The sequence below is a fragment of the Bradyrhizobium sp. WCU1 genome, from assembly GCF_053474805.1.
The window spans coordinates 1,026,597-1,141,939 of the sequence record NZ_CM130280.1; the positions used below are offsets into that span (position 1 = coordinate 1,026,597).

Here is a 115,343-nt window from a genome sequence, read left to right on the forward strand (position 1 = left end):
GAGCCCTGCGATCGATTGCGCGATCGCCTTCGCCGCATCGGAATCGGGAGCCGCCTCGGGCGCCAGCGGACCGACCAGCGCTTCCATGAAGGCGCCGGTGACGCAGGATGCAGCGACGTTGGCGTCGATCTCGACGAACTCGCCATTGGCGATGCCGCGCCGGACCAGCCTTGCGATCTGGTCGGCGAGTGCGGCGCGGTATTTCAGGCGCGCGGCGTCGATCTCGGGTTCACAGGGTTCGGCGATCAGCGCGTAGGCCAGCCGACGGCCGCGCATCGCACGCACCGCGAAGGTGTAGATCGCATCCACCAGACATTGCGACGCCGATCCCTCGGCCTCGACGATCGCGGCAACCACCGCCACCTCGCGCTCGGACACCAGTCCGAGCACCTGCGCGTACAGGTCCGCCTTAGAGTCGAAGTAGCGATACACGCTGCCCGTGGCCACGCCAGCCCGTGCCGCGATCAGGGCGATCTGGGCATCCTTCCAGCCGCTCAGCGCCACCGTCTCCCTGGCGGCATCCAGGATGCGTGCCTTGGTCTCGACGAGCTGATTGAGGCGAACCGCCGCGATGGCCATCGTGAACCTTAATTCATGAATACAGGATCATAATTCATCCTCCGTTGAATGCCTGGATCTGTCAAGCATCCAGCGGGCCCCTGCGGCCCCAGGACGCGCCTGCCAGCCCCGAAGCCGCGCCGCCCCGCACGAAAGACGGGAGCGCGCAGGCAGCACGCAGCAACGCGCTCGCGCGCCCCTCGGCAAGGACCGAGCTGTCCCCCCGTCCAGCGCAATGCGCCAGCCCGGTGTGGGCATCAAGCCAAACCACCAGGTCCCAAAAGCAAAAGGCCCGGTCGCGATGCGACCAGGCCTTTGTTTTGAACTTGATGCGTCGAGAAACCCGTCCCAGCCCGGGACGGTTGGATCAGGCCGCCTTCGCCGTGACCATGACGCCGTCCACCGGCATCAGCACTTCGTTGCCGAGCAGGAAGCCGCGGCAGCTGCGCAGCGAGCGCAGCGCGCGGTTGAAGTCGATCCCGGTCGACACCAGTGCCCGCAACGTGCGCGGATTGCGCGCGATGCCCCGCAGCACCTTGCGCAGGTCGATGTCGCCATTCGGCTTCACCGCGGATTTCGCAAGCTCCGGCAGCGCCCGGTGCGCGGGATCGCTGATCACGCGCAGCGCGGCGAACGGAATGCGCGCCTTGGCGGCATAGGCTGCCGCAATATGGCTCTCCATGTCGACCGCGGCTGCACCCGTCATCGAGCGCAGAGCGGCCTTGCAGGCCTTCGCCGCGATCACCTCTTCCACGCCGGCAAGCCCGCCGCGAACGATCCTGCGGCGCTTCAGCGCGGCGCTGGCGATCATCTCTTCGTTCAGGGCGGACGCCGCCAGGAAACGCGTGTCGCCGGACATCACCTCGGTCGCGACCACGACGTCGCCGGACTTGAGCGACGGGTCGAGCCCTCCGGCCACGCCGAACGAAATCACGCCACGGAAGGTCGTCGGATCCAGCGTCGCCAGCAATGCACGCAGCTGCTGCGGATCGCTCGAACTGCAAATCACGATCATGCCGGGACCCGCTGCGATACGGGCCTCCTGCACCAATCCAGTCACAATCAATACCGGCCGAGGATCAATTCTACTGTCCACGGTCTCGGCGGCCCCCGCCTCAACAATCACATCCCGACCCCTACCACCCTGCTATTGGTGCTTCTCAGATTCCGATACCGCGCCAGCGCCCAGAGCGGAAAGAACTTCGAGTAGCCATGATATCGCAAGTAAAATACCCGCGGAAACCCCGTAGCTGTGTATCGCTGCTCGTCCCACAGCCCTTTTTCCGTCTGTGTTGCCTTTAGGTACTCCACCCCCCGCACGACGGCCGGGTTTTCGACCTCTCCGGCGGCCATCAATCCAAGCAAAGCCCATGCCGTTTGTGAGGAGGTCGACGGCGCAACTTCATAACCCTTGTAATCCAGCCGGTAGCTGACGGCGTCCTCGCCCCAGCCGCCGTCCTGATTCTGGACGGACGCCAGCCATTCTACCGCCTTTCGGATCATCGGGTCGTTGCGATCGACCCCTGCGACATTTAGCGCACACAGCACCGACCAGGTGCCGTAGATGTAGTTCAGGCCCCAGCGGCCGTACCAGGAGCCCTCGGGCAGCTGGGTACGGCGCAGATAGGCAATGCCGTCGGCCATCGCCTTGCTGCTCTCGGCGGTCTCGCCGAGCTGGCCCAGCATCGAGATGCAGCGCGCGGTGACGTCCTCGGTCGGCGGATCGAGCAGTGCGCCGTGATCCGAGAACGGGATGTTGTTGAGGTAATATTCGAGGTTGTTGGCGTCGAACGCGGCCCAGCCGCCGTCCCGGCTCTGCAGGCCCTCGATCCACTCGCGGCCGCGCGCGATCGCCTCGTCGTATTCGCGGGTCCCGGTATGACGCCGCACGCGATCCATCGCCATGACAACCACGGCGGTGTCGTCGAGGTCGGGATAGTGGTCGTTGTTGTACTGGAACGCCCAGCCGCCGGGACGCACGTCCGGCGCCTTGACCGCCCAATCGCCCTTCAGCTCAAGCACCTGGCGCGGCTTCAGCCAGTCGAGACCCTGCTTGGCCTTGGCGAGGGTGTCGTCGCCGCCGGCTTCCTGCAGCGCATGACAGGTCAGTGCCGTGTCCCACACCGGCGAAACGCAGGGCTGGCAATAGGCCTCGTCGTCGCCGATCACGAGCAGCTTGTCGATGCCGCGTCGGGTGACGGCGCGCGGCGGAAAACTCTCGTCCTTGCCGAGCGCCTCATACATCATGACGATGTTGGCCATCGGCGGATAGATCGCGCCCATGCCGTCTTCGCCGTTCAGCCGCTCTTCGGTGAAGGCGAGCGCTGCATCGATCGCGCGCTGGCGCAGGCTGTTCGGAAACATCGGCTCGATCACGCGCAGCACGGCGTCGAGCGAGCGGAACAGGTAGAACCAGCTCGCGCTCTGGTGCGGCGCCTTCGGCGCCATGCGGACCGATTTCGGATCCTCCAGGAACAGCTCGTCGATGCCGACGCCCTTCGGATTCTTCGCGCGCGGCTTCAGCGCGGCGAGCACCATCAGCGGCACCATCGTGGTGCGCGCCCAGTACGAGATCTTGTTGATGTGGAACGGCGACCACATCGGCAGCAGCATGATCTCGATCGGCAGCACCGGCGTTGCGCGCCAGGTCACGACGCCATAGAGCGCGAGCAGGAAGCGCGTGAACACGTTGCTGCCCGAAGCGCCGCCGCGCGAGCGGATCGCCTCGCGCGCCCGCACCATGTGCGGCGCGTCGACGGAATCGCCGATCATCTTCAGCGCGAAGTACGACTTCACGCTGGCGCTCATGTCGAACGGGCCGTCATGCACCAGCGGCCAGCCGCCATGCGCGCCCTGGACGCGGCGCAGATAGTTGCCGATCTTGGCCTCGAGGGCCGCATCGACGGGCTCGGCCAGATAGTGACGCAGCAGGATGTACTCGGCCGGAATGGTGCTGTCGGCCTCGAGCTCGAACACCCAATGTCCGTCGGACTGGCGATAGCCAAGCAGTGCTTCGGTTGCCTTGGAGATGCTCTTCTCCAGCGCGACCGGATCGACTGCAACGCCGTGATCTCTCGAAAGCATCTCGCTCGATATCCTCTTCATCGCGGGCCGGCTGTTCGAAAGCCGCGGCCGCTTCCGAACATGATCCGATCAAATCGGATCATGTTCTCATTCATTTGCCGGTCGCACTTTCTTGACGCGAACCGGTGACCACTTCGCTCGAAAATGCTCCAGCAGGTCGAATCTAGCGCGTGGCCAGAACCAGATCGGCGGCGCGATCACCCGACCGCACCGATCCCTCGATGGTTGCCGGCAATCCGGTAGCAGTCCAGTCGCCGGCAAGGAACAGGTTTTTTTGCGCCGTCGTGGCCCCCGGACGGAGGGCGTTCTGCTCCGGCGTCGCCTCAAATGTGGCACGGCGCTCGCGCACGATCTGCCAGGGCGGCAGGTCGCCCGACACGCCCGATGCCTTGCAGATGTCCCGCCAGATCGCCTGCGCGAGTTCCTCGCGCGGCATGTCGACCAGGCGGTCGCCGTTGGAGATCGTCACCGACAGCCGCTGCGGGAACGCGAACAGCCATTCCACGAGGCTGCCGACCACGCCGAGAATGGGCGCGGCGTCACGCGGCGGATCGACGCGGAAATGCGCGTTGACGATGGCGCGGAATTTGGTCGGGGTTTTCAGGCCCGGCAGCAAGGTCGCCGCAGCACGCGGCGGCACCGCGAGCACGACGGCATCGTCGGCCGCCAGCTCGATCTTGTCGCCGCCGCCGAAGTCCAGCTCGCTGACGCGATCGCCGGACATGCCAAGCGTACGCAATTCGTGACTGAACTGGACGCTGTGGCCCCTCTCCTGCAACAGCTTCACGGCCGGCTCGATCAGCACGGAGCTGAGGCCGTCGCGCGCGATCAGCGGGCGGCAGGCCTGCCCGCCGGCGAGCAGCGTCTCGCGCACGATGGCGCCGGCAAGCCCGGCCGAGCCCTCCGGTGGATCGACGTTCAGCGCGGCGAGCAGCAGCGGCTGCACCAGGCGGTCATACAGCGTGCCCTTGCAGGGGATGGTGTTGCCAACCAGCGCCGCGGTGCCGGCCCAGGCCAGCGGCGCCAATGCGAGATAGTCGCGCAGGGTCGTGTCCGGGACGCGGCGCGCCTCGTCGAACACCCATAGCGGCAGGCGGGAATCGCCGAGGTCGAGCTGCCAGCGCCGGCCAGAGGCCAGATCGACGAACGGAAACTGCGCGCGCGCGGGCCCGACGAGACCGGCCTCGGTGCCGATCGAACGCGCGTAGCTCAGCGCGTGACGGTTGCCCGACAGCAGCAGGTGATTGCCATTGTCGATGGTGAGATTGGTGGCGGCGTCGAAATAGGACCGGCAGCGGCCGCCAGCCTGCTGCGTCGCCTCGTGAACGGCGACCTTGTAGCCGGCATTGGCGAGCCGCACGGCGGCGGAGAGGCCGGAAATGCCGGCGCCGATGATATGAACGGTCTTTTGCATCAGATGATCGCGTAACGAAGAAGAATGCCGATCTTGGCGGCCTTGGACACACGCACCGGCGCACGCGGCGCGGCGAAGCCGCGCGCGATCAACAGATCGAGGATCGCGCGGTAGTATTTCGACATGATCCGGGGCGCGCGCACGGCGCGGCGCGAATTGCGCTTCATGATCTCGTCGGACTTCTGGAAATGCATCTTGGCGCGCTCGGCCAGCGGCGCGCACACTTTCGGCAGCGCGCGATCGGCGGTGACGCGCGCCGGGTCGTTGTTGGTGATGCCGGCGTGCCAGAGCCATTCGCGCGGCAGATAGAGCCGGCCGAGACCGGCATCCTCGTCGATGTCGCGCAGGATGTTGGTGAGCTGCAGCGCACGGCCGAGGTGATGCGCGAGCTGGATGCCGTCGTCCTCGGGCAGGCCGAACACACGCACCGACAGCCGGCCGACCGCGCTCGCGACGCGATCGCAATAGAGATCGAGCGTCGCAAGATCCGGCGCGCGGATGTCCTGCGGCACGTCCATCTCCATGCCGTCGACGATCGCGAGGAAATCTTCGCGCTTCAGGCCGAACGTCTTGACCGAGGCGACATAGTCCTTCAGCCGCTCCGGCGGGTGCCCGGCATAGAGCGCGTCGATATCGTCGCGCCATTGTTGCAGCGCCGCCAGCCGCTCCGGCCGCGGGCCGTCGGAATCCGCGATGTCGTCGACCTGCCGACAGAAGCTGTAGATCTGGAACATCGCCTCGCGCTGGGCGTGCGGCAGGATGCGCATCGCGGCATAGAACGAGCTGCCCGACGCAGTGCTTCCGTAATTTGCGTTGGCCGCCGCCTCGACGCTCATGCGCCGGCCGCCGTCCTGGAGACCACACGCCGTCCGGTCGCGCGCTGCGCGGTCTCGACTGCGACGCCGCCGAGGCTCTGCAGCAGTAGCTCAACCTTGCTCAAATGCACCCGCTCGCTGAGCGGATCGCGCACCTTCAGCATGTTGACGATCTTGTCGGCGAACGCCTGGATCACGGAGATCTCGAGCCCGAGCCTGAAGTCCTTCACCTCGGCGGCAAGTGATTTGCTTTGCACAAGCAGCGTCTCGGTGCGCACCGCGAGCGCCTGCAGACAGTTGAGCAGGGCCGGCTGTGACTTCGCCTCGCCGAGCATCTCCACCGTCGCGCCTGCGGCGGCGAGCGCATCGCGCGGCAGGTAGACGCGGTTCAGGTTGCGGTAGTCCTTGCCGCAATCCTGCAGATGATTGTTGATCTGCAAGGCGGCGCAGAGCGCATCCGATGCGGCCCAAGTCGAGGTATCCTCGCCATGGACGTCGAGCATGAAGCGCCCGACCGGCATCGCCGAATAACGGCAATAGTCGATCACATCGTCCCAGTTTTCATAACGCTGCTTGGTGACGTCGAGGCGGAACGCCACCAGCACGTCAAGCGCATGCCGCGGCGGCATGCCGCGCTCGGCGAAGGCCCGGCGCAGATTGACCGCCTCGTTCTGGGTCTCGCCATTGCCGAGCAGCTCGGCCTCCATGAGGTCGAGATAGCGCAGCTTTTCCGCAGGCTGCAGCGTGGCGTGATCGGCGATATCGTCGGCGGTGCGGACGAAATTATAGAAGGCCAGGATCAGGGCACGGTGCCGCGGATGAATGATCCACGACGCGACCGGAAAATTCTCGTCGCGGTGGGTCTTTCCGGATCGCAGGTCGCTCGCGGTGGTCATGGGAAATTTGGGCTACACTGGTCATGGCACGACGCAGGCGCGAACCGTCAGCGCATGCGGGGGATTTGCGAGCCCCATATAGGGGAATACGCCACCAAAACCAATGCTATCTGTGACCGCCAGCATATGTGACCGCGGCCGGCATGGCTGCCAGCCTCGGTATTGATGGCGGTCCCTTGAGACCTGAATTCGGTCTTATTGGCCGTGGCTCTTCAGCACCTGCTCACAGGCGGCGCTGATCTTGCTGCGATTCTGCTGCAGGCAGGCGAGAATGGTGAAATCGCCCTGATCGATGACGGAGCGGCAGTGACGCTGCACGTCACGCGTGCAGGCCTTCTGCTCATCGGGTGTACCGCGTCCCTGCTGCTGCTGGGCGACGGCGCTGGACGCGAGCGGGATCGACAACAGGGCAAGTGCCAAGAGAAATTTACGCATCGTATTCCTTCATTTCCGACAGCAGAAAATCTGTTCCCGAAAGCGTTTCGGCATGGCCGGGACGGATTTTGGGGATTGCAGACGCCACGTAACGCGGCAACGGATTGACGACAAGCACTGCTAAATGCGGCTAAATTTACGGCGCTGTAAACCCCCACTTAAGTTATTGATTCACAAAAGCGATTCGCGCCATCACTTTGTCGCGTTTGGCTATTGCAGATGGCACGCACGCAAAGCTAGATGCCGTCATGAGGCCAATCGTTTCTGATTCTGTTCGAAGACGACAGGCATCGTGCGCGTCGCCTTTGTCGTTTGAACCTAACATTCTTGGGTGACACTAAACCTTCGATGCGGCGAGACGCTTTCTTGCAAGGGAGGCGTTGATTTTGATGGGAAATTCACAATGAAACTGTTTGGTTCCAGCCATTATGCTCAGGCCCTCGGAGCTGTGGGCGTCGGCGCCGCACTGATGCTGTCTGCCTCCGCAGTCCATGCGCAGGCCAGCGGTCCGTTCGCCGGTTTTGCCGGCTCGTGGACCGGAACGGGCACGGTGGCGCTGTCCAACGGCACGACCGAACGCATTCGTTGCAAGGCTGACTACAAGGTCGCGCCGTCGGGCATGAACCTGAAGCAATCGCTGCATTGCGCCAGCGACAGCTACAAGTTCGACCTCTCCAGCGACGTCACCAGCCAGGGCGACCGGATCTCCGGCAACTGGAGCGAGGCAAGCCGCAACATCTTCGGCAATTTGCAGGGCACCGCGGGCGGCGGACGGATCGACGTGTTCGTCGAGGCGTCCGGCTTTGCCGCAAACCTGAACCTGCAGACCAACGGCTCCAAGCAGGTGGTGCAGATCGACTCCAAGGGCGAGATCCGCGGCGTCACGATCACGATGACGAAGACCTGACGCTTCCGATCGATTTCGCCGGCGAACAAAAAAGGCCCGGTTCCGAACACCTCGGAACCGGGCCTTCTAATTGTCGACCGATCAGGCCTTTTCGATCGGCGCCGGCTGCCCGCCCCTGCCGCGGAGCTTTTGCGACAGGTTGATCAGGAACATCGAGGTCGGCCGCAGGATGAAGAGGTCCGCGACCAGGGCCGCGACCATCGAGAATGCGCTGAGCCAGCCGAACAGGCGCAGCGACGGCAGATCGGAGAACACGGTGACGACCAGGCCGCAGGCCAGCACCACCGTCGTCAGGATCAGCGCGGGACCGACCAGAACGGTGGCGCGCTCAACCGCAAGCTCCGGCGTGACACCGGGCTTGGTCTCGAGCCGCAGACGATTGAGGAAGTGGATGGTTGCGCTGAGCCCAAGGCCGAACGACACGGTCAGTGCCACCACGCTTGCGAATTGCAGCCCCTCCCCGAGCAGCCACAACACGGTGCCTGACAGCACCACGGGGAAGATGCCCGGCAGGATGCAGGAGAACATCACCACGACCGAGCGGAACGCCAGTCCGATGAAGATCGCGACCAGCGCGAACTCGACGGTCAGGCCGCGGTTGAGCTTCTCGATCATGTTGGCGCTGTTGCGCGCGGCAATCACCGACAGGCCGGTGACGGCGATCTCGTAGCCGGGGTGCTCGGCGCGCACCTTGTCCAGCGAATGATCGAGCTTGTTCACCACCGGAAGCAATTGGCTCGAGTCGAGATCCGGAACCCGGCCCGACACCACCACCGCATCCTGATCCTTCGAGATGAAGCGGCGCACGAGATGCTCGGGGATCACGCCGACATATTCCTTCAGCGTCGCGACATCGTTGCTGCCGGCCTTTTCGGCGAGCCAGCGCCGCAGGGTTTCCAGCGACCAGACATTGCCGACGCCGGCAGAGTCCTCGACCATCGCGTGGACATCGGCGATCGTCTTCAGCGTCTCCGGCGAATAGAGCGACTGACCCTTGGGGAATTCGATCAGCACATCGACCGGATTGGCGCCGGTCAGCTTGGCGTCGAGCCGGCTCGACGCCTCCACTGCCTGCCGCTTGTCCGGCACCTGGTCGGCGAGCCGGTAGCGCGGCTCGAGGTTGGCATAGATGATGCCGAGGCCGCCGACGACGATCAGCGCGAGCAGGCTGAACAGCCCGGGACGACCGACCATGCGCACGGCAATCCAGTAGCAGAAATTGCGCAGCGCCTGCACGCCGGCGTCCGCGCTCTGGAACTTGACCGCAAAGACCTTCTCGTTGCGCACCAGCAGGATGCCGAACACCGGCACCAGCGAGAGCACCGCGACCAGCGCGATGATGGTCGCCGCAAGCCCGGCCTCGCCGAATTTGCGGATCAGGTCGGAGTCCGAGAACTGCAGCGCGATGAAGGAAATGCCGGCCGTGCCGTGCGTCAGCACGCAGGCCGGGCCGACCACCAGCACCGCGTTCTTGAACGCGGTGAACTTGTCCTGCCCGGCGATCAGCCGGTCGCGCGCGGCGAATGTCAGCTGCATCGAGTCGGAGAAGCTGATCACCATGATGAGCGGCGTCATCACATTGAGGAACATGTTGAGATTGAAATTGGCCCATCCGAGGCCGCCCAACGCGAGCAGGATCGCGATCATCGGCGGGAACGCCGCCGCCACCATGAAGGAGATCTTGCGGAAGAAGATGATGGCGATGACGCAGCCGGCGAGGATGCCGAGAATGTTGTAGGTCAGGCCGTCGCGCTCGACCGCGTTGCGGATCTCGAGCTGCATGACCGGCACGCCGGACAGCTGGGCATTGAGCCCGCTGCCGCCGAGATCGTCGGCCATGATCTTCCTGATGTCGCCGACCACCTTGCCGAGCTTGTTGCTGCCGACCACCTCCGGCTCGAGCGACAGCACGACCAGCGCGAGCGTGCCGTCCTCCGACAATAGCTTGCCGCGGATAATCTCGTTGCTTTTGACGGTCTCGACGAACTTGTCGTAGGCCGCGCCCTCGGGGAGCTCGTTCGGGAACAGCGCCGCCGGCAGCTTGCCGGGCTCCGGCGCCTGGCGCGCGGAGAACAGCGACACCAGGCCGCGCACGCCCTCGACGAGCTGCAGGTCAGTGACCATGTCACGGAGCTTGCCGAGATTGTCGCGCTCGAGCAGCGTCTTGCCTTCGACCACGACGAGGACGTCGAACTCGGTCGCCGGGAAGCGCTTGGTCACGGCCTCATACTGCTTGTAGTCCTTGGATTCGGAGCGGAACAATTGCGACAGCGAATCGTCGATCTTGATCCGATGCACGCCGAATACGGCGCCGACCAGCAACAGAACGAGCACGATGCAAGACAGGATCGGCGCCCGCATCGGGATCAGGCCGAGACGCTCGATCCCGAACGCGATGCTGGGGCCCGACCGCGGCTCTTCGACCTTCTCGACGTGGACCTGACTTTCGGAGTTCTTTTCGAGCATGCCCTGTCCAGTTCTGAAAACGGCTCAATCTGTCTAGCTTGGGTCTAGGGGCGCGAATGAGGCGGGTGAGCGCGGCTTTTCGGCGCTAGTCCTTGAAAACACGTGAATATTGACCGGCGCCGGTTTTACCTGTCTGCCCTCTTGCTCGCAAGCGCGAGGGTCGAGCCAAATCAGCGGGGAACCGCTGATCCCCACCATTAAGTATCTGATTTGCCACACCCTGGGAGCGCATTCTGTGATGATCCACCGCCGCTTTCGTCCTTCAACGCGACCCCTGTGATCTGGCGCGCCAGCCCTTCACGCACAAGCCACGCGATCCTGAGAGCGGCTTCCGCATAGCTCAGGCCAGCACGGTGGATGTTGGAGATGCAGTTGCGATCGGCATCGGTGAGGCCGATCCGCGGTGCAAAGGTGAGATAGGCGCCAAGACTGTCGGGCGCGGAAAGGCCGGGCCGTTCGCCGATCAGCATCACCAGCATGCGCGCGCCGAGGATGGCGCCGATCTCGTCACCGAGCGCAACGCGCGCGCCGGATGCCACGATCACTGCGCCGGCATCGATCTTGTCGGCCGCAAGCCGCGGCAGCAGATGCCGGATCAATTCGACGGCGTGCACATTGACCGCCGTCGGCGACAGACCGTCTCCGATCACGATGGCGCAGGAGCACGCGGTGATGCCGCAGCTTTCCAGCGACCGCCGCGATGCGGAATCCAGCATGCGCCCGCGATCCGGCCGGCGCAGATAGTCGCGCCGCTCGTGCGCCTGGCTCGACACCTCGTGCGGTGTGATGCCGAGGCCGGCAAGACCGGCAGCGATGCCGCTGACCTCGAACGTCGCGTGAACGGCGTCGCGCGCGCGGGCGTGGTCGAGCGTGAAGGAGAGCAGCGCATTGGTCGGCAGGCTGGCCCCGGACCGACCGAGACCGACGCGTGCCGGCGTGAGGTCACGCAAATCGGGTAGCGAAGCGGTCGATGGCGCCGGCGGTGTCGTCATGCTGTCATTCGGCCGGAACTGAAGCCTCGCGCAGCCGGATCGAGTAGTTCGAGGCGTTCTGCCGGCCGCTGGAGGCTGCGCGCGCAAATGTGATCAGGTGGTGCGCAACCAGCGTCGCCGAGATCAACCCCTCGATGTCGCCGCGTTTGAGCCGGCCGAGCGCAAACTTCCAGAACACGCGCCTGTAGTCGCCGAGCACGCCGACCTTCCAGAAGATGTTGCGCAGCATGATCAGGCCGCGCCGGATGTTGGCCCAGCTCTTCATCTCCGGACTGACCGGCACCTTGATGCGGTTGGCATAGGTGTAGTTGCATTGATGCAGATAGCGCTCGAACAGCTTCTTCGGCTCGTAGGCGATTTCCATGCATTTGCGCCAGGAACTGACCACGTCCTCGTAGGGCAGCAGGAACTCGACATTGGAGTCGCGGCCGTCGTCATGGACCAGCCGCCCCGCCTTTTCCAGCCGGTCCCACAACGGCGTCTTCGGCAACGCCTGCAGCAGATTGATCGTGAGCAGCGGAATCCGGGACTCCTCGACGAAGGAGATCAGCGCATCACCGGTCTGGGGCTTGTCGGTATCGAGCCCCATGATGATGCCGGAGACGACCTCCATGCCGAAGGAATTGATGGTTCGTACGCCTTCCAGGATCGGAACCATCATGTTCTGATCCTTGTGCATGGCCTTCAGCGCATCGGGATCCGGCGTCTCGATGCCGACGAAGATCGTCACGAAGAAGGCCTCGCGCATCTTCTCCAGTATCTCGGGCCGCTTGGCGATGTTGAGCGTCGCCTCGCAGGCGAGGCGCGTGACATAGCCGGTCCGCTTCTGCCATTCGATCAGATGCGGCAGCAGCTCGCTCGCGGCCTTGCGGTTGCCGATGAAATTGTCGTCGACGAAATACACGGTGTCGGTCGCACCGCATGCGCGCAGCTTGTCGAGCTCCGCGATGATCTGCTGCGGCGACTTCAGCCGCGGATTGCGGCCATAGAGCCCGGGGATGTCACAGAACTCGCACTGATAGGGGCAGCCCGATGAGAACTGGATGCTGCCGAGAAAGTACTTCTTGGTTTCGGCGAGCTCATAGGCCGGCAGCGGGAAATCCGTCATCGGCAGGCGGTCGATGGTCTTCAGCACCACCTGCTGGTCGGGACGGCTGGTGTCATCCGCCAGGCGCCTGATCAGCTCATTGGTCGCATCGCCGAGTTCGCCGACATGAAGGTAGTCGAATGAGGGATAATAGTCCGGGCACGCGCTGACGGACGGCCCGCCGATCGCGACCACGAGATCATGGTCATGCGCGCGGCGGCAGATGTCGTTCATCTGCTGGCGCTGGATGTGCATACCGCTGACGAACACCGCGTCCGCCCACTCGAAATCCTCCGCCGTGGCCGGGCGCAGGTTCTCGTCGACGAAACGGACCTGCCAGTTCTCTGGGAGGTATGCAGCAATCAGCAGCAGGCCCTGCGGCGGCATGAACGCCTTGACGCCGTCGGTCAGGGGGTAGGCGTGCTCGAAGGTCCCGAACGACGACGTATAGCGCGGAAAGACGCAGAGGATACGCCGTGCTGTCTCTATGCCCTCAGCTCTCATCAATCGACCCCGAAGCGTCCGCAAATCTAACCATGGCGTGGAACGCTGGGCCAGAAATTCTTCAACATTGTGGCACTTACCAACGTCACAACGGCGAGATAGTTGCTCTGCAGAATTTTGCTATCCCGTCAGGTCAGGAGCCTGGCGGCGAGGTCAGGCAGCCGCCCCGCATCGGCAACGAGGCGGAAGTCCTGCCCGGCAAGGCCGGCGCGCGCGAGCCAATCGTCGAATTCGGGCGCCCGCTTCAGGCCGAACAGGTCACGGACATAAAGCGCATCGTGAAACGATGTCGACTGATAGTTCAGCATGACGTCATCCGCGCCCGGCACGCCCATGATGAAGTTCACACCTGCGGCGGCGAGCAGCGTCAGGAGATTGTCCATGTCATCCTGATCGGCCTCGGCATGGTTGGTATAGCAAACGTCGATTCCGAGCGGCAGGCCGAGCAGCTTGCCGCAGAAATGATCCTCGAGGCCGGCGCGGATGATTTCCTTGCCGTCGTAGAGGTATTCGGGGCCGATGAAACCGACCACGCTGTTGACGAGCAGCGGATCGAACGCGCGCGCCACCGCATAGGCCCGCGCCTCGCAGGTCTGCTGATCGACCTGGTGATGGGCGTTGGCCGACAGGGCCGAGCCCTGCCCGGTCTCGAAATACATCACATTGTCGCCGACCGTGCCGCGCCGGAGCGACAGCCCGGCTTCCCGTGCCTCGCGCAGCAGCGAGAGGTCGACGCCGAAGCTGCGATTGGCCGCCTCGGTCCCTGCGATCGACTGGAACACGAGATCGACCGGCAGCCCCTGCCCGATCAGTCCGAGCGTGGTCGTGACATGGGTCAGCACGCATCCCTGCGTCGGAATCCCGAGCCGGGTGATAACGTCGTCCAGCAACCGCAGCAGGGTGCCGATGACATTCGGATCGTCGCTCGCCGGATTGATGCCGATGCAGGCATCGCCGGATCCGAGCAGCAGTCCGTCGAGGATCGAGGCGGTGATGCCCTTGGCATCGTCGAAGGGATGGTTGGGCTGCAGCCGTGTGCTCATTCGCCCGCGCAAGCCGACCGTGTTGCGGAAGCGGGTCGTGACCTCGCATTTCTTGGCGACCAGGATCAGGTCCTGGTTGCGCATCAGCTTCGATACCGCCGCAACCATTTCCGGGGTGACGCCGCGTGAAATCCTGCTGATCGCTTCACCGGTCGCGGCATCCGACAGCAGCCAGTCGCGGAAGCCGCCGACGGTAAGCGACGACACCGGCAAAAAGGCGGCGACGTCGTGGCTGTCGAGGATCAGGCGGGTGACCTCGTCGTCCTCGTAGGGGATGACAGGCTCATCGAGGAATTGCTTGAGCGGGACGTCGGCGAGCGCAAGCCGCGCTGCGATCATCTCCGCGGCACTGTCGGCTGCGATGCCGGCCAGCCGGTCGCCCGAGCGCGGCGGCGAGGCCCTGGCAAGCAGGATGCGCAGATCGTCGAATGCGTAGCTGGTGGCGTCGATGGTGTGACGATAGTGCATGGGAAATTCGCGTAGGGCTGGGGCGGCGTAACCTAGCACCTCTTTGCGAAAGTCGTGCCATCGGCTTCGCCCGATGCACCTTGGATGTTGATGAATGACGATGATGGCGGCGCGTCATTCAACACAACCGCCAGTCGCGGGAACCCGGCAGGTTCAAGAGGCTGCATAAGACATTGGGATCATTTAGGGATTTTAACGACTGCAATCGCGCAAAGCCCGCGCGTTAAGAGATTGTCCATGAAGATTTTGCATAAGCTTTAATCGGCCGAAGGTACGCCCCGGCCCCTGGAGTGCCCTCAGTGCCCGCCCCCATCACATCCTCCATCTCCATGTCCCGGCCTCCAATGGCATCCCGATTCTCGCTTGCTGCCAGGCTGTACTCGACGTTTGCGCTGATTGCGGCGCTGACTGCGGCCATCACTTTCCTGTCCGACTACAACGCGCGGCGCAATGCCGAGTTGACCGCCGCCGTCGACCTCGCGAGCCGTGCCGCGCTCAATGTCGAGCGGGTCAATTCGCTGGTCTATGCCGTGGTGATGGAATCCCGCGGCATCTACATGTCGACCGATCCGGCGGCGGTGAAGAAATACAGCGACGGACTGCTGGCGTTCAACGAACGCATCATCGGCGTGGTCAAGAACTGGGAAACCCTGGTGCAGGCTGACGACGCCACCGAGTTCGCGGTCTTCAAGAAGCGCATCGAGCAGTTCATCGATTTCCGCAAGGAGCTGGTTCGTCGCGGCATCGAGATCGGCGGCGCAGCCGGACGCGAATGGGGCGACAACGACGCCAACCGCGACGTACGCAGCGCGCTGAACAAGGACCTCGAGGCGCTCTCAAAAGTCTATGCCGAGCGCAGCAAGAGGCTGGCACGGCAGACCGACACCAACCGCGAGCTGGCACTGCTGCTGACCGGGCTCGGCGCGGCGGCCATGGTCGTGGTGGTGCTCGGCGTGCTGATCATCGCCCGCTCGGTGGCGCGGCCGCTGTCGCAGATCACAACGACCATCAAGCGCGTCGCCGAGGGCGACGACCATGTCGAGGTGCCCCACGCCGAACGCGGCGACGAGATCGGCGCCCTGGCGCGCGCCATCAAGGTGTTCCAGGAGGCGATGGACCGCAATCGCAGCCTGAACGCGCAAGTCCTGCAGGATTCCGAGGCCCGCGACGCACGCGGCCGGCACATCGAGAGCTTCGTCGACGCATTCCGCGGCACCATCGGTGAGGTGCTGCGCGCGGTGCACGACAACGCCGCGACGATGCGGCAGACCGCGCAGACCATCGCGACCGTCGCGGCGGACGCCAATGGCCGGGCGGTTGCGGCGGCAGGCGCGACCGAACAGGCCTTGAGCAACGTCTCCGCGGTGGCGGGCGCGGCCGAAGAGCTCTCCGCCTCGGTCGCGGAGATCGGTCGCCAGGTCAAGCAGTCGTCCGGCGCGGTCGATCACGCCGGTGCGCGCACCGACCGGTCGATCACCGAGATCGAGAGCCTTGCCGCCACCACCCAGCGCATCGACGGCGTGCTGAGCCTGATCCAGGCGATCGCCGAGCAGACCAATTTGCTCGCGCTCAACGCCACCATCGAAGCCGCCCGCGCCGGCGATGCCGGCCGCGGCTTCGCGGTCGTTGCGCACGAGGTCAAGGCGCTCGCCGGACAGACCGCGAAGGCAACCGCCGAGATCAGCGAGAATGTCGGCCTGATCCAGGCCTCGACCCGCAACTCCGTCGCCGCCGTGCGCGAAATCGGCCAGGCGGTGCGCGAGATCAACAACGTCACCGCCAATATCGCAAGCGCGATCGGCCAACAGGACGCGGCGACGCGCGAAATCTCCGCCAATGCGCAGATGGCCGCCCAGGGCAACGAGACCCTGGTGACGAATGTCGGCTCGCTCCGCGACGACATGGACCAGACCAGCAAGGCGGCAGAATCGGTGCTCGCGGCATCGAACGATTTGACCGCGACCGCCGAGACGCTGTCGCGCGAGGTCGAGCAGTTCTTCCGCAATTTGCGCAGCGACGCCGCAGAGGACCTACGGCGGACCGGAACCTGAACGGAACGCGCGATCTGTCGAGGACCCGCGACGGGTCCCGGTCAAGCCGGATGGTTAAAGCTCCCCCAACGCACGCGCATAAATTGCCTGCGCTTCAGGTCGCCTTTCTCAATTTGATGCCCCTATAGAAAACGTCAAAGCGCGGGGGCGCGGGGGAAGCGGGAAGCGAACAATGAACGGGCCTGTGCCAAAGCCGAAGGCGGTGCCGACCAAACGGCTGCTTGCGCTCGGGATCGGCCTCGTTTTGGGCTTTTCGGCGATCTGCGCATCGATCCTCTGGGAGATGGCGGACAAGGACTATCAGCATGCGAAGGAAGGGGCGACCAACCTCGTCGCCTCCATTGCCAGCGAGATCGACCGCAACATCGAGCTCTATGACCTCTCTCTGCAGGCGGTCGCCGACGGCGTCAAGCTGCCGGAGCTCGGCAAGGTCAGCCCGGAACTCCGCCAGGTCGTGCTGTTCGACCGCGCCGCCACGGCCAAGGATCTCGGCTCGATCCTCGTGCTGAATGTCGCGGGAGACGTCACGCTGGATTCCCGGACATTGAAGCCTCGGACGGCAAATTTCGCCGATCGGGACTTCTTCCAGGTGCATCAGACGCGAGCCGACCGCGGACTGTTCATCAGCGCTCCCTGGGTCACGCCGGACGGCGAATATCTGATCAGCCTGAGCCGCCGTATCAGCACGGAGGATGGATCCTTTGCAGGCGTGGTCGCGGGCAGCATGCGGCTCAGCTATTTCCACAACCTGTTTCGCAAGCTGAACTTCGGCCTCGGCGACAGCATGGCGCTGTTCAACACTGACGGCGTCATGCTGATGCGGACACCGTTCGAGATCGGCAAGATCGGGCAGAGCATCAAGGACTCCCAGGTCTTCAAGCAGTATCCGGCGCGGCAATCCGGCTCCTACATGACGAAATCGCTCGTCGATCATGTCAGGCGGCTCTATGTCTTCCAGGCGGTCGGCAACCATCGCCTGATCATCGCCGAGGGTCTCTCGCTCGACGGCATCTATGCCGATTGGTGGCAGCAGGTCTGGCTGATCGGCAGCGTGGTGGCCGCGCTGTGCAGCTTCTCGATCGTCCTGATGTTCTATCTGCTGGCTGCTCTCAAGCGGCGGGCCGCTGCCGAACGCCGGCTCGCGCATCTTGCGAGCACCGACGCGCTGACCGGCCTCGCCAACCGCCGCCGCCTCGATGACACCCTTGAAGCCGAATGGCGGCGCGGCATGCGCGCGAAGTCGCCGGTTTCGCTTCTGATGATCGATGTCGATCATTTCAAAGCCTTCAACGACACCTACGGGCATCAGGCTGGCGACGCCGTACTCGCCACCGTGGGGCGATGCATCGCAGCCAGCGCCAAGCGCGTCACCGATCTCGGCGCGCGCTACGGCGGCGAGGAGTTTTCGGTGTTGCTGCCCGGCATCGGCAAGGCCGGTGCGTTGGAGGTCGCCGAACAGATTCGCGCGAAGCTCGCGGCCGCACGCGAATCCGAGCAGGAGTTACCGACCGTCAGCATCGGGGTGTCCTGCCTCGTGCCCGACCACGAGCGCACGTCGCGCGAACTGCTCAAGGCAGCGGACCTTGCGCTCTATCAAGCCAAGGCAGAAGGCCGCGACCGCGTGATCGTCAGCCCGATCGGATGGGACAAATCGGGCAAGCGGCATGTCGCCTGATCGGCATTCTCGCCGCGCTCCGCTCACTCCACCGGCAACACGTCGACCGCGACGCTGAGCCTCTGCTTGCGCGCACCGACGATGACGCCGTCAACCGGCGAGACGTCGGCGAAGTCGCGGCCGACAACCGCGTGTGTGCGGATGTCGAGACCCGCCTCAATCTTCTCGATGCATCTTTCGCTTGGCAGTCCTGCAAAAAAGTGCCTTAATAAACTTAGCGTTGGGTGAGTGGTTGAAGCCAGCCGATTACGAATCGGCCATACAGGCAACTGTATCGTGGGTTCGAATCCCACCCGCTCCGCCAAAGGGGTTCGGTTCACGCCGGGCCCTTTTGGGGTTTTAGGGCAGCTTTTTGAGGTGAGCCCGTTTGCTGTATTCATGTAACCTCAGCAGTGTGGACAACGCGGGTGCCGTTACGGGGTGGCCGCGACGAGCGGCTCTCTTCTCGCTATAGTGATTTGGGTCCGCCTTCACACCCATCCTACCGCATAAAGGTATCGAGCATGGCTCGATATACTACATCGAGTATGTCAGACCAGTTCGAGTTTGATTTCAACGCGGCGGTTGGTGTCAACGATAATCCTGCCGTTTGGACTCCCCGCGACATTTGGGTCCGGCTCAATCAGCAGGTCATCGAATTCTTGGGAGAGGATCGCAGATTCGAACGCAAAGGCTGTCGAAAGATTTCGATAGACGATCTCGCCACCTACTACAGCACGTTCTCTAATACGCCTGACGGCGGCCTTCTCGTCTACGGCGTGGAGAACGACGGCACAATCGTCGGATGCAACTCGCTCAGCCAAAAGCAAATCAATGATATCGAGTGCTCTCACTTGACGCGATGCCCGCAGGCAAAACCGGAGTTCAAGAAATTTCCGGTCGTCGTCGATGGGAAGCAGGACTATTGCTACGCAATATTCGTCCCATACCTTGGGAAGCTTGTGGAGACCAACAAGGGAGAGGCGTGGATCAGATACGGCGAGAGCCGTTCCAAGATGAGCGAGCAAGAGAAACACGATTTCCGTGCCACGCGCCAAGAGTTGTCGTTTGAGCTCGAAACGGCTCCATACAACTATCCGAGCGATTTTGATCTCCGCATCATTCAAGACTTTTGTGATAATTATCGACAACGAGAAGGGGTCGAATTCTCCAACGATGAGTTGCTGATTGATCGTCGTTTGCTTCGGCGTGAGGACGGCAAGCTAAAGCCACTAAACGGTCTTGTTTTATTGGCTGCCAAAGATCCGGGACTTTCGATACCGGGCTGTCGCCTCCGTATTCAGCGTTTTGCTAGCGAGACAGAGGGGCAAGGCCAATCCTACACCCCTCAGAGGGACCGCACCGTAGAGGGCAACGTCGTAAAAATGCTCCGCGAGGGCGCTGAGATCATCGCTGGCCTCATTTACGACGTTACTTGGCTGAACGACCAAGGAAAATTTGTCACAACGCCAGAATACCCTACCTATGCCTGGTTCGAAGGCGTTGTGAACGCATTGGTCCATCGCTCGTACAACTTCAGCGGCTCAGAGGTCTTTGTGAAGCTCTTTCCCGATCGAATGGAGATCGAAAGTCCGGGAGGATTTGTTCCGCCCGTCAACGAGAAGACAATCTATGAAGTTCGCGCCGCTCGGAATCATCACTTCATGGATGCTCTACGCTTTCTGGGTTATGTGCGGATGGCTCGCGAGGGTACGCGCCGCATACGCGAAAGCATGAAGGAGTATCATCTACCCGAGCCACAATGGAAACAAGAGGCGGTCCACGGCGTAGTTGTACGTGTAACCCTTAGCAACGACCATGCAACCAGAAAACGAGCAACGAACACCGACGTCGCCAACCATTTCGGCGTCGATGTCTGGAAGCGCCTTCAAGATCACGAAATCAAGATTTTGGCGTACGCGTTCCAGAACTCAACGATCCAAGTCTCAGAAGCTTCTCGGCTTACCGGGCGCACTTGGCAAACGAGCAAGAAGGACCTCGATCGTTTGATGCGTGCGGGGCACCTGATATTCTGGCCCGGTGAGTATGCGCGCGATCCCAAGGCTCACTATACCATCGTCAAGAAATAGCGAATGCGTATAAACGCAATCCTAGTCCTCACTCCACCGGCAACACGTCGACCGCGACGCTGAGCCTCTGCTTGCGCGCACCGACGATGACGCCGTCGACCGGCGAGACGTCGGCGAAGTCGCGGCCGATGGCGAGAATGATGTGATCGTTGGCGATCATGAGATCGTTGGTCGGGTCGAACCCGATCCAGCCGAGCTCGCTGCCGCACCAGACCGACACCCAGGCATGGGTTGCGTCCGCGCCCTGCAGCCGCGGCTGCCCGGGCGGCGGAATAGTGCGCAGATAGCCGCTGACATAGGCCGCGGGCAGGCCGAGACCACGCAGCCCGGCGATCATCACATGGGCAAAGTCCTGACAGACGCCGTGGCGCTTCTCGAACACGTCCCGAAGCGGCGTCGAGATGACGGTCGCCTTGGGATCGTATTTGAAGTCACCGCGGATTCGGCGCATCAGGTCGGCAGCGCCGGCGAGGATGCCGCCACCTGGCGCGAAGCTCGCGGAGGCATAGGCGGTCACCGGCCGCAGCACGGGCACCAGCGCACTGGCGAAGACATAGCCGACCGGCGAGGCTGCATCGAGGCTCAGCGCCTCGAACGCGTGATCGCGCACGCTCTCCCAGGGCGGACTGGCGGCGTCACGCGCTCGCGGCTCTCGAGCCACCGCGACCCGCGAGCGGGAATCGATGCGAAGGCTGCGATGCGCGGTCTCGATCAGGACGCTTTCGGTCAGCGTGCCGAAGAAATCGCGCCGTGCGGTGCGTTCCGCCGGCCTGGGGCGGATCTCGACCGAATGGGAAACCAGCTCCTGCCCGTCGCCGCTGAGCGGCTCCAGCCGCAGCGAGCAGCGCGCGAAGCTGACCTGGGTCTCGTAGCTGTAGGTCGTGACGTGGCGGATGTCGTAGATCACGCCAGCCCCGTGAGCTTCTCCGGCCGGCTGGCATTCGGTCCATGCGGGAAGTAATGCAGCCCGACCGCATCGGCGAGGTTGAGCAGATCCTGCTCCAGCGCGAACAGGGTCTTGACGTCGAGGCTCGAGGCTTCGGCCGTCGTCAGCATCGCCTCGACCGAGACCGCGAGCCGCTGCGGCCGCTCGATCAGGCCATGCTCCTTCAGGCTCGGCAGCGCGGCGATATGCTCGTTCAGCGCCGCGACCTGGAATGCGACCGAGCGCGGATTATAGGGATCGAGCACCGCAAGATCGCGCACCGGCGTCAGCAGCGGCTGCACCAGATAGCGCGAGCGATAGGTGATCTGGCAGTCCACCAGCGTGAGCAGGACGTCGAGGTCCTCGTCACCGGCTTCGTCATAGGCGAACTGACGGGCAAAGCGGATGGTGTTGATGGCGCGCTCGGCACGGCGGCCCATCTCGAGGAAGCGCCAGCCGGCGGCGCGGTTCATGTTCTCCTGCGCGAGGCCGGCGAAGCTTGCCAGCTCCTGCAAGGTCAGTTCGGCGGCGCTGACCACGCCGTCATCGTCATGAACCTCGATCGCCAGGCGGTCGGCCATCTCGGTGATGACCTGCCAGGCGTCCGGCGACAGCCGCTCGCGGAGTGACGTCGCGGTACGCTGCGCCGAGCGCACCAGCGACAGCGCCGAGCCGAACTTGTCCTCGCTCTGCAGCGCCTCGAGCGCGACCTTGGCGGGATTGGCGCGCGCGGTCTGCGAGGCCGCGCCCCAGGTCACCAACAGGCGCTGGATACGCTCGGCCGAATGCATCGCCGGCGCGTTGCCGTTCGAATTACCCCGCGCCGGATCGCGTAGCGGCGTGCACAGCGCCCGGATCAGGCGAATGGTGGCCTCGGCGCGCTCGAGATAGCGGCCGAGCCAGAACAGATTGTCGGCGGCGCGGCTCGGCAACACGCCGGCGATGCGGCGGATGCGAACCGTGTCGACCGCCGGCAGCAAGGTCGAGGTCGCAACCGCCTTGTCGGAGACCACCCAGACGTCGGCGGACACCGCGCCATCGCCCATCGACACCGCGCGCGCATCGGCCCGGTCGGCGATCCGGCAGAAGCCGCCGGGCAGCACGGTCCAGCCGTTCGGCGTCGCCGCCGCAAACACCCGCAGCACGAACGGACGCGGCGCGATGCGGCCGTTCTCCCACACCGGCGTGGTGGAAAGGCGCACCAGCTCCTGTCCGACATAATCGATGCCGCGGTGACTGATCGCATCCTTCAGGCGGTCGCGGTCCGCAGCCGACAATTCGCCCGGCAGCACCGGACCATTGCCCGGGAAATCCGCAACGCCGCGGCCATAGGCGCCTTCGATCGCGAACTCGTCGAGCCGCGACAGCACCTGCTCGCGGGCCGACTTCTGACCGCACCACCAGGTTGCGATGTGCGGCATCATCAGGTCTTCAGAGAGCAGGCGCCGGCACAGATTGGGCAGGAAGCCGAGCAGCGCCCTCGCCTCCATCACGCCCGAGCCCGGCATGTTGGCGACCACGACGCCGCTCTTGCGCAGCACTTCGACGAGGCCGGGCACGCCGAGATAGGAGGACGCATCGAGCTCGAGCGGATCGAGCATGTTGGAATCGACCCGGCGCAGCAGCACGTCGAGCCGCTTCAGCCCAGCGACGGTGCGGATGTGGATGCGGTCGCCGGAGACCGCGAGATCGTCGCCCTCGACCAAGAGGAAGCCGAGATAGCGCGCGAGCGTCGCGTGCTCGAAATAGGTCTCGCTGAATGCGCCGGGCGTCAGCAGGCCGATCCGCGGCTCGTCGCGGTCGGCGCTGGCGCGCAGCGAATCGCGGAACGCTTCGAAGAACGGCGCGACGCGCTCGACATTCATCGACTTGTAGAGGTTGGAAAACGCGCGCGACAGCACCAGGCGATTTTCCAGCGCATAGCCCGCACCCGACGGCGCCTGGGTGCGATCGCCGAGCACCCACCAGCGGCCGTCGGGCCCGCGGCCGATATCGGCGGCATAGAGATGCAGATAGCGGCCGCCCGGCGGCTTGATGCCGCTGATCGCGCGCAGATATTCGCTGCTGCCGGCGATCGCGGCCGCCGGGATCGCGCCCTCGGCGACGAGACGGCCGTCGCCGTAAAGATCGGCCAGCACCATTTCCAGAAGCTGCGCGCGTTGCGCGACGCCGGCGGCGAGCTGACGCCAGTCGGCAGCATCGATGATCAGCGGCAGATGGCTGAGCGGCCAGATCCGGTCGGACGTGTCGCCGGGCGCGCGGTAGGTGACGCCGGCCTCGCGCAGATGGCGGTCGGCGGAAGCGAAGCGGCGCTCGATGTCGGCCGGCGACAGCGCAGCGAAGGCATCGAAGAAACGGGCCCAGACCGGCCGTGGCGCGCCGTTCTCGGCGATGTATTCATCGGGAATGCCGGGAAGCCGGACATAGTCGCGGGTCCATTGCGCCATCCGGCGCTGGCCGGGCCGGGCCCTGCTCTCCTGACTACTCCCGCCTTGGCCACCCGGTCCGGTCATTCCACTTCCCCTGCCCTTAATTACTGCAGGAGCGGCGTCCGCAAGTCGAGGGTCAAGGGAAACTCAATTGTGCGTTCCTCCGGCGGCGTTTCGATCTTGCCGGGGGTGTGGCCGTGCTCCTGGAAGCGCGCCAGCCGCCGCGCCTCGGCCTCATAGGAGTTGACCGGCTTGGTCTCGTAGTTGCGGCCGCCGGGATGGGCGACATGATAGACGCAGCCGCCAAGCGAGCGGCCGTTCCAGGTGTCGATCAAATCAAATGTCAGCGGCGCGTGCACGGGAATGGTCGGATGCAGGCCGGAGGCCGGCTGCCAGGCCTTGAAGCGGACGCCTGCAACCGCTTCGCCCGAGCGGCCGGTCTCGGTCATCGGCATCCGCCTGCCATTGCAGGTGACGACATGGCGGCCCTCCACGAAACCGGTGGCCTTGACCTGCAATCGCTCGACCGACGAATCGACGTAGCGCACGGTGCCGCCCGAGGTGCCCTCCTCGCCCAGCACATGCCAGGGCTCGAGCGCCTGCCGCAGTTCGAGGCCGACGCCACCGTGATGGACCCGGCCGAAGGCGGGGAAGCGGAACTCGAGCTGCGCCTGATACCATTCCGGTTCAACGTCGTAGCCGAACTGCTTGAGCTCGGCGAGCACGCCGAGAAAGTCCTCCCAGAGGAAATGCGGCAACATGAAGCGGTCATGCAGCGCGGTGCCCCAGCGCACGAATTTTCCGTCCTGCGGCTCGCGCCACAGCTTCGCGATCAGCGCACGGATCAGCAGCTGCTGCGCCAGCGACATGCGCGGATCGGGCGGCATTTCGAGCGCGCGGAATTCGACCAGGCCGAGCCGGCCGGTCGGGCTATCGGGCGAATAAAGCTTGTCGATGCAGATCTCGGCGCGATGGGTGTTGCCGGTGATGTCGACCAGGATGTGCCGGAACAGCCGGTCGACCAGCCACAGCGGCGCGTCCATGCCCGGCGGCGGAACGTGCGCCAGCGCGATCTCCAATTCATAGAGCCCGTCATGCCGCGCCTCGTCGATCCGCGGCGCCTGGCTGGTCGGGCCGATGAACATGCCGGAGAACAAATAGGACAGCGACGGATGCCGCTGCCAATACAGCACGAGGCTCTTCAACAAATCCGGCCGGCGGAGGAACGGCGAATCCTCCGGCTTGCTGCCGCCAACCACGATGTGGTTGCCGCCGCCGGTGCCGGTATGCCGGCCGTCGATCAGGAAGCGGTTGGCCCCTAACCGGGTCTTCGCGGAATCCTCGTAGAGGCCGAGGGTGATGTCGACGGCCTCCCGCCAGCTCTGCGCCGGCTGCACGTTGATCTCGATCACGCCCGGGTCCGGCGTCACCTTGATCACTTCGACGCGTGGATCGAATGGCGGCGCGTAGCCCTCGACATGGACTGCGAGCTGCAATTCTTCGGCAGCGGCCTCGATCGCCGCGATCAGCTCGAGATAATCCTCGACCTTCTCGACCGGCGGCATGAAGGCGCACAGCACGCCGTCGCGCAGCTCGATCGACATCGCCGTGCGCACCGGCAACGGCTCCGGAATCTCCTTCAGCGCCCGCGTCAGCTCCGGATCGATCTCCCCCAGTGCATCGCGCGGCGCCATCGGATCCCGCTCGATGACGTAGGGAAAATCCTCGGGCGGAACGTGTTCGAGCGAAGAGATCGGGAGGCGCAAGCCCAGCGGGGAATCGCCCGAAAACAGGAACAGGTGGCTGCGCCGGATCTTCCAGCGCTCGCTGCGCCAGCGCGCCGGCACGCGATCGTCCAGCGGGCTCCAGCGCTGGATCGGCAACACGTAACCCTTCGGCGTGGTGAGGCCCTCGTCGAACACCCGCGCGAGACGCGCGCGCTCTTCCGGATCGGTCAATTTGGAATTCGCAGGGCTGACATTGGCCGGCAGGCCGGCCTCGCGCTCCAGCCAGAACGCTGTGTCCTCAAAGGCCGGCATGACGTAGTCAGCCTTCAGGCCGAGTCGCGCGGCGATGCCGATTGCGATGCGCTCCGCATCGGCGATTTCAGCCTTGCCCGGATTTTCGACTGAGGCGATCAGATCGGCATTCTTCCAGATCGGCTTGCCGTCCTTGCGCCAATAGAGGCCGAACGCCCAGCGCGGCAGGCTCTCGCCGGGATACCATTTGCCCTGGCCGTAATGCAGCAGGCCACCCGGCGCGAACCGCGTGCGCAGCTTGCGGATCAGCTCATCGGCCAGCGCGCGCTTGGTCGGACCGACGGCTGCGACATTCCATTCCGGCGATTCCAGATCGTCGACCGACACGAAGGTCGGCTCGCCGCCCATGGTCAGCCGTACGTCATCCTTCGTCAGATCGGCGTCGATCTGCTCGCCGAGCCGGTCGAGCCGCGCCCAGGATGCATCCGAAAACGGTCGCGTGATCCGCGGTGCCTCGCGGATACGCTTGACGCTCATCTCGAAGCCGAACTCGACATTGGCGAAGCCCGCAGTGCCGGTCACCGGCGCGGCCGAGCGGTAGTGCGGCGTGGCGCAGACCGGGATGTGTCCCTCGCCGGTCAGCATGCCGGAGGTGACGTCGAAACCGATCCAGCCCGCGCCGGGCAGATAGACCTCGGCCCAGGCGTGCAGGTCAGTGAAATCGCTCTCGACCTCGCGCGGCCCCTCGAGCGGATCGATGTCGGGCCGCAGCTGGATGAGATAGCCGGAGACGAAACGCGTCGCGAGCCCGAGATGGCGCAGCGCCTGGATCAGGAGCCACGCCGAATCGCGGCAGGAGCCGGAGCCCGCGGCCAGCGTCTCCTCCGGCGTCTGGATGCCGGCCTCCATGCGGATGACGTAGCTGATCTTCTTTTGCAGCTGCGCGTTCAGCTCGACCAGAAAATTGACGGTCGAGTCCGCCTTGCGCGGAATGTCCTTCAGATACGCCGCGAGCAGCGGCCCGGGCGCCTCGGTCTCGAGATAGGGGGCGAGCTCGGTCTTGAGATCGGGGGGGTATTCGAACGGAAAGCTGTTGGCGTAGGGCTCGACGAAGAAGTCGAACGGATTGACCACCGTCATCTGCGCGGTGAAGTCGACCTCGACCTTGAGCTCGGTCGCCTTGTCCGGAAACACGTAGCGAGCGAGCCAGTTGCCTTGCGGGTCCTGTTGCCAATTCACGAAATGGTTTGATGGTGTGACCTTGAGCGAATAGCTCAGGATCGGCGTGCGGGTATGCGGCGCGGGCCGGAGCCGAATGGTCTGGGGCCCGAGATCGATCGGCCGGTCGTATTTGTAGTGCGTGACGTGATGCAGTGCGACGAAGATCGACACGGACCAGGAACTCCAGCAGCTTTTTTAAGCAGAACACTGGTTCCGGCCGACATCAAGCACTAACAACGGGCAGCAAGTGCCTATCGGGAGAGCGGATTTCGCCGATTGGCGGCCGGGCTGAACCCAAACTTAACCAAGTCCATTCACCATAACGGTACGGACGCATGTTGAGTATGGAGTAGCGCCATGCAGAAATTGACCATCCTGCTAACCACCGCCGCAATGCTGCTGCTCGGGCTGAATCAGGCCGCACGCGCAGACGAGGTCGAGGGAATCTGGCTGACTGCGGCCGGTGACGCCAAGATCCGCATCAGCTCTTGCGGCAAGGCGTTGTGTGGCATCATCGTCTGGCTGAAGGCGCCGATCGATCCCGCGACCGGCAAGCCGCAGATCGACGACAAGAACACCAACAAGGCATTGGCGCAGCGGCCGATCGTCGGCATCAACATCTTCAACGCCATGCGTTCGGTCGCCGACAAGAAATGGTCGGGTACTATCTACAACGCCGACGACGGCAAGACTTATTCCAGCGATCTGCAGCTCGCCGGCACGAAGAAGCTCGAGGTGCGCGGCTGCGTGCTGGCGGTGTTGTGCGGCGGCGAGACCTGGACCAAGGTCGGCGAGATCACGGTGGCGTCGGTCAATCAGTGAACAAGCCGACTTAGCAGTCGTCATTGCGACGAGCGACAGCGACGACGTAATCCATCGCTCCGCAAGCTGGGCTGCGCATCGCTTCGCAATGACAGCGCCAAGGTGGCCGTCCCCGAGCGCTACATCGTCGCGCCCAAGACCCAGGGGGCGAACTCGGCGCCGCCGAAATCAAAGCTCTCGCTCTTGGTCGGCTGGCCCGAGGCGGTCTTGAGGATGAGGTCGAAGATGCGCTGGCCGCATTCCTGCACGCTCTCCTCGCCGTCGAGGATGGTGCCGCAATTGACGTCCATGTCATCCTGCATCCGCTTGTACATCGGCGTGTTGGTGGCGAGCTTGATCGACGGCGCGGGCTTGCAGCCGAACACGCTGCCGCGGCCGGTGGTGAAGCAGACCAGATTGGCGCCGCCCGCGACCTGCCCGGTCGCAGCGACCGGGTCGTAGCCGGGCGTGTCCATGAACACGAAGCCTTTCTTGGTGACGGGCTCGGCATAATGCAGCACGTCGACCAGATTGGTGCTGCCCGCCTTGGCCATCGCACCGAGCGACTTCTCAAGGATCGTCGTGAGACCGCCCGCCTTGTTGCCGGGGCTCGGATTGGCGTTCATCTCGGCACCCTCGCGCTGGGTGTATTCTTCCCACCAGCGCATCAGGCCAACCAGCTTCTCGCCGACCTCGCGGCTGACGGCGCGACGGGTCAGCAGATGCTCGGCGCCATAGGTTTCGGGCGTCTCCGACAGGATCACAGTGCCGCCGTGGCGCACGAGCAGATCGCTCGCGGCGCCGAGCGCCGGATTGGCCGACACGCCGGAGTAACCGTCCGAGCCGCCGCATTGCAGCGCCACGGTGAGTTCGCTCGCCGGCACCGCTTCGCGCTTGACCTTGTTGGCGTCAGTGAGCGCTTCCTTGACGAAGGCAACACCGGCTTCGACGGTCTTGCGGGTGCCGCCGACCTCCTGGATGTCCATCGCGCGCAGCCGGCCGGCAAGCTTCTGCTCGGCCATCAAGCCGCCGATCTGGTTCACCTCGCAGCCGAGGCCGAGCACGATCACGTTGGAGAAATTGACATGGCGCGCATAGCCGCCGAGCGTGCGGCGAAGCAGTGCTAGCGGCTCGTCCTGGGTCATGCCGCAGCCGGTCTTGTGGGTCAGCGCGACGACGCCGTCGACATTCGGGTAGTCGGCGAGCGGATTGTCGCCGGTGAACGGGTTCTTCTTGAACATGTCGGCGACGATGCCGGCAACATGGGCGCTGCAATTCACCGAGGTGAGGATGCCGATATAGTTGCGCGTCGCGACGCGGCCGTCGGCGCGGCGGATGCCCTCGAAGGTCGCCGGCAGATCGAAGTTCGGGACCGGCTTGACGTCGACGCCATAGGCATAGTCCTTGGCGAAGTCGCCCATGCCGCAGTTCTGGGTGTGCACATGCTGGCCCGGTGCGATCGGCTGCGTCGCAAAGCCGATGATCTGGCCATAGCGCCGGATCGGTTCGCCTTGCGCGATCGGCTTGATCGCGACCTTGTGGCCGGCCGGAATGCGATCGACCGTGGTGATGCCCTCGGTCACCTCCAGCCCCGGCGGCAGGCTCGCGCGCGCGATCAAAACGCTGTCGTCGGCGTGCAGGCGGATCACTTGGGCCGAGGCCATGGGAGTTCTCCTTTGGAGCGAATAGCGAATGGAATTGGGAGCAGCGCCATTCGCTACTCCCTGTTCGCCATTCGCGAAGATGACTACGCCTTGCCGCCGGACTTCTCGCGGGTCGCATTGACCTGCATCTTGGCGTAGACCTGCATCAGGCCGACCTCGTTCGACAGCGTCACGAGCTTGAAGCCCATGTTGATCGCGCGCACCGCGCCCTCGGCGCCCGAGCAGTGGATGCCCGGGTTGAGGCCGCGCTTGCCGCATTCCTTGATGATCTTCTCGTAGATCTTGAGGATCTCCGGCTCGTCGCGATCGAGCTTCGGCACCAGACCGTAGGAGAAGCCCAGATCGGACGGACCGATATAGACGCCATCGATGCCTTCGACGTCGAGGATCGCTTCCATGTTCTCGACCGCGGTCTTGGTCTCCATCATCGGCAGCAGCACGATCTCGTCGTTGGCGGTCTGCTGATAGGTGCCGGCCGAGCCGTACATGCCGGCGCGGATCGGACCGTTGGAGCGCACGCCCTTCGGCGGATATTTTGCGTAAGAGACCAGGTTCTTGGCTTCCTGCGGCGTGTTGACCATCGGGCAGATCACGCCATAGGCGCCGCCGTCCAGCACCTTGCCGATGATGCCGGGCTCATTCCAGGGCACGCGGACCATCGGCGTCACCGGATGGGCATGCATCGCCTGGAAGCATTGCACCATCGACTGATAGTCCTGCACGCCATGCTGCATGTCGACGGTGACGCTGTCGAAGCCGCATTGCGCGATCACTTCGGCCGAAAACCCGGAGGGGATCGCGAGCCACGCGTTCACCACCGCCTTGCCCGATGCCCAGACCTGCTTGACCTTGTTTGCCATTGATCGCGTTTCCTTTTGTGTTTTTGGAGGGCGGACCTCAGCTGGTCGCCCGCTGGATCGAGACTTCGCTGACGCCGACTTCGCGCGCGGTATTCACTATCGCCGCCCAGGTGTCGTCAGGCAAGGGGATGCCGTTCTTGGTGCGATCGGCGCGGGTTTTCCGCTCCGGATCGCCCGGAACCAGCACTGAATCCGTACCCGCGATCGGCTTGGTGGCGCGGATGAAATCGGTGTAGCGGGTGATCTCGCCGTCGAAGAAGTTGCTGGTGTCGATCACCTTGGGATCGATGTAGAACGCCATCATGCCGTTGGCGAAGCGACGGTCCGACGATGTCGCGCCGGTACCGGTCAGCGCACCACCAAGCAGCTCACAGATGAAGGCAAGGCCCGAGCCCTTGTGATCGCCGAAGGCACGGATCGCGCCGGTTCCCTTGGTGTGATCGCGCGGCCCATCCGGCGTATACGGACCATACAGCACATGCGGGTCTTCGCTCAGCGTGCCGTCGGCATCGACCAGCGCGCCGATCGGCAGCTTCTTGCCGCCGCGACTCGCTACCAGGCACTTGCCTTCGGCGACGACGGACGTTGCGAAATCGAGCACGATGGGATCCTGGCCCTGGCGCGGAATGCCGACGCAGTATGGCGCGGTGGACAGGCGCTTCTCGACGCCGCCATAAGGCGCGACCAGCAGCGAGCCTGCTGCGGTGACGAAATGAATTGAAACAAGCCCCTCAGCAGCGGCCATCTCGGCCCAGTCGCCGACGCGGCCGAGATGGCCGGAGTTGCGCAGCGCGACGGCAGCAAGCCCCGCTTTCTTGCACTTCTCGATCCCGAGCTTGACCGCGACCGGGGTGACGGTCTGGCCATAGCCGAACTTGCCATCGACCACCGCGAGCGACGGCGTGTCGACCACGACTTCGGGGGTCTGGTTCGGCACGATCGAACCCATCTTCTTCCACCTGACGTAAACAGGCACGCGGATCACGCCGTGGCTGTCGTGGCCGGTGAGGTTGGCCGTCGTCAGGTAGGTCGCGATGCGCTTCGCCTCTTCCGGAGAGGACTCTGAATGCGAAAATACCTCGGACACGAAGTTGATGAGATTATCGACCTTGATGGTGACCATGAAAAATTAGCTCGCTCGATTAGGCGTGGGTTTTGGCGTGTCCGCCGAGATAGGCCGCGGCGATGGCTTCATTGCCCCACAATTCGTCGGGCTTGCCGCCGAGCACGATCCGCCCGGTTTCGAGAACAAAGCCGTGATCGGCGACCGAAAGTCCCATGCGCGCATTTTGCTCGACGAGCAAGACCGTGGTGTCCTTCCTGATCTGCGAAATGATGCGGAACACCGCCTGCACAATCACAGGTGCGAGACCGAGCGACGGCTCATCGAGCAGCAGCAGGCGTGGCTTCGCCATCAGCCCGCGCGCCACCGCGACCATCTGCAACTGGCCGCCGGACAGCGTCCAGCCCAGCGCGTTCGAAAAGGCGCGGATGTCCGGGAACAGGTCGAACATCGCATCGGCCTCGCGCGAGATCTGCGACGCCGAAACCTTCCGGTTCGACGCGCCGAGCATGATGTTCTCTTTCACGGTGAGGCCCGGGAACACGCGGCGGCCTTCCGGCACATGCGAGATGCCGAGCCGGACGATCGCCTCCGGGCCGAGGCCGGCGATCGAGTGACCGTCGAACAGGATGTCGCCGGAGGCGGGCTTGGCGAGGCCGCTTATCGCGCGCAGCGTCGTCGACTTGCCGGCGCCGTTGGCGCCGAGCAGCGTGACCACTTGCCCCTGCTCTACGGCGATGGTGACGCCGCGCAGCGCTTCGATCTCGCCGTAGCGGACCACCAGATTGCGGATTTCGAGCAGCGGCATCATTCGCTCCCGAGATAGGCGGAGACGACGTCAGGATGACGCAGCACGGCCATGGACTCGCCGTCCGCGATGCGGCGTCCGAAGTTCAGCACGGTGATGTGCTGGGCGGCTTCCGAGACCAGCGTCATGTCGTGATCGATAATCAGGATGGTGAGGCCCTGCGCCGCGATGCGCTTGAGCAGCTCATGCAGCTCGAGCTTCTCGGTCGAGTTGAGACCGGCGGCCGGCTCGTCGAGCAGCAGCAAGGTCGGGTTCGAGGCCAGCGCCCGCGCGATCTCGATCAGGCGCTGGTGGCCGTAGGAGAAGCTCGAGATCAGTTCGTTGGCGCGGCTGCCGAGGCCGACGAAGGTCAAAGCCTCCATCGCGCGCTCGGTCAGCGCTTCGTCGCCCTTCCCGATCATGGTGTTGCCGGGACGCTCGGCGCCGATCTCGACATTCTCCAGCGCCGTCATCGAGCGGAACAGGCGGATGTTCTGGAAGGTGCGCCCGAGACCCGCGGCCGTGCGCTGATGCGGCGCCATGCTGGTGATGTCGGTGCCGTCGAGCACGACCTTGCCCGACGTTGCCTTGTAGAGACCGGACAGCACGTTCAGCGTCGTCGTCTTGCCGGAGCCGTTAGGTCCGATCAGCGCATGCACGCTGCCGCGCTTCACCGCGATGTCGACGCCGTCGACCGCCTTGAGGCCGCCGAAATGCTTCGACAGCCCGGAGACTTCGAGCACGATGTCGCCGCCCGTCGTCGCCGGTTTGAGCTGCAGCGCTCCGGCAACAGGCGGCGCCTTGCTGTGCGCGCGCATCCGCGTGAACGCGTCGGACACGAAGCCCCAGATGCCGTCAGGCATGAAGCGGATGATCAGGATCACCGACAGGCCGTAGATCGCGAGGTAGAGGCCGGGCACGCTCTTGAGGAAACGGAGCCATTCCGGGATCAGGATCAGAAGGCCGGTGCCGATCACCGAACCGATCGGCGAGGCCACGCCGCCGAGCAGCGACATGGTCAGGAACTGGATCGATTCCGCGAACGAGAACTGGTCCGGACTGACATAGGCGAAGCCGCCGGCGAACAAGCCGCCCGCCAGCCCGCCAAGCACCGCGCAGACGGCAAAGGCGGAGACCTTGGTACGGAACACATCGATGCCGTTGACGCCGGCCGCAAGTTCATTGTCTCGCACCGCGCGCATGGCGCGGCCAAGCTTGGTGTCGGGCAGATGCCAGACCAGATAGCCGACGATGGCGAGCATCGCGACGCAGAAGGCCAGGTAGCTTTGCGAGGACTGGAACAGCTCGGGCCGGCGGATATTGGCGACGCCGTCAGGCCCGTGGGTCACGCCGATGGCGTTGATCATCACCAGCGTCACGATCTGCTGGAACGAGATCGTCACCATGGCAAGGTAATGGCCACCGAGCCTCAGCGTGGACATGCCGAGGAAAGCGCCGGCGACTAAACTGATCGCGCAGCCGCCAACCAGGCAGAGCCAGAAGTTCAGATGCAGGTCGGCAGTCCCGAGGCCGACGACATAGGCGCCGAAGCCGAAGAACGCGGCCTGCGCCAGATTGATTTGTCCGCACAGGCCGAGCACGACCGACAGTCCGAACACCGCGATCGAGAAGGTCGTGGCCTGGAGCAGGATGTTCAGCACGTAGCCGTCGAACTGCATGCTGGCGGCGAGCGCCACCAGCGCCGCGGCGCCCAGGAAATACGGCAGGTGCCGAATGATCAGCGGTTTCGAGCGCACGGCAGGCGCCGGAATCATGTTGTCGCTGGCGCTCATGCTTTCTCCGCGACGCGTTCGCCGAAGATGCCCTGCGGCCGGAACACCAGGAAGGCGATCAGCACCAGGAAGGCAAAGCCGTCCTTGTACGGCACCGAGATGTAGGCGGCGCCGAAGGTTTCAATGACACCGAGCGCGAGGCCGCCGACGATCGCGCCGGCGACGTCACCGAAGCCGCCGATGATGGTCGCGGCGAATGCCTTCAGCGCGATGGTCGAGCCCATCTGGATCGAGACGAACAGCACCGGCGCCACAAGGATGCCGGCGAGGCCGCCGAGCACCGCCGAATAGATGAAGGTGATCATGATCATGGTGGAGACGGAAATGCCGAGCAGCGAGGCCATTTCCTTGTCCTGCGAGGTCGCCTGCAGCTTCTTGCCGAGCAGCGTCTTCTCGAAGAACCAGAAATTGAACAGCACCAGCAGGATCGTAACGCCGATGATCAGAAGATACTGGCTGTCGAGATAGACCGGGCCGAGCTGGATGCCGGGCGTATCGAACCAGCCTTGCAGCACCTGCGGCTGCGGGCCGTAGATCGCGAGCACCGAGTTCGACAGCAGGATCGAGGCGCCGATGGTGGCGATGATGACAGGCAGATAGGTGCGGTGACGCAGCGGATAGTAGACGCCTAGATTGAAGACGACGCCGAGCAGCGCCATACCGGCAAGCGCGATCACGAAGGACAACCAGTAGGGCAGCCCGAGCTCGACGCAGACCACCATCAGATAGGCGGCGACCATCGAGAATTCGCCTTGCGCGAAGTTCACCACGTTGGTGGCGCGGAAGATCAGCACGAAACCGAGCGCGACCAGCGCGTAGACCGCGCCGATGCCGATGCCGGTGAACAGCAATTGCAGAACTAGATCCATGACAGCGCTCGGTTGAAGCAGAAGCAAATATCCCGGCACCGGCCGGATCGGAGTGTTGTCGTGTTAGCGCTACACGGGAGGTGGCAGGGCTCTCTCCCCCTCGCAACCGGGGTCTATCCCGGTTGCGCATCGTAAATTTGGGCAAGTCGGGCAGGCCCGACTTGCCCCGGGGGAGAGTTGGAGAGAGAGGGGTAAACCACGAATTCCGCCCGTGCGGCTTACCCCTCTCCCTACCCCTCCCCCGCAAGGGGGGAGGGAACCCATCCATTCGTGCCTCCCTGACCGTTTCAGATCAGTCGTTGAAGTCGATGTGCTTGTCGTAGACGATCGTACCCTTCTCGTTCTTCACGACATTGTAGCCGTGCAGGCCGTCGCCGTTCTTGTCGAAATTGTACTCGCCCTCGGCGCCGGCGAATTTCTGCGTCGCCAGGATGGCCTCGCGGATCTTGGTCGGATCGGTCGAGCCGGCCTTGTTGATCGCCGCCGACAGGATGGTGATCGCGTCATAGGGCCAGGCGCTCTGGTTGTCGGGCGCGGTCTTGTAGGCATCGCGATAGGCCTTGCCGAACGCCTTCGCGGTGGCGCTGGAGTCTTCGGCGAAGTCGGCGACACCGTAGGTGCCGAACAGCGCGGGACCGGCGAGCTTGGTCGAGGACACTGCCACCACCGAGGGCGAGCCGACCCAGGGGATGTTGACGCCGAGCTGGCGCAGCTGCCGGGCAAAGATGCCGAGGTCGTTCTCGAAGGTGAAGTAGGTGCCGAGCACATCGGCGCCGGACTGCTTCACGGCGAGCACGACCGGAGTGAAGTCCTGGCTCTGGTTGGCATAGCCCTGGTCGAGCACCGGCGGCGCGCCGAGCTTGGTCAGCGCCTCGGTGAGCGCCTTGCCGCCCGCGGTGCCGAAGGCGTCGGTGGAATGGACGATCGCCCATTTTTTCTTGCCGAGCGTGTTGACGCCGAAATCGGCGATCACGCGGCCGGAATAACTGTCGTTCGGGCGGAAGCGGAACAGCCAGGGATTGCCGGAATGGGTGAGATCAGGATTGGTGCCGCCGATCATCACGGGCTTGCCGACCTTGATGACGTCGGGGGCCATCGCCTGCACCTGGGTCGAGCGGATCGAGCCGAGGAAGGCGACGATGTCGGATTGTGCGGCGAGCTTGGAGAACGCCAGCACGATGCCCGGGTTGGTGGTCTGGTCGTCCTCGATCACGAGCTCGACCTGCTTGCCGAGCACGCCGCCGGCCTTGTTGACTGCGGCCAGCGCCAGCTTGGCACCGTTCTGGGCCCACAGGCCCTGCTCCGCGGCCGGTCCGGTGACCGGCACGCACATGCCGATCTTGATGGTCGCGCCCTGCGCCCAAGCGCTACGCATCAAGGCGGGAGCAGCAAGACCTGCCGCCAAGCCGGCGGAAAATTCACGCCTCGTCAGTTTCATTCAATCCTCCCTTTGGTGCGCCGAACTTGCATGTCGGCTGCGTTGAGACGAGCTGACGCGTCGATCTGTTGCCCTACCCGCGACCGTCGATTGGCGCGCCGAACAAACGTGGAGGCCCGCTGCAGCGCACAAGACGCGCAGCAGCGGCCATCAATCTGGCGTTTGGCGCAGCTAACCACGATTGCACATTGCACGCAATAGTCAAAAGTTCTGGCAACGGTGCGTGAATGCCTGCTACCAGCGAGATGACGCGATCACGTGATAATGTGGCCGACGGGCAGCCATCGATGTCGATTCCTAAAGCGAAATCGCAGACCAGACGGAAACAGCCGGCCTACGCGCTGATCAAGAGCGCATTGGCAAAGCACATTCGGGCCGGTGACGTGCCGCCCGGCACGGTGCTCTCCGAATCGGCGATCGCGACCTTGTTCGGCTCCAGCCGCTCCCCGGTGCGGCAGGCTTTCGAACAACTGGCGGATATCGGCCTGGTGCGCCGATTCGACGGCCGCGGCGTCATCGCCGGCAAGCGCCAGGTCGAACCACGGCGCGTCCCGATCACACCGGAAATGTTCGGGCTGACCGATGGCCCGGTCGAGGCGGTGCGCAGCGACGCCTGGGACACGCTCTATTACAAGCTCGAACGCGAGGTCATCTACCGGTCGCTGTTCGGACGCTTCCGCGTCAGCGAGCTCGCGCTGGCGCGGCACTTCCGGGTCGGGCGCACGGTGGCGCGCAATCTGCTGCTACGCGCGCAGGCGATCGGAATCCTCGAGAAAGGCGCCAAGGCGCATTGGTACGTGGTGCCACTGGATGAGGATCGCCTTCGCGACATCTTCGAGGTGCGCGCAACCCTCGAACCGCTGCTGCTCAAATCCGCGACCGCGAAAATTCCTGCCGCGCTGCTTGACCGGATGGCGGAGCGGCTGCGCGAGGGAATTCAATTCCGCAGTCGCGTCGGTGTCGGCGAGCTCGACGAGATCGAGGGCGACCTGCACATCCGCTGCCTGGGCTATGGTATCAATCGCGAGATGATCGAGGCGCTCAAGCGCACCCACTGCGCGTTCGCGATCGGAAAGCACATTCAAGTCGCGCTGACTGCGCCGCAGATCGATTCCTTCATGGACGAGCATCTGGTGATCATCGAAGCGTTGCGCGCGCGAGACGGCGATGCGGCAGCCGCGATCTTGCGCCGGCATATCGAGTGGTCCCACTCGAAGGTCGCCAGCTGGATCGCCCAATTCCGCGCCATCAACGTGATCTCGCGCGTGCCCTATATGACCTGAGCTCGCATCGCCGCGCGCATGATCGCAGCTACTCGTCGACCTCGACGTCGGCGTCATCGGCCGAGCCCATTCCAGCCAGACTTGCCTCCAGCACACCCAGCATTTCGTGCAACTCGGCAAGCTTGCGCGCGCCATATCGTCGCGTGATCTCGGCGTAGATCGCCTCCGACGTCGGCGCCACCGCCTCGATCAGCTTCAACCCCTTGGCAGAGATCGAGACCACCGCGCGCCGCGCGTCGTTCTCCGCCGCCTTGCGCTCGATCAACGCACGGCCCTCGAGGTCACGCAGGATCCGCGACAGGCTCGGGCCGAGCAGGAACGCCACGCGGGCGAGCTCGGTAACCTCGATCTCGTCGACCGCGGTCAACGCACGCAATATTCGCCATTGCTGTTCGGTCAGCCCGTGATTGCGCAACGAGGGACGAAACTGCCGCATCACCGCCTCGCGCGCACGGAGCAGCGACATCGGCAGCGAACGTGAGAATTCGCGCATCGGGCCACGTCGCGACGATGTGTCGTCACCCTGCTCCTGCCCTGTCTCGTTCGACAATTTCTTGCGCGCCATCACCTAATCCGCCGCCGCAACCTTTTGCACCGCAACATACGCTGATTCAGTTTGCGGGAAATCACTTAACATGTTAATCATTTCCCGGCATCCATTTTTGTGTAGCACGCATGGCACTCTCCAAGGACGATATCCGCGCTGCCGCCGAGCGGCTCGACAACGCGGAAAAGACCCGCAAGCAAATCCGCCAGCTATCGCTGGAATACCCCCGCATCACCCTCGAAGACGCCTACGCGATTCAGAAGGCCTGGGTCGAGATGAAGGTGACGCAGGGGCGCATCGTCAAGGGCCACAAGATCGGCCTGACCTCGAAGGCGATGCAGAGCGCGCTCAATATCGACGAGCCCGATTCCGGCATCCTGCTCGACGACATGTTCTTTGCCGATGGCGGCCTGGTGCCGACCGATCGCTTCATCGCAACCCGCGTCGAGGCCGAGCTTGCCTTCGTGATGAAGCACCGCCTGGCCGGGCCGAACTGCACATTGTTCGACGTGCTCAACGCCACCGACTTCGTGGTGCCGGCGCTGGAGATCCTGGATACGCGGGTCGAGCGCGTCGATCCCGAGACCAAGGCGACGCGCAAGATCTTCGACACCATCGCCGACAACGCCGCCAATGCCGGCATCGTGCTCGGCGGCCGGCCGATCCGCCCGCTGGAGGCCGATCTGCGCTGGATCGGTGCGCTCTGCTTCCGCAACGGCCAGCTCGAGGAAACCGGTCTCGCCGCTGGCGTGTTGAATCATCCGGCGACCGCGGTGGCGTGGCTCGCCAACAAGATCGCGCCGAACGGGCTGGCGCTGGAGGCCGGTCAAATCGTGCTGGCGGGCTCGTTCATCCGCCCGATCGAGACCCGCAAGGGCGACACCATCCAGGCCGATTACGGACCTTATGGTTCCGTGAGCTGCTACTTCGCCTGACGCACTCAGCAGGAGCGCTGCATGCCGCATTTCACAATTGAATACTCCGCCAATCTCGACGGCCTCGTCGACATGGGCGCCACGGTCGAGATGGTCCGCAAGGCCGCGGTCGAGACCGGCATCTTCCCGCTCGGCGGCATCCGTGTTCGCGCCGTCAGGTGCGAGCATTACGCGATCGCCGACGGCCGTAAGACTTACGGCTTCCTCGACATGGTGCTGCGGCTCGGTGAAGGCCGCGACCTCGCCACCCGCAAGCGGGCCGGCGAACACATCTTCAAGGCGCTATCGGCCCATCTCGATCCGGTATTCGCCAACAGCAAGTTCGCTCTGTCGTTCGACATGCAGATCAACGACAAAGAAACCAGCTGGAAACGCAACAACATCCACGACGCACTGAAGGTGGAGACGGTCAATGGATAAAGCGACAGCGAAATCGTCAGCCGACGTGTTCCAGGCCAACCGCGATCGCGCCGGTCCCCTGCTCGCGAAGTTGAAGGCCGATGGCATCGGCAACGTGATCGACGGCAAGGTCGTTCCGGCGGCTTCCGGCCAGACCTTCGAGACCAAATCGCCGGTCGATGGTGCGGTGCTGGCGACGGTCGCACGCGGCAATGCCGAGGATATCGACCGTGCCGCAACCGCGGCAGCCAAAGCTTTCAAGGCCTGGCGCGACATGCCGGCGGCACAGCGCCGCAAGCTTTTGCACCGCGTCGCTGATGCGATCGAGGAGCGCGCCGACGACATCGCCGTGCTCGAATGCATCGATACCGGCCAGGCGCACCGCTTCATGGCCAAGGCCGCGATCCGAGCGGCGGAGAATTTCCGCTTCTTCGCCGACAAATGCGGCGAGGCCCGCGACGGCCTCAACACGCCCTCTGATGAGCACTGGAATATCTCGACCCGGGTGCCGATCGGACCGGTCGGCGTGATCACGCCGTGGAATACGCCGTTCATGCTCTCGACCTGGAAGATTGCGCCCGCGCTGGCCGCCGGCTGCACCGTGGTGCACAAGCCGGCGGAATGGTCGCCGGTGACGGCTGACATGCTGGTCAAGCTCGCCAAGCAGGCCGGCCTCCCCGACGGCGTGCTCAACACCGTGCACGGCTTCGGCGAAGAGGCCGGCAAGGCGCTGACAGAGCACCCCGCCATCAAGGCGATCGGCTTCGTCGGCGAAAGCGCGACGGGCTCGGCGATCATGGCGCAGGGCGCGCCTACCTTGAAGCGGGTGCATTTCGAACTCGGCGGCAAGAACCCGGTGATCGTGTTCGACGACGCCGATCTCGACCGCGCGCTCGATGCCGTCGTGTTCATGATCTACTCGCTCAATGGCGAACGCTGCACCTCGTCGAGCCGGCTGCTGGTTCAGGAGAGCATTGCCGGCAAGTTCGTCGAGAAGCTGACCGCGCGCGTCAAGGCGCTGAAGGTCGGCCATCCCCTCGATCCCGCGACCGAGATCGGGCCGCTGATCCATGAGCGGCACCTCGCCAAGGTGTGCAGCTATTTCGATGTCGCCAAAAAGGATGGCGCCACGATCGCGGTCGGCGGCAAGCCGCATGACGGCCCCGGCGGCGGCCATTATGTGCAGCCGACGCTGGTCACCGGTGCCAACGCGAACATGCGCGTCGCGCAGGAAGAGGTGTTCGGCCCGTTCCTGACCGTGATCCCGTTCAAGGACGAGCGAGAGGCCATCGAGATCGCCAACGGCGTGCAATACGGCCTGACCGGCTATGTCTGGACCGGCGAGATGGGCCGCGCGCTGCGCGTCGCGGATGCGCTGGAAGCCGGCATGATCTGGCTCAACTCGGAAAACGTCCGCCACCTGCCGACCCCGTTCGGCGGCATGAAGTCGTCCGGCATCGGCCGCGACGGCGGCGACTACTCGTTCGACTTCTATATGGAAACCAAGCACGTCTCGCTCGCGCGCGGGACGCACAAGATCCAGAAACTGGGAATTTAACCAGCACTGTCATTGCGGGGCGACGCTTGGCGGCGAGCCCGGAATGACGGACCACAAAATTGAGGAAACACCGATGCCCGCTCCGACCCACGTTTTCGATCCGCCGTTCAACATCATCCGCTGCAGCCACGCGGTGCTCGACGTTACGGATCTCGACAAGAGCGCCGCCTTCTACGAGAAGACCGTCGGCCTCCACATCGAGGACCGCGACGACAAGTCGGTGTATCTGCGCGCCAGCGAGGAGCACCAGCATCACTCGGTGGTGCTGCGCAAGGCGGCGAAGGCCGCCTGCAACCGGCTCGGCTTCAAGGTCGGCAATGACGGCGACCTCGACAAGGCCGCCGCCTTCTGCTCCGAAAACGGCATCAGCTACGCCTTCGTCGAGCAGCCGTTCCAGGGCCGCACGCTGCAGTTCACCGATCCGTTCGGCTTCCAGATCGAGCTCTACGCCACGATGGAGAAGCGTCCGCATCTGTTGCGGCGCTACGATCTCTACAAGGGCTGCCATCCGCAGCGGCTCGACCATTTCAACGTGTTCGCCGCCGAAGTGCAGGACACCGTCGATTTCTACGCCCGGCTCGGCTTCCGCCTCACCGAATATGCCGAGGAGGACGGCGACAACGGCCGCATCGCGGCCGCCTGGATGCACCGCAAGGGCAACGTCCACGACTTCGCCATCACCAACGGCCGTGGTCCCCGCCTGCACCATATCGCCTATTGGGTGCCGACCGCGATGAACATCGTGCATCTCTGCGACGTGATGGCGTCTTCCGGCTTCCTCAAGAACATCGAGCGCGGCCCGGGCCGGCACGGCATCTCCAACGCCTTCTTCCTCTATATCCGCGATCCCGACGGCCATCGCATCGAGCTCTACACCAGCGACTATTTCACCGGCGATCACGACCATGAGCCGCTGCGCTGGTCGCTGCGCGATCCGCGCCGCCAGACGCTGTGGGGCGCGCCGGCGCCGCGCTCCTGGTTCGAGGAAGGTTCGACCTTCGCCGGCCAAGCGGTGCGCGAGCCGCGCTTCGTCGCCGACGTGCTGGTTGCGGACTAGTCACGCCTTCATCTACTCGTCGTCCCTGCGAAAGCAGGGACCCATAACCACTGAATTGAGTCGCTGAACGAATGTCTGGCCGCGTGCCCCTTTTAATGGCCGCGGAGTATGGGTCCCGGCTTTCGCCGGGACGACACCAACGAATGGATTGCTGATGCCCGCCCCTCGCCTCGCCACCTATTCCATCGACGGTGCCACCCGCTACGGTGTCGTGACTGACAATGGCATCGTCGATCTCTCGTCACGCTTCGCCAAGGACTATCCGACGTTGCGCGAGGCGATTGCCGCCGGCGCGCTAACCAAGCTCGTGGAGGACGCCGCCAAGCGATCGCCCGACCACGCGCTCGACGCGGTTGCCTGGCAGCCGCCGATCCCGGCGCCGGACAAGATCATCTGCATCGGCGTCAACTATCCGGACCGCAATGCCGAGTACAAGGACGGCTCGGACGCACCGAAATACCCGAGCATGTTCCTGCGGGTGCCGCGCTCGTTCGTCGGCCACAACACGCCGGTGGTGCGGCCGCGGGCCTCGCCGCAGCTCGACTATGAGGGCGAGCTGGTGCTGGTGATCGGCAAGGCCGGCCGGCACATTGCGGAAGGCGCCGCGCTCGATCACATCGCCGCGATCACGCTCTGCAACGAAGGCACCATCCGCGACTGGGTACGCCACGCCAAATTCAACGTCACCCAAGGCAAGAACTTCGATTCCACCGGCAGTCTCGGCCCGTGGATCGTGCCTTATACAAACGAAGCGCAGATCGCCGATGTCCGTCTGACCACGCGCGTCAACGGTGAAGTCAGGCAGGACGACCGCACCTCGCGCTTGATCTTCGGCTTCCGCTACCTCATCAACTACATCTCGACCTTCACGACGCTGGTTCCCGGCGACATCATCGTCACGGGAACGCCGACCGGCGCGGGGGCGCGGTTCGATCCGCCGCGCTATCTGAAGCCCGGCGATGTCGTCGAGGTCGAGGCCGAAGGCGTCGGCATCCTGCGCAACAGCGTCGTCGACGAAGCCAACTAACCCCGCAAGCAAGTGGACAGTGCCATGACCTCAACATCCGGTGGCGAAGCGATCGTCAACGGCCTCGTCGCTCACGGCGTCGACACCGTGTTCGGCCTGCCCGGCGCGCAGATCTATGGCCTGTTCGATGCTTTCCATCAGGCGCAGCTCAAGGTGATCGGCGCCCGCCACGAGCAGGCCTGCGGCTACATGGCGTTCGGCTATGCCCGCTCTTCCGGCAAACCCGGCGTGTTCAGCGTGGTGCCGGGCCCCGGCGTGCTCAACGCCTCGGCGGCGCTGCTCACCGCGTTCGGCTGCAACGAGCCGGTGCTGTGCCTCACCGGCCAGGTGCCGACGCAATTCCTGGGCAAGGGCCGCGGCCATCTGCACGAGATGCCGGACCAGCTCGCGACGCTGCGCACCTTCGTGAAATGGGCCGACCGGATCGAATATCCCGACAATGCGCCCGCGCTGGTGTCGCGCGCGTTCCAGGAGATGCTGTCGGGCCGGCGCGGTCCCGCGTCGCTGGAGATGCCGTGGGATGTCTTCACCCAGCGCACCCAGGTCGCAGCCGTCAAGCCGTTCGACCCATTGCCGGCGCCGCAGCCCGATCCCGACCGCATCAAGCAGGCCGCCGATCTGATCGCCGGCAGCAAGGCGCCGATGATCTTCGTCGGCAGCGGCGCCATCGAGGCGCGCGAGGAGATCCTCGAGCTGGCCGAGATGATCGACGCGCCTGTCGTCGCCTTCCGCAGCGGCCGCGGCATCGTCTCCAACGCGCATGAGCTCGGGCTCACCATGGCGTCGGCCTACAAGCTGTGGCCCAAGACCGACCTGATGATCGGCATCGGCACCCGCATGGAGCTGCCGACGATGTCGCGCTGGCCTTATCAGCCGGCCGGGCTGAAATGCGTGCGCATCGACATCGATCCGGTCGAGCTGCGGCGCTGGCCGGCCGACGCCGGCGTGATCGCCGACGCCAGGGCCGGCACCGCCGATCTCGTCGCCGCCGTGCGCAAGGTCGGCTACAGCAAGACCTCAGGCCGCCGTGCTGCGATCCGCGAAGCGACCGCAGCGACCGAGCAGGAGATCCAGCGCATCCAGCCGCAGATGGCCTATCTGAAGATCCTGCGCGAGGTGCTGCCGGCGAACGCCATCGTCACCGACGAGTTGTCGCAAGTCGGCTTCGCCTCCTGGTACGGTTTCCCGATCTATGAGCCGCGCACCTTCGTCACCTCGGGCTATCAGGGCACGCTCGGTTCGGGCTTCCCGACCGCGCTCGGCACCAAGGTCGCCAACCCCGACAAGCCGGTGGTCGCGATCACGGGCGACGGCGGCTTCATGTTCGGCGTCCAGGAGCTCGCCACCGCGGTGCAGTTCAAGATCGGCGTGGTGACGCTGGTGTTCAACAACAACGCCTATGGCAATGTCCGCCGCGACCAGCGCGAGCGCTTCGACGGCCGCGTCGTCGCCTCCGACCTGGTCAATCCCGACTTCGTCAAGCTCGCCGAATCCTTCGGCGTCGGGGCCGCACGCGTCACCTCGCCCGATCACTTCCGCCCGGTGCTGGAGAAGGCACTGGCCGATGGCGGCCCATATGTGATCTCGGTGGAAGTGCCGACCGATTCCGAGGTCTCTCCCTGGGCGTTCATTCATCCGGCAAGAAACAACTAAACGCTCTTCACGCCGCGTTGCAGCCGCGACGCGGCGATCACGAGCAGGCCGGCGCCGGCGACCGACCAGCAGGCGACCGGCGCCCAGTGCACCAGCGGCGCATAATCAGGCAGCTTCTGCAGGCCGCCGGCGACCGCGGTCATCCGCGCGAAGGTCGCAAGCGCGAGCGCCGAGAACACGAGGCCCGTCACCTTGCCTTCGGCGCCGGTCTCGCCGATCGCAAGCGCGGCCGACACCGCGCTCATCAGCATGCAGCCCCAGGCAGCTCCCGCCATGAACTGCGCCACGATCAGGACGTTGAGGCTGCCGGCGATCTCCGCGGCGACGATGGCGAAGGCACCGAGCAGCCCCGCTGCGCCCATCACGATCAGCCCGCCACGGTGCTTGACGACGATGCTCGCCGGAAACATCGCGATGTTGAAGCCGATCCAGAACACCGGCATCAACCATTGCAGATCGTCCGATTTGGCGAAACGCAGATAGAACGGCGCACTGTTGATGTTGAAGTGCAATTGATAGCCGAGCGAGAGCAGCACCATCGAGGCGATCATCAACATCGGCACCGTTCCAAGCCGCCTTGCCGGCGACGCAAGCCGCTCCGGCTGCACCTCCGCGGCGACGCGGCGCTCGATCCCTGAGAACGCCAGCGCGGTCAACAGTAGCACGGCACCCGACAGCACGAACGGCAGCCGCGCATCATGATCGCGCAGCACGACGCCGAGATAGGGCGACACCGCGCCGGCAATGCCGTAGCCGAGCATCGCCAGCGCGGCGAGGAACGGGACGGAAGGTTGCGCGCGATACTTCCCCAGCAGCGTCAATGGCGGCGCGCGCAAGGCCGACGATGCGGCAGCCCAGATCACGATCAAGGCGATCAGCCAGACCTTTGCGCCCGGCCCGGTGCCGGCGACGTATGGCAGCGCGATGAAGGCGGCGCAGGAGATCGCGGCGAGGATGCCGACGAACAGGCCGAGACGGCCGACCAGGATCGAGATCCTGTCGGCTGCCATGCCCATCGCCGTATCCGTGATGGTGAAGATGGCCTGGTCCATCATCAGGATCAGGATAACAGTTGAAGGCGCGATGCCAACTTCGGCGCACAGCTTGGGCAGGTAGATCAGGTAGGTGGTCCAGCCCAGCGTGAACACGAGTTGCAGCACGGCGAGATAGACGCCGGTGCGGTTGATCGCGCGGTCGGCCCTGGTGGTCATATGCAGAGTTTAGACCAGCTCTCCTCTTTGCGGGAGGCCTTCAGCCTGGCTGAAGCGACCAAGCAAAGCTACGCGCTGCCAAAAATATCGAAAACAACCCCATGCAAAGCAGCAGGCGTTCCGCCGGCACTCGGAAAGGCACTTGACACGTCGGGCAACTCAGTGGCACATTTCCATTATTCCGAAATTGCGCAGCCGCCCGCCGCCGCGCAATGGCTAGCGCACCTTGCGGAAGGTCAGATTGATCCGCTGGCGGCCGAGCACGCCGTGCTCGCCGTCGGCAAGCGGCGCCACACCGTGATAAAATAACCGTGACGGCCCGCCCCACACCGCGACGTCGCCATGTTCGAGCCGATAGCGACGCGGGGTGTCGCTGCGTTTGAGACCTCCGAACAGGAAGGTCGCCGGCAGCCCGAGCGAGATCGAGACGATCGGCGCGCCGTAATCGAGCTCGTCCTTGTCCTGATGCAGCGACAGTTTTGCACCGGGCACGTAGCGATTGATCAGACACGCCTCCGGGGTGAAGCCGGTGAAGCCGGCCTCATCAGCGGCAGCGGCGGCCAGCCTGCGCAGCACCTCCGGCATGACAGGCCAATTCAGCCCCGTATCAGGATCGATCGGATCGTAGCGATAGCCGCTGGGATCGGAGACCCAGCCGACGCTGCCGCAATTGGTCATCGCGACCGACATCCGGTGGCCGCCCGGCGTGATCAGATGGCGGAACGGCGCCTGCTTCACGATCGCGCGCAAAGCGGGAATGAGTTCAGCCTCGAACGGCCGGACGAAGCCACGCAACAGCACTGCACCGTCCGCGATCGTCTCGCGCGGCGGCCTCGCATCGCCGATGCTCTCGAACAGATCAGCGGCCACTCTCTCGCACTCACTTCGCGTCGTGGAAGATCACACCGACGGTGTGACGATGGCCGGACCTGATCCGGCTGACGCCGTGGCGCAGATTGACACGATACGGCCCGCGCGTCCCCTGCACCGGACGATGATGCACGGCAAACGCCACCGCATCGCCCTTGGTCAGCGGCACCACCTCGGGCCGCGACTGCATCCGCGGCCGCTGCTCGGTCAGCACGAACTCGCCGCCGGTGAAATCGCGCCCCGGCTGCGACAGCAGGATCGCGACCTGGATCGGAAACACGTGCTCGCCATAGAGGTCCTGGTGCAGGCAGTTGTAGTCGCCGTCGCCATATTGCAGCAGCAGCGGCGTCGGCCGCGTCTGCCCGGCGTCATGACAGCGTTTGAGGAACGCGGTGTGCGACGGGGGATAGCTGATCTCGATCCCCATCGTCTGGTTCCAGCGATTGGCGGTCGCGGTCAGCCGCGCATACAGCGCCGGCCGCAGCTCCGCGATCAGGTCCGGCAGCGGATAGGAAAAATATTTGTACTCGCCGCGGCCAAAGCCGTGGCGGCCCATCACGACCCGGCTACGGAACCGGCTGTCGTCGGGATACAGCGCGGCGATGGCATCACATTCCGCTGGTGTCAGCAGACCATTGAGGACGGCGCAGCCCTGCCCGTCGAGGTCGGCCGTGATCTGGTCCCAGGGGAGTCCGTCGATGCGGGCGAGGCTGTTGGTGGATGCGCGGGTGAGGGTTTTGGCTGTTGCTGTCATGGGGCGGAATCTGGCCGATGATCGCGGCCCGCGCCACCCGATTTCCGGCGGGTAATATCCGGGACAGCGCCCCAAGCTCCCCCGTCGTCCCGGCGAAGGCCGGGACCCATAACCACCGCTTCGCGTTTGGCGAAGGCTGGGGCCACAGCATCGCTCCACAATCACCATTTGTGGTTATGCGTCCCGGCCTTCGCCGGGACGACGCGTGGAGAGAGTATCGGTCCGATCTATGAACGCACGCGCAGAAGCTATTTAGCCCCGCACCGGCAGCGTCACCACGTCGTAGCCGTGGCTGATCTTGCGCTTCAGCACCGGGTCTTCCAGCTCGAACTCGAAGCGGCTGGCCGGTCGGATGCCGCCCTTGGCGGCGAAGGTGCCGCCGAACATGGCGCAACCGTCGGGCAGCTTGCCGCCATCGAAGCCGCGCGCGATCAGGTCGTTCACCGGCAGCATGTGATCGAGGGTGCCTTCCTGGTAGAGCACGCGCTGGCCGCCGATCGTGGCCCAGGAGCGCAGGATCAGCTGGTCCCAGTGGCCGATGACATCCTCGAGCTCCCAGAGCTCGGACGCGACAGGCTTGTCGCACATCTGCTTCGAGACGGTGACGCTGTAGCTCTCGACCTTGCGGTCGGTATGGTCGGAGCCGCAGCCGACGAAGATGCGGCCCTGCCAGCCGATCAGCACGAACTCGACCTCGCCGCTCGACTCCTCGCCGCAGACCTCGATCGCATCCGCGAAGGTAAGCCGGCGCGCCGAGCAGCGGTAATAGATCGGCGTCGTCGCGGGCCGGGCGATGCCGAGCGCCTCGAGCTCGGCGATGTGCTTGTCGCGCGCCACCGGATCACGGCCGGTCCAGCCGGCGATCACGGCTTGCCGGATTTCCAGCGTGAGCGGTGTTGCCACGCCCTTATCGTCGACATTGAAGGTGAGATCAAACACGGATGACGGTCTCCATTCCGGCCGCAAGCTCGAAGATGCGGCGATCCGAACCGCCCGCGGCGGCGAGCATCAGGCCGACCGGCGCTTCGCCCTGGCGATGCGCGGGCAGCGAGATGGCGCAGCCATCGAGCACGTTGATCAGCGAAGGATTGCGCAGCGCGCGCAAATTCTCGGTGGCGAACGCCTTGTCGTCGGCGAGGCTGGCAATGGTCGGCGGCAGGTTCGCGGTGGTCGGCAGCACCATCGCATCAAAGGGCGCAATCCGCGCCTCGGTGCGGGCGATGAACGAGCGCCGCGCGTTGATGAGGTCGATATAGTCGGCCGCCGGAAAGCCTTCGCCGCGCTGGATGCGGACGGCGACGCGCGGATCGTAGATGTCGCCCTTGCTCGCCAGCAGGAAGCGGTGCCAGGCATAACTCTCGGCCGCGGAGAACCCGCCTTTGGTATTCATCACGCCGACATCGAGCAATTCAGGCACCTCGATGCGTTCGATCAAGGCGCCGGCGCGCGACAACGAAGCCAGTGCACGCTCGAAGGTCTTTGCGACGGCATCGTCGAGATCGTCGAGCGCGACCGTAGTCGGCACCGCGAGCCGCATGCCCTTGACCGGGCGCGGCGCGATCGGCGTCACCGGCTCGTCGGCCAGCACGGCATCGAGCGCGGCGCAGCAGGCCACCGAATTGGCCAGCGGGCCATAGCTGTCCAGGGTGAACGACAGCGGCACGCCGCCGGCAAGCGGAATCCGGCGCTGCGTCGGCTTGTAGCCGACGATGCCGTTGAAGGCGGCCGGGATCCGGCAGGAGCCGCCGGTATCGGTGCCGAGCGCACCGAACGCCATGCCGTCGGCGATCGAGACCGCAGCCCCCGAGGACGAGCCGCCGGGCACATGGCCGACGCTCCGGTTCCAGGCGCTCTTCGGCGTGCCGAAATGCGGATTGATGCCGATGCCCGAATAGGCGAACTCGGTCATGTTGGTGCGTCCGATCACGATGAAGCCGGCGCGCTTGAGCCGCGCCACGGCGGGCGCATCGGCCTCCGCCGGCGCGGAATCCTCCAGCGCCCGGGAGCCTGCGCGCGTCACCTGCCCCTTGATGTCGAACAGGTCCTTGATCGAGATGGGAATGCCGGCAAACGGCGACGGCGCGGCGTTGGCCTTGCGCAGCCGGTCCATCGCATCGGCGGCTTCCAGCGCCGCCTCGCGATCGACATGGATGAAGGTGCGCTGGCCCTCGCCTGTGGGATCGGCGATCCTGGCGATGCATTGCTCGACGAGCTTGCGGGCGGAGGTCGCGCCGCTGGCGAGATCGGCGGCAAGGGAGGCGAGCGTCGGGTTGTTCGGCATGGCTTTCACTTCACAGTTGGGGCTCGTTGTCGCCCGAATAGCCTGCGCCGATCCGGGTCACTTCAGTCCGAAATAGGCGCGGTGCAGCTCTTCATTGCCGCTCATCTCGGCAACCGTGCCGGAGAAGCGGATGCGTCCGCCTTCCAGCACGAATACGCGGGTGGCAATCTCTAGAAAACCGATATTTTGCTCGGCAATCAAGAGTGCCAATCCGCGGCCCTGCAGGCTCGACAGGGCCCGCAGCACCTCCTTGACGAACAGCGGCGACAGCCCGGCCGAGGGCTCGTCCATGACCAAGAGCTTCGGCTCGGCCGACAGCGCCTTGGCGATGCCGAGCATCTTGCGCTGGCCGCCGGACAGGCTGGAGGCCGGATCGCGGCGCTTGTCGCGCAGCACCGGAAACAGGCCGTAGAGTTCGTCGACCCGCGCACCCGGATTGGCATGGCCGAGCGCCTGCGCGCCGACGCGGATGTTCTCCTCGATCGACAGATCGGGAAATACCGCAAGCTCCGACATGTAGGTCATGCCGCGCTTCATGCGATCCGACGATCGCATCTTCGTGATGTCCTCGCCGCCGAGCCTGATGTGGCCGCTGCGGGCTTCGATCAGGCCGACCAGCGATTTCAGGAAGGTGGTCTTGCCCGCGCCGTTGGCGCCGAGCAGCAGCACGGTCTCGCCGGGGCGGACGTCGAGATCGACGCCCCACAACACCTGCATGGTGCCGTAGCCGGCATCGACGCCCCTGGCGTCGAGAAGCGAAGCTGCATCAGTGGGCATGCTCGCCTCCCAGGAACACTTCAATCACCTGCGGCTCGCGCACCGCGCTGGCAAGCGTGCCTTCAAAGATCTCCTTGCCCGCGTTGAGCACGATGACGCGGTCGGTGATCTGTTCGATGAAGCCCATCAGATGCTCGACCACGATGATCGCCATGCCGGTCGCGGCCAGCGCCTTGATGCGGCCCGCAATCCAGTCGAGCTCCGCCGGGTTGAGGCCGGCCGCGAGTTCGTCGAGCAGCAGCAGCCGCGGCCGCGTCGCCAGCGCGCGGGTGAGATCGAGCATCTTCTGCTGCGCGCTGTTGAGATCGGCGGCGGGACGGTCGGCGACCTCCTTCAGCCTGAAATCCTCAAGCAGTTCGGCGATCGCGGGCGCCCCGGTGGCACCGCCATAGGCCAGCGCCACCTGGATGTTCTCGCGTACCGTGAGCGACAGGAACGGCTTCGGCACCTGAAAGGTGCGGTTGATGCCGCGGTGGACCAGCTTGTGCGAGGCGACGCCGCCGGATGAGACATTGTCGAACACGACCTCGCCGCCGTCGGGCGCATAGAGACCGGAGATGACGTTGATCGCCGTGGTCTTGCCGGAACCGTTCGGGCCGACCAGGCCGAGTATCTCGCCGGGCACGACGTGGAAGCTCAGGCCGTCGAGCGCGTGGAAGCCGCCGAAGCGCTTGACCAGCTTCGAGACCTTGAGGATCGGGGTTTTCTCAGGGGACATGCCACCCCCTGCGGGTTGCCAGCGACACCAGCCCTGCGGGCAGGAACAGCACCAGTCCCATGATCAACAGGCCATAGATCAGCTGGAAATATTGCGGCGTGGTGAAGCCGATCAGGTTGTAGATGCCATAGAGGATCAGCACGCCGACGATCGGTCCGGTGATGGTGGCAACGCCGCCGAACAGCGCGAACACGATCGCGAAGATCGAGAACTCGCCGGAGAACACGTTGTCGGGATAGAACACCGAGACGTACCAGGCGTAGATGCCGCCGGCGAGACCGGCGACCAGCGCCGAGGCGAGCCAGGCGATCACCCGCATCTTGATGATGTTGACGCCGGCCATCGAGGCCGACACCGCATCCTCGCGCACGGCCTGCAATGCAAGCCCGAACGGCGAGTTCTTCAGATACACCACCGCGCCGACTGTCAGCGCCATCACCACCACGGCGGCGTAGTAGGCGTGGGTCGGGTTGAAGGTGCCGGTGAGCGACACGCCGTACGGGCCCTTGGTGATCCCCTCCAGCGCGGGGTTGGCGACGAAGTGCAGCACCGCGAGCGAGGCCGCGAGATTGGCGATCGCGAAATACGCCCCCGACAGCCGCAGCAGCGGCGTCAGCAACAGGCCGAGCGCGACCGCAACAAGGCCGCCGACCAGCACCGCGAGCGGCGCCGGCGTCTGCAGATGCATCACCATGATGGCGAAGCCGTAGGCGCCGGCCCCGAAGAAGCCGACATAGCCGAACGGCAGATAGCCGGTGAAGCCATAGATGATGTTCACGCCCTGCGCGAGGATCAGGAAGATCACGAAGTTGAACAGCAGCAGATGGTTTTGATAGACGCCGGGCAGCAGTGCGAACACCACCACCAGCGGCGCCAGGATGAACAGCAGGTGTTTCGAGGCGTTATGCAACGCGCACCCGCCTTCCGAGCAGACCGCTCGGGCGCAACAACAGGATCACGATCAACAACACATAGGGCAGCAAGTCGGCCCAGGAACTGAGATAGGTCTGCACCAGCATGTAGCAGAGGCCATAGACGACACCGCCGAGCGCCGTCCCTAAGGGATTGCCGAGCGAACCGAGCACGACGATGGCAAACGACGTCACCGTCGCATCGGCGCCGAACGCCGGCGTCACCGAGCCGAACATGAAGGGCGCGAACACGCCGGCAACCGCCGCGATGCCGAGCCCGATCCCGAACGCCGCAGCCGAGACGCGATCGACATCGATGCCGGTCGCCAGGGCCTCGTCACGGCGCGACATCACCGCGCGGGTCAGGGTGCCGAGCCGCGTGTGGTAGAGATAGAGGTAGACGAGCCCGATCGCGACGAGGCTCGTGATCGCCGCGATCACCCACGGCGCGGGAAAGCCCTGGCCGAAGATCTGGATCGGCCCTGTCCCGCCCGGCTTGCCGCCGAACAGCTTGACCTTGATGGTCGAGAATACGGTGCCGAGCAGCCGGCTCTGGATCGAGCGTTCGCTGGTGCCGGCGAAGATCGTGGTCACCGCCTCGATCACCTGCGACAGGCCGAAGAACAGGATGATCGACAGCATTTCCGGATTGGCCGAGCCTTGCAGCCGCGGCACCAGCACCCAGTAAAGCAGCACGCCGGCGAGCACGAAGACCACGAAGGCCAGCGGCACCGCGAACAGCGGATCGATCCCGGCGATGCCGACCACGCCGAAGGCGATGAAGGCGCCGAGCATCAGGATGTCGCCATGCGCAAGGTTGACGATGCGCATGACGCCGAACACGAGGTTGAGACCGATGCCGACCAGGCTGAAATACAGCCCGAACAGCACGCCGGCAACGAGCGCATAGGTCATGCTAGCGCTCGCCGCCGAAGGTTACGCCTGCCGCTTCAGACTGCATCACGGCGCCGGATAGATCGGCTTGCCGGTGGCGGTCTCGTGCGGGTAGATCGAGACGAACTTGATGTGGTCGTGCTCGTCGACCGTGAGCTGACCGAGCGGCGTCAGTTCGCCGATCTGGCCGCCGGTCTCGTCCAGCGCGAAGGTGCCGTCCAGGGTCTTGAGCTGGCCGCTGAGCGAGAACACCGCGCGGCGCAGCTCCATCTGGTCGAGGCTGGTCGCAACCGAGAGCGTCTTCTCGATCACCAGCGCCGTGGTGTAGCCGGCCACCGCGTTGAAGCCGAACTCCATCTTGCCGTCGTTGTATTTCTTCAGCCAGGCTTCGCGGAAATCCTTCATGGTCATCCCGAAATTGACCGGATAATCCAGCTCGGACGGCGGCACATAGGTCCAGATGTGCTCCAGCCCCTTGGCGCCGACATTCTTCTCCAGCAGCTCGGTCTCGAGGCCGGCATAGATCGCGAACAGCATCTTGAACTTGGTGCCGACATCCTGGACGTTGCGCAGGAAGGCGATGTCGTTCGGCGCATAGCCGAAATGGATCACCGCATCGGGATTGGTCTTGCTGATGTTGTTGATGATGACGTTGTAGTTGGTGGTCTCGGTCGGAACGCCCTGGTCGTAGACGATCTCGATCGGCGCGCCGGAATCCTTGACGAACTTGCGGAACGCATTGGCCTGGGTGCCGGTGAATTCGTTGGTCGCGTAGAGGATCGCGACCTTCTTGATGCCGAGGCCAGGGCCGTCATGGCTGATGAAGTCGGCGACCGGCTTCGGCCAGATCGTCGACACCGGGTCGGCCATCAGCGCGATATAAGGATTGTCCTTGGAGAAGAAGCTCGCGCCGGTGCCGGTCTGGTCGAACAGGAACATCTTGTGATCGCGCGCGATCGCGACCGCGGGCGCCGTCAGCACCGATCCGGAATCGGCGACCAGGAGATCGACCTTATCCTGGGTGATCAGCTGGTTATAGAGCGTCGAGGCGGTCGCGGTGTTGCTCTGGTCGTCATAGGAGACCAGCTTTATCGGGATCTTCTTGTCGAACGCCTTCACGAAGACGCCGCCCTCGGCGTTCTTCTGCTCGACCCACAATTTCAGCGAGCTGTAGACCGGCATCGAGATCGAGGCGTAGCGCCCGGAGGACGCGTACAGCGTGCCGATCTTGATCTCCGACGGTGCGTCGGCGGCGATTGCCTGCGCGGCAAATGCGAGGCTGGCAGCGAGTGCCGCGCCGATGATCCTCAGCATGATATTATTCCTCCCGGGTATCTTGGACGTGTCTCGAACGTATCTTGGAGCCGTGTTGGACGCGGCCCTTCTACGCGCCGGATCGAGGCGACACAAGCATCGCAGCCTTAGCAATTGTGCGAGGGGCGGAATATGCGGCATGCGCCGGACACAGGCCGCTGCGCAGGGCATGGATGGACCGTTGACGGGCCTCGGTCCGATGGCGCATCAAGACCGGAACGACTTCGGGAGGAAACATCAGCCATGGCCGAGCCAGCGCGCGCGAAACCAAAACCGACACCTGAGACCCAGCATTTCTGGGACGGCACCAAGGCCGGCGAGTTGCGCCTGCAGCGCTGCGACGCCTGCGCCAATGTCTACTTTCCGCCGCGGCCGTTCTGCCCGTCCTGCGCCTCGCGCAAGGTCTCGGTATTCAAGGCCAGCGGCAAGGGCAAGCTGTACAGCTACGTCATCAATCATCGTCCCGCCGCACCCGGCTTCACGCCGCCTTACGCGATCGCCATCGTCGAGCTCGACGAAGGTCCGCGCATGATGAGCAACATCATCGATTGCCCGCAGACGCCGGAAGCGCTCGAGCTCGACATGCCGCTCGAGGTCGCCTTCGAGGCGCTCGACGACAAGATCACCCTTCCCCTGTTCCGTCCGGCGAAAGGGTAACGCGATGCGCAGGAACCAGGTTGCCGTCGTCGGTGCGGCCGAAACCACCGAGCTCGGCGTCATCCCCAACATGTCGCAGATCCAGCTGCACGCGGACGCGGCGCTGAATGCGATCGCGGACGCCGGACTGAAACTGTCGGACATCGACGGCTTCGCCACCGCGGTCGAGACCCCGCAGCAGATGGCGCACTATCTCGGCATCACGCCGACCTGGGTCGACGGCACCTCGGTCGGCGGCTGCTCCTTCATGCTGCATGTCCGCCACGCCGCCGCCGCGATCGAGGCCGGCCTGTGCAAGACCGTGCTGATCACCCATGCCGAGAGCGGCAAGTCGATGATCGGCAAGCAGCCGCGCTTCACCGCGCCCGACAGCCTCAATGGGCAGTTCGAATCGCCGTTCGGCGTCTACGGGCCGCCGAGCATGTTCCCGATCCCGGTGCTGCGCTTCATGAAGACGCACGGCATCACCCATGAACAGCTCGCGATGGTCGCCGTTGTGCAGCGCGAATGGGCGGCGAAGAACCCGCGCGCGACCATGAAGGACCCGATCACGGTCGCCGACGTGCTGAACTCGCGGATGATCGCCTATCCGTTCCGGCTGCTGCAATGCTGCCTCGTCACCGACGGCGGCGGCGCGCTGATCCTCACCTCGGCCGACCGCGCCAAGGATTTCCCGCAAAAGCCGGTCTACATCCTCGGCACCGGCGAGAGCGTCGAAACGCCGATGGTCAGCCAGATGAAGACGTTCGACTCGTCGCGCGCCTTCAAGGTGGCAGGTCCCCTGGCGTTCAAGGAGGCCGGCATCACCCACAAGGACGTCGATCATCTGATGATCTACGACGCCTTCGCGCACCTGCCGCTGTACGGCCTCGGCGACCTCGGCTTCATGCCCCATGAGGAGACCGGCAAGTTCATCGCCGACGGCAACACCCGCCCCGGCGGCAAGCTGCCGCTCAACACCAATGGCGGCGGCCTCAGCTACATGCACTCCGGCATGTACGGCATGTACGCATTGCAGGAGAGCGTGCGGCAGATGCGCGGCATTGCACCTGCGCAGGTGCCGAACGCCAAGATCTCGGTCTGCCACGGCGTCGGCGGCATGTTCGCTGCGTCAGGCACGATCATCTTTACGAACGAGAAATAGTCATTCGTCATTCCGGGATGCGCCGTCAGGCGCAGGCCACAGATGCGCAATTGCGCATCGGGGAATCCATCGTGCGGCAAAATGGATTCCGGGCTCGCGCTTCGCGCGCCCCGGAATGACGACGAAGAGAGCAATCGAAAGCGGAGAACCCACATGGCAAAATCACTGCAGGATAAAGTCATCATCGTCACCGGCGCGGGCCGCGGCATCGGCCGCGAGATCGCGCTGCTCTGTGCGGCGGAAGGCGCCAAGGTCGTGGTCAACGATCCCGGCGGCGCGGCCGACGGCGGCGGCTCGAGCGCGGCCCCCGCCGAGGAGGTGGTCGAGGAGATCAAGAAGCGCGGCGGCACCGCCGTTGCCAATTTCGAGTCGGTGGCGGAAGCCATTCCGGCCAGCAGGATCGTGAAGACCGCGACCGATCATTTCGGCCGGCTCGACGGCGTGGTCAACAACGCCGGCATCCTGCGCGACATGATCTTCCACAAGATGAGCGTGGAAGCCTTCGAGGCCGTCATCAAGGTGCACCTGATGGGCTCGTTCTATGTCAGCCACGCCGCGGCGCGGATCTATCGCGAGCAGGAACAGGGCTCGTTCGTGCACTTCACCTCGACCTCCGGCCTGATCGGTAATTACGGCCAGGCCAACTACGCCGCCGCCAAGCTCGGCATCGTCGGGCTGTCGAAGTCGATCGCGCTCGACATGGGCCGCTTCAACGTGCGCTCGAACTGCGTTTCGCCGTTCGCCTGGACCCGCATGATCGGCACCATCCCGACCGAGACCGACGCCCAGAAGGCGCGCGTCGAGAAGATCAAGCAGATGGGCCCGGAGAAGATCGCGCCGGTCTGCGCCTACCTGCTTTCGGACGCCGCCAAGGACGTCACCGGACAGATCTTCGGCGTGCGCATGAACGAGATCTTCCTGTTCGGCCAGCATCGTCCGGTGCGCTCGGTGCATCGCGGCGAAGGCTGGACGCCGGAGACCATTGCCGAACACGGCATGCCGGCGCTGAAGGCATCGTTCTCCCCGCTCGACCGCTCGGCGGATGTCTTCACCTGGGATCCGATCTGATCCTGCGATCTGATCCGATCTGACAGTTTTATGAAAAAGTCGCCTCCGCGAAGCCGCGGGGGCGACACACTCCTTGGTTGTTTTTTCATGGCGTGCCCGCATTGTGCCAGAATTGCGGGCGCATGATCGTCCTCCCCATAACAAAAAGCCTGGGAGGACTTCGTGACAAATCCAAACAACACAGAGCAACACGAGGCCGACGGAACGAAGGCGTTCGACCGTCGAACCATTTTGCGCGGTGCAACCGCGCTTGCTGCGACGGCGATGGCGGCGTCCGGTGCATCCGCGCGCGACTACGGCCGCAATGCGGAGCCGCAGCGTTATCCCGATCCCGACATCGTCGTGATCGACGACAAGCGCTTCAAGGCCAAAGTCGGCAACACCGCGATCAAGCGGCTCTACACCGGCTGCCTGTGGGCGGAAGGCCCGGCCTGGAACGCGCAGGGCCAGTATCTGGTGTGGAGCGACATTCCGGCCAACCGGCAGTTGCGCTATCTCGACGATGACGGCCACATCTCCGAGCAGTTCCACAAGCCGTCGAACGAGGCCAACGGCTCGACCTTCGATTTCGAGGGAAGGCAGATCACCGCCGAGCGCACGCGGCTGGTGCGCTACGAGCACGACGGAACCGTCACCTCATTGGCGGAGCAGGCGGGCGGCAAGCAGCTCAACGGGCCGAACGACATGGTCGTCCATCCCAACGACAAGTCGATCTGGTTCACCGATCCCGGCTACGGCGCGATCTCGATCTATGAGGGCCAGCGCGCCAACACCGGCTCGAACCAGCCCTACCAGAAGGAAGCCGTCTACCGCATCGATGCGTCCACCGGCCAGATCACCAAGGTCGCGGACGAGCCGTTCAAACCGAACGGCATCGCCTTCAGCCACGACTACAAGAAGGTCTATGTCTGCGACACCGGCATCACGCATTATCCGAACGCCAAGAACATCGTCTGGCAGTACGACCTCAACGGCGACAAGCTGTCCAACCCGCGCACGCTGATCGACATGACGCTGGACGGCAAGTCGGGCTTCCCGGACGGCATGCGGGTCGACATCGACGGCAACATCTGGGTCGGCGCCGGCTGGGTCGGACCGGGCTATGACGGCGTGCAGGTGTTCGCGCCCGACGGTCAACGCATCGGCCAGATCCTGCTGCCGGAAACCTGCGCCAACCTCACCTTCGGCGGCAAGAAGCGCAACCGCCTGTTCATGACCGCGAGCCAGTCGCTCTACGCGGTGTATGTGGAGACACGGGGCGCGCACAACTGCTGATGCTGTCGTCGTCCCGGCGTAGGCCGGGACCCATTAGCACCGCTGTTGATTGCTCGAAAAGGCTGGGGCCCAAACCGTTCACGACACGGCCAGTTGTGGTTACGGGTCCCGGCTTTCGCCGGGACGACATTGAGGCTAGTCGCTCTTCCTCAGTGGCTAACCGCTATTCCTCAACCCCGCGGAAATGCCGTTGATCGTGATCTGAATCCCGCGCAGCACCTGCTCGTCCGGGTTCTGCGCGCGATGCTCTTTCAACAACTCGACCTGCACGTGGTTGAGCGGATCCATGTAGGGGAAGCGGTTGCGGATGCCGCGTTCCAGCAACGGGTTGCCCTGCAGCAGCCGGTCGTGGCCCATGATGTCGAGCAACGTCTCGATCGCGAGATGCCACTCGCGGCGGATCTGGCCAAAAATCTTCTCGCGCAGGGCGACGTCGGGCACCAGTTCGGCATAGCGCGAGGCGATCGCGATCGAGCTCTTGGCCAGCACCATGTCCATGTTTGATAGCAGCGTGCGGAAGAACGGCCATTCCTTGTAGAGCTCCTGCAGGAACGGCATGCCCTGCTCCGGATGCTGCGATATCCAGGTCTCGACCGCCGCGCCGAAACCGTACCAGCCGGGCAGCATCAGCCGGCATTGCGCCCAGGAGAACACCCAGGGAATGGCGCGCAGGTCCTCGATCTCGCGGGTCTTCTTGCGTGAGGCCGGACGGCTGCCGATGTTCAAGGTCGCGATCTCGTTGATCACGGTCGAGCCCCAGAAGTAATCGGCAAACCCCGGGGTCTCATAGACGAGCCCGCGATAGGCCTTGAAGGCGAGCGCGGAAATCTCCTCCATCGCCCTCAGATATTCGGGGCGCGGCGCGCTCTGCCGCGGCTGCAGCAGGCTGGTTTCCAGCGTCGCCGCGGCGAGGATTTCCAGATTGCTGCGGCCGACCTCGGCATTGGAATATTTCGACGAGATGATCTCGCCCTGCTCGGTGATGCGGATCTGGCCGTTCACCGCACCGCCGGGCTGCGCGATGATCGCATCATAGCTCGGACCACCGCCGCGGCCGACCGAGCCGCCGCGGCCATGAAACAGCCTCAGCCGCACGCCGTGGCGCTCGAACACCTCGACGAGGCCGATCTCGGCCTTGTAGAGCTCCCAGCCCGAGGTGACGAAGCCGCCATCCTTGTTGCTGTCGGAATAGCCGAGCATCACCTCCTGCACGCTGCCAAGGCTGTCGACCAGCTTGCGGTAGTCGTGCAGCACCAGCATGCGGTCCATGATGCCGCTCGAGGCCTGCAGGTCCTCGATGGTCTCGAACAGCGGCACGATGTTGACGGCGCTGCGGCCGGACGGATTGACCAGCCCGACCTCCTTCAAGAGCACCGCGACCTCAAGCATGTCGGACATGCCCTTGCACATCGAGATGATGCACTGGGAGATCACCTCGGGGCCGAATTTGGCATGCGCCTCGGCCGCGGCCCGGAACACCGCGAGCTCGCTTTGGGTCTCCTCGGAATATTTGACGAACGGCGAGGCCAGCGGCCGCGCGTTGCGCAGCTCCGCGAGCAGCAAATTGACGCGGGCGTCCTCGCCGAGCGCCAGATACGACATGCCGGGATTGGCGGTATCGAACAGCTCGGCGATGGTGCGCTCGTGCACCGCCGAGTTCTGGCGGATGTCGAGCCGCGCCAGATGGAAGCCGAAGCAATCCACCGCCCGCCGCAGCTGCCGCAGCCGGCCCCGCGCGATCACGCCTGAATTGTTCGCGATCAGCGAGCGGTCGAGCACATCGAGATCGGCCTGGAACTCGCTGACGGTCGCATAGGGCTCGGCCTTGCCGACCGGTGGCCTTGTGGTCTCGACCTCGAGCCGCATCGCAGTGGCAGCCAACCGCGCGTAGATGCCGGAAACTGCCAGGCGATACGGCTCGCCGCTGCGATGCGGCGAGGTGTCGGGCGAACGCTCGGCAAGGATCCGCAGCTCCTCCGAGATATCGGCAAGATGCGCCGCAAGCGACAGCTCGGCACCGAGCGCGTGCAGCTCCTCGAGGTAGAAGCTGAGCACCCGGCTCGACTGCAGCCGCAGCGTGCCGCGCATCACCTCTGCGGTGACGAACGGATTGCCGTCGCGGTCGCCGCCGATCCAGCTTCCCATCTTGAGGAATGAGGCGAGTTCACCGGCCTCGCCACCCTCCTTGTTCAGCCGGTCCTCCAGCGCGCAATGCAGCCGCGGCACCTCCTGCAGGAAGGTGTAGTCGTAGAACGACAGGCCGTTGGCGACCTCGTCGAGCACGGTCAGCTTGGTCCGGCGCAAGAGATTGGTCTGCCACAGCGTCACGACCGCGCGGCGAAGCTGCTCGTCGCTGGCCTCGCTCTCGTCCGGCGTCATCTGCAACCGCTCGCGGCGATCGAGCAGATCGGCGATCTCCATCTCGCGGTCCATCGTGCTCTTGCGTCGGACCTCAGTCGGATGCGCGGTCAGTACCGGACTGACCAGCGCGCTCTTGAAGAAGCTGCGCAGTTCGGCCGGGCTGATGCCGGCCTGTCGGGCATGGACCAGCGTCTGCTCCAGCGTGCTCGGCCGCGGCGCCCCGCCCGGGCCGCGGCTGCGCATCTGGCGGATGTTGTTCTGGTCCTCGGCGATGTTGGCGAGGTGGGAGAAATAGCTGAAGGCGCGGACGATCCGCAGTGTCTCGGCGATCGACATGCTGTCGAGGATGCCTTCCAGCTCCCGCCGCGCCAGCTTGTCCTCGTCGCGGTGGAACCGGACCGAGGTCTGGCGGATCCGCTCGACCAGGTCGAACACGTCGGCCCCCTCCTGGTCCCGCACGGTGTCGCCAAGGACGCGCCCCAGCAGCCGGATGTCGTTCCGGAGCCGCGCGTCCTCCTCCTGCGCCGTCTTATCGAGGAGGCTGGCCTCCTCGGCGCGCCTGGCACGGTTTTCGGTCTCGGAGGGCATGGTTTGGGGAGGCAAAGTCTGGGGAGACATGGCGTGGCTACTCCAGAGGCTGCCCGGCTCCTCCCGAGTGTGCGCTTTTTTTGCCGCAGCGCAAGATGAACTTGCGCGGTGCACCACCGCCGTCGTCTCGGCGAAGGCCGGGACCCATAACCACCGGCTATAGTTATACGGAAGGTGTCTGCCAACGCCTTTCGTCGATAGATCACGCGGTATGGGTCCCGGCCTTCGCCCTAGGGCATGCACAGATCTCTGAAGGACCATCCAGCGGCTGCGGCGTGGAAGTATTGCAGGCCGTGTTTCATAGTGATGGGGCCCGGCGGTTTGGACGATGGATAGCCGTCCCAGCCGCCGAGCCGGCCGATAATCCAGGCGGCCCAAGCGAGGCTGTCAGGCGGGTGCGGGTTTCTCAGCCGCTTGCTTTGGGCTTCGAGGTTGCGATTGAGGGCGGCAAGTGTAGCGACTTCCCCAGCATTGAAGGCAATTCGGACAGACTGGTTGTCGCGACCATCGCGCGCCTGCACAAGCTGAAGGGAGATGACTGCCGCCTTGGCCGCGATCGCGACCAGCTTGAGAAGCCGCTCGGCGGTCCCGATCTGACTGTCTTCGAGCTTGAGGCCTTGTGTCTTCAAGATGCGGAAGAACTGCTCGATCAGCCACCGCCGCTTGTACCATTCGATAATGCGCCAGGCCTCTTCTGCATTCGTCACCGGATGCGTGGTGAGCAGCCGCCAGTGCAGCGGCTCGATCCCGGCCTGCGGCTCGATCTCGCGCACATCGACCAGGATCAAGGGTAGGCTTTTCGGCAGATGGCGCAGGAACTTGGTTTGCGGTCGGGCCAGTTCGACGGCGCCGAAGCGCAGATCGAGAAGCGCAGCCCGCTCAGGCCGTTGTGCCCGCGCAGGCAATACGATGGTCCGTTGTTCGATGCTGGTCATGGCCTCGCTGGCCGCATACAGGCCACAGCCATCCGCCAGCTTGCGATCATGCATGCTCCGGGCAATGACGTGGAACTGGTGTTCTGCGGCGCAGGCGTAGAGCGCGAAGATGTCGCTCTCGCGGTCGCCCAGCATGGTCACCATCGCAGCCTTCGCCAACAGCGGCTTGGCTGCCAGAGCGGTCGCGATCCAGCGTTGCGATTCTTTGTCCTTCAGATCGCGATTGTCGTGCGAGACGGTGCGGCGGCCCTGGCGGGTCCAGATCTCGCCGTGCAACAGGCCAAGGCAGCAGCCGCTTTCCGCGTCTGCGGCCAGCATCGGGTGCAGCAACACCCCGCGGGTGTTGCCATGACCGATCTCGCCCAAGCCACGCCGGTTTTGTGCCTTGGTGGCAAAATTGATCTCGCTGGTATCCTGGATCGCCAGCACATGGCGGCCTTCGGCCGCCATTACCGTACCATCGCTCCAGCTTTCGATTATCCGCGTCGTCGTCACCTTGGCATTGCCGAGAAAGCGGTTGAAGCGCACCTCCCGGGCACGCATGCCTCCTGCCAGCCGTCGCAGGCAGACATCCTTGCCCGCGACCATGCATTCGACGAGCGCCGCCCCCCTTTATCGAGGCGGAGATCCCCGAACCGACCTAATGACCAGTCAATTTGCGCCAGCATGTCGACACCTCCGCCAAAGCCGAAGTGCCGCAATATGAATCACACGAAATACCGATTCGGGAATCCCCACCCAACTAGATGTGTGCATGCCCTAGGGCCTTCGCCGGGACGACGGCGAGGTTTGCGGCGCTAGATCCTCCGCCCCGCCCGCTCCCAATACGGGTCACGCAGCCGGCGCTTGAAGATCTTTCCGGAGTCCTCGCGCGGCAGGTTGGTCTGGATCTCGATGTGCTTGGGCACCTTGTAGTCGGCGAGCGCGGTCTTCAGCTGGGCACGGACCGCTGCGATGTCGAGCGTGACACCCGGTTGCGGCTCGACCACCGCCATCAGCGCCTCGCCAAATTCGGCGTCGGGAATGCCGAACACCGCGCAGTCGTGCACACCGGGCACCGCATGCAGCACGGCCTCGATCTCGGCCGGGTAGATATTGACGCCGCCCGAGATCACCATGTCGCGCTTGCGGTCGCAGATGAAGACGTAGCCGTCAGCGTCGATATAACCGACGTCGCCGGAGGTGATGAAGCCTTCGCGGTCGATCTCGGCACGCTTCTCGGACTTGTTGTGATAGGTGAAATCCGGATTGCCGGCGATCCGCGAATAGATCTCGCCGATCTGCCCCTGAGGCACCTCCTTGCCGTCGTCGCCGATGAAGCGAAGCTCGGCGCCGGGCGAGATCTTGCCGACCGTGCCGGGCTTCTTCAGCGCATCTTCCGAGGTCGCGAACGTCACCGCGCCCGACTCGGTCGAGCCGTAGAATTCGTAGATCACCGGTCCCCACCATTCGATCATGGCGCGCTTGACATCGGCCGGGCACGGCGCCGCGGCATGGATGATATGGCGCAGCGACGACATGTCGTATTTCTTCCGCACCTCTTCGGGCAGCTTCATCAGGCGGATGAACATGGTCGGCACCATGAAGATGGTGTCGATCCGCTCGCGCTCGATCAGCGCCAGAAATTCCTCCGCGTCGAAGCGCGGCATCAGCACCAGCGCGCCGCCGAGCCGGCCGGAGCGCAGTCCGAAGGAATTCGGCGCCGAATGATAAAGCGGTCCCGGCAGGATCGCGCGTGCCCCGGGCTTCAGCCCGTAGATCATCGCCCGCATCGCTTCCGCATTAGCGGTCTGTTCCGGCGTCGGCGCGAAACGGCGGACGCCCTTCGGATGGCCCGTGGTGCCCGAGGTGTAGATCATGTTCTGCGGCTGCGGCACGACGGGGCCGTCGTAACGCGGGAATTGCGCCAGCCAGGATTCGAAATCGATCGCGAAATCCGGGGTTCCGAGATGATCGGGATTGATCTTGTAGCTGGAGAGAATTTCCGGCGGCGTCGGCACGCTGAGCACGGTGACGTCAGGCGGGATCGCGCCGCGCAGCGGATGCAGCATGTCGGCATGAGCGATCAGGACCCGCGTGCCGGAATCCGTCAGCACGTAGTTGATCTCCTCCGGCTTGAAGTGCCAGTTGACCGGCACGCCATAGGCGCCGAGCCGCATCGCAGCGTAGGCGGCCTCGATGAAGGCGATGTCGTTGCGCATCAGCATGCAGACGCTGTCGCCCGGCTTGACGCCGAGCTTGGCAAGGCCGCTGGCGATACGGTCGACCCGTTCGGCGACCGCAGCGTGATCACGCCTGCGCTCGCCGGAGATGATGCCGAGGAAGGGCTGGGACGTTTCGCTCATTTTGTTCTTGTTCTTTGTTGTCGGTTAGCAGGGTTGGTTGTGTCCGCCATAGCCGAGAGAACCCGGCCATGACGCCAGCTCGTCATCACGCATCCGCGAATTTCGGCGCGCGCTTCTCCAGATTGGCGCGCACGGATTCGGTCTGGTTCGGACTGCCGAGCAGCTTCTGCTGCTCGACGGATTCCGCGAGCAGCGCGGCCGCCGGATCGACCGACAGATTGTTCAGCAGGCGCTTCGCGGCACGGATCGCATCCGGGCTCTTGCCGGCGATCTCGCGCGCGACCTCGAGCGCAGCGGTGCGCGGGTCGTCGCAGACGCGGGTGGCGAGGCCATAGCTCTGGGCCTCCTGCGCCGAGAAGATGCGGCCGGTATAGGTAAGCTCGCGCAGGATATCGTCGCGCACCAGGCTCGCCAGGATCGGCGTGCCCGCCATGTCGGGGACGAGGCCCCACTTGATCTCCATGATCGACATCCGTGCGTCGGTTGAGAGGAAACGCATGTCGGCGCCGAGCGCGAGCTGGAAGCCGCCGCCGAACGCAACGCCATGGACCGCGGCAATCACCGGCACCGGGAGCTGGCGCCAGCCCCACACCGCCTGCTGCGGAAAATTGGCCTTGCCGTGGGTGCGGATCGTGAGATCGCGCTTCTCGCCGCCCGGCACTCCGTTACCGCCATCCTTCATGGCGGCGAACCGGCCCATGTCGAGGCCGGCACAAAACGCCCGGCCCTCGCCGGACAGCACCACGACCCGAACCCCTTTTTCCTTGGAAAGCCGGTCGGTTGCGGCGACCAATGCCTCGAACATCGCGGCATCGAGCGCGTTCATCTTGTCCGCCCGCACCAGGCGGACATCGGCGATACCGTCTGAAATCGATATCGAAACGCGATCTTCCATTGAAATCTCCTCCGCTGATCCTCGTTGGCGCTTTACAGAAAGGCCGTTGTCCGCTTTTAGTCAATCGACCAATTAACTGACAACCCCCGTGGAGGAAACGATGTTTAGCAATCAGCTTCTTGCCGGGCGGCGCATCCTGGTAACCGGCGGCGGCACCGGCCTCGGAAAGGCCATGGCCACCCGGTTCCTGCAACTCGGGGCCGAGGTCCATATCTGCGGCCGCCGCAAGAGCGTTTGCGACGAGACCGCCACCGAGCTGATGGCCGAGCATGGCGGACGCGTGGTCAGCCACGGCGTCGATATCCGCAATGCCATGGCGGTCGACGAGATGATCGACGCGATCTGGACCACCAGCGGTCCCCTCACCGATCTGATCAACAACGCCGCCGGCAATTTCATCTCGCGCTCGGAAGAGCTTTCCGCGCGAGGCTTTGATGCCGTGGCCAACATCGTGATGCATGGCACCTTCTACGTGACGCACGCGGTAGGCCGGCGCTGGATCGCCGGCGGCCATCGCGGCAACGTGGTGTCGATCACGGTGACCTGGGTGCGCAACGGCTCGCCCTATGTGGTGCCGTCGGCGATGAGCAAATCGGCGATCCATGCCATGACCATGTCGCTCGCGGTCGAATGGGGCCGTCACGGCATTCGTCTCAACACCATCGCGCCCGGCGAGATTCCGACCGAGGGCATGAGCAAGCGCATCAAGCCCGGTGACGAGGCCGGCGCCCGCACCAAGGCAATGAACCCGATGGGCCGCGTCGGCACCATGGAGGAATTGCAGAACCTCGCGGTGTTCCTGATCTCCGGCGGCTGCGACTGGATCAACGGCGAGACCATCGCCATGGACGGCGCGCAGGCGCTCGCGATGGGCGGCAATTTCTACCAGCTCCGCGACTGGAGCGACGACGACTGGACCAAGGCGCGGGAGTCGATCAAGGCCCAGAACGAGAAGGATCGCGCGGCGCGAGGGTAAGGCCCGCGTTCTTGCTGCAATCACCGCCGTCGTCCCGGCGAAAGCCGGGACCCATAACCACCGTTGCGCGTCGTGAAGCTCGCTGCGGCCCTAGCGTCGCGCCACATTAACATTCGTGGTTATGGGTCCCGGCTTTCGCCGGGACGACGGTGTGGACGCGTCCTGCACCATCCCCCGTATTGTTTTTCCCGCGCGATGCAGCCACACTCCGCGCCAACAAAAAACATCACGGGGGAAACATGTCCAACGCGCCGAAACTGAGCAACCTTGCCGACATGGTGCGCGACCGCGCGAAGAGCCGCGGCGATGCGCTGGCCTATGAGTTCGAGGGCCGGCAGACCTCTTTCGCCGAATTCGACGTCAAGACCAACCGCGTCGCCAACGCGCTGATTGCGATGGGCATCAAGAAGGGCGAGCGCATCGCCTATCTCGGCAAGAACAGCGACTTCTATTTTGAATTGCTGATGGGTGCGATGAAGGCCGGCGTGGTGATGGCGCCGGTGAACTGGCGCCTCGCGGGCCCCGAGGTCGCTTTCATCGTCGACGACTGCAAGGCGCCGGTGCTGTTCGTCGGCCCCGAATTCATCACCCAGGCGCGCAACATCAAGGACAAGCTGCCGAGCGTTCGCAGCATCATCACGACCGAGGGCGGCGCGCCGGAATGGCCTGACTTCGTCGCCTGGCGCGACGCGCAGAGCGGCGACGATCCGCGCGTCGTGATCGAGCCGAGGGACATCGCAATCCAGCTCTACACCTCCGGCACGACCGGCAAGCCGAAAGGCGCGATGCTGTCGCACGCCAACTTCCTCAACCTCGTGCAGAGCGGCAACGAAGCCGACAAGCCCGACTGGAACAAATGGACCACCGACGACGTCTCGCTGGTCGCGATGCCGATCTTCCACATCGGCGGCTCCGGCTGGGGTGTGATGGGGCTGTACCACGGCGCCCGCGGCGTGATCGCGCGCGAGTTCGACCCGACCAAGGTGCTCGACTTCTTCGAGCAGTCCGGGATCACGAAACTGTTCATGGTGCCGGCGGCGATGCAGTTCGTGGTGCGGCAGCCGCGCGCGCGACAGGTCGATTTCTCACGCCTGAAATACATGCTCTACGGCGCTTCGCCGATCCCGGCGGCGCTGCTGAAGGAGTGCATCGAGGTCTTCAAATGCGGCTTCGTGCAGATGTACGGCATGACCGAGACCACCGGCACCATCGTCGCACTACCGCCCGAAGACCATGTCGAAGGGCTCGAGCGGATGCGCTCGGCCGGCAAGGCGGTGGCCGGCGTCGAGCTCGCGATTCTCGACGAGAACGGCAAGCCGCTGCCGCCGCGCGAAGTCGGCGAGATAGCCACCCGCTCCGGCTCCAACATGACCGGCTACTGGAATCTGCCCGAGGCCACCGCGAAGACGATCGACGGCGACGGCTGGCTGCGCACCGGCGATGCCGGCTACATGGACGAGGATGGTTATCTCTACATCCACGACCGCATCAAGGACATGATCATCTCCGGCGGCGAGAACATCTATCCGGCCGAGGTCGAGAGCGCGCTGTGCGATCATCCTGATGTCGCCGAAGCCGCCGTGATCGGCATTCCCGACGACAAATGGGGCGAGGCGGTGAAGGCCGTCGTGGTGATGAAGCCGGGCAAGAGCGCGACCGCGACCGACATCATCAACTTCACCCGCGAGCGCATCGCCGGCTACAAGACGCCGAAATCGGTCGACTTCATCCCGGCGCTGCCGCGCAACCCGTCGGGCAAGATCCTGCGGCGCAGCCTGCGTGAACCGTATTGGGCGGGCAAGGACCGGCAGGTGAATTAGCCCACACTGTCGTCCCGGCCAAGCGAAGCGCGAGCCGGGACCCATAACCACCGCTGTCCGTTGCGGCATAATGCTGGGGCCACAGCTTACCGCATCAACGACCTCTCTTGGTTGTGGGTCCCTGCTTTCGCAAGGACGACGGCGGAGAGAGTCATCACGCCTTCTTCTTCCTCCCCCCGCAACACCCGCCCGCGCTCCTGCGCCTCCTCCGCCCAGGCTCAGTGCTTGCTGGCTCCCATGTAGCCGAACAGGAAGCCCGCCACCTTGCGCTTCTGGATCTCCTCGCTGCCTTCGGTGATGCGATAGCGGCGATGGTGGCGGTAGATGTGCTCGAACGGCTTGTGGCGCGAATAGCCCATGCCGCCATGCACCTGCATCGCGCGGTCGGCGGCCTCACAGCACAGCCGGTTTGCCCAGAAATTGCACATCGAGACCCGGTCCGACAGCGTGTGCTCGACCTGGGCCTGGGTCAGCTGATCCATCTCCCATGCGGTCTTGCGGATCAAAAGCCTGAGCATCTCGGCCTGAGTCGCAAGCTCGACCAGCGGCCACTGAATCGCCTGGTTCTCGGCCAGCGCCTTGCCGAACGGTTTTCGCTCACGCGCGTACTTCACGCTCTCGTTGATGCAATAGACCGCAGCGCCCAGCGAGCTTGCCGCCTGGCGGATGCGGTTCTCATGGACAAAGCATTGCGCCAGCGACAGGCCGCGGCCGACCTCGCCGAACTGCGCATCCTCAGGCACGAACACGTCGGTGAAGCTGACCCGCGGGTGATCGGTCGGCATGTTGAAGGTCCACATATACTCCTCGACCTTCACGCCCGGCGACTTCGCCGGCACCAGGAAGCAGCTGATGCCGCGGGCGTCGCCGTCATTGCCCGAGGTGCGGGCGAACAGCGCGCAGTGCGTGGCGACATGCATGCCCGTCGTCCACATCTTCTCGCCGTTGATGATCCAGCCCTTGACGTTGTCGCGCGTGGCCTGGACCGCCTTGGTCTCCATATGCGTCGCATCCGAGCCGTGGTCCGGCTCCGTCAGACCGAACGTGATGCGGTACTTGCCGGTGATCGAGCCGTCGATCATCGCCTTCTGCTCGTCGGTGCCGTAGCGGTCGAGCATGGTGACGATCGGCAGGTTGCCGACGATCGAATGCTCGTTCTGCAGATCGTTGTGCAGGCCAAGCCCCTTCGAGGCGAAATGCTCGCGGATCACGGCCATCCAGAGATTGGAGCCGTCCTTGCCGCCGTAACGCTTCGGGATCGCAAAGCGCAGATGGCCGGCGGCGTCGGCCAGGTTCTTGACCTTGCGCAGCAACAGCTCCCATTCATGGCGCGGCAGGCCGCCCTTGTCGAAATCGGTGCGCGCCCATTCGCGGCGATGATCGAAGAAGCGGATGTTGTCGTCAGCCGCTTCCAGCGGCTTGATCTCGCGTTCGATGAATTGGTCGAGCTCGGCGAGATAGGCTGTCAGGTCAGCCGGCAGGTTGAAATCCAAGGCGGTCTCTCCCGAAGATATTGTTGATTCTGGTTTTGCGTTTAGGCGCTACTGCGCATCCGCGTTCGGATCGATTAAGGTGAGAAGCGCGCGGCCAAGTCAAGCAGTCGAGTGAGGCTTGCACGCGCGGTCGCCTTGCGCAATTGGATGGCATGGAACGGCACGCAGGCGCTAGGATATCGCCCATATTCTTCGCCGCAGAAAATCGACGGGAGCAAACATGGATCTGAAATTCTCCAAGGTGACGCGCAAGGGTCCCATCACCATCGTGACGCTGTCGCGGCCCGAGGTTTACAATGCGCTGCATATCGACGCGCATTTCGAGCTCAACAAGGTGTTCGACGAGTTCTCCGCCGATCCCGAGCAGTGGGTCGCGATCGTCACCGGCGCCGGCGAAAAGGCGTTCTGCGCCGGCAACGACCTGAAATGGCAGGCCGCCGGCGGCAAGCGCGGCTGGGACAAGGGCGGCTTCGCCGGCCTCACCAGCCGTTTCGACTGCGACAAGCCGATCATCGCCGCGGTCAACGGCGTCGCGATGGGCGGCGGGTTCGAGATCGCGCTGGCCTGCGACCTGATCATCGCCGCAGAGAATGCGACCTTCGCCTTGCCCGAGCCGCGCGTCGGCCTCGCTGCGCTCGCCGGCGGCGTGCACCGGCTGCCGCGCCAGATCGGCCTGAAGCGCGCCATGGGCATGATCCTGACCGCGCGCCATGTCAGCGCCAAGGAGGGCCTCGAGCTCGGCTTCGTCAACGAGGTGGTGCCGCAGGGCGAGGCGCTCGCCGCCGCCGAGCGCTGGGCCGAGACCATCACCAAGAACTCGCCGATGTCGATCCGCGCCTCCAAGCAGGCGATCCAGAAGGGCCTCGAAGTCTCGCTCGAACAGGCGATCGCCGAGCAGCGCGAATATCCCGCGGTGAAGGCGATGGCCGCCTCGCAGGATTACATCGAGGGCCCGAAGGCATTCTCGGAGAAGCGTCCGCCGAAGTGGCTGGGGCGGTAGCTGCTCCCTCCACTCGTCGTCCCGGCGAAGGCCGGGACCCATACGCCGCAGCCAGTGTTGTGAACGGGATCGTCGTTCCGGCAGTGCGAGACAACCGGAATTTGTGGTTATGGGTCCCGGCCTTCGCCGGGACGACGTCGGATACATTGCGGCCAATTGAGCGCAGCGATACCCATCCTACGTTTCGAGTTCCCTCTTGTAGGACGCGTAGTTCGGCTGATCGACGGCGAGCTTGTCCATCGTGGTCTGCCAGAGATGTTCTGTCAGCCCTGGCGTTGTCAGATCGACCTCGCCGCTGGCGATCTTCTCCGATAGCGCGCGGTTCAGCTCCATCAGCGTGCCGTCGGCGCCGAGCAGTTGCTTCAACCGCGCAGCCTCGGTCGCATCGCCTGCCTCGGCGAGCGCGAGCTGCCGCGTCACCAGGTCCAGCGCATTGATCCCGACGCGCAGCTTGAAGCTGTTGTGGCCCTTGATGACAGGCGCGATCTCGTTGCGCAGGAAATCGGCAACGGCCTTGATCAGTTCGGTGGGTGTCGGTTCGTCCTGCATCTCAACGACCTCTCGGTGCGAGTAGCCTCAGCAGATCGATCTCGGTCTCCGATGCGCGGCGCCCGATCATCGCGCGCTCCATCGAGTGATCGGGGCCGGAGCGGAAGCGCTGCATCATGCCGCAGCACATCACGCCCCAGCGCAGCGTGCCCATCACTTCCCAGAACATCACGCGGTCCGGATCGGCCTTGCGACCGGCCTCCTCGTAGCCCGCGAACAGATCCTCGCGCGTGCCAAAACCGCCGACTGGCTTGTCGATCTCGCCGAAGCGCCAGGAATTGACGCAGATCCAGCCGAGATCTTCCATCGGGTCGCCGAAATGCGCGAGCTCCCAGTCGAGGACCGCACGTACCCCGTCGGGGGCGATGATCAGGTTGCCGTGGCGAAAATCGCCATGCACCAGCGTCACCTCGGACGACGGGCCGGGATCGTGATCGCGCAGCCAGCGCAGCGCCAGCTCGAACACCGGCCGCGGCCAGTTGAAGCTGCGATACTCGCGGGAGAGATCCTCGATCTCCTTGGTCGCCGTCAGGCTGCGCAGCTTCGGCAGTCTCGCCTGCGGCAGGCCATGGATGCCGGCGATGACGCGGCCGAGCTGGCGCGCCAGGATCGGCCGCGCGGCCGCATATTCCTCGTCGCGCAAAATTTTCCGCGCGATGGTTTCGCCTTCGACCCGCGCCATGATGAAGCCGCGGCCAAGGCCGTCCTCCGGCCTCAAGACGTGCATCACCTTCGGCGACGGCAGGCCCGCGTCATGCGCGAGCTGCATCAGCATGGCCTCGGCATCGAGGCCGGCGGCGCGGCCGGGCGCGGCGCCGTAGCCCGGCGGCGCGCGGCGCAGGATCGCGCCGATCGTGCCGTCCGGATGCACGATGTCGAACGTCCAGGTCTCCTGGCTGGCGCCGCCGGAGAGCTTTGCCGCGCCGGTGACGCCGGTCGCGCCGGGATGAAACGTGGCGACGCAGCGGCTGAGTTCGGTCTCGATCATTTGCCCTTGAACTTCGCCGGCCGCTTCTCGAGGAACGCGGTGACACCTTCCTTGAAATCCTCGGCGCGGCCCGCGATCCGCTGCGACTCGCATTCCAGATTGAGCTGATCCTCGAGGGTGTTTTCCGGGCTGTCCCAATAGAGCTTGCGGATCAGCGACAGCGCGATCGTCGGGCCGTTGGCGAGATCGTGCGCGAGCTTCATGGTCTCCTCCATCAGCGCGGCGTCGTCATAGACGCGGTTGACGAGGCCCCATTCCAACGCCTTCTCGGCCGGCAGCCGCTCGCCGAGCAGCGACAGCTCGACCGAACGCGCCTTGCCGATCAGCCGCGGCAGCAGCCAGGTCGAACCGCAATCCGGCACCAGGCCGATGCGGCGGAACGCCTGCAGGAAATAGGACGAGCGCGCGCACAGGATCAGATCGCCCATCAATGCAAAACTCATCCCGGCGCCGGCGGCCGGTCCGTTCACCGCCGTCACGATCGGACAGTGCAGCTTACGCAATCGGCGCAGGAACGGATGGAACGCGGTCTCCAGCGCCGCGCCGGCGTTGCTCCGGCCGGGCTTAGCCTGCGTGTTGCGGCCCTGCAGATTGGCGCCGGTGCAGAAGGCGCGGCCGGCGCCGGTGATGACCAGGCAGCGCACCTCGTCGCGCTTGTCGTCGATCGCATCGAGCGCCTCGGCAAGGCCGCCCAGCATGTCGATCGAGACCGCGTTCATGACTTCCTGATGGTCGAGTTTGAGGATCGCGACCGATCCGTCGAAGTCGAGCGTGACGTGCTTGAACTGCATGGTTTCCTCTTTACGTTGTTGCGGCCGTTGGTACCGCGGCAGGTCGATGTTTCGACCCATATTTGATTTTTGTGCCGGGCTTGTCCATGGTCGACGGCAAGCCCATCCGTGAACGCGTGATTAGCGCGCACCAAACCAAATGGAAACCCCAATGAGTGGCATCTTCGATCTCACCGGCCGCGTCGCTGTCATCACCGGCGGCAATGGCGGCATCGGCCTCGGCATCGCGCAGGCACTCAACGCCGCGGGCTGCAACGTCGCGATCTGGGGCCGCAACGCGGAAAAAAACGCCAACGCCGCAACGTCGATGAAGGCCGGCCCAGGCAAGGTCGCAACCCAATTCTGCGACGTCAGCGATCCCGGCTCGGTCAAGACCGCGATGAAGGCAACCCTCGACACCTTCGGCCGCGTCGACGGCTGCTTCGCCAATGCCGGCATCGGTGGCGGCGGACGCCGCTCCTTCATCGACCGCACCGAGGAGGAATGGCGACGGATGTTCGCGACCAATCTCGACGGCGTGTTCCACGTATTCCAGGCTGCGGCACGCCACATGACCGAGCGGTCCGAGGCCGGCGACAAGTTCGGCCGGCTGGTCGCGACCTCGAGCCTCGCCTCGCTGTTCGGCACTGCGCGCAACGAGCACTATGCGGGCACCAAGGCCGCGTTGAACGCGCTGTGCCGCGCGCTCGGCGTCGAGCTCGCCCGCCACGGCGTCACCGCGAACGCGATCCTGCCCGGCTGGATCAAGAGCGACATGACCGCCGGCATCATGGCCAACGACAAGTTCGTCGCCAACGTGATGCCGCGCATCCCGGTGCGCCGCTTCGGCGAGCCGAGCGATTTCGGCGGCATCGCCGTGTATCTGATGAGCAAGGCGTCGTCCTATCATACGGCGGATTGCTTCGTGATCGACGGCGGGTACACCGCGTTCTGAGTTTTCGCGGCGGCATCTCCAACTGTCGTCCCGGCGAAGGCCGGGACCCATAACCACAGGTTTTCTTGTGGGAGTGAGTTGTGGCCCCAGCGTCGCGTAACAATTCGCATTCGTGGTAATGGGTCCCGGCCTTCGCCGGGACGACGCTGAATTGTTGCACCGTCTGTGAAACATACATCCACATCATCGATGCGCGACTCAGCGTCGCTTCCGTCGCGGCAAAACTGCTGCTAAGCGTTCGAGCCGTAAGGACGCACAGGGCGGCTTTCATAACCAAGAGGGAGGATATTTCGGATGTTTTCACACGTGATGGTTGGCACCAACGATCTGGACAAGGCCAAGGCGTTCTATGATGCGCTGCTTGGCACGCTCGATGTCCGGCCGGCCCGGCTCGACGGCCACCGCATCATGTACCTCACCAAGGCCGGCATTTTCATGGTGTCCAAGCCGATCGACGGCGAACCGGCGACGCATGCCAATGGCGGCACGATCGGCTTTGCCTGCTCTTCGCCGGAGCAGGTCGAGGCCTGGCACGCCGCCGGCGTCGCCAACGGCGGCAAGCCGATCGAGGATCCGCCGGGCGTGCGCGAGGGTAACGGCATCAAGCTCTATCTCGCCTATCTGCGCGATCTCGACGGCAACAAGATCTGCGCGATGCACCGGTTGCCCTGACGATCAATCCAGCGTCGCGAGCGGCGGCGTTCAAACAACGTTTGAAACGCCGTCGCTAAATTCCGCGATGCGGTAGCGATCCTGCGAAAATCGGTGCTCGCGCTTCGCGCCGCACGCGTCTATTGTCCGCCGCGAAACGCGCCTTCGCGAGGGAGAAACGACAATGAAACATGCCTATGTGCCGCGCACCACGAACTACACGCTCAATCCGGGCGACGAGCTCAACGATCTCAGGATGTCGGACAAGGTCCGACCGCTCTACGACCATGTGAAGCAGTTCATCCGCGACACCGTCGACCCGATGTCGGTCGAGTTCTATCGCGCCGGCGAGAAGAAGACCAACCGCTGGAGCTTCACCGACGAGCAGCTCGCGATCCTGCAGAAGGCCAAGGACAAGGCCAAGGAAGTCGGCCTCTGGAACTTCTTCCTGCCCGACGCCGAGACCGGCGAAGGCCTCAACAACCTCGACTACGCCTATATCGCCGCCGAGCTCGGCAAGAGCCCGCTGGCCTCCGAGACCATGAACTGCTCGGCGCCCGACACCGGCAACATGGAAGTGCTGGAGCGCGTCGGCACCAAGGCGCAGAAGGAGAAGTGGCTGAAGCCGCTGCTCAACGGCGAGATCCGCTCGGCCTATGCGATGACCGAGCCGAACGTCGCCTCCTCCGACGCCAAGAACATCTCGACCACCGCCAAGCTGGTCGGCGACGAGTGGGTGATCAACGGCGAGAAGTACTACATCTCCGGCGCCGGCGACCCGCGCTGCAAGATCATGATCGTGATGGTGAAGACGAATCCCGATGCGGCGCCCAGCAAGCAGCAGTCGCAGATCCTGGTGCCGATCGACACCCCCGGCGTCGAGATCCTCGGGCCCATGCACGTGTTCGGCCATGACCATGCGCCGCGCGGCCACATGCATCTGCGCTTCAACAATTGCAAGGTGCCGAAGGAGAACATGCTGCTCGGCGAAGGCCGCGGCTTCGAGATCTCGCAGGTCCGCCTCGGACCGGGTCGTATCCATCACTGCATGCGCACCATCGGCAAGGCCGAGAAGGCGCTCGACATGATGGTGCAGCGCGGCCTGACCCGCGAAGCGTTCGGCAAGAAGATCGCCCATCTCGGCGGCAACATGCAGATCATCGCCCAGGCGCGCTGCGAGATCGAGGCGATGCGGCTGATGGTGCTGAAGGCGGCCAAGGCGATGGACGTGCTCGGCAACAAGGAAGCCCGCGTCTGGGTCTCGATGGTCAAGGCCATGGTGCCCGAGCGCGCCTGCAAGGTGATCGACCAGGCGATTCAGATGCACGGCGCCACCGGCATCTCGCAGTGGTCGCCGCTCGGCGAGATGTACCAGGACGTCCGCCACCTCCGCTTCGCCGACGGTCCGGACGAAGTACACTGGATGGTGGTCGGCCGCCACGAGCTGAGCATGACGTAGTTCCTCTCCCCCTTCTCCCCGCGCGCGGGGAGAAGGTCGGGATGAGGGGGAGTCTCCGCGCGGACAGTGAGAGACGGGACTCGCGGAGAGTCCCCCTCACCCGGAATTCAAGCTACGCTTGAATTCCGACCTCTCCCCGCAAGCGGGGCGAGGCAAGCAAGCGAGAGCTCCCATGGAATATTCCGCAAGCGACCTCACCCAACGCGAACGCTACAAGGTGCTGACCTCCTTCGTGCTGCCGCGGCCGATAGCCTGGGTCACGAGCCTCGGGCCGGACGGCGTGGTCAATGCGGCGCCGTTCTCGTTCTTCAACGTGTTCTGCGAAGACCCGCCGCTCTGCATGTTCGCGGTCAATCGCCGGCCGGATGGCCGTGAGAAGGACACGATGGTCAACATCCAGCGCCTGGGTGAATTCGTGGTCAACCTGACCGATGAACCGCTGGCGCGCGCGATGCACGAGAGCTCGGGCGACTTCCCGCCCGAGATCGGCGAGCCAGACTACCTCGGCCTCAAGCTCGCGCCGTCCAGCAAGATCGCGGTGCCCAGGCTCGCGGACGCGCCGTTTGCGATGGAGTGCAGGACCTGGAAGCTGATCGACGTCAACGGCGACCGCGAGCTGATCATGGGCGAAGGCATCCACTTCCACATCCGCGACGAATTGTGGGATCGTGATGCCATGCGCGTGCACATGGAGCGCTATCACCCGATCGGCCGCATGTTCGCCGACCGCTACTGCCGCACCGACGACCGCATGGTGTTTCCCGCGGCCGAGGGCGCAAAGACGAAATAGGAGAGACCGCGATGACTGAAGCATTCCGCGACAACGCTGCGCAGAGCCGGTTCGAGCTCGCAGTCGACGGCCACACCGCCTTCGTGGTCTACCGCAAGACGCCGGATACGATCACGCTCGTCCACACCGAAGTGCCGCCGGAGCTCGGCGGCCGCGGCATCGGCTCCAAGCTCGCCCGCGCCACGCTCGATGCCGTACGCGCGCAGAAGATCAAGCTCGTCGTGAAATGCGAGTTCATCCAGGGCTTCATGAAGAAGAACCCGGAGTATGATGATTTGCTGGGGTGATGCATGGTGAGGAGCGCGGAACGCGTTCCTCATAACGGATCATCGTCATTGCGAGCCACCCGGTCGGCGCGAAGCGCCGCCGGATGACAGGCTTCGCGAAGCAATCCACCGCGCCGCATACGCGGAAGAATGGATTGCTTCGTCGCTTCGCTCCTCGCAATGACGACGGTGAAAGCTTCAGAATCTCTCAGGATGACGGGTCAAATCGATCGCGCAGACTACGACGCCGCCTGCTCGCTGATCTTGTCCTGCGTCCTGGTCTCGAAATCGCTGGCGTCATGGCGCTCGTGGAGCTGGCTCGACGGCTCGCCCCAGGTGCGGTTGACCATGCGGCCGCGCTTCACCGCGGGCCGTGCCGCGATCGCGTCGGTCCAGCGCTGCACGTTCTTGTAGTCCTGCACCGAGAGGAATTCGCCGCCGCCGTAAAGCAGGCCCTTGGCGAGCCCGCCATACCAGGGCCACACCGCCATGTCGGCGATGGTGTAGACGTCGCCTGCGAGATATTCGTTGTCGGCAAGCCTGCGGTCCAGCACGTCGAGCTGGCGCTTCACCTCCATCGCAAAGCGGTCGATGGCGTATTCGATCTTGGTCGGCGCATAGGCATAGAAATGCCCGAAGCCGCCGCCGAGATAGGGCGCCGAGCCCATCTGCCAGAACAGCCAGGAGAAGGTTTCGGCGCGGGTCTTGACGTCGGTCGGCAGGAAGGCGCCGAACTTCTCCGCAAGGTAGACCAGGATCGAGCCCGACTCGAACACCCGGATCGGCTCGGGCCCACTGCGATCCATCAGCGCCGGAATCTTGGAGTTCGGATTGACCGCGACGAAGCCGCTGCCGAACTGGTTGCCGTCGATCTTGATCAGCCAGGCGTCGTACTCCGCGCCTGTGTGACCCGCCGCGAGCAGCTCTTCCAGCATCACGGTGACCTTGACGCCGTTCGGCGTCGCCAGCGAATAGAGTTGCAGCGGATGCCGGCCGACCGGCAGCTCCTTGTCGTGGGTAGGACCCGCGATCGGCCGGTTGATGCTGGCGAAGCGCCCGCCGCTCTCCTTGTTCCAGGTCCAGACTTTCGGCGGCTCGTAGGCAGAGGTGTCGGTCACGTCGGTGGCTCCCGGTTTCCAATTTTCCATGGCGCGGCAACCGCCGTGCCCATCCACATATCCGCACTAGATGGTGGGCAAACTTCGCTTTGCCCACCCCGGCAGATCGCATTTTCTATCCAGCGGAATGCGCTGCGAGCGATGCAGCCAAGCGACGCCTGCACGCAAGTCGCCGCAGCCGAAACCCGCTTGGCTTCGTTGACCGTGATGCGCTAGCGTTGCAGGGGCTGATGCCAACAAGCACAAAAAGCGGCCATCGGGAGAAAACCAACCCATGAAATCACCGATCTGCGACATGCTGGGGATCGAATTTCCCCTGCTCGCTTTCAGCCATTGCCGTGACGTGGTGGCGGCGGTCAGCCGCGCCGGCGGCTTCGGCGTGTTCGGCGCGACCCGGTATCTGCCGGAAACGCTGGAGCAGGAATTGAAATGGATCGACGATCATGTCGACGGCAAGCCCTATGGCATCGACGTGCTGATCCCCGAGAATATCTCGACGGCCGGCGAGAAGAACGTCACCTGGAAGAGCCTCGAGAAGCGCGTTTCCCAGGAGCATCGCGACTTCACCCGCAATCTGCTGAAGAAATACAACATCGAGCTCACGGCGCAGAGCGTCGCCGACAACCAGCCGCAGCCGTTCGATGCCAAGACTGCGCTGCAATTGCTCGAGGTCTCGTTCCGCCATCCGATCAGGCTGATCGCCAACGCGCTTGGCGTGCCACCGCGGGCGATGATCGAGATGGGCCGCCAGCACAACGTGCCGGTCGCAGCCCTGGTCGGCTCCAAGGAACACGCGCTGCGCCAGGTCGCGGCCGGCGTCGACATCCTGGTCGCCCAGGGCACCGAGGCCGGCGGCCATTGCGGCGAGGTCTCGACCATGGTGCTGGTGCCCGAGGTGATCAAGGCGGTCAGAAAGATCCGCGACGTGCCGGTGCTCGCCGCCGGCGGCATCATGACCGGCAGCCAGATGGCGGCCTGCATGGCAATGGGCGCAGCCGGCGCCTGGACGGGCTCGGTGTGGCTTGCCACGGTTGAGTCGGAGACCTCTGAAATCTTCCGCGAGAAGATGATCGCGGCCTCCTCGCGCGACGCGATCCGCTCCAAGGGCCGGACCGGCAAGCCCGCGCGGCAACTCCGTTCGGTCTGGACCGACGCCTGGGACCGCTCGCCGGACAGCCCCGGCGCGCTGCCGATGCCGCTGCAAAGCATCATCAGCCGCGACGCTTTCAACGCGATCGACCGCGCCGCCGCGGCCGGCAACGAGAAGGCCCGCGATCTCGTCAGCTACTTCGTCGGCCAGGGCGTCGGCCTGGTCGACAGCGTGAAGTCCGCCGGTGCCGTGGTGCAGGAGTTCAAGGAAGATTTCGTCGAAGCCGTCGAGCACATGAACGCGCTGGTGGCGGAGTGATACCCCCTCCCCGTCATTGCGAGCGAAGCGAAGCAATCCATTGCACCGCGTATGCGGATAGATGGATTGCTTCGTCGCTTCGCTCCTCGCAATGACGCCTCAAACAAACATCGATTCCAATATCGCAGAGTGAAGCAACAAGAATGTCGAACAGCATCCCCGAAGACCGCATTCCCGTCATCGTCGGCGTCGGCGAGATCGTCGACCGTCCGAAGGATATCGCGGCCGGCCTCGAGCCCCTCACCTTGCTCGAGGAAGCGCTGAAGCGCGCCGAGGCCGACAGCGGCGCAAAACTGCTCGCCGACCTGCAGTCGCTCGACGTCGTCAACTTCCTGAGCTGGCGCTACCGCGATCCGGAGAAGCAGCTGGCACAGCGGCTCGGCATTGCGCCGGCGCATCTCTATTATGGCCCGGTCGGCGGCGAGAGCCCGATCCGCTATCTGCACGAGGCCGCGCAGCGCATCGCCCGCGGCGAATGCAGCGTGGCGGCAGTTTGCGGCGCCGAGGCGCAATCGACCGCGACCAAGGCGCAGCGCGCGGGCGTCGAATTGCCGTGGACGCCGTTCGCGCATGACGTCGAGGAGCCGAAGCGCGGCGCCGCATTCCAGAAACCGATGGCGGTGACGCTCGGTGTGTTCAGGCCGATCACGGTCTATCCGCTCTATGAGAGCGCGACCTCTGCGCATTGGGGCCAGACGCCGCGCGAGGCGCTGAAGGAATCCGGCGAGCTGTGGTCGACCTATGCGCGGGTCGCCGCCGACAATCCGAACTCCTGGCTGAAAAAGCGCTTCACCGGCGACGAGATCACGACCGCGACGCCCGACAACCGGATGATCGCCTGGCCGTATACCAAGCTGATGGTGGCGAACCCGACCGTGAACATGGGCGGCGCGCTGATCCTGACCAGCCTTGCCAAGGCGCGCGCCGCCGGCGTGCCCGAGCACAAGCTGATCTATCCGCTCGGCGGCGCCTCGGCGGAGGAGCCGCGCGACTACCTGACCCGCGACCAGTTCGTCGAGAGCCACGCGCAGACCGCGGTGCTGAAGGCGGTGATGGACCTCGTCGGCGGCGATGGCAAAAAGTTCGATGCGATCGAGCTCTATAGCTGCTTCCCGTGCGTGCCGAAGATGGCGCGCCGGACGCTGGGCTTAGGTGCCGATGTGCAGCCCACCGTGACCGGCGGGCTTACGTTCTTCGGCGCGCCGCTCAACACCTACATGACGCATTCGGCCTGCGCGATGGTGCGCAAGCTGCGCAACGGCGGCACGCTCGGCCTGCTCTACGGCCAGGGCGGCTTCGTCACCAAGCACCATGGCCTCGTGCTGTCGCGCGCGGCGCCGACGGCCGCGCTGAAACAGGACACCTCCGTGCAGGCGGAGGCCGACAGCCATCGCCGCAACGTACCTGAGTTCACCGATGAGGCAGGCGGCAAGGGCAAGGTCGAGGCCTTCACCGTGATCTACCGCGCCAATGGCGAGGTCGAGCATGGCGTCACCATGCTGCGCACCGAAGACGGCCGCCGCACCCTCGGCCGCATCCCAGCGAGCGACACCGCGACGCTGGCGCATCTGCAGAATATGAACCGCACGCCGGTCGGCAGTATCGGCAGCATCGTCACCGCCGGTGACGGCATGCTTGAATGGCGGGTGGGATAGGTCTCCAAGCTCCCTCGCCCCGCTCTTGCGGGGAGAGGGTTGGGGTGAGGGGCCGCTTCCGCGAGTTCTGCACGCCGAGAGACCTGTACCCCCTCACCCGGATCGCATCTACCGATGCGATCCGACCTCTCCCCGCAAGCGGGGCGAGGTAAGAAAGGACGCCCTACCCCTTCACGTCCTGCTTTTCCGAGGCCGTGGTCGGCTTGCCCTTGGCGCCGGCGCCGGTGACGCGGACATGATCGCCGTCGGCAAGACCGTCCGGCGGGGCGGTGATGATGCGGTCGTCGGGCGCGAGGCCCGAGGCGATCTCGATCTCCTTGCCGAGGTCGCGGCCGATCTTCACGGTCTTGAACAGCACCTTGTCGTCAGGGCTGACGGTCGCGACCCGCAGGCCGCTGCTGTTGAAGATCAGCGCACTGGCGGGAATGCTGAGCGGCGTGGAATCACGCTGCAGGTTCAGCTTCACGCTGGCATAGCTTCCCGGCATCAGCTCGCCGGAGGAATTGTCGAGCCCGAGCTGCATCCGCGTCGTGCCAGAGGCGACATCGACCGCCTGCGAGGAGGCTTCCACCGTCGCCTGGAAGCTGCGGTTCGGGTAATCCGGCAGGTTCAGCGTGGCCTTGGCGCCGATCTTGATCGCCGGAACGTAGTTCTGCGGCACGTTGACATAGACGCGCAGCTTGGTGATGTCGGAGACCGTGAACATCGCCGGACCGGAGTTGCCGCCGGCATTGATCAGCGCACCGACATCGGTGTCGCGCGAGGTCACCACGCCGTCGAACGGCGCCGTGATCTTCTTGTAGCCGGCAAGCGCTTCCAGCCGCTCGACATTGGCCTGGCCCGCCCTGACCGCGCCGTTCTTGTTGGAGAGGTCGGCGGTGCGCTCGTCGATCTCCTGGGCCGAGACGAAGTTCGAGGCCACCAGCGTCTTGCGCCGGGCGAGCGTCGCCTCGGACAGCTTGGCCGAGGCCTGGGCGCTGGCGAGATCGGCGCGCGCCTGCAGCAATTGCTGATCGAGGTCGGGCGCCTCGATCTCGGCGATCACCTGGCCGGCCTTGACGCGGGCGCCGATGTCGGCGTCCCAGGTCTTCAGATAACCCGACACCCGGGCATAGATCGGCGCGCGGGAATAGGCCTCGAGGCGGCCCGGCAGGTCGATCGTGGGGCTCAGCGCCTTGGCGTTGGGCAGCGCCACCGCGACGGTCGGAATGGCCTGGTCGTCAGTCCATTCCTTCAGCCTGGTGTCCTGCTCCTCGCGCGCGCGGATCCCGGTGCCGACGATCAGTCCGGCGCCGACCAGTGCAACCACGCCGAATATGCCCAATCTCCGGCGGGACACCGGCGGGCGCTGTTCAGTGGGCTGCATGCGGAATCTCCGATGAGGCGGCGACTTTGGCGCCTTGCTTCTTGTGTACCATACTGAATACCACGGGAACAAACATCAGCGTCGCAAAGGTGGCGAAGATCAGGCCGCCGATCACGGCACGGCCGAGCGGCGCGTTCTGCTCGCCGCCCTCGCCCAGCCCAAGCGCCATCGGCGCCATGCCGATGATCATCGCGAGCGCGGTCATCAGCACCGGGCGGAACCGGACGAAACCGGCCTCCAGCGCCGCCGCGACGGGATCGCCGAGCTCCTCATAGCGCTCGCGGGCGAAGCTGATCACCAGCACGCTGTTGGCGGTCGCAACGCCCATGCACATGATGGCGCCCGTGAGCGCCGGAACCGACAGCGTGGTCTCCGTCGTGAACAGCATCCAGACGATGCCGGCGAGCGCTGCGGGCAGCGCCGTGATGATCACGAACGGGTCCGACCAGGACTGGAAGTTCACGACGATCAGGAAGTAGATCAAGACGACCGCGCCGAGCAGGCCGAACAAGAGGCCGGTGAAGGCGGAGTTCATCGTCTGCACCTGGCCGAGCAGCACCACGGACGAGCCTTTCGGCACCTCCTTGGCGGTGTCGGCGATGAGTTGGCGCACGTCGGTCGCGACGCCGCCGAGATCGCGGCCCTGCGTCGTGGCGTAGATCTGCACCAGCGACTGGATGTCGTATTGCGACACCACCGCGCTGGAGGTCGCGCGCTTGATGTCGGCGATGCCGCCGAGGATCGGCGCCTGGGTATTGCCGGCCGCGGTGATCGGCAAGGTCTGCAGCGCGCTCAGCGAATCGATCTGGTACTGCGGCGTCTGCATCACGATCGAATAGGACACGCCGTTGTCGGGGTTGAGGTAGTAGGTCGGCGCGACCTGCGAGGAGCCGGCGAGATTCACCACCAGCGAATTGGTGACGTCGCGCTCGGTCAGGCCGACATATTGCGCGCGGGTGCGGTCGACATCGATGTTGAAGGTCGGATTGTTCGGCGACTGCTGGATCCGCGCGTCGGCGATGCCGGGAATGCGCTTGATCTTCGCCAGCAGCTTGTTGGCATAGGCGTAGTTGCCCTCGAGATTGGCGCCGCGGATCTGCAGATCGATCGGCGCCGGCGCGCCGAAGTTCAGGATCTGGCTGACGATGTCGGCCGGCAGGAAGGAGAAGCTGGTGCCCGGGAACAGCCGCGGCAACTGCTCACGCAGCGTGCGGACATGCTGTTCGGTCGGCTTGTGACCTTCCCTGAGCTTGATCTGGATGTCGGCATCCTGCGGCCCGATCACGCCGGTGTTGTTGTAGGTCAGGTTGATGCTGGAGATCGGCATGCCGATGTTGTCGGTCATGGTGTCGATCTCGCCCGGGATCAGCTTGCGGATCGCCTTCTGGACATCCGCCATCTGGTTGGCGGTCTCCTCGACGCGGGTGCCGACCTGGGTGCGGACATGCATCAGGATGTTGCCGGCGTCGACTGCCGGGAAGAAGTTGCGGCCGAGGAACGGCACCAGCAGGAACGACACGGCCACCACGGCAAGGAAGCCGCCGACGAACACCTTGCGGTGGCCGAGCGCCATCGCAAGCAGGCCATGATAGCCGCCGCGGATACGTTCGAACCGGGCTTCGAAGCCGCGCTGGAACCAGACGAAGGGATTGCGCGACTTCGGCGGCGCGCCCTCATGATGCACATGCGGCTGCAACAGATAGTTCGCCATCGTCGGCACCAGGGTGCGCGACAGGATGAACGACCAGATCATCGCGAACATGACCGCTTCGGCCATCGGCACGAACAGGAAGCGCGCGACGCCGGTGAGGAAGAACATCGGCACGAACACGATGCAGATACAGAGCAGCGAGACGAAGGCCGGCGTCACGATCTGGTTGGCGCCGTCGAGGATCGACTGCTCGACCGGCTTGCCCTGCTCGAGATGGTAGTTGATGTTCTCGATCGTCACCGTGGCGTCGTCGACCAGGATGCCGACCGCGAGCGCAAGGCCGCCGAGCGTCATGATGTTGAGCGTCTCGCCGATCAGGGACAGCATGATGATGGCGCCGAGCACCGACAGCGGGATCGACACCGCGATGATCACGGTCGAGCGCCAGCTGCCGAGGAACAAGAGGATCATCACGCTGGTCAGCAGCGCCGCGATCACGCCCTCGAAGGCGACGCCGGTGATCGCACCGCGGACGAACACCGACTGGTCGCCGACGAAGCCGATCTTGAGCGCGTCCGGCAGCTGGTCCTTGACGTCGATCACCTTCTGCTTGATGCCGGCGATGATATCGAGCGTCGATACCGCGCCGGCCTTCAGCACCATCATCAGCACCGAGCGGTTGCCGTCGACATGGACGATGTTGGTCTGCGGCGGATTGCCGTCGCGGACGGTGGCGACGTCGCGCACATAGACCATCGCGCCGTTGACGGTCTTGATCGGCAGGTCGCCGAGCTCCTCGATCTTGAGCGGCGAGTTGTTCAGATTGATGGTGTATTCGAAACTGCCGATCTTCTGGGTACCAACCGGCGTGATCAGGTTCTGCGCGGCAAGCGCGTTGGCGACGTCCTGCCCCGACAGGCCGCGCGCCTGCAGCGCGGTCGAATTGAGGTCGATCTGGATCTGGCGCTGCTTGCCGCCATACGGATACGGGATCGCGGCCCCGGGCACCGTGACCAGCGGCGTGCGCAGCTGGTTGATGCCGATGTCGGCGAGGTTCTGCTCGGTGAGGCCGTCCCCCGAGAGCGCGACCTGGATGATCGGAACCGTCGAGGCGCTGTAGTTCAGGATCAAGGGCGGCGTCGCGCCCGGCGGCAATTGCTTCAGCAAGGTCTGGGCGATCGCCGTGACCTGCGCGTTGGCGGTGCGGATATCGACATTGGGCTGGAAGAAGATCTTGACGATGCCGATGCCGTTATAGGAGTTAGCAACGATGTGCTCGATGTCGTTGACCGTCGTGGTCAGCGTACGCTCGAACGGGGTCGTGATACGGCCGGACATCTGGTCCGGCGGCAGGCCGGTGTACTGCCAGGCCACGCCGATCACGGGGATGCGGATTTCGGGAAAGATGTCGGTCGGCGTGCGGAGCGCCGCCAGCGGTCCGATAATCAGCAGCAGGATCGCGAGCACGACGAAAGTATATGGCCGGCTCAGCGCGATACGAACCAGTGCGATCATAAAAGCAGCATTCCCGAAATGAAGCCCGCCCCGGGCAGAGGAATCGACATTGCAAAAGCCGTTCCGATAGCGGCCGATTTACCCGATGCCGTGCGAAACGCCAACCCGCGGAGCCGCGGCGGCCTTCACTTCCTTGGCATCCTTCGTGAGGCCGCGGACGCGCCGGACAAGGCGCAGCCGGTCACGATCGCGTCGTCATCAAAAAGAGACAGCCCTGCTGCAAAAGCGGGCTGGCCGAGGATGCGGTTTCGGCCGCCGCGGGCTAGCGCATCGCTGCCCTGCAAAAATGCAAAACGTGGTGAGCCGGTCGGCCCACCACGCTTGTGTTCGTTGCCCGATGCAGATCGTTCGGGCCGCGGGATCAGGCCGCGCGGACGGCGTCGAGGAACTTGCCGACCTCGAGCTTGAGGCGGTTGCTGTCACCCGAGAGCGACTGTGCCGCCGACAGCACCTGGCTCGAGGCCGAGCCGGTCTCATTGGCGCCGTGCTGCACGTCGGTGATGTTGGCCGAGACCTGCTGGGTGCCCTGCGCCGCCTGCTGCACGTTTCGGGATATTTCCTGCGTTGCTGCGCCCTGCTCCTCGACCGCCGCCGCGATGGTGGACGAGATCTCCGACAGCCGCTCGATGGTCGAGGAGATTTCCTTGATGGCACCGACCGACTCCTGGGTCGCGGTCTGGATGCCGGCGATCTGCTGGCCGATCTCCCCGGTCGCCTTGGCGGTCTGCTCGGCCAGCGCCTTCACCTCGGACGCCACGACCGCGAAACCGCGGCCGGCCTCGCCGGCGCGCGCCGCCTCGATGGTGGCGTTCAGCGCCAGCAGATTGGTCTGGCCGGCAATCGTGTTGATCAGCTCGACGACGTCGCCGATCCGCGCAGCAGCCTTCGACAGCTCGCTGACGCGATCGTTGGTGGTACGCGCCTGGCCGACGGCGTCACCGGCCATCCGCGCCGATTCCTGCACCTGACGGCTGATCTCGGTCACCGACGACGACAGCTCTTCGGTCGCCGACGCCACCGACTGCACGTTGGTCGAGGCCTCCTCGGACGCGGCCGCGACCGAGGTGGTCAGCTCCTGCGAACGCCTTGCGGTCGACGACAGGGTGCTCGCCGAGGCTTCGAGCTGGGTCGAGGCCGACGACACGGTCTGCACGATCTCGCCGATCATCTGTTCGAAATTGCGGGTGATGGTGTCGACCCGGCGGCCGCGCTCGATCTTGGCTTCGGCATCGGCAGCCGCGGCTTCGTCGGCCGCCTTCTTGGCGACCAGGGCTTCCTTGAACACCTGCAACGTATCGGCCATGGCGCCGATCTCGGTCTTCTCACCCTGGTGCGGCACGACGGCGGTGAGGTCGCCGCGGCCGAGCGCCTGCATCGGGCTGACGATCGAGGCAATGCCTGCCGAGATGTCGCGAACCGTGTAGAGGCTGACGCCGACGCTGATCAGGATCGCCAAGCCGAGGATCACCGCGACCATCATCAGGGCCGAGCTGTAGTTGCTCGCGGAGTCCTGGGCGGCCTTTTCGGCACCGACATTGTTGAGCTCGATGTCCTTGTTGAGGATTTCGTCCGCCTCGAGGCCGATCTTGTTCACGACCTTGGTATTGAGCTCGTGCGCCTCATGGGGAAGCTTGCCGGCTTCCTTGCGCGAGATGGCCATCACCTCCTCGGTGCCCTTCCTGTACTTGTCCCAGGTCTCGGACCACTGTTGGTAGAGCGCGCGCTCCTCCGGAGTGGCAATCATCGGCTCGTACTTGGCGCGGGCCTTCGCGCTCATCTCGACGACACCGGCGAGCGTCTTTTCCGCCGCCAGCTTCTCTTCGAGCGTTTCCGAGAGCATGTGCTCGCGGATCACGTTGCGATAGGTGATCACCCCGGCGCGCAGCTCACCGAGCACGCGCACGCTCGGCAACCAATTGGTCGTGATGTCGACCGTGCTGGCGTTGATCGCCCGCATATTCCAAACTGCAAGCAGGCCCATGCCCGTCAGCGCGACGAGCAGGAACGCAACCGCGGCAATGATCTTGGCGCGGATCGAGAATTTGGCGAACATTATGATGTCTCTGGGGTGCCGGGCTCGCGAGGCCCGTTCGTGCGGGAAGATGACTGATGGCGCTGCGGGACGCCGCAGATATCAAAGCCAGCCCCCCTCCTTAAGTAGGGTTAATTTGCTTACCCGTTGAACTACGGAGATACCCGTCATTGCCGTGACATGACGCGCGAAAGGCGCATCAAGATGCGCGAGCGGCGCATCAGGGCATCAATGCCAATGCATCGGAGAAGAACTCCGGCCCGCCGAAATTGCCCGATTTCAAGGCAAGCACCATCTCGCCACTGCCAGCACCGACCGCGCGCAGAACCGGCACGCCTGCCGCGATTTCCGCCCCGACCAGAAATCCCGGGATGCGCAGGCGATCGACCACGGCGCCTGAAGTTTCACCACCGGCGACCACCATCCTGTGCACGCCGGACTGCACCAGCCCTTCCGCGATGTCGGCCATGGCCTGTTCGATAGCATGTCCGGCTGCATCGCGGCCATGACGCGATTGCAGAGCTGCGACCTGATCCGGGGTCGAGCTGCTGGCGATCAGGACCGGCCCCTTGCCAAGCCGCTCCTTGGCCCAGGCGAGCGCGCGCTGTGCCTCGTCCTTGCCGGCGATCACCCGCTCCGGGTCGAGGTGCAACACCGGCATCACCTTCTCGGCGCCGGCGATCTGACGCAGGGTCGCCTGCGAGCAACTGCCGGCGAGGCAGGCCGCCGGCCCGCCGATCGCGGCCGTGGAGATTGCCTCTCCGACAGCCGATTTGGCCTTGCCCGTGGCGACCAGCGCCCGTGCCAATCCAAGCCCGATCCCGGAGGCGCCGACCGACAGACGGTGATCCAGCGCCACCTGCCCGATGGTCTCGAGGTCGCGGTCGAACACCGCATCGACAATGGCAGCGCCGATGCCGCCCCGCGCAAGGTCGGCGAGCTTCGCCCGCACGGCCTCGGCGCCGCGGGCGAGCGTCGCCAGATCCACCAGGCCGATTTTGGTCTGGCTCTGGCGCGCCAGCACGCGGACCAGGTTGGAATCATGCATCGGATTGAGCGGATGGTCCTTCAGCGGGCTCTCGTTCAGCGGCACGGAGCCGACGAACAGATTGCCCTGATAGACGGTGCGGCCGGTTTCCGGGAACGCCGGCGTCACCAGCACGATGCTGTCCTTGGAATCCGCGCGCAGCGCGTCCATCACCGGGCCGATATTGCCGGCGTCGGTGGAATCGAAGGTCGAGCAGATCTTGAACAGGACGTGCCCGGCGCCGCGGTCGCGTAGCCAGGCCTCCGCGGCACGCGACCGTGTCACGGCAAGCCCGGCTTCAATCGAACGGCTCTTCAGCGACACCACGACGGCGTCGACCTCGGGCAGCGCGAGATCGTCCGCCGGCACGCCGATGGTCTGCACCGTGCGCAGGCCGGCGCGGGTCAGCGTATTGGCGAGGTCGGAGGCGCCGGTATAGTCGTCGGCGATGCAGCCAAGGGCCAGCGTCACGATCTTGCTCCGGCATAGGGCTTGAACCAGGCCAGACCGTCCGTGGTCTTGCCGCGCGGATTGTATTCGCAGCCGACGAAGCCGCCGTAGCCGAGCCGGTCGAGCTCGCCGAACAGGAACGGATAGTTCAGCTCCTCGTCATCGGGCTCGTTGCGCGAGGGGATCGAGGCGATCTGGATGTGGCCGATGATCGGCATCATCTCGCGCAGCCGCATCGTGACGTCGCCATGGATGATCTGGCAGTGATAGATGTCGAACTGCAGCTTGAGGTTCGGGATTTTGAGTTCACGGATCAACTCGTACGCGAAGTTGAAGTCGTTGAGGAAATAGCCCGGCACGTTGCGCGGATTGATCGGCTCGATCACGACGTCGAGGCCGTGCGGCGCGAAGAATTCCGCAGCGTAAGCGACCGATTTGTAGAAGGCTTCGACGGCATGCCGATCATTGCGATCGGCAATCCCCGCCATCAGATGCACCCGCTTGACGCCGGTCGCCTCTGCATAGGGCAGCGCGGTCTTCAGGCTCGCTTGCAGATCGGCGAAGCGATCCGGCAGCGCGGCAAATCCCTTCTCGCCGGCGTTCCAGTCGCCCGGCGGCAGGTTGAACAGCGCCTGCGTCAGCCCGGCGCCTTTCAGCCGCTTGCCGACCTCCTCGGCCGGATGGTCGTAGGGAAACAGGAATTCGACCGCGGTAAAGCCCGATTTCGCCGCGGCGTCGAAGCGGTCGAGGAACGGGACTTCGTTGAACATCATGGTGAGGTTGGCGGCAAAGCGCGGCATTGCAGGATCCTCTTATTTCGCGCCGGGAAGCTTGGTGCCGGTGACCTGGGCATACATCCGCGCCACCGACGCATCGTCGTCGCGGCCCATGCCGGCGGCCGCCGTCATCAGAAACATCTGCAGCGCCGCGGCCGAGACCGGCACCGGGAACCGCGCATTGCGCGCCATGTCCTGGATGATGCCGAGGTCCTTGACGAAAATCTCGACCGCGCTGCGCGGCGCATAGTCGCCGTCGAGCACATGCGGCATGCGGTTCTCGAACATCCAGGAATTGCCGGCGGAGGCCGTGATCACCTCGTAGACTTTCCGGATATCGAGGCCCTGCTTGGCGGCAAAGGCAATCGCCTCGGAAGCGGCCGCGATGTGCACGCCGGCCAGCAGCTGGTTGATCATCTTGAATGCGGCGCCCTGCCCGGCGGCATCGCCGAGTTCGTAGAGCTTTGCCGCCATCGCATCAAGCGCCGGCCGCGCCTTCGCGAACGCCGCCGCACTGCCGGAGGCGAGAATGGTCAACTCGCCCTGCGCCGCGCGCTGCGCGCCGCCCGAGATCGGCGCATCGAGATAATGCCGGCCGGTGGCTTCGAGCTGCTTGGCGAGACGCCGCGCGATCTCGGGATCCATGGTCGCCGAGGAGATGAAGACAGCGTCCTTGGCCAGCGTCTCGGCGGCGCCGTCCTTACCGAACAGGATGGCCTCGGTCTGCGCCGCATTCACGACGACGCTGACGACGATGTCGGCATCCCTGGCCGCCTCGGCCGGCGTCTTCGCACCCTTCCCGCCATCGGCCACGAAGCGCGCGACGGCATCGGCCGACACGTCGCAGCCGGTCACGACGAAGCCGGCGCGCTTGAGCGAGGTCGCCATGCCGTATCCCATCGAACCCAGTCCGATGACGGCGACGTGCAGTGTTGCGGAACTGGACATAAGGCGATCCCTGAGGATTTTTGGTTGTTTGAGCATTTTCGGAAAACCGGCTTTCGCCTTTCCCGATCAAGCGCGTTGCTGCTTGCCTATCACGGCTTGGCCGCGCTGCCAAAGCATGAGACAAAGCTGAAAACGGATGGCGGCAAAGATGACGCCGAAAGCGAAACCCGGATGAGCGAAACAAAGCTTCGTGAAGACATCTGCCGCTTCGGCCGCTCGCTGTTCGAGCGCGGGCTGACGCCGGGCTCGTCGGGCAATATCAGCGTCCGGCTCGACGACGGCGGCTGGCTGGTGACGCCGACCAATGCCTCGCTCGGCTTCCTCGATCCGGCGAAGATGTCGCGGCTTGACAGTGGCGGCCGCCTCGTCTCCGGCGATGCCCCTACCAAGGAAGTGCCGCTGCACACCGCGCTCTACCAGACGCGCACGAGCGCCGGCGCCGTGGTGCACCTGCACTCGACCCATTCGGTCGCACTGTCGATGCTGCCCGAGATCGATCCGCGCGCGGTGCTGCCGGCGATGACGGCCTATTACGTCATGAAGTGCGGCCAGACCGCGCTGGTGCCCTATTATCGCCCCGGCGATCCCGCGGTCGCCGACGCGATCAGGGGGCTTGCCGGGCAATATTCATCGGTGCTGCTCGCCAATCACGGCCCCGTCGTCTCCGGCGACACACTGGAAGCGGCCGTGTTCGCGACCGAGGAACTCGAAGAAACCGCCAAACTCTATCTGCTGCTGCGCGGGCTCAACCCGCGCTATCTCTCGCCCGAACAGGTGGCGGATTTGACCAAGGTGTTCGGGCTGACGTTGCCGGAGCATGGGCATTAGCTTTCGTCGTCCTGGCGAAGGCCAGGACCCATTACCCCAGGATGCAGTTGCGGCGCGACATGCCCGGACATACCACGCACCACACGGACGACGGTGGTAATGGGTCCTGGATCGCGCTCGCTTGGCTCGCTTGTCCAGGACGACGGAGAAACTACAGCCCCAGATACGCCTTGCGCACGTCCGGGTTACCGCTGATCTCGGCCGCGGTGCCCTGCATCAGCACGCGGCCGGTCTGCAGAATGTAGGCGCGGTCGGCGATCTCCAAACATTCGGCCATCCGCTGCTCGACGATCAGGACCGTCATGCCGGCGTCGCGGATGCGTTTCACGGCTTGGAAGATCTCGTCCACCAGTTTCGGCATGATGCCCTGCGACGGCTCGTCGAGCATCAGCAGCCGCGGCCGCGTCATCAGCGCGCGGCCGATCGCGAGCATCTGCTGCTCGCCGCCGGACAAGGTCTCGGCGCGTTGCTCGAGCCGCTCGCCGAGCCGCGGGAACAGATTGAACACCAGATCGAGCGGCGCATCGCGGTCGGACTGGCTGCGATAGAGATAGCTGCCGAGCCGCAGATTGTCGCTTACCGAAAGCCGCGGAAACAGCCGGCGGTTCTCCGGCACGAAGGCGATGCCGCCGGCCGTGATGACATGCTGCGGCTGGCCGTCGATGCGCGTGCCGTCGAAGGTGACGGTGCCGGCGCGCGGACGCTCGGCCCCGGCAATCGATTTCAACAGCGTCGACTTGCCCGCGCCGTTGGCGCCGGCGACGCAGACGATCTCGCCCTTGGTGACGTCGATCGACACCGAGGAGATCGCAACCAGGCCCTGATAGGCGGTGGTGACTTCACGCACCGACAGCATGACGATCCCCGAGATAGGCGGAAATGACTTCCGGATTGCGGACGACTTCCGCGGGCTTGCCCTCGACCAGCACCTTGCCGAGATTGAGCACGATGGCGCGGTCGACCAGCGGCATCACGATTTCCATGACATGCTCGACCATCAGCACGGTGACGCCGGTGGCGCGCACCTTGCGCACAAGCTCGACGCCGGTCTGCGCCTCGACCGGCGTGAGCCCAGTGAGGACTTCGTCGAGCAGCAGCAGCTTCGGCTCGGTCGCCAGCGCACGCGCGACTTCGAGCCGGCGCTTCTCCGACGGCACGAGATCGGCCGCCAGCTTGTCGGCGCGCGCCGCAAGACCGCAGAACTCCAGCACCTCATAGGCTTTCTGCCGCGCGATCCGCATCTTGGTATTGCGGATCAGCGCGCCGACGATGACGTTGTCGATCACCGTCATGGTCTCGAAGCTCTTGACCACCTGGAAGGTGCGCCCGACGCCGCGCTGGCAGCGTTCCGCCGCCGGCAGGCGGGTGACGTCCTCGCCGTCGAAGATGATCGAGCCCTGGGTCGGCGGCAGCACGCCCGCGATCAGGTTGAACAGCGTCGACTTGCCGGCGCCGTTGGGGCCGATCAGGCCGACGATCTCGCCGCGCCCGACCGAGATCGAGACATCGCTGTTGGCGACGAGGCCGCCGAAGCGCTGCCAGACGCCGCGGGTTTCGAGGAGAGCGGTCATCGCGCCGCCTCCTTGCGCCCGGTGAGCATGCTGAACACGCTGACCAGCCCCTTCGGCAGCGCCAGCGAGATCGCGACGATCAGCGCGCCGTAGACGATCAGGTCGACGCCGCGGCCGGACCCGCCGATGAACGAGCGCGTCAGCTCGGTGAGCGGGATCAGGATCACCGCACCCAGGACCGGGCCCCACAAGGTGCCGATGCCCCCGAGCACGGCGGGCAGCGCCATCAACAGCGAGAACTGGAAGCCCATCACGCTCTCGGGATCGATATAGGAGACGAACTGGGCATAGAAGCTGCCCCCGACCGCGACCAGGAACGCCGAGACAGCCGCCGCGCCCATCTTGGAATTGAACACGACCACGCCGAGGCTTTCGGCTGCGTCGGGATTGTCCTTCACCGCGCGCCACCAAAAACCCCATTTGGAATCTTCCAGCCACCAGGTGACGAACCAGGCGATGCAGGCCAGCGCCAGCGCGAAATAGAAATACGGCAGCTTCGAGCGGGCGAACTGGAATTTCAGCCAGCTGTCGCCGCGCACCGGGATGTCGATGCCGAGGGCGGCGCCCGCCCAATCCCAGTTCTGGATCAAAACCAGCGCGATCTCGGCGATCACGATGGTCGCGATCACGAAGTAATGCCCGCGCAGGCGGAAGCAGGGATAGCCCAGCGCCATCGCGATCACGGCCGAGATCGCCCCGCCCGCCAGCATGCCGAACCACGGCAGCACGCCGAACTTGGTGAACAGCAGCGCGGTGGTATAGGCCCCGAGCCCGAAATACAGCGCATGGCCGAGCGAAATCTGCCCGCAATAGCCGGACAGGATGTTCCAGCTCTGCGACAGCGCGGCATACATCAGGGTCAGGACCATGATGTTCTGGACGTAGACGTCCTTGACGAACAGCGGCACCAGCGCGGCGACCGCCGCAAGGCAGGCCGCCACGATCAGGTCACGCCTGCGGCGTTGGGCGAAGTGGGTGTCCATCACATCGATCCGAACAGGCCGCGCGGGCGGACAAAGACGACCAGCAGATAGACGGCATAGATGCCGACCGATTTCAGCGACGGCGGCAGGATCATCGCCGTGGTCGCTTCCACCAGGCCGACGATGATGCCGCCGGCAAAGGCGCCGAACACGCTGCCGAAGCCGCCGAGCGCCACGGTGACGTAGGCGATCAGCGCAAAGGAGGCGCCGACGTCGGGGTAGATGTAGAAGAAGATCGCCATGATGGCGCCGGCAAGTCCGACCAAGGCCGCGCCGAGGCCCCAGCCGAGCGCGAACACCCGGTTCTTGTCGATGCCGACCAGGGCGACCGCACCGGCGTCCTCGCGCGTCGCCTCGAGCGCGCGGCCGAAATCGGTGCGATTGATGAAGAAGTAGAGCGCGACGAAGGCTGCGATCGACAGCATCGCGCCGATCAGCTGCGGCTCCGGCAAATAGATGCCGGCAATCGATATCGTCTTGCCGCCGACCCAGGAGTTGGTGACGCTGCGGTAGTCCGGCGTAAAGAAGAACTGGGCCAGACCCCGCATCACGATCGCGAGGCCGAAGGTAGAGAAGATCTGCACCATGCCGGCATTGGCCTTGGCGCGCATCGCGAAGCGGACCACCAACAGATAGACCACCGCGCCGAACACGAACAAGGCCGCGGCAACCAGCGGCGCCGCCAGCAAGGGATCGATCGCGAAGAACGCGAACAGGAAGAATGTCGCGTACATCGCGATCATCAGGAACTCGCCGTGAGCGAAATTCACGACGTCCATCAATCCGAAGATCAATGCGAGGCCGGCGGCGATCAGTCCGTACAGCAGCCCCATCAGGAGGCCGCTCGCCAAACTCTGGATAATGGTCTCGGCTGTCACCGCTGCGTCCCGGTCAATGTATGGCCCCGGTGTCGTCCTGGCGAAGGCCAGGACCCATTACCACAAATGCATAGGGAGAAAAGACAACAGCCTATCATCGCAAAACGCCTGCCTGTGGTTGCGCGACGAGTGCAAGCACTCGCGCGGGGGTCCCGGGTCGCGCTTCCGCCTTCGCTGGCTTAGCTTCGGCGGACAAGTCGCTTGCCCGGGACGACGCGTGGAGAGTGGTCGACCGGTCAGCTGTTCATTGGCCAGATCGCCTCGGAGACGGCGGCCTGTTCCGGGAAGATCGTGACGAAATTCTTCGCGGAATATTGCAGCAGCACCGGATCGGCGAAGTTGTTCTGCCCCATCTCGTCGAACTTGACCCGCCGCCACGGCATGATGGTGACATCGCCGGGCATGTCGGTCGCGACCAGCGCCTCGCGGATCTTTTCGCCGTCGGTCGACTTGGCGCGGTTGACGGCATCGGCCATGATGATGAGGCCCATGAACTGGCGCGACGTGTAGTCGTTGAAGTCCTTGCCGGACTTGGCGCGGTACATTTCGTTGATCAAACCGACCATCGGCCGCTTCTGCGCCAGGTCGAGCGAGAAGCTGCCGCGCGAGATCACGCCCTCGAGCTTGTCGCCGACGGCATCATAGGTCGCCTTCTCCGAGAAGCCGGCGTCCTGCGCCATGATGTTCTTCGGCTTGTAGCCGAGCTCCGCCATGGTCTTGACCAAGAGGATCGAGTCGGTGGTGTAGCTCGACGGCATCAGCACGTCGGCATTGGCCGCCTTGAGCTGCTGCACCTCGGCGGTCAGCGACGGCGAGTTGGCGCGATACTTGATGTCGGCCACGATCTTGTAGCCGCGATCGGCCGCGAGCTTGGTCTGGGCGTTCGCCGAATCGGTGCCGAAGATGGTGTCCTCGTGGAACAGCGCCAGGGTCTCGATCTTCTGGCCCTTCTTCTTCATCGCATCGAAGAAGTCGAACATCGCAGCCGAGAACATCTCGTCATGCGGCGAGGCGCGGAAATAGTACTTCAGGCCGCGGCGGTGCAGGCTCGGCGAGGAATTGTCGGCCGAGATGAACGGAACGCCGTAGCGCTCGCAGGTCTGGCTGACGGTGACGGCGACCGCGCTCTGATAGGTGCCGACGACGGCGCAGACCTTCTCCTGGGTGATCAGGCGCTCGGTCTCGGCGCGGCCCTTCTGCGGATCGGCCTGGTGGTCGGCGAACACCAGCTTGACCTTGGCGCCGCCGAGGCCGGACAGGCCCTCGCCCTTGGCGAGCGGCAGCGCGAAATCGTAGTTCTTGTTGATGATGTCGGCCGCGGTGTTGAAGGCATGCTGCGCATCGACGCCGATCGCGGCACTGGAGCCGGACAGCGGATAGATCACGCCGATGGCCACTTCGCTTGTCTGCGCGCGCGCGGCGATCGGACCGAGCGCGGCGGCGGCGGTGGCACCCAGCAATACGTTACGGCGAGAGATCGTCATCGAAATTTCCCCTTCAGCTTTGTTCTTATCGATGTGACGCTTGTAGCGCGCAGTAAAGCCTCAATGAATTGCACGAATTGCCTATTCAGAGCACAGCGAGCTGCCTGTTCCTGAGATCGGTCACCAGCATCAGCCCCGGCGCATGCGTGATCGCGAACGGCAGCTTCGCAGCTGCGATCACCGATTGCGGCGTCACGCCACAAGCCCAGAACACCGGGATCTCGTCATCGGCCACCGGCACCGCATCGCCATAATCGGGCTTGGTGATATCCTTGATGCCGATCGCATGCGGATGGCCGAGATGCACCGGCGCGCCGTGCACCGACGGAAAGCGCGACGTGATCTGCACCGCGCGGATCGCATCCGCCGGCTTGAACGGGCGCATCGACACCACCATGGGTCCTTCGAACGGCCCCGACGGCTTGCAGGCGATATTGGTCCGGTACATTGGCACACGCAGGTTGCGCTCAATGTGACGGATCGGCAGCCCGTCATCCAGCAGCGCCTCCTCGAACGAATAGGAGCAGCCGAGCACGAAGGTGACGAGGTCGTCGCGCCAGTATTTGGTGATGTCGGTCGGCTCGTCCACCACCTCGCCGTCGCGCCAGACCCGGTAGCGCGGCACGTCGGTGCGGATGTCGAGGTCGAGGCCGAGCGCCGGGATCCTGAAATCGCCGACGTCGGACATGCCGATGATCGGGCACGGCTTCGGATTGAGCTGGCAGAAGCGGTGGAAGGCGCCGGCGAGCTTCTCCGGCAGGATCGCGAGATTGCCCTGGACGAAGCCGTTGGCGAGACCGGCCGTGGTCGCCGAGGCCATGCCGCCACGGCAGGCGCGCCGCGCTTCGACGCTCGCCAGCCCCGGTTCCCCTTGAGATCGCTGCACTGCCGCAAAAACAGTCATGGGATTCTCCTGCCCATAATCTCGACAAGGACAAACCAACACCAAGCGTGATATAATGTCTAATCGTCCTTTCTAATCAAAATCGATAATTAGAATTTATCGATCGGGAAAATGCTTCCATGACGGACTTCCGCTCGATCGAAACCTTCCTCTGGGTCGTCAAGCTCGGCAGCTTCCGCGGCGCCGCCCAGCGGCTCAACACCACCCAGCCGGCGATCTCCCAGCGCATTGCCCAGCTCGAGCGCGAGATGGGCGTCAAACTGCTCAACCGCGACCACCGGGTGGCCTCGCCGACGCCGAGCGGGCGGCTGATGCTGATCTACGCAGAGAAACTGATCGGCCTGCGCTCGGAGATGATGGCCGAGGTCGGCGACCGTTCGGCGATGCGCGGCGCGCTGCGGCTCGGTGTCGCGGAGACCATCGTGCACACTTGGCTGCCGCGGCTGGTCAAGAGCGTCAACGAGATCTACCCGAACCTGTCGCTGGAGATCGAGGTCGACATCACACCGAACCTGACGCCGCGGCTGCTGGCGCAGGAGATCGAGCTCGCCTTCGTGCTCGGACCGGTCTCCGCCTCCGGCGCGCACAACCATGTGCTGTGCGATTATCCGATCGGCTTCCTGGCGAGCCCGTCGCTCGGCCTCGGCGACGGCCCGGTGGCGCGGCAGGACCTGGCGCGGTTTCCGATCATCACCTTTCCGCGCAAGACCCAGCCCTACGAGACCGTGCGCGCCTTGTTCAACGCACCCGATCTGCCGCCGATCCGGCTGCACGCCTCGACCTCGCTCGCGACCGTGATCCACATGGCCAATGAAGGCCTTGGCATTGCGGTGATTCCGTCGGCAATCGTCGAGAACGAATTGTCCGACGGGCGCTTGCAACTGCTCGACACCGACCTCAAGCTGCCGCCGCTCACCTTCACCGCGAGCTGGCTCGCCTCGCCCGATGCGGTCGCCATCGAGCGCGTCGCCCATCTCGCCCGACAGATCGCACAGGCGAGCGTGGCGGTTGACGACGCGAGAGTAGCGCGTCATTGAACGAGTGCCGGATAATCAAAACGTCATTCCGGGGCGATGCGTCAGCATCGAACCCGGAATCTCGAGATTCCGGGTTCGGCTCTTCAAGCCACCCCGGAATGATAGCTGAAATGGACTGACGACATGAGCCGAGCCGCCACCAACCTGCAGATCGATTCCGCCCGCCTCTGGGGCACCATCCACGAAACCGCGCAGTTCGGTGCAACAAAGAAGGGCGGCGTGCGGCGGCTGACCTTGAGCGCCGAGGACAAGCAGGTGCGCGACTGGTTCCGCAAGGCTTGCGAGGACGCCGGCCTGGACGTGCATGTCGATGCGCTCGGCTCGATGTTCGGCCTGCGCAAGGGCCGGGACATGTCGAAACCGCCGATCGGCGTCGGCTCGCATCTCGACACCCAGCCGACCGGTGGCAAATATGACGGCATCCTCGGCACCCTCGCCGGGCTCGAACTGGTGCGCACCTTGAACGATGCCGGGATCGAGACCGAGCTGCCGATCTGCATCTGCAACTGGACCAACGAGGAAGGCTCGCGCTTTGCGCCGGCGATGATGGCCTCGGCCGCCTATGTCGGCGATTTCACCACCGACGACATCCTGTCGCGCAAGGACGCCGAGGGCGTCACGGTGGCGCAGGCGCTGGACTCGATCGGCTATCGCGGCGACGCCCCGGTCGGCCGACAGAAATTCTCGGGCTTCGTCGAGCTGCATATCGAGCAGGGCCCGATCCTGGAGGCCGAGGGCAAGACCATCGGCGTGGTCGATTCGGGCCAGGGCGTGCTGTGGTACGATGGCAAGATCGTGGGCTTCGAGAGCCATGCCGGCTCGACCCCGATGCCGCTGCGCCGCGACGCGCTGGCGACGCTGTCGGAGATCGTGCTGGCGATGGAGAGCATCGCCAGGAAACACGGCCCGAAGGCGGTCGGCACCATCGGCGAGGCCGTGATCGCATCGCCCTCGCGCAACGTCATCCCCGGCGAGATCGCCTTCACGGTGGATTGCCGCAGCGCCGATGCAGGGATCATGGATGCGCTGGACCGCGACCTGCGCGCCGCGGTCGCCGAGATCGCAGCAAAGCGCAAGGTCGAGGTCCAGCTCGACCTGGTCTGGCGCAAGGCGCCGACGCATTTCGATTCGAAACTGGTCGACGCGGTCGAGAATGCGGCAACGCAGCTCGGCTATTCGCATCGCCGCATCACCTCGGGTGCCGGCCATGATGCCTGCAACCTCAACACGGTGATGCCGGCCGCGATGGTGTTCGTGCCCTGCAAGGACGGCATCAGCCACAACGAACTGGAAGACGCCACGCAGGCCGATTGCGCCGCCGGCGCCAACGTCCTGATGCATACGGTGCTGGCGCTCGCCGGCGTCGCATCCTGATCTTCATACCCCCTTCGATGGAGGCTTTCGTGCGCGCAGTGTTTGTCGACGCCAATGAATCGCTCGCTGTCATCACCGAGCGCCTGGAAAAACCCGGCGATCCCAAGATGCGGATCAACCGCAATCCCGACATCAAGCCCGAGGACTATCCGGCGGTGCTCGACGGCGCCGAGATCGCGGTGGTCGATCACACCGCGTTGCCGACCGACGTTGCGAAGAAATGCGCCGGCCTGAAGCATGTCGTGTTCCTCGGCACCGGCGCGCGCAGCTACATGAACCCGGAAGAGCTCGCCGACCTCGGCATCGCCGTGCACCTGATCAAGGGCTATGGCGACACCGCGGTCGCGGAGTCCGCGATCGCGCTGATGTGGTCGTCGGCGCGGGTGATCGCGCAGATGGACCGCGAGATGCGCGCCGGCAACTGGCTGCGCGAAGACGGCATGCAGCTCACCGGCAAGACGCTTGGCCTGGTCGGCTTCGGCGGCATCGCGGCCGAGGTCGCCCGCATCGCGCACGGCAGCGGCATGAAGGTGATCGCCTGGAACCGATCGCCCAAGAGCCATCCCGGCGTCGAATTCACCGATCTCGACACGGTGCTGGCGACCAGCGACGTAGTCTCGCTCCATCTGCTCTTGAACGACGAGACCCGCGGGATGATCACGCGCGACAAGATCGCGAAGATGAAGCAGGGCGTGGTGCTGATCAACACCGCCCGCGGCGCCATCGTCGACGAGCAGGCGATGATCGATGCGCTCAACTCAGGCCACATCCGCCACGCCGGCCTCGACGTCTACAACATCGAACCGCTGCCGAAGGATCATCCGCTGACCAAAATCCCGAACGTGACGCTGTCGGCGCACTCCGCCTTCCGCACGCCGGAGGCGAGCGAGAACCTGATCCACGCGGCATGGCAGCATTGCCGGCGGATCGTGAAGGGGTGACCTCTTTCCTTCTCCCCTTGTGGGAGAAGGTGGCGCGGACGAAGTCCGCGACGGATGAGGGGTCTGCATCCGCGGAGAGAACCCCTCACCCGGCTTCGATGCTTCCGCATCGAAGCCACCCTCTCCCACAAGGGGAGAGGGCGAAAGCCCCTAATCCACCATCTCCGCGACGGCCTTGCCGCACGCCGTGGTGTCGGCATTGCCGCCGAGATCGCGCGTGCGCAGCGTGCGTTCGCCGAGCGTGCGTTCGATCGCGCCGACGATGGCATCCGCGGCCTGCTTCTCGCCGAGGTGCTCCAGCATCATTGCGCCCGACCAGATCATGCCGATCGGGTTGGCGATGCCCTGCCCCGCGATATCAGGCGCCGAGCCGTGCACCGGCTCGAACACCGAGGGGAAATCGCCTTCCGGATTGATGTTGCCCGACGGCGCGATGCCGATGGTGCCGGTGCAGGCCGGGCCGAGGTCGGAGAGGATGTCCCCGAACAGGTTGGAGCCGACCACGACGTCGAACCAATCCGGATGCAGCACGAAGTTCGCGGTCAGGATGTCGATGTGGTACTTGTCCCACTTCACGCCGGGATACTTCTTGGCCATCGCCTCCACGCGCTCGTCCCAATAGGGCATGGTGATGGAGATGCCGTTCGACTTGGTCGCCGAGGTCAGGTGCTTCTTCGGCCGCGACTGCGCGAGATCAAAGGCGAACTTCAGGATGCGGTCGACGCCGATGCGTGTCATCACGGTCTGCTGGGTGACGAATTCGCGGTCGGTATCCGGGAACATGCGACCGCCGACCGAGGAGTATTCACCCTCGGTGTTCTCGCGCACCACCCAGAAATCGATGTCGCCGGGCTTGCGGTTCGCCAGCGGCGACGGCACGCCAGGCATCAGCCGCACCGGGCGCAAATTGACGTACTGGTCGAACTCGCGGCGGAACTTGATCAGCGAGCCCCACAGCGAGATGTGGTCCGGGATTTTGGCCGGCCAACCGACCGCGCCGAAATAGATCGCGTCGTGCTTGCCGATCTTGTCCTTCCAGTCGGCCGGCATCATCTCGCCGTGCTTCTCGTAATAGTCGTAGGAGGCGAAATCGAAATGATCGAACTTGACGTCGACGCCGTGCTTTTTCGCCGCCGCCTCGATCACGCGCAGGCCCTCCGGCATCACTTCCTTGCCGATGCCGTCGCCGGGGATGACCGCAATCCGGTACTGCTTCTTGCTGCTCATCGAGAACACCCTTGTGATTTGCCCGGCCGGCAATGCCGCCTATCCTGATCGCCCTGCAATGGACCAAACTTCGCGCGAGCGCAACGCTGCAGTGCAGTGTTGACCGCGGCGCGACCCTGCCCACCAATTTCGCCGACACCCACTCCTCAACCCAAAGCGAGACATCCCATGGATCTGCATCTGCGCGGCAAGCGTGTCCTGATCACCGGCGCCTCCAAGGGCATTGGCGCGGCCGCCGCCGAAGCCTTTGCCGAGGAAGGCGCCAATCTGCTGCTCGCCGCCCGCAACGGCGACCAGCTCAAGGCGCTCGCCGAGCGGCTGCGTTCCGCGCACCAGATCGACGCCGCGATCAGCGTGGTGGACCTGCGCAAGCCTGAGGACCTCGCGCGGCTGGCCAAGGAGGCCGCCGATATCGATATCCTGGTCAACAATGCCGGCGACATCCCGGGCGGCTCGATCGACAAGATCGACGAGGCGACCTGGCGGCATGCCTGGGAGCTCAAGGTGTTCGGCTACATCAATCTGACGCGCGCGGTCTACGCCCGGATGAAGGCGCGCGGCGGCGGCGTGATCGTCAACGACATCGGCGCGGCCGGCGAGAAGTTCGACGCCAATTACATCTGCGGCAGCGCCGGCAATGCGGCGCTGATGTCGTTCACCCGCGCGCTCGGCGGCAAGAGCCTCGCCGACAATATCCGCGTGGTCGGCATCAACCCCGGCCCCGTCGGCACCGACCGCCACGTCACCCTGCTCAAGACCCGCGCCAAGAACCAGTTCGGCGACGAGAACCGCTACAAGGAATTCCAGAAGGGGCTACCGCTCGGCCGTCCCGCGCATGCACGCGAGATCGGCGACCTGATGGCGTTCCTCGCCTCTGATCGCGCGGGCTACACGTCAGGCGTGATCTACACGGTCGATGGCGGGCTGACGTCGGGGTGGGGTTAGCAGCGCAGCCTGCTCGGTCGTCATCCTGGGGAGCCTGCGAAGCAGGCGTCTCGAAGGATGCGCCACGGGCCACGTCGTCCTTCGAGGCTCGCAAGAGCTCACTCCTGCAGCGACAAAGGCAAGGCCTTTGCGCGGGGATGACGTGGGTTAAGGAGGCCGTTTGCAACCTCGGCGGTTTCCACTTTCCGACAAAATGGACTACAGCATCACGAACAGAAGACTTCCAGCAAACGGAGACAGGCACATGGCTGATCAGGGCTTGGTGAAGGAAACGGCGTGTGCCGTCGTCGACAAACTGAAAGCCGGTGACGTCACGCCGCTCGATCTGCTGGACGTGCTGGAAAGGCGCATCGCCGAGGTCGACGGCAAGGTCAACGCGCTGCCAACACTGTGCTTCGACCGCGCCCGCGCCCATGCCAAGGCCCTGATGCAGAAGCCGGCCGGCGAACGCGGCCTGCTCGCGGGCCTTCCCGTTCCGATCAAGGACCTCACCGCCGTCTCCGGCGTGCTGACCACGCTGGGCTCGCCGATCTTCAAGGACAACGTCCCGGCGAAATCCGACATCCTGGTCGAGCGTCTCGAACAGAACGGCGGCGTGATCTACGCCAAGTCGAACACGCCGGAATTCGGCGCCGGTGCCAACACCTTCAATGAAGTGTTCGGCCCGACCCGCAATCCCTGGGACACGTCGCGCTCGGCGGCCGGCTCCTCCGGCGGCGCCGCTGCGGCGCTCGCCAGCGGCACCGCGTGGCTCGCGCACGGCTCCGACATGGGCGGCAGCCTGCGCAACCCGGCGAGCTTCTGCGGCGTCGTCGGCTTGCGGCCCTCGATCGGCCGCGTCGCGCACACCCCGAAATTCGGCATCGACCGCACCCTCGGCGTGCAGGGGCCGATGGCGCGCAATGTCGAGGATCTGGCGTTGCTGCTCGACGCGATGAGCGGCGAGCATGCCGCCGATCCGCTGTCGCTGCCGGCGCTGTCGACGTCCTTCCTGTCGGCCACGCGTTCGGGCAACAAGCCGACGCGCATCGCCTATTCGCCCGATCTCGGCATCACGCCCGTCGATCCGGAGGTCAAGGCCGTGACGCGCAAGGCAGCGGAGCGGTTCGCAGAAGCCGGCGCGATCGTCGAGGAGGCCCATCCCGATCTGCGCGAGGCCCATGAATGCTTCCACGTGCTGCGCGCGTTCGATTTCGCGATCAGCAAGGCCGAATTGCTGCGAACCAAGCGCGATTTGCTGAAGCCTGAGGTGATCTGGAACATCGAAGCGGGGCTGAAGCTCACCGTCGAGAAGCTCGAGCGCGCCGAGGCCCAGCGCGTCGCGATGACGCAGCGTGCGCTCGAATTCTTCGAGACCTACGATCTGCTGCTGGCACCCGCGACCATCGTGCCGCCATTCCCGGTCGAGCACCGCTATGTGGCCGAGTGCGACGGCAAGACATTCGACAATTACGTCGAATGGCTCGGCATCGTCTATGCGATCACGCTGGCCTGCTGCCCGGCGCTGTCGCTGCCCTGCGGCTTCACCGCATCGGGCCTGCCGGTCGGCCTGCAGATGGTGGCCAAGCCGCGCGCCGAGGCGCAGCTTCTGGCCGGCGCGAAAGTGCTGGAGGATATTTTGGGCGTGCGCGGCACCACCCCGATCGATCCGCGGCCGCCGCGATAAGGCGGCCTACGCCTGGTCTTCCGTCGCCTGCAACGCGACCGACAGCGCGAGCTTGGTCTGCTCGACGATCTCGTCCATCAGCTCCTCGCGGCTGATCTGGCCGACTTCGCCGGTGAGCAGGCCCTGCTCGGCAAGCATCACGATGCCGTGCAACCCGGCCCAGATCTTCAGCGCCTGCCGCTCGCGCAACAGCCCCACCGCCGGAGCCTCGAACGACTCGATCAGCAGCGCCAAGGTTTCCATCGCGGCAACGTGCAGCTCGCTGCCGACCGGCGCGCAGGCCATGGTTCTGGACGCGAACATCAACCGGTAGATGCCATGGCGCTCGAGCCCGAAGGCCAGCGCAGCCTGCGCAAAGCGTGACAGTTTCGAGCCTTTGCCGGGCTGCTCGATCGCCGCACGCATGATCACGTTGAACTGCCGGAACGCTTCCGCGGTGACCGCCTGCAGCAGCGCCTCACGGTCGGCGAAGTGCCGGTACGGCGCCGGCTGCGAGACGCCGAGCTGCTTGGCCAGCGCCTTGATGCTGATTGCTTCGGGACCACCGAGCTCGACCTCGCGCAGCGCCGCCTGAATCAGCGCTTCGCGGAGGTCGCCATGGTGGTAGGTCTTGAATGGCTTGCGAACGATTTGTCCCATTGCGGCAAATGATCGTGGGCTGCGAAGTGAGTGTTGGCAAGGACAGGGTAGCGAAATCAAAGACTTACGTCACTCACTTATTTTGAGAATACGAAGCCGATTCGCGAAGCTGCCCGGGCTGCCTCCAGCAAGATTTGCCGTGGCTCTGAATGGATCTTGCGCCCAAAACATCGGCGACTGTGCGATCCGCCCCGCCTTTCTCTGTAGCAGTTTCGGATGTTGCCGGCTTCGCTTGCTGATCCAGGTGATGGATGTCGCAAACAGGGTGAGCGCCGCGATCCCCGCAGCGCTCACCACGAACTGCGCCGCGATGCCGTCGGACACCTTGATGAGATACAGATTCGCCAGGAGGGAGAGCACGACGGCCGCACAATAGGTTTCGAGCGAACGCTCGCCGCAACGAATTGCGCCTTTCGGGCCGGTCAAGCCAAATCCGCGCCAATTCGTCGGCACGAACCTCGCCACACGATGGCGATCGCCAGGAAATGCAGCAGCCGCAACGGGTCCAGATTCGGCTTGTCGATCGGATAGATCAACCGCTCGATGCTGCCGGGAATCGCGGCCGCCAGTGGAGCGATCTCCCAGCTTCGCAGCAGCGTATGCGCGACGACTGAAGCCCACCCGTCGCGACGGCTGACATCGCTGTAGCTCAGTGCACAGGTCACGCCGGATACGAACATGAAGACTTCGGTCGCATCGCTGAAGCCATAGTGGCGCAGGGTCAACCAGCTGAAGGCGTTGCTGGGAATGTGATCGAGGAAGACGCACCAGAGTGCAAGACCTCGGCACAGATCCAGCCGGAGATCGCGGTCCAGCGCCGCACTGTCGCGCCTCCCCTGATAAAGGGTCAGCGATGCGGAATGCTGGCGGGAATTCCCGCCGGTCGAGCGACCGGTCATACGGTCAGAAAGCATTGGACTGTTACCAGCCCTCCTCGAGCTGCCCCTCGGGGGCAATTACGTCTCTCATCACTGGCATGTCAGCGGAATGCACGACCGTCCGGTTGATAAATATCAACAACGCTCATCCTTTCCGGGATTTAGCTCAACGTGACTAGCTCGAGCCGGAGGATCTACGCCGTGCGCGTAAGGGAGATCATGTCACGGAACGTCATCACGATCGATGCCGATGCACCGGTGAGCGACGCCATCAGGACGATGCTGTCCCACCACATCGGTGGCCTTCCCGTCACCGATCGGAATGGCACGCTCATCGGCATGCTGTCGGACGGAGATTTCATTCGGCGCGTCGAACTTGGAACGGAGAAGCGTCGCGGCCGCTGGCTGGCCGTGCTCGCAGGCACGAGCCAAGTCGCACTCGACTTCGCCCGCCAGCATGGCCGCAAGGTTAATGAGATCATGTCGCCCGATCCGATCACCGTCGACGAGAACATGCCGCTTGAGCAAGTCGTTCAACTCATGGAATCGCACGGCGTCACGCGGTTTCCGGTCATGCGCGACAAAAGCCTGGTCGGGATGGTGACGCGCACGGACTTCATGACCGCGATCGCGGACCTTCGTCTCGAACGGCTCTCCGCTTCCGTCAACGACGATCAGATTCGCGCGGCGGTGATTGCAGCACTCGCACATGCGCCCTGGCGGCCCGCGGCGCTGAACGTCAGCGTTCAAGACGGGATCGTCAGCTTGCGCGGCGACATCCGCAGCGACAATGCGCGCAAGGCTGCGACCGTCGCGGCCGAGAACGTTGCGGGTGTGAAGCGGGTCGAAGACCTTCTGACGAAGATCGCTTACCCACCGCCGGAAGACGATTATGGCGGCGGCGACTTCGTCTCATTGCAGGAAGAGCCTTCGACAGAGGATGATCGGCCCTTGTAGAGCCAATAGCGCCTGCCTCGCGCCGCCGGACTCGGCGTTCGGTTGCCAGCAGGATAGATTGCGGCGTCTGCAAGACCAGTAGCGCCGTGGCTTGCAGTGGCCTTGATGAGGATCAATCAGGGACGCGTCCGCCTTCATGCGTATGTGGCCGCGAGCGATCGGGCTGCCACCTGCGGCCGCGGCAAGACGGCTATCCGGATCGCCCTTGGCCGCTACTTCTGCTGGATGCGGTTCAAATAATCGATCACGGCGAGGATGCGCGTTCGCACAACGACCTCCCGCAATTCCCGCGATGGATCGAGCGCATCGTAGGCCGGATCGACGGTGTGAGGCACGTTCACGATGGGGTTGAATCGTTCCCCCCAGATCGGCATCTCATGCGGACCGTGAGCGGAAATTTTCTTCCGTCCGTCTATGCTTTGATAGACCGCACTGGTCGGAAAGACACCGTTGTTGCTCTTGGTCAAGGTCGTCAGATCGGCCGGCGGCACCTTCAGCAATTCGCTGACCGGTCCCTTACCCTTTCCATCCACGCCATGGCAGTTTGCGCACGACGCGTGAAATTCTGCCTTGCCGACATCGGCGTCTTCAGCGTGAACGGGCGCAGCGAAAGCAGCGGTCAGACCGGCAAACATCAGCGACTTAAGGCAACGGGTCACCATGGTGCGCCCCCGGTTTTCGGATGAATCTGTCTAGCTTTGTTGGGTTTCCTTCAGCTTGACGCAGATCAACAGACCTTGCGTGCGTACCTTGCGGCGCAACCAGCCAGCCGGCTCCTTGGCAACTGCGTGCGCAACGCCGCGGCAACGAGCGCGCTCGTCGCCGCGGCGAGCAACTCGTCGGGCGTTGACGCCACCGTCAACGGTGAGACCGGCGCCATTGATCGAGCCGGCTTCGGGACCGGCAACAAACGCGACCAGAGCAGCGAGGTCGTCGGCCTTGCCGTAGCGCTTGATAGCCGTGCGCGCGCGTTGCGCCTCGGCTTGCTCGCCATTAGCCGGGTTCATGTCGGTGGTGGTGGAGCCGGGATGGACGATATTGACAGTGATGCCGCGGCCGCCGCCCTCGCCGCCTGGGGGCCGCTTACTGCACCGACGCCGACGGCGCATTAGAGGAATCGCTTCTCCCTGCGGCATCTGCCATCCTATGGCGCGGCCGTCGCCGGATACGCCGTGGTCTACCGCGAATTTTCGCTTGACGGCAAAGCGGGACGATAATGTAATATGCTATAACTTGGTGAGCCGGCATTCCGGCCGCCCAAGCAAGCTAGAACTTGCATCATGTAGAACGAGGAACCCGGCGCGTTTCAGCGCGCCAGAGCCGAGGGGAGAGTGCTTGCATGTCCAAGCTCAGAATCCGCGTCGACCAGGACAAATGCCAGGGTCACGCCCGCTGCAAATCGCTCGCCCCCGAACTGTTCGAGCTCGACGAATACGGCAACGCCCATGAGGTCGGCGACGGGACCGTCCCGGCCGGGCTCGAGGACAAGGCCTGGCTCGCGCAGACCAACTGCCCGGAAATCGCGATCGAAGTCACCGAGGAATAGCAGCCGGCAGGGACGGCCGCGCGCCTCCCGTTGCGCCGACCCGCGTCTGATCGAACGAGAAGGAAACGAGCCGATGTCCGATTCCCCGTCCGCAAGCTATCTGCCCGAGCATCCCCCGGTCACCGACTGGGTCCATGATTTCGACCATACCGATCCGGTCTGGACCGACGACCCGTTCCCGATCTGGGAAACGCTGCGCGCGGCCTCGCCCGTGGTGCACACCGAGCGCTTCCTCGGCTGCTACATGCCGACCACCTATCAGGCGGTGAAGGAGATCGCCTACGACACCGAGCACTTCTCCTCGCGCCGCGTCATCGTGCGCGACGTCCGCCCCGAAATCACCGCCCGCGCGCCGCCGATCACCTCCGACCCACCTGAGCACAAGCCCGCCAAGCAGGTGCTGCTGCCGCCGTTCACGCCGGACGCGATGAAGCGGCTGGAGCCGCGGGTGCGCGCGATCTGCAACGAGCTGATCGACGAGTTCATCGCCGATGGAAGTTGCGATGCCGCAGCGCGCTACACCAAGCACATCCCGGTGCGCGCCATCGCGCACATGCTGGGAATCCCCGAGAAGGACGGCGACCTCTTCATCAAATGGATCCACCAGATCCTCGAGCTCGGCATCAAGAGCGAAGAGGAGATGATGAACGGCGTCCGCGAGATGACCGGCTATTTCATGGCCCATCTCGAGCAACGCAAGCGCGAGCCGGGCGACGACCTGATCTCGCAGCTGCTGCGGGCCAAGGGCCCCGGCGGGCAGCCGCTCACCGACGAGCACGTGCTCGGCTCGCTGCGGCTGCTGCTGATCGCCGGCATCGACACCACCTGGAGCGCAATCGGCTCCTCGCTCTGGCATCTCGCCAGGACGCCGGCCGATAGGGAGCGCCTGATTGCGGAGCCGGCGCTGATCCCGACCGCGATCGAGGAATTCCTGCGCGCCTATTCGCCGGTCACGATGGCGCGCGAGGTGATAAAGGAGACCACGATCTCCGGCTGCCCGGTGAAGGCCGGCAACATGGTGCTGCTGTCCTTCCCGGCGGCCAACCGCGACCCGGCCATGTTCCCTGATGCGGACAAGGTGGTGATCGACCGCAAGGAGAACCGCCACGCCGCCTTCGGCCTCGGCATCCACCGCTGCGTCGGTTCCAACCTGGCGCGGATGGAGATGCAGGTGGCGGTCGAGGAATGGCTGAAGCGGATTCCGGACTTCCGCCTCGACCCGGCCGGCAAGGTCACCTGGTCGGAAGGCACAGTGCGCGGCCCGCGTCAATTGCCCATCCTGTTCGGCAAGAACGCCTAAAGGGACAGGACAGCAGTTACATCGCAGCACGCAAATGGGATAGGTTGCCCCGGAATCGAGCCAGAGAATCCGGGGAGGCCTGCCAATGTCCGAACAAACCGCTCAACCCGCGAGCGATCATCTCGACATCCATGACGTCGAGCGGCGGGTGAAGGCGATCTTCATCGGTTCGGTCGGCAATCTCGTCGAGTGGTACGACTTCTACGCCTACACCGCGTTCGCGCTGTATTTCGCGCCGGCGTTCTTCCCGCACAGCGACCCGGTGGTGCAGCAGCTCAATGCAGCGGTGCTGTTCGCCGCGACCTTCCTGATGCGCCCGCTCGGCGGCTGGCTGTTCGGCTTCATCGCCGACCGCTACGGCCGGCGGCTGTCGTTGACCTTGTCGGTGGTCTGCATGTGCTTCGGCTCGCTGATCATCGCGGTGACGCCGACCTATGCCACGATCGGCCTTGCGGCGCCGGCGATCCTGGCGCTCGCCCGCGTCATCGAAGGCCTGAGCCTCGGCGGCGAATACGGTGCCAGCGCCACCTATCTCAGCGAGGTCGCCGATCCCAAGCATCGCGGCTTCTACTCGAGCTTCCAGTACGTCACGCTGATCGGCGGCCAGCTCACTGCGATCATCGTGCTCCTGTTGCTGCAAAAAGTGTTCCTGACCCCGGACGAGCTGAAGGCCTGGGGCTGGCGGATTCCATTCGTAATCGGTGCCCTGCTCGCGATCTTCGCCGCGGTGATGCGGCGCGGCCTGCACGAGACCGAAGCGTTCGAAGAGGCCAAGAAAGTCTCCAAGCCGACCGGCTCGATCGTCGGCCTGCTGAACTATCCCCGCGAATTGCTGCTGGTGGTCGGCCTCACCGCCGGCGGCACCGCGGCGTTCTATACTTTCACCACCTACATGCAGACCTTCGTGAAGCTCTCGGTCGGCCTCACCGAGGACCAGACCACCTTCGTGATCTTCGGCTCGCTGATCTTCGCAACCTTCCTGCAGCCGATCTATGGCGCGCTGTCCGACCGCATCGGCCGCAAGCCGCTGTTGATCTTCTTCGGCGTTGTCGGCACCATCGCCACTGTCCCCATCCTGACCGCGCTGAAGGACACCAAGTCGCCGTTCATCGCCTTCCTGCTGATCTGCGGCGCCTGGATCTTCGTCGCCGGCTACACCTCGATCAATGCGATCGTGAAGGCCGAACTGTTCCCGACTAACGTCCGCGCGCTCGGCGTCGGCCTGCCCTACGCCATCACGGTGTCGATCTTCGGCGGTACCGCGCCCGCGGTCGCGCTCTATTTCAAGAGCATCGGGCACGAGGACTGGTTCTATTATTATCTCAGCGGCATGATCTTCCTGTCGCTGTTGATCTACTCGACAATGCGCGACACCAAGCACGAATCCGCGATGCATCGCCACGAATGACGGCCCGACGCCATGAGCAACGACACCGACCCGCCCGAGAGCAAGCTGACCCGCAGCAAGCAGCGCTGGGCGCGCGAAGGCAAATTCCTGACCGGCAGGATCACCCGGCCGGAGGACCAGCGCCTGCCGCCGGGACAGCATCTGACCAAGGACTGGCCGGTGCTCGATCTCGGGCTGCTGCCGAACGTCACGCGGGAGCGCTGGCGGCTCGACGTCTACGGCGCGGTCGAGCAGACGATCTACTGGGACTGGCCGCAATTCACGGCGCAGCCGCAGACCCAATTCGTCTCCGACATCCACTGCGTCACCACCTGGTCGCGCTACGACAACCAGTGGGAGGGGCTCGCGACCCGCGACCTGCTCGCGGTGTGCCAGCCGCGCGAGGACGCGCGCTTCGTGGTGCTGCATTCCTATGACGGCTATACGACGAACCTGCCGCTCGAGGACTTTGCCGCCGAGGACGCGCTGCTGGCCCATAGCTGGTCGGGCCAGCCGCTGGAGCAGGAGCATGGCGGTCCGGTGCGGCTGGTGGTGCCGCATCTCTATTTCTGGAAGAGCGCCAAATGGCTGCAGCGCATCGAATTCCTGACCGATGACGCGCCGGGCTTCTGGGAGGAGCGCGGCTATCACAATCGCGGTGATCCCTGGGCCGAACAGCGCTATTCTGGCGACTGACAGCCACCAATAATGATGGAGCCTGCCCGTGCCGCATGAACGCTTTCAATTCACCGGTGTGGGCGGCCATCAACTGGCCGCAGCACTTGATACGCCGGATGGCCCGATCAAGGCCTATGCGCTGTTCGCGCATTGCTTCACCTGCGGCAAGGATGTACTGGCGGCGAAGCGCATCGCGACAGCGCTTGCCGCCAAGGGCATTGCCACGCTGCGCTTCGACTTCACCGGCCTCGGCTCGAGCGAAGGCGATTTCGCCAACTCGACCTTCTCGTCGAACGTTGCCGACCTGGTCCGCGCCGCCGATCATCTGCGCGAAACGCGCAAGGCGCCGGCGATCCTGATCGGCCACAGCCTCGGCGGCGCCGCGATCCTCGCGGCCGCAGGCCGGATCCCCGAGGCGAAGGCGGTCGCCACCATCGCCGCGCCGTCCGATCCGGTCCATGTCACGCATCTCTTCAAGGACCGGATCGAGGACATCCGCGCGCAGGGCGAAGGCGAAGTGTCGCTCGCCGGCCGCCCGTTCCGCATCAAACGCGAATTCCTCGACGACGTCGCCGAGCAGAAACTGATGGCGCAGGTCAAGACGCTGCACAAGGCGCTGCTGATCATGCACTCGCCGACCGACGATACCGTCAGCATCGACAACGCCACCAACATCTTCATCGCGGCCAAGCACCCGAAGAGCTTCGTCTCGCTTGCGGGCGCCGATCATCTCCTGAGCGGCAAGCAGGACGCCGCCTATGTCGCCGACGTGATCGGGGCCTGGGCGGAACGCTATGTCGATCTCGCGGCTCAGCCCGCGGCCGACACCGGCAGCGCGCCGCGCAACGTCGTGGTGCAGGAGACCCGCAACGGCAAGTTCCAGCAGATCGTCACCACCGGTCCGCACCGGTTGACCGCCGACGAGCCGGTCAGCGTCGGCGGCGATGACAGCGGTCCCGGACCGTACGACTTCCTGCTCACCGGGCTCGGCGCCTGCACCTCGATGACGATGCGGATGTATGCCGACCGCAAGTCGCTGCCGGTCGATCGCATCACCGTGACGCTCCAGCACAACAAGATCTACGCCAAGGATTGCGAGGAATGCGAGACGCGCGAGGGCATGCTCGACCAGATCGAGCGCGTCATCAGGATCGAGGGCAACCTCGATGCCGACCAGCGCAAGCGGTTGATGGAGATCGCCGACAAATGCCCGGTGCACAAGACGCTGACGTCGGAGGTGCGGATCGTCACCAAGGCGGCGGAGTGAGCCTGCGCGGACAAAATATCGAAAACAACCCCATGCAAAGGAGCCGGCGGCCGGCGGCCGCCGGCGTTCGACAAGGTCGCTTGACACGTCGGGCAACTCAGCAGTATATTTCTAATATTCCGAATTTGCGCGAACATCCCTCGCCGTCTACCCACGCGCCGCCCGCTTGCCGGTCAGGCAGTTCGCCATGGTCCGCACCGCGGCGCCGATCTCGTTTTCGCGCCAGGCGGCAAAGCCGAGCAACAGGCCGTGGTCGCGCGGCCGCTGCAGCGCGAGGCTCGACAGCGCGCGCACCTCGACGCCGGCGGCCACCAGCCGCGAGACCGCATTCTGGTCCGCGGCGCCATCCTTGAAACGGGCGATCAGTTGCATTCCGCCCGGCGGGACCTCGGCGGTGAGCACCGGCGCAAGCTGCCGCGCCAACGCTGCGGCGAGATGGTCGCGGCGCGCGCGGTAGATCCGCCGCATCCGCCTGACATGCGCCAGGAAATGCCCGTCGGCCATGAAGTCGGTCAATGCCTCCTGAACGTGGACGGACGCGATCAATCCGAGGTGGCGCTGCGCGATCTCCATCGTCTGCGCCAATGATGGCGGCACCACCAGATAGCCGATCCGGATGTCGGCGGTCATCGCTTTTGCAAACGTGCCGAGATAGAGCACGCGGCCCTCACGATCGAGCCCCTGCAGCGCCGGCATCGGACGGCTGTCATAATGAAACTCGCCGTCGTAATCGTCCTCGACGATCCAGGTCTTGCCGGGCTCGGCCGCCGCGAGCAGTTCGGTGCGGCGTGCAACCGGCATCACCCGCCCGGTCGGGTGTTGATGCGACGGCGTCGTGAAGATGAGCTTCGGCGCACGCGCCTCGCGCATCCGCATCATGCCCCATGGATCGAGCCTGACGCCGACGACGTCGGCACCTGCCGCGCGAAACGCCGCCGCGGCGCCGGGATAACCGGGATCCTCGGTCCACACCGCATCGCCGGGCGCGATGACGGTCGCGGCGATCAACGTCAGCGCCGCCTGCGCGGCCGGCAGGATCAGGATATGATCTGCCTCGGCGTGCACGCCGCGGCTCACCTCGAGGTAATCGCGCAAGGCCTCGCGCAGGCTCGGCCGGTTGACGACGGTCTGGTCGTTGAAGCGGCGGCGCAGCGCGCTGCGGCGCAGGCAGCGCGCCCAGATCTCGTGCGGAAATTCGCGCGCATCCGCCAGCCCGGAACGCAGCGGCCGGAACTTCGCCTGGTACGACAGCGGCCAATCCGTGTCGGAGAGCTGCAAGGCCCAGGGCGACAATAGCGGTTTGCGGACCGTCTCGCGCCGCGGCGCAGCTACAGGCTTGGCGAAGCGCGCCTCGATATCGTCTGATACCACCGGCCGCCGCCGCGCGGCGACACGCAGATAGCCCTCGGCCGCGAGCTGCTCATAGGCGTGCGTCACCGT

At 64.8% G+C, this 115,343-nt stretch carries 95 protein-coding genes and 3 pseudogenes (2 of these 98 cut by a window edge); 38 read left to right on the top strand and 60 right to left on the bottom strand.

The genetic code is table 11. From position 1 onward, the window contains the following. From ACTUWL_RS04730 to ACTUWL_RS04760, 7 genes are all read right to left on the bottom strand, one after another. Positions 1-579, bottom strand: the 5' portion of a protein-coding gene (locus ACTUWL_RS04730) for a TetR/AcrR family transcriptional regulator (protein ID WP_021079939.1). It extends 66 nt beyond the left edge of the window; only the first 579 of its 645 coding nucleotides appear in the window; the start codon lies at positions 577-579; its stop codon lies beyond the left edge, outside the window. A gap of 346 nt (positions 580-925) precedes the next feature. After that, positions 926-1,684, bottom strand: a complete 759-nt coding sequence (locus tag ACTUWL_RS04735; RefSeq protein ID WP_021079938.1) for a phosphorylase — start codon at positions 1,682-1,684, stop codon at positions 926-928. Then, entirely contained in the window at positions 1,681-3,642 is a 1,962-nt protein-coding gene (shc, locus tag ACTUWL_RS04740) for a squalene--hopene cyclase (protein WP_021079937.1), read from the bottom strand. Before shc ends, ACTUWL_RS04735 begins: the two co-directional genes overlap by 4 nt. A gap of 163 nt (positions 3,643-3,805) precedes the next feature. After that, positions 3,806-5,056 (bottom strand): hydroxysqualene dehydroxylase HpnE, encoded by a 1,251-nt coding sequence (gene hpnE, locus ACTUWL_RS04745; protein WP_021079936.1) that lies wholly within the window; start codon positions 5,054-5,056, stop codon positions 3,806-3,808. After that, positions 5,056-5,892, bottom strand: coding sequence for a presqualene diphosphate synthase HpnD (gene hpnD / locus ACTUWL_RS04750; protein ID WP_021079935.1), 837 nt, complete (start codon positions 5,890-5,892; stop codon positions 5,056-5,058). Before hpnD ends, hpnE begins: the two co-directional genes overlap by 1 nt. After that, positions 5,889-6,767, bottom strand: coding sequence for a squalene synthase HpnC (gene hpnC / locus ACTUWL_RS04755; protein ID WP_021079934.1), 879 nt, complete (start codon positions 6,765-6,767; stop codon positions 5,889-5,891). Before hpnC ends, hpnD begins: the two co-directional genes overlap by 4 nt. Before the next feature lie 195 nt (positions 6,768-6,962). Beyond that, complete coding sequence (locus ACTUWL_RS04760; protein WP_021079933.1) at positions 6,963-7,202, bottom strand: ribose ABC transporter permease; 240 nt, start codon at positions 7,200-7,202, stop codon at positions 6,963-6,965. Between the two features lie 403 nt (positions 7,203-7,605). Here ACTUWL_RS04760 and ACTUWL_RS04765 point away from each other — a divergent pair, with 403 nt between their 5' ends. Then, entirely contained in the window at positions 7,606-8,109 is a 504-nt protein-coding gene (locus ACTUWL_RS04765) for a hypothetical protein (protein WP_021079932.1), read from the top strand. 81 nt (positions 8,110-8,190) lie between these two features. Here the strand turns inward: ACTUWL_RS04765 and ACTUWL_RS04770 are convergent, their stop codons facing one another. The 4 genes from ACTUWL_RS04770 to ACTUWL_RS04785 form a co-directional block, all read right to left on the bottom strand. Beyond that, positions 8,191-10,575 carry an efflux RND transporter permease subunit gene (locus ACTUWL_RS04770; RefSeq protein ID WP_021079931.1) on the bottom strand — a complete coding sequence of 795 codons (2,385 nt, stop codon included), beginning with the start codon at positions 10,573-10,575 and terminating at the stop codon, positions 8,191-8,193. A 197-nt stretch (positions 10,576-10,772) separates the two neighbouring features. Next, the gene (gene eutC, locus ACTUWL_RS04775) at positions 10,773-11,567 is read right to left on the bottom strand and encodes an ethanolamine ammonia-lyase subunit EutC (protein WP_021079930.1); all 795 of its coding nucleotides are present in this window, start codon (positions 11,565-11,567) and stop codon (positions 10,773-10,775) included. Positions 11,568-11,571: 4 nt separating this feature from the next. After that, positions 11,572-13,158, bottom strand: coding sequence for a B12-binding domain-containing radical SAM protein (locus ACTUWL_RS04780; RefSeq protein ID WP_021079929.1), 1,587 nt, complete (start codon positions 13,156-13,158; stop codon positions 11,572-11,574). A 128-nt stretch (positions 13,159-13,286) separates the two neighbouring features. Further along, on the bottom strand, positions 13,287-14,669 hold the full coding sequence (locus ACTUWL_RS04785) for an ethanolamine ammonia-lyase subunit EutB (RefSeq protein WP_021079928.1): 1,383 nt from the start codon (positions 14,667-14,669) through the stop codon (positions 13,287-13,289). A gap of 344 nt (positions 14,670-15,013) precedes the next feature. On the opposite strand from ACTUWL_RS04785, the gene ACTUWL_RS04790 reads away from it, so the two are divergent. Further along, positions 15,014-16,720 carry a methyl-accepting chemotaxis protein gene (locus ACTUWL_RS04790; RefSeq protein ID WP_021079927.1) on the top strand — a complete coding sequence of 569 codons (1,707 nt, stop codon included), beginning with the start codon at positions 15,014-15,016 and terminating at the stop codon, positions 16,718-16,720. 172 nt (positions 16,721-16,892) lie between these two features. After that, a complete protein-coding gene (locus ACTUWL_RS04795; protein WP_021079926.1) occupies positions 16,893-18,395 on the top strand; it encodes a sensor domain-containing diguanylate cyclase in 1,503 nt (500 codons plus the stop codon). A gap of 23 nt (positions 18,396-18,418) precedes the next feature. Here ACTUWL_RS04795 and ACTUWL_RS04800 read toward each other — a convergent pair. After that, positions 18,419-18,520 (bottom strand): annotated as a pseudogene (locus tag ACTUWL_RS04800) (transglutaminase family protein); the annotation flags it as partial. A gap of 402 nt (positions 18,521-18,922) precedes the next feature. Here ACTUWL_RS04800 and ACTUWL_RS04805 point away from each other — a divergent pair. Further along, the gene (locus tag ACTUWL_RS04805) at positions 18,923-20,464 is read left to right on the top strand and encodes an ATP-binding protein (protein WP_035651955.1); all 1,542 of its coding nucleotides are present in this window, start codon (positions 18,923-18,925) and stop codon (positions 20,462-20,464) included. 28 nt (positions 20,465-20,492) lie between these two features. On the opposite strand, the gene ACTUWL_RS04810 is transcribed toward ACTUWL_RS04805, so the two are convergent. From ACTUWL_RS04810 to ACTUWL_RS04820, 3 genes are read right to left on the bottom strand one after another with little or no spacing between them, the layout of a single operon-like run. Continuing rightward, a complete protein-coding gene (locus ACTUWL_RS04810; protein WP_021079924.1) occupies positions 20,493-21,371 on the bottom strand; it encodes a transglutaminase family protein in 879 nt (292 codons plus the stop codon). Beyond that, positions 21,368-23,902 carry a circularly permuted type 2 ATP-grasp protein gene (locus ACTUWL_RS04815; protein WP_021079923.1) on the bottom strand — a complete coding sequence of 845 codons (2,535 nt, stop codon included), beginning with the start codon at positions 23,900-23,902 and terminating at the stop codon, positions 21,368-21,370. The genes ACTUWL_RS04810 and ACTUWL_RS04815 overlap by 4 nt, the downstream gene beginning before the upstream one ends. A 20-nt stretch (positions 23,903-23,922) precedes the next feature. Beyond that, a complete protein-coding gene (locus ACTUWL_RS04820) occupies positions 23,923-27,189 on the bottom strand; it encodes a transglutaminase family protein (protein ID WP_021079922.1) in 3,267 nt (1,088 codons plus the stop codon). Between the two features lie 186 nt (positions 27,190-27,375). On the opposite strand from ACTUWL_RS04820, the gene ACTUWL_RS04825 reads away from it, so the two are divergent. Next, the gene (locus tag ACTUWL_RS04825) at positions 27,376-27,840 is read left to right on the top strand and encodes a DUF2147 domain-containing protein (protein WP_021079921.1); all 465 of its coding nucleotides are present in this window, start codon (positions 27,376-27,378) and stop codon (positions 27,838-27,840) included. Between the two features lie 119 nt (positions 27,841-27,959). On the opposite strand, the gene ACTUWL_RS04830 is transcribed toward ACTUWL_RS04825, so the two are convergent. From ACTUWL_RS04830 to ACTUWL_RS04860, 7 genes are all read right to left on the bottom strand, one after another. Then, the gene (locus ACTUWL_RS04830; RefSeq protein ID WP_021079920.1) at positions 27,960-29,483 is read right to left on the bottom strand and encodes a UxaA family hydrolase; all 1,524 of its coding nucleotides are present in this window, start codon (positions 29,481-29,483) and stop codon (positions 27,960-27,962) included. Between the two features lie 83 nt (positions 29,484-29,566). Then, positions 29,567-30,343, bottom strand: coding sequence for an HpcH/HpaI aldolase family protein (locus ACTUWL_RS04835; RefSeq protein WP_021079919.1), 777 nt, complete (start codon positions 30,341-30,343; stop codon positions 29,567-29,569). 37 nt (positions 30,344-30,380) lie between these two features. Continuing rightward, positions 30,381-31,466, bottom strand: a complete 1,086-nt coding sequence (locus ACTUWL_RS04840; protein WP_021079918.1) for a malate/lactate/ureidoglycolate dehydrogenase — start codon at positions 31,464-31,466, stop codon at positions 30,381-30,383. 19 nt (positions 31,467-31,485) lie between these two features. Then, positions 31,486-32,214 carry an ABC transporter ATP-binding protein gene (locus ACTUWL_RS04845; protein ID WP_021079917.1) on the bottom strand — a complete coding sequence of 243 codons (729 nt, stop codon included), beginning with the start codon at positions 32,212-32,214 and terminating at the stop codon, positions 31,486-31,488. Then, positions 32,214-33,986, bottom strand: a complete 1,773-nt coding sequence (locus tag ACTUWL_RS04850; RefSeq protein WP_021079916.1) for a branched-chain amino acid ABC transporter ATP-binding protein/permease — start codon at positions 33,984-33,986, stop codon at positions 32,214-32,216. Before ACTUWL_RS04850 ends, ACTUWL_RS04845 begins: the two co-directional genes overlap by 1 nt. Then, positions 33,983-34,855 carry a branched-chain amino acid ABC transporter permease gene (locus tag ACTUWL_RS04855; RefSeq protein WP_021079915.1) on the bottom strand — a complete coding sequence of 291 codons (873 nt, stop codon included), beginning with the start codon at positions 34,853-34,855 and terminating at the stop codon, positions 33,983-33,985. Before ACTUWL_RS04855 ends, ACTUWL_RS04850 begins: the two co-directional genes overlap by 4 nt. Before the next feature lie 292 nt (positions 34,856-35,147). Beyond that, complete coding sequence (locus ACTUWL_RS04860; protein ID WP_021079914.1) at positions 35,148-36,293, bottom strand: ABC transporter substrate-binding protein; 1,146 nt, start codon at positions 36,291-36,293, stop codon at positions 35,148-35,150. Positions 36,294-36,580: 287 nt separating this feature from the next. On the opposite strand from ACTUWL_RS04860, the gene ACTUWL_RS04865 reads away from it, so the two are divergent. Beyond that, the gene (locus ACTUWL_RS04865) at positions 36,581-37,576 is read left to right on the top strand and encodes a GntR family transcriptional regulator (protein ID WP_021079913.1); all 996 of its coding nucleotides are present in this window, start codon (positions 36,581-36,583) and stop codon (positions 37,574-37,576) included. A 28-nt stretch (positions 37,577-37,604) separates the two neighbouring features. On the opposite strand, the gene hpaR is transcribed toward ACTUWL_RS04865, so the two are convergent. Then, a complete protein-coding gene (gene hpaR, locus ACTUWL_RS04870; RefSeq protein ID WP_021079912.1) occupies positions 37,605-38,141 on the bottom strand; it encodes a homoprotocatechuate degradation operon regulator HpaR in 537 nt (178 codons plus the stop codon). 110 nt (positions 38,142-38,251) lie between these two features. Between hpaR and hpaH the strand changes: the two genes are divergently transcribed. The 6 genes from hpaH (at position 38,252) to ACTUWL_RS04900 (ending at position 44,752) form a co-directional block, all read left to right on the top strand. Next, positions 38,252-39,058, top strand: a complete 807-nt coding sequence (gene hpaH / locus ACTUWL_RS04875) for a 2-oxo-hept-4-ene-1,7-dioate hydratase (RefSeq protein ID WP_021079911.1) — start codon at positions 38,252-38,254, stop codon at positions 39,056-39,058. Between the two features lie 21 nt (positions 39,059-39,079). Beyond that, entirely contained in the window at positions 39,080-39,478 is a 399-nt protein-coding gene (locus ACTUWL_RS04880; protein WP_021079910.1) for a 5-carboxymethyl-2-hydroxymuconate Delta-isomerase, read from the top strand. Continuing rightward, positions 39,471-41,015 carry a 5-carboxymethyl-2-hydroxymuconate semialdehyde dehydrogenase gene (hpaE, locus tag ACTUWL_RS04885; protein ID WP_021079909.1) on the top strand — a complete coding sequence of 515 codons (1,545 nt, stop codon included), beginning with the start codon at positions 39,471-39,473 and terminating at the stop codon, positions 41,013-41,015. The genes ACTUWL_RS04880 and hpaE overlap by 8 nt, the downstream gene beginning before the upstream one ends. A gap of 73 nt (positions 41,016-41,088) precedes the next feature. Further along, positions 41,089-42,072 carry a 3,4-dihydroxyphenylacetate 2,3-dioxygenase gene (gene hpaD, locus ACTUWL_RS04890; RefSeq protein ID WP_021079908.1) on the top strand — a complete coding sequence of 328 codons (984 nt, stop codon included), beginning with the start codon at positions 41,089-41,091 and terminating at the stop codon, positions 42,070-42,072. Between the two features lie 154 nt (positions 42,073-42,226). Beyond that, entirely contained in the window at positions 42,227-43,099 is an 873-nt protein-coding gene (locus ACTUWL_RS04895) for a fumarylacetoacetate hydrolase family protein (RefSeq protein ID WP_021079907.1), read from the top strand. Positions 43,100-43,123: 24 nt separating this feature from the next. Then, positions 43,124-44,752 (top strand): thiamine pyrophosphate-dependent enzyme, encoded by a 1,629-nt coding sequence (locus ACTUWL_RS04900; RefSeq protein WP_021079906.1) that lies wholly within the window; start codon positions 43,124-43,126, stop codon positions 44,750-44,752. Here ACTUWL_RS04900 and ACTUWL_RS04905 read toward each other — a convergent pair. From ACTUWL_RS04905 to ACTUWL_RS04950, 10 genes are all read right to left on the bottom strand, one after another. Then, positions 44,749-45,963: an MFS transporter gene (locus tag ACTUWL_RS04905; RefSeq protein ID WP_021079905.1), complete on the bottom strand. Its 1,215-nt coding sequence runs from the start codon at positions 45,961-45,963 to the stop codon at positions 44,749-44,751. The genes ACTUWL_RS04900 and ACTUWL_RS04905 overlap by 4 nt on opposite strands. A 216-nt stretch (positions 45,964-46,179) precedes the next feature. Beyond that, the gene (gene alkB, locus ACTUWL_RS04910) at positions 46,180-46,833 is read right to left on the bottom strand and encodes a DNA oxidative demethylase AlkB (RefSeq protein WP_021079903.1); all 654 of its coding nucleotides are present in this window, start codon (positions 46,831-46,833) and stop codon (positions 46,180-46,182) included. A gap of 10 nt (positions 46,834-46,843) precedes the next feature. Further along, positions 46,844-47,587, bottom strand: coding sequence for a 2OG-Fe(II) oxygenase (locus tag ACTUWL_RS04915; RefSeq protein WP_035651950.1), 744 nt, complete (start codon positions 47,585-47,587; stop codon positions 46,844-46,846). Positions 47,588-47,839: 252 nt separating this feature from the next. Beyond that, entirely contained in the window at positions 47,840-48,526 is a 687-nt protein-coding gene (locus ACTUWL_RS04920) for a DUF2848 domain-containing protein (protein ID WP_106940106.1), read from the bottom strand. Then, positions 48,519-49,868, bottom strand: a complete 1,350-nt coding sequence (locus tag ACTUWL_RS04925) for an amidase (RefSeq protein WP_021079900.1) — start codon at positions 49,866-49,868, stop codon at positions 48,519-48,521. Before ACTUWL_RS04925 ends, ACTUWL_RS04920 begins: the two co-directional genes overlap by 8 nt. Before the next feature lie 57 nt (positions 49,869-49,925). Further along, positions 49,926-50,645: an ABC transporter ATP-binding protein gene (locus tag ACTUWL_RS04930; protein ID WP_021079899.1), complete on the bottom strand. Its 720-nt coding sequence runs from the start codon at positions 50,643-50,645 to the stop codon at positions 49,926-49,928. Beyond that, on the bottom strand, positions 50,635-51,363 hold the full coding sequence (locus tag ACTUWL_RS04935) for an ABC transporter ATP-binding protein (RefSeq protein WP_021079898.1): 729 nt from the start codon (positions 51,361-51,363) through the stop codon (positions 50,635-50,637). The genes ACTUWL_RS04930 and ACTUWL_RS04935 overlap by 11 nt, the downstream gene beginning before the upstream one ends. Then, positions 51,353-52,273, bottom strand: coding sequence for a branched-chain amino acid ABC transporter permease (locus ACTUWL_RS04940; RefSeq protein WP_021079897.1), 921 nt, complete (start codon positions 52,271-52,273; stop codon positions 51,353-51,355). The genes ACTUWL_RS04935 and ACTUWL_RS04940 overlap by 11 nt, the downstream gene beginning before the upstream one ends. Further along, positions 52,266-53,189 carry a branched-chain amino acid ABC transporter permease gene (locus tag ACTUWL_RS04945; protein WP_021079896.1) on the bottom strand — a complete coding sequence of 308 codons (924 nt, stop codon included), beginning with the start codon at positions 53,187-53,189 and terminating at the stop codon, positions 52,266-52,268. Before ACTUWL_RS04945 ends, ACTUWL_RS04940 begins: the two co-directional genes overlap by 8 nt. Before the next feature lie 45 nt (positions 53,190-53,234). Beyond that, positions 53,235-54,482, bottom strand: coding sequence for an amino acid ABC transporter substrate-binding protein (locus ACTUWL_RS04950; RefSeq protein WP_021079895.1), 1,248 nt, complete (start codon positions 54,480-54,482; stop codon positions 53,235-53,237). A gap of 243 nt (positions 54,483-54,725) precedes the next feature. Between ACTUWL_RS04950 and ACTUWL_RS04955 the strand changes: the two genes are divergently transcribed. From ACTUWL_RS04955 to ACTUWL_RS04970, 4 genes are all read left to right on the top strand, one after another. Next, positions 54,726-55,139, top strand: a complete 414-nt coding sequence (locus ACTUWL_RS04955; RefSeq protein ID WP_021079894.1) for a Zn-ribbon domain-containing OB-fold protein — start codon at positions 54,726-54,728, stop codon at positions 55,137-55,139. Positions 55,140-55,143: 4 nt separating this feature from the next. Continuing rightward, positions 55,144-56,283: a thiolase C-terminal domain-containing protein gene (locus ACTUWL_RS04960; RefSeq protein WP_021079893.1), complete on the top strand. Its 1,140-nt coding sequence runs from the start codon at positions 55,144-55,146 to the stop codon at positions 56,281-56,283. Positions 56,284-56,436: 153 nt separating this feature from the next. Further along, positions 56,437-57,351: an SDR family oxidoreductase gene (locus tag ACTUWL_RS04965; protein ID WP_021079892.1), complete on the top strand. Its 915-nt coding sequence runs from the start codon at positions 56,437-56,439 to the stop codon at positions 57,349-57,351. A gap of 162 nt (positions 57,352-57,513) precedes the next feature. Continuing rightward, the gene (locus ACTUWL_RS04970; RefSeq protein ID WP_021079891.1) at positions 57,514-58,626 is read left to right on the top strand and encodes an SMP-30/gluconolactonase/LRE family protein; all 1,113 of its coding nucleotides are present in this window, start codon (positions 57,514-57,516) and stop codon (positions 58,624-58,626) included. 156 nt (positions 58,627-58,782) lie between these two features. Here the strand turns inward: ACTUWL_RS04970 and ppc are convergent, their stop codons facing one another. From ppc to ACTUWL_RS04990, 4 genes are all read right to left on the bottom strand, one after another. Beyond that, positions 58,783-61,590, bottom strand: coding sequence for a phosphoenolpyruvate carboxylase (gene ppc, locus ACTUWL_RS04975; RefSeq protein WP_106940105.1), 2,808 nt, complete (start codon positions 61,588-61,590; stop codon positions 58,783-58,785). Between the two features lie 215 nt (positions 61,591-61,805). Then, a complete protein-coding gene (locus ACTUWL_RS04980; protein WP_203369010.1) occupies positions 61,806-63,098 on the bottom strand; it encodes an IS4 family transposase in 1,293 nt (430 codons plus the stop codon). A gap of 209 nt (positions 63,099-63,307) precedes the next feature. Further along, entirely contained in the window at positions 63,308-64,855 is a 1,548-nt protein-coding gene (locus ACTUWL_RS04985; protein WP_021076170.1) for an acyl-CoA synthetase, read from the bottom strand. An 85-nt stretch (positions 64,856-64,940) separates the two neighbouring features. Beyond that, positions 64,941-65,750, bottom strand: a complete 810-nt coding sequence (locus ACTUWL_RS04990) for a crotonase/enoyl-CoA hydratase family protein (protein WP_021076171.1) — start codon at positions 65,748-65,750, stop codon at positions 64,941-64,943. 100 nt (positions 65,751-65,850) lie between these two features. Here ACTUWL_RS04990 and ACTUWL_RS04995 point away from each other — a divergent pair, with 100 nt between their 5' ends. Together ACTUWL_RS04995 and ACTUWL_RS05000 are read left to right on the top strand one after the other, a co-directional pair. Further along, on the top strand, positions 65,851-66,726 hold the full coding sequence (locus tag ACTUWL_RS04995; protein ID WP_021076172.1) for an SDR family oxidoreductase: 876 nt from the start codon (positions 65,851-65,853) through the stop codon (positions 66,724-66,726). Between the two features lie 239 nt (positions 66,727-66,965). Then, the gene (locus ACTUWL_RS05000; protein WP_021076173.1) at positions 66,966-68,546 is read left to right on the top strand and encodes a fatty acid--CoA ligase; all 1,581 of its coding nucleotides are present in this window, start codon (positions 66,966-66,968) and stop codon (positions 68,544-68,546) included. A gap of 218 nt (positions 68,547-68,764) precedes the next feature. On the opposite strand, the gene ACTUWL_RS05005 is transcribed toward ACTUWL_RS05000, so the two are convergent. After that, complete coding sequence (locus ACTUWL_RS05005; protein WP_021076174.1) at positions 68,765-70,039, bottom strand: acyl-CoA dehydrogenase family protein; 1,275 nt, start codon at positions 70,037-70,039, stop codon at positions 68,765-68,767. A gap of 220 nt (positions 70,040-70,259) precedes the next feature. Between ACTUWL_RS05005 and ACTUWL_RS05010 the strand changes: the two genes are divergently transcribed. Beyond that, on the top strand, positions 70,260-71,039 hold the full coding sequence (locus ACTUWL_RS05010; protein WP_021076175.1) for an enoyl-CoA hydratase-related protein: 780 nt from the start codon (positions 70,260-70,262) through the stop codon (positions 71,037-71,039). Between the two features lie 177 nt (positions 71,040-71,216). On the opposite strand, the gene ACTUWL_RS05015 is transcribed toward ACTUWL_RS05010, so the two are convergent. From ACTUWL_RS05015 to ACTUWL_RS05025, 3 genes are read right to left on the bottom strand one after another with little or no spacing between them, the layout of a single operon-like run. Then, positions 71,217-71,588, bottom strand: coding sequence for a DUF6285 domain-containing protein (locus ACTUWL_RS05015; protein WP_021076176.1), 372 nt, complete (start codon positions 71,586-71,588; stop codon positions 71,217-71,219). A gap of 1 nt (position 71,589) precedes the next feature. Then, positions 71,590-72,576, bottom strand: a complete 987-nt coding sequence (locus tag ACTUWL_RS05020) for a phosphotransferase family protein (RefSeq protein WP_021076177.1) — start codon at positions 72,574-72,576, stop codon at positions 71,590-71,592. Next, positions 72,573-73,367 carry an enoyl-CoA hydratase/isomerase gene (locus ACTUWL_RS05025; RefSeq protein WP_021076178.1) on the bottom strand — a complete coding sequence of 265 codons (795 nt, stop codon included), beginning with the start codon at positions 73,365-73,367 and terminating at the stop codon, positions 72,573-72,575. Before ACTUWL_RS05025 ends, ACTUWL_RS05020 begins: the two co-directional genes overlap by 4 nt. A gap of 151 nt (positions 73,368-73,518) precedes the next feature. Between ACTUWL_RS05025 and ACTUWL_RS05030 the strand changes: the two genes are divergently transcribed. The 5 genes from ACTUWL_RS05030 (at position 73,519) to ACTUWL_RS05050 (ending at position 77,488) form a co-directional block, all read left to right on the top strand. Next, positions 73,519-74,301: an SDR family NAD(P)-dependent oxidoreductase gene (locus ACTUWL_RS05030; protein ID WP_021076179.1), complete on the top strand. Its 783-nt coding sequence runs from the start codon at positions 73,519-73,521 to the stop codon at positions 74,299-74,301. Positions 74,302-74,595: 294 nt separating this feature from the next. Further along, entirely contained in the window at positions 74,596-74,973 is a 378-nt protein-coding gene (locus ACTUWL_RS05035; RefSeq protein ID WP_021076180.1) for a VOC family protein, read from the top strand. Between the two features lie 163 nt (positions 74,974-75,136). Next, positions 75,137-76,411: an acyl-CoA dehydrogenase family protein gene (locus tag ACTUWL_RS05040; RefSeq protein WP_021076181.1), complete on the top strand. Its 1,275-nt coding sequence runs from the start codon at positions 75,137-75,139 to the stop codon at positions 76,409-76,411. Between the two features lie 172 nt (positions 76,412-76,583). Further along, the gene (locus ACTUWL_RS05045; RefSeq protein WP_021076182.1) at positions 76,584-77,201 is read left to right on the top strand and encodes a flavin reductase family protein; all 618 of its coding nucleotides are present in this window, start codon (positions 76,584-76,586) and stop codon (positions 77,199-77,201) included. Between the two features lie 11 nt (positions 77,202-77,212). Further along, positions 77,213-77,488 (top strand): GNAT family N-acetyltransferase, encoded by a 276-nt coding sequence (locus ACTUWL_RS05050; protein WP_021076183.1) that lies wholly within the window; start codon positions 77,213-77,215, stop codon positions 77,486-77,488. A 218-nt stretch (positions 77,489-77,706) separates the two neighbouring features. Here ACTUWL_RS05050 and yghU read toward each other — a convergent pair whose 3' ends face one another. Continuing rightward, positions 77,707-78,585, bottom strand: coding sequence for a glutathione-dependent disulfide-bond oxidoreductase (gene yghU, locus ACTUWL_RS05055; RefSeq protein WP_035649665.1), 879 nt, complete (start codon positions 78,583-78,585; stop codon positions 77,707-77,709). A gap of 274 nt (positions 78,586-78,859) precedes the next feature. On the opposite strand from yghU, the gene ACTUWL_RS05060 reads away from it, so the two are divergent. After that, entirely contained in the window at positions 78,860-79,993 is a 1,134-nt protein-coding gene (locus tag ACTUWL_RS05060; protein WP_021076185.1) for a nitronate monooxygenase, read from the top strand. A gap of 143 nt (positions 79,994-80,136) precedes the next feature. After that, positions 80,137-81,648: an acetyl-CoA acetyltransferase gene (locus tag ACTUWL_RS05065; RefSeq protein WP_021076186.1), complete on the top strand. Its 1,512-nt coding sequence runs from the start codon at positions 80,137-80,139 to the stop codon at positions 81,646-81,648. Positions 81,649-81,811: 163 nt separating this feature from the next. On the opposite strand, the gene ACTUWL_RS05070 is transcribed toward ACTUWL_RS05065, so the two are convergent. The 6 genes from ACTUWL_RS05070 to ltnD form a co-directional block, all read right to left on the bottom strand. After that, on the bottom strand, positions 81,812-83,014 hold the full coding sequence (locus tag ACTUWL_RS05070) for an efflux RND transporter periplasmic adaptor subunit (RefSeq protein ID WP_021076187.1): 1,203 nt from the start codon (positions 83,012-83,014) through the stop codon (positions 81,812-81,814). Then, a complete protein-coding gene (locus ACTUWL_RS05075; RefSeq protein ID WP_021076188.1) occupies positions 83,001-86,180 on the bottom strand; it encodes an efflux RND transporter permease subunit in 3,180 nt (1,059 codons plus the stop codon). The genes ACTUWL_RS05070 and ACTUWL_RS05075 overlap by 14 nt, the downstream gene beginning before the upstream one ends. Positions 86,181-86,541: 361 nt before the next feature. Beyond that, on the bottom strand, positions 86,542-88,233 hold the full coding sequence (locus tag ACTUWL_RS05080; protein ID WP_021076189.1) for a methyl-accepting chemotaxis protein: 1,692 nt from the start codon (positions 88,231-88,233) through the stop codon (positions 86,542-86,544). Positions 88,234-88,432: 199 nt separating this feature from the next. After that, positions 88,433-89,710 (bottom strand): 3-oxo-tetronate kinase, encoded by a 1,278-nt coding sequence (gene otnK / locus ACTUWL_RS05085; RefSeq protein ID WP_021076190.1) that lies wholly within the window; start codon positions 89,708-89,710, stop codon positions 88,433-88,435. Next, positions 89,707-90,489, bottom strand: a complete 783-nt coding sequence (gene otnI / locus ACTUWL_RS05090) for a 2-oxo-tetronate isomerase (RefSeq protein WP_021076191.1) — start codon at positions 90,487-90,489, stop codon at positions 89,707-89,709. The genes otnK and otnI overlap by 4 nt, the downstream gene beginning before the upstream one ends. 12 nt (positions 90,490-90,501) lie before the next feature. Continuing rightward, positions 90,502-91,413: an L-threonate dehydrogenase gene (gene ltnD, locus ACTUWL_RS05095; protein ID WP_021076192.1), complete on the bottom strand. Its 912-nt coding sequence runs from the start codon at positions 91,411-91,413 to the stop codon at positions 90,502-90,504. Between the two features lie 171 nt (positions 91,414-91,584). On the opposite strand from ltnD, the gene otnC reads away from it, so the two are divergent. Continuing rightward, entirely contained in the window at positions 91,585-92,241 is a 657-nt protein-coding gene (otnC, locus tag ACTUWL_RS05100) for a 3-oxo-tetronate 4-phosphate decarboxylase (RefSeq protein ID WP_035649668.1), read from the top strand. A gap of 151 nt (positions 92,242-92,392) precedes the next feature. On the opposite strand, the gene ACTUWL_RS05105 is transcribed toward otnC, so the two are convergent. From ACTUWL_RS05105 to ACTUWL_RS05130, 6 genes are all read right to left on the bottom strand, one after another. Beyond that, a complete protein-coding gene (locus ACTUWL_RS05105; protein WP_021076194.1) occupies positions 92,393-93,097 on the bottom strand; it encodes an ABC transporter ATP-binding protein in 705 nt (234 codons plus the stop codon). Further along, complete coding sequence (locus ACTUWL_RS05110; RefSeq protein ID WP_021076195.1) at positions 93,081-93,812, bottom strand: ABC transporter ATP-binding protein; 732 nt, start codon at positions 93,810-93,812, stop codon at positions 93,081-93,083. The genes ACTUWL_RS05105 and ACTUWL_RS05110 overlap by 17 nt, the downstream gene beginning before the upstream one ends. Continuing rightward, the gene (locus ACTUWL_RS05115; protein WP_021076196.1) at positions 93,809-94,795 is read right to left on the bottom strand and encodes a branched-chain amino acid ABC transporter permease; all 987 of its coding nucleotides are present in this window, start codon (positions 94,793-94,795) and stop codon (positions 93,809-93,811) included. Before ACTUWL_RS05115 ends, ACTUWL_RS05110 begins: the two co-directional genes overlap by 4 nt. Next, entirely contained in the window at positions 94,795-95,628 is an 834-nt protein-coding gene (locus ACTUWL_RS05120) for a branched-chain amino acid ABC transporter permease (RefSeq protein ID WP_448214123.1), read from the bottom strand. The genes ACTUWL_RS05115 and ACTUWL_RS05120 overlap by 1 nt, the downstream gene beginning before the upstream one ends. A 281-nt stretch (positions 95,629-95,909) precedes the next feature. Continuing rightward, positions 95,910-97,157: an ABC transporter substrate-binding protein gene (locus tag ACTUWL_RS05125; protein WP_021076198.1), complete on the bottom strand. Its 1,248-nt coding sequence runs from the start codon at positions 97,155-97,157 to the stop codon at positions 95,910-95,912. 85 nt (positions 97,158-97,242) lie between these two features. Next, complete coding sequence (locus tag ACTUWL_RS05130; RefSeq protein WP_021076199.1) at positions 97,243-98,061, bottom strand: putative hydro-lyase; 819 nt, start codon at positions 98,059-98,061, stop codon at positions 97,243-97,245. A gap of 119 nt (positions 98,062-98,180) precedes the next feature. Between ACTUWL_RS05130 and ACTUWL_RS05135 the strand changes: the two genes are divergently transcribed. The 3 genes from ACTUWL_RS05135 (at position 98,181) to ACTUWL_RS05145 (ending at position 101,413) form a co-directional block, all read left to right on the top strand. Beyond that, a complete protein-coding gene (locus tag ACTUWL_RS05135) occupies positions 98,181-99,098 on the top strand; it encodes a LysR family transcriptional regulator (protein WP_021076200.1) in 918 nt (305 codons plus the stop codon). Positions 99,099-99,221: 123 nt separating this feature from the next. Next, positions 99,222-100,472 (top strand): Zn-dependent hydrolase, encoded by a 1,251-nt coding sequence (locus tag ACTUWL_RS05140; RefSeq protein ID WP_021076201.1) that lies wholly within the window; start codon positions 99,222-99,224, stop codon positions 100,470-100,472. A 29-nt stretch (positions 100,473-100,501) separates the two neighbouring features. Then, entirely contained in the window at positions 100,502-101,413 is a 912-nt protein-coding gene (locus tag ACTUWL_RS05145) for an NAD(P)-dependent oxidoreductase (RefSeq protein ID WP_021076202.1), read from the top strand. 150 nt (positions 101,414-101,563) lie between these two features. On the opposite strand, the gene ACTUWL_RS05150 is transcribed toward ACTUWL_RS05145, so the two are convergent. Then, complete coding sequence (locus tag ACTUWL_RS05150) at positions 101,564-102,640, bottom strand: tartrate dehydrogenase (protein WP_021076203.1); 1,077 nt, start codon at positions 102,638-102,640, stop codon at positions 101,564-101,566. Positions 102,641-102,808: 168 nt separating this feature from the next. Here ACTUWL_RS05150 and ACTUWL_RS05155 point away from each other — a divergent pair, with 168 nt between their 5' ends. After that, a complete protein-coding gene (locus ACTUWL_RS05155) occupies positions 102,809-103,585 on the top strand; it encodes an SDR family oxidoreductase (protein WP_021076204.1) in 777 nt (258 codons plus the stop codon). A gap of 244 nt (positions 103,586-103,829) precedes the next feature. Further along, positions 103,830-105,251 (top strand): amidase, encoded by a 1,422-nt coding sequence (locus ACTUWL_RS05160; protein WP_021076205.1) that lies wholly within the window; start codon positions 103,830-103,832, stop codon positions 105,249-105,251. A 6-nt stretch (positions 105,252-105,257) separates the two neighbouring features. Here the strand turns inward: ACTUWL_RS05160 and ACTUWL_RS05165 are convergent, their stop codons facing one another. Together ACTUWL_RS05165 and opgC are read right to left on the bottom strand one after the other, a co-directional pair. Then, positions 105,258-105,890 (bottom strand): TetR/AcrR family transcriptional regulator, encoded by a 633-nt coding sequence (locus ACTUWL_RS05165; RefSeq protein WP_021076206.1) that lies wholly within the window; start codon positions 105,888-105,890, stop codon positions 105,258-105,260. A 69-nt stretch (positions 105,891-105,959) separates the two neighbouring features. Continuing rightward, a pseudogene (gene opgC / locus ACTUWL_RS05170) lies at positions 105,960-106,804 on the bottom strand (OpgC domain-containing protein). A 165-nt stretch (positions 106,805-106,969) separates the two neighbouring features. On the opposite strand from opgC, the gene ACTUWL_RS05175 reads away from it, so the two are divergent. Continuing rightward, positions 106,970-107,725, top strand: coding sequence for a CBS domain-containing protein (locus ACTUWL_RS05175; protein ID WP_021076209.1), 756 nt, complete (start codon positions 106,970-106,972; stop codon positions 107,723-107,725). Positions 107,726-107,937: 212 nt separating this feature from the next. Here ACTUWL_RS05175 and ACTUWL_RS05180 read toward each other — a convergent pair whose 3' ends face one another. Then, positions 107,938-108,387, bottom strand: a complete 450-nt coding sequence (locus tag ACTUWL_RS05180) for a c-type cytochrome (protein WP_021076210.1) — start codon at positions 108,385-108,387, stop codon at positions 107,938-107,940. Between the two features lie 180 nt (positions 108,388-108,567). After that, positions 108,568-108,786, bottom strand: a pseudogene (locus tag ACTUWL_RS05185) (SDR family oxidoreductase); the annotation flags it as partial. A 278-nt stretch (positions 108,787-109,064) separates the two neighbouring features. Between ACTUWL_RS05185 and ACTUWL_RS05190 the strand changes: the two are divergent. The 5 genes from ACTUWL_RS05190 to ACTUWL_RS05210 all read left to right on the top strand — a co-directional run bounded on the left by ACTUWL_RS05190 (position 109,065) and on the right by ACTUWL_RS05210 (position 113,903). After that, on the top strand, positions 109,065-109,271 hold the full coding sequence (locus ACTUWL_RS05190) for a ferredoxin (protein ID WP_016842874.1): 207 nt from the start codon (positions 109,065-109,067) through the stop codon (positions 109,269-109,271). Between the two features lie 73 nt (positions 109,272-109,344). Then, positions 109,345-110,571, top strand: coding sequence for a cytochrome P450 (locus ACTUWL_RS05195; protein ID WP_021076212.1), 1,227 nt, complete (start codon positions 109,345-109,347; stop codon positions 110,569-110,571). An 85-nt stretch (positions 110,572-110,656) separates the two neighbouring features. Next, a complete protein-coding gene (locus tag ACTUWL_RS05200) occupies positions 110,657-111,979 on the top strand; it encodes an MFS transporter (protein ID WP_021076213.1) in 1,323 nt (440 codons plus the stop codon). A 12-nt stretch (positions 111,980-111,991) separates the two neighbouring features. Then, a complete protein-coding gene (locus ACTUWL_RS05205; RefSeq protein ID WP_021076214.1) occupies positions 111,992-112,654 on the top strand; it encodes a sulfite oxidase-like oxidoreductase in 663 nt (220 codons plus the stop codon). A gap of 28 nt (positions 112,655-112,682) precedes the next feature. Continuing rightward, the gene (locus ACTUWL_RS05210) at positions 112,683-113,903 is read left to right on the top strand and encodes a bifunctional alpha/beta hydrolase/OsmC family protein (RefSeq protein WP_021076215.1); all 1,221 of its coding nucleotides are present in this window, start codon (positions 112,683-112,685) and stop codon (positions 113,901-113,903) included. Positions 113,904-114,050: 147 nt separating this feature from the next. On the opposite strand, the gene pdxR is transcribed toward ACTUWL_RS05210, so the two are convergent. Next, a protein-coding gene (gene pdxR, locus ACTUWL_RS05215; protein WP_021076216.1) for a MocR-like pyridoxine biosynthesis transcription factor PdxR crosses the window boundary here: on the bottom strand, positions 114,051-115,343 show its 3' portion. The gene runs 165 nt beyond the window's last position; 1,293 of the gene's 1,458 nt are visible here — the last part of the coding sequence; its start codon lies beyond the right edge, outside the window; the stop codon is at positions 114,051-114,053.

Excerpts from the sequence above, each read along its gene's own strand:
- ACTUWL_RS05130 (WP_021076199.1), bottom strand. The coding sequence starts at position 98,061 with ATGACTGTTTTTGCGGCAGTGCAGCGATCTCAAGGGGAACCGGGGCTG.
- ACTUWL_RS05180 (WP_021076210.1), bottom strand. The coding sequence starts at position 108,387 with ATGGTGACCCGTTGCCTTAAGTCGCTGATGTTTGCCGGTCTGACCGCT.
- ACTUWL_RS05035 (WP_021076180.1), top strand. The coding sequence starts at position 74,596 with ATGTTTTCACACGTGATGGTTGGCACCAACGATCTGGACAAGGCCAAG.
- hpaR (WP_021079912.1), bottom strand. The coding sequence starts at position 38,141 with ATGGCGCGCAAGAAATTGTCGAACGAGACAGGGCAGGAGCAGGGTGAC.
- ACTUWL_RS04845 (WP_021079917.1), bottom strand. The coding sequence starts at position 32,214 with ATGCCGCTGCTCGAAATCCGCAATCTGGTGGTCCGCTACGGCGAGATC.
- ACTUWL_RS04990 (WP_021076171.1), bottom strand. The coding sequence starts at position 65,750 with ATGGAAGATCGCGTTTCGATATCGATTTCAGACGGTATCGCCGATGTC.
- ACTUWL_RS05015 (WP_021076176.1), bottom strand. The coding sequence starts at position 71,588 with ATGCAGGACGAACCGACACCCACCGAACTGATCAAGGCCGTTGCCGAT.
- ACTUWL_RS05125 (WP_021076198.1), bottom strand. The coding sequence starts at position 97,157 with ATGACGATCTCTCGCCGTAACGTATTGCTGGGTGCCACCGCCGCCGCC.
- ACTUWL_RS05105 (WP_021076194.1), bottom strand. The coding sequence starts at position 93,097 with ATGCTGTCGGTGCGTGAAGTCACCACCGCCTATCAGGGCCTGGTTGCG.
- ACTUWL_RS04835 (WP_021079919.1), bottom strand. The coding sequence starts at position 30,343 with ATGGCAAACAAGGTCAAGCAGGTCTGGGCATCGGGCAAGGCGGTGGTG.
- ACTUWL_RS04830 (WP_021079920.1), bottom strand. The coding sequence starts at position 29,483 with ATGGCCTCGGCCCAAGTGATCCGCCTGCACGCCGACGACAGCGTTTTG.
- ACTUWL_RS04760 (WP_021079933.1), bottom strand. The coding sequence starts at position 7,202 with ATGCGTAAATTTCTCTTGGCACTTGCCCTGTTGTCGATCCCGCTCGCG.
- ltnD (WP_021076192.1), bottom strand. The coding sequence starts at position 91,413 with ATGTCCAGTTCCGCAACACTGCACGTCGCCGTCATCGGACTGGGTTCG.
- ACTUWL_RS05165 (WP_021076206.1), bottom strand. The coding sequence starts at position 105,890 with ATGGGACAAATCGTTCGCAAGCCATTCAAGACCTACCACCATGGCGAC.
- ACTUWL_RS04865 (WP_021079913.1), top strand. The coding sequence starts at position 36,581 with ATGTCGATTCCTAAAGCGAAATCGCAGACCAGACGGAAACAGCCGGCC.
- ACTUWL_RS04795 (WP_021079926.1), top strand. The coding sequence starts at position 16,893 with ATGAACGGGCCTGTGCCAAAGCCGAAGGCGGTGCCGACCAAACGGCTG.
- ACTUWL_RS04980 (WP_203369010.1), bottom strand. The coding sequence starts at position 63,098 with ATGGTCGCGGGCAAGGATGTCTGCCTGCGACGGCTGGCAGGAGGCATG.
- eutC (WP_021079930.1), bottom strand. The coding sequence starts at position 11,567 with ATGACGACACCGCCGGCGCCATCGACCGCTTCGCTACCCGATTTGCGT.
- ACTUWL_RS05025 (WP_021076178.1), bottom strand. The coding sequence starts at position 73,367 with ATGCAGTTCAAGCACGTCACGCTCGACTTCGACGGATCGGTCGCGATC.
- ACTUWL_RS05070 (WP_021076187.1), bottom strand. The coding sequence starts at position 83,014 with ATGCAGCCCACTGAACAGCGCCCGCCGGTGTCCCGCCGGAGATTGGGC.
- ACTUWL_RS05110 (WP_021076195.1), bottom strand. The coding sequence starts at position 93,812 with ATGACCGCTCTCCTCGAAACCCGCGGCGTCTGGCAGCGCTTCGGCGGC.
- ACTUWL_RS05030 (WP_021076179.1), top strand. The coding sequence starts at position 73,519 with ATGAGTGGCATCTTCGATCTCACCGGCCGCGTCGCTGTCATCACCGGC.
- ACTUWL_RS05160 (WP_021076205.1), top strand. The coding sequence starts at position 103,830 with ATGGCTGATCAGGGCTTGGTGAAGGAAACGGCGTGTGCCGTCGTCGAC.
- otnI (WP_021076191.1), bottom strand. The coding sequence starts at position 90,489 with ATGCCGCGCTTTGCCGCCAACCTCACCATGATGTTCAACGAAGTCCCG.
- hpaD (WP_021079908.1), top strand. The coding sequence starts at position 41,089 with ATGCCCGCTCCGACCCACGTTTTCGATCCGCCGTTCAACATCATCCGC.
- ACTUWL_RS05060 (WP_021076185.1), top strand. The coding sequence starts at position 78,860 with ATGAAATCACCGATCTGCGACATGCTGGGGATCGAATTTCCCCTGCTC.
- ACTUWL_RS05140 (WP_021076201.1), top strand. The coding sequence starts at position 99,222 with ATGAGCCGAGCCGCCACCAACCTGCAGATCGATTCCGCCCGCCTCTGG.
- ACTUWL_RS05190 (WP_016842874.1), top strand. The coding sequence starts at position 109,065 with ATGTCCAAGCTCAGAATCCGCGTCGACCAGGACAAATGCCAGGGTCAC.
- ACTUWL_RS04850 (WP_021079916.1), bottom strand. The coding sequence starts at position 33,986 with ATGAGCGCCAGCGACAACATGATTCCGGCGCCTGCCGTGCGCTCGAAA.
- ACTUWL_RS04815 (WP_021079923.1), bottom strand. The coding sequence starts at position 23,902 with ATGACCGGACCGGGTGGCCAAGGCGGGAGTAGTCAGGAGAGCAGGGCC.
- ACTUWL_RS04805 (WP_035651955.1), top strand. The coding sequence starts at position 18,923 with ATGTCAGACCAGTTCGAGTTTGATTTCAACGCGGCGGTTGGTGTCAAC.
- ACTUWL_RS04955 (WP_021079894.1), top strand. The coding sequence starts at position 54,726 with ATGGCCGAGCCAGCGCGCGCGAAACCAAAACCGACACCTGAGACCCAG.
- otnC (WP_035649668.1), top strand. The coding sequence starts at position 91,585 with ATGAGCGAAACAAAGCTTCGTGAAGACATCTGCCGCTTCGGCCGCTCG.
- ACTUWL_RS05115 (WP_021076196.1), bottom strand. The coding sequence starts at position 94,795 with ATGGACACCCACTTCGCCCAACGCCGCAGGCGTGACCTGATCGTGGCG.
- hpaH (WP_021079911.1), top strand. The coding sequence starts at position 38,252 with ATGGCACTCTCCAAGGACGATATCCGCGCTGCCGCCGAGCGGCTCGAC.
- shc (WP_021079937.1), bottom strand. The coding sequence starts at position 3,642 with ATGCTTTCGAGAGATCACGGCGTTGCAGTCGATCCGGTCGCGCTGGAG.
- ACTUWL_RS05120 (WP_448214123.1), bottom strand. The coding sequence starts at position 95,628 with ATGGGGCTGCTGTACGGACTGATCGCCGCCGGCCTCGCATTGATCTTC.
- ACTUWL_RS05155 (WP_021076204.1), top strand. The coding sequence starts at position 102,809 with ATGGATCTGCATCTGCGCGGCAAGCGTGTCCTGATCACCGGCGCCTCC.
- ACTUWL_RS04895 (WP_021079907.1), top strand. The coding sequence starts at position 42,227 with ATGCCCGCCCCTCGCCTCGCCACCTATTCCATCGACGGTGCCACCCGC.
- ACTUWL_RS05040 (WP_021076181.1), top strand. The coding sequence starts at position 75,137 with ATGAAACATGCCTATGTGCCGCGCACCACGAACTACACGCTCAATCCG.
- ACTUWL_RS05195 (WP_021076212.1), top strand. The coding sequence starts at position 109,345 with ATGTCCGATTCCCCGTCCGCAAGCTATCTGCCCGAGCATCCCCCGGTC.
- ACTUWL_RS04950 (WP_021079895.1), bottom strand. The coding sequence starts at position 54,482 with ATGCTGAGGATCATCGGCGCGGCACTCGCTGCCAGCCTCGCATTTGCC.
- ACTUWL_RS04770 (WP_021079931.1), bottom strand. The coding sequence starts at position 10,575 with ATGCTCGAAAAGAACTCCGAAAGTCAGGTCCACGTCGAGAAGGTCGAA.
- hpnD (WP_021079935.1), bottom strand. The coding sequence starts at position 5,892 with ATGAGCGTCGAGGCGGCGGCCAACGCAAATTACGGAAGCACTGCGTCG.
- ACTUWL_RS04785 (WP_021079928.1), bottom strand. The coding sequence starts at position 14,669 with ATGCACTATCGTCACACCATCGACGCCACCAGCTACGCATTCGACGAT.
- ACTUWL_RS04780 (WP_021079929.1), bottom strand. The coding sequence starts at position 13,158 with ATGAGAGCTGAGGGCATAGAGACAGCACGGCGTATCCTCTGCGTCTTT.
- ACTUWL_RS04945 (WP_021079896.1), bottom strand. The coding sequence starts at position 53,189 with ATGACCTATGCGCTCGTTGCCGGCGTGCTGTTCGGGCTGTATTTCAGC.
- ACTUWL_RS05150 (WP_021076203.1), bottom strand. The coding sequence starts at position 102,640 with ATGAGCAGCAAGAAGCAGTACCGGATTGCGGTCATCCCCGGCGACGGC.
- ACTUWL_RS04935 (WP_021079898.1), bottom strand. The coding sequence starts at position 51,363 with ATGTCCCCTGAGAAAACCCCGATCCTCAAGGTCTCGAAGCTGGTCAAG.
- ACTUWL_RS05200 (WP_021076213.1), top strand. The coding sequence starts at position 110,657 with ATGTCCGAACAAACCGCTCAACCCGCGAGCGATCATCTCGACATCCAT.
- hpaE (WP_021079909.1), top strand. The coding sequence starts at position 39,471 with ATGGATAAAGCGACAGCGAAATCGTCAGCCGACGTGTTCCAGGCCAAC.
- ACTUWL_RS05045 (WP_021076182.1), top strand. The coding sequence starts at position 76,584 with ATGGAATATTCCGCAAGCGACCTCACCCAACGCGAACGCTACAAGGTG.
- ACTUWL_RS05050 (WP_021076183.1), top strand. The coding sequence starts at position 77,213 with ATGACTGAAGCATTCCGCGACAACGCTGCGCAGAGCCGGTTCGAGCTC.
- ACTUWL_RS04930 (WP_021079899.1), bottom strand. The coding sequence starts at position 50,645 with ATGCCCACTGATGCAGCTTCGCTTCTCGACGCCAGGGGCGTCGATGCC.
- ACTUWL_RS04855 (WP_021079915.1), bottom strand. The coding sequence starts at position 34,855 with ATGGATCTAGTTCTGCAATTGCTGTTCACCGGCATCGGCATCGGCGCG.
- ACTUWL_RS04915 (WP_035651950.1), bottom strand. The coding sequence starts at position 47,587 with ATGACAGCAACAGCCAAAACCCTCACCCGCGCATCCACCAACAGCCTC.
- ACTUWL_RS04825 (WP_021079921.1), top strand. The coding sequence starts at position 27,376 with ATGCAGAAATTGACCATCCTGCTAACCACCGCCGCAATGCTGCTGCTC.
- ACTUWL_RS05020 (WP_021076177.1), bottom strand. The coding sequence starts at position 72,576 with ATGATCGAGACCGAACTCAGCCGCTGCGTCGCCACGTTTCATCCCGGC.
- ACTUWL_RS05205 (WP_021076214.1), top strand. The coding sequence starts at position 111,992 with ATGAGCAACGACACCGACCCGCCCGAGAGCAAGCTGACCCGCAGCAAG.
- hpnE (WP_021079936.1), bottom strand. The coding sequence starts at position 5,056 with ATGCAAAAGACCGTTCATATCATCGGCGCCGGCATTTCCGGCCTCTCC.
- ACTUWL_RS05135 (WP_021076200.1), top strand. The coding sequence starts at position 98,181 with ATGACGGACTTCCGCTCGATCGAAACCTTCCTCTGGGTCGTCAAGCTC.
- ACTUWL_RS04840 (WP_021079918.1), bottom strand. The coding sequence starts at position 31,466 with ATGGTCACCATCAAGGTCGATAATCTCATCAACTTCGTGTCCGAGGTA.
- ACTUWL_RS05010 (WP_021076175.1), top strand. The coding sequence starts at position 70,260 with ATGGATCTGAAATTCTCCAAGGTGACGCGCAAGGGTCCCATCACCATC.
- ACTUWL_RS04860 (WP_021079914.1), bottom strand. The coding sequence starts at position 36,293 with ATGAAACTGACGAGGCGTGAATTTTCCGCCGGCTTGGCGGCAGGTCTT.
- ACTUWL_RS04790 (WP_021079927.1), top strand. The coding sequence starts at position 15,014 with ATGGCATCCCGATTCTCGCTTGCTGCCAGGCTGTACTCGACGTTTGCG.
- hpnC (WP_021079934.1), bottom strand. The coding sequence starts at position 6,767 with ATGACCACCGCGAGCGACCTGCGATCCGGAAAGACCCACCGCGACGAG.
- ACTUWL_RS04965 (WP_021079892.1), top strand. The coding sequence starts at position 56,437 with ATGGCAAAATCACTGCAGGATAAAGTCATCATCGTCACCGGCGCGGGC.
- ACTUWL_RS04900 (WP_021079906.1), top strand. The coding sequence starts at position 43,124 with ATGACCTCAACATCCGGTGGCGAAGCGATCGTCAACGGCCTCGTCGCT.
- ACTUWL_RS05080 (WP_021076189.1), bottom strand. The coding sequence starts at position 88,233 with ATGTTCGCCAAATTCTCGATCCGCGCCAAGATCATTGCCGCGGTTGCG.
- ACTUWL_RS05065 (WP_021076186.1), top strand. The coding sequence starts at position 80,137 with ATGTCGAACAGCATCCCCGAAGACCGCATTCCCGTCATCGTCGGCGTC.
- ACTUWL_RS04960 (WP_021079893.1), top strand. The coding sequence starts at position 55,144 with ATGCGCAGGAACCAGGTTGCCGTCGTCGGTGCGGCCGAAACCACCGAG.
- ACTUWL_RS04905 (WP_021079905.1), bottom strand. The coding sequence starts at position 45,963 with ATGACCACCAGGGCCGACCGCGCGATCAACCGCACCGGCGTCTATCTC.
- ACTUWL_RS05075 (WP_021076188.1), bottom strand. The coding sequence starts at position 86,180 with ATGATCGCACTGGTTCGTATCGCGCTGAGCCGGCCATATACTTTCGTC.
- ACTUWL_RS04880 (WP_021079910.1), top strand. The coding sequence starts at position 39,080 with ATGCCGCATTTCACAATTGAATACTCCGCCAATCTCGACGGCCTCGTC.
- ACTUWL_RS04925 (WP_021079900.1), bottom strand. The coding sequence starts at position 49,868 with ATGCCGAACAACCCGACGCTCGCCTCCCTTGCCGCCGATCTCGCCAGC.
- ACTUWL_RS05000 (WP_021076173.1), top strand. The coding sequence starts at position 66,966 with ATGTCCAACGCGCCGAAACTGAGCAACCTTGCCGACATGGTGCGCGAC.
- ACTUWL_RS04765 (WP_021079932.1), top strand. The coding sequence starts at position 7,606 with ATGAAACTGTTTGGTTCCAGCCATTATGCTCAGGCCCTCGGAGCTGTG.
- ACTUWL_RS04995 (WP_021076172.1), top strand. The coding sequence starts at position 65,851 with ATGTTTAGCAATCAGCTTCTTGCCGGGCGGCGCATCCTGGTAACCGGC.
- ACTUWL_RS04985 (WP_021076170.1), bottom strand. The coding sequence starts at position 64,855 with ATGAGCGAAACGTCCCAGCCCTTCCTCGGCATCATCTCCGGCGAGCGC.